We start from the raw sequence: 115,343 nt of genomic DNA, 5'->3' as shown, positions 1-115,343 counted from the left end.
AGGCGGCGACGGGCAACCCGACCATCGAGACGGTCTTCAGCCTCTCCCGGGCCCTGGGCGTCCCCATCTCGGACCTCATCGACGCCAGACATCCGGAGGCCGTGACGGTGGTGCGCGCCGCCGAGGCCGAGGTGCTCAGCGGGGAGGGCGTCGATCTGCGCGCCCTGCAGCGGATCGACACCGGCGGGGTGATCGTGGAGGTCTACGACCAGCAGGTACGCGCCGAGTCCCAGCAGCAGTCGCTCGGGCACGCGGGCACCGAGCACACCATCGTGCAGGCCGGACTGCTGGTCGCCGAAGTGGACGGCCGGCGGGTCGAGTTGGGCCCCGGCGACTACATCGCCTTCGACGCCTCGCTGCCACACCGTTACGCCGCCCCCGACGGTCCGGTGCGCTCGGTCCTGCTGCTGCACTACCGGTCGGGGCAAGGGGAGCCGCGGCAGAACCCGCACGAGGCGCGCCCACCCCACTGATGAGCCCGCCCCAACTGATGCGGTCGCCCGCCCGCCTCCGGCGCCGTTCAGCACAGCGAACGGGTGGCGGCCGCCCGGGCGGCGCCGAGGGCCGTTGACACCCTCCGTACCTGGTCATAGTCTCAAAGCCGTTCGCTATACAGAACGCAGGAGGCTCGGTGTCCCGCACGCGGCTGGTGGTCCTGGGCGCCGGGATCGTCGGCGCCGCCTGCGCCCGCGAGTTCGCGGTGGCGGGCTTCGACGTCCTCGTCGTCGACCGGGCCGGTGCCGCCGCCGCGACCACCTCGCACGGCGAGGGAAACATCCTCGTCTCCGACAAAGGCCCAGGACCCGAGCTGGAACTGGCCCGGCTCTCCCGGCGCCTGTGGCCCGAGGTACTGGCGTCGGTCGCCGAGCGCCGGCCGGCCGGCGCCGCCGGAGCGGTGGCGGCGGCCGAGTGGGAACCCAAGGGCGGCATCGTGGTGGCGACCACCGACGAGGGAGCCGAAGGGCTCCTGCGGTTCGCCGCGGCCCAGCGGCCGGCCGGGGTACGGGCCGAGGTCCTGGACGCCCGGGCGCTCCGCGCGGCCGAGCCCTTCGTGACCGAACGCCACACCGCCGCGATGTACTACCCCGACGACGCCCAGGTGCAGCCGGCCGGCGCCGCCGCGGTTCTGCTGCTCGACGCCCTCGCCGCCGGAGCGGAACTGCGCACGGACTGCGAGGTGCTGGGCGCCGTCAGCCGCGGGTCACGGCTGACGGGCGTCCGCACCTCGCGGGGGCTGCTGGAGGGCGATGTGTTCGTCAACGCGGCAGGACCGTGGTCGGGGGAGCTGTCCGTACGGCTGGGCGCACCGGTGAACGTGCTGCCCCGCCGGGGCGAGGTGCTCGTCACCACGCCGCTGCCGCCCACCGTCTTCCACAAGGTCTACGACGCGGACTACGTGGGCGCGGTGGGCAGCGGAGCCGGGGACCTGCAGACCTCGGCGGTGGTCGAGGCGACCCGCGGCGGCAGCGTGCTGCTCGGCTCCTCGCGGCGCCGCGTCGGTTTCGACGACCGGACCCGCCCCGAGGTGCTCGCCGCCATCGCCGCGAAGGCGCTGCACCTCTTCCCGTCGCTGGCGGACGTCCCGGTGATGCGCGCCTACGGCGGGTTCCGGCCGTATGTGCCCGACCATCTGCCGGTGATCGGTCCCGACCCCCGGCTGGCGGGGCTGTGGCACGCCGGCGGTCATGAAGGGGCCGGCATCGGCCTGTCCGTCGGCACCGCACGGCTGCTGCGTGACCTGCTGCTGGGGGAACCGCCGGCCATGGACGCCACCGCGTTCCGGGTGGACCGTCCCGCCGTACTGGCCGGCGGCACCGCGCAGGACGGCCACGGGGAGACCACGACCGAGGAGGAATCATGAGTCCGAGGCTCGTACCCGCTGCGTCCGATCCGGTACGGCGCCGGGACCGGCCGCTCGGCATCACCGTCGACGGTGTGCCGCTGTCCGGTGTGGCGGGCCAGAGCCTGGCCGGGGTGATGCTGGCGGCCGGCCGGACGTCCTGGCGGACCGGCCGGTCCGGCGCCCCCCGGGGAGTATTCTGCGGCATCGGTGTCTGCTTCGACTGCCTGGTCACCGTGAACGGTGAGCGCGACGTGCGTGCCTGCCTGCGCCGCGCCCGGGACGGCGACGCGGTGCTCACCCAGTCCCGGGCCGCGGCCCCCGCGGCCGGTGGGGAGGGCCGGTGACACGCCGTCAGGTGGTCGTGGTGGGGGCAGGTCCCGGCGGTCTCGCGGCGGCGGGCGCCGCGCTGGCGGCCGGCGCCGAGGTGACCTTGATCGAGGCGTCGGAGCGGCCCGGCGGCCAGTACCACCGCATGCTGCCCGAAGCCTACGAGGCGGACCGTCCGGAGGCCGTGCAGCACGGCCACCGTTCTTTCGACAGCGCCGCCCGCCGGGTGCTGGGGCATCCGCGCTGCTCCTGGTGGGCGGGCAGTTCGGTCTGGGCGCTGGAGCGCCGGGAGCCCGGGGCGGCGGCAGGACCGCCGGCGGTGCACGTCCTGCGCGGCGGGCCCGGATCCCCGCGACGGCGTCATGTGCTGGCGCCCGACGCACTCGTCCTCGCCACCGGAGCCCACGACCGGGTGCTGCCGTTCCCCGGATGGGACCTGCCGGGGGTCTTCACCGCGGGCGCCGCGCAGGCGCTGGTGAAGGGGGAGCGCCTGGTGATCGGGGACCGGGTGGTGGTCGCGGGCACCGGGCCGTTTCTGCTGCCGGTGGCCGCCTCCCTGGCCGAGGCCGGGTCGCGGGTGGTGGAGGTGCTGGAGGCGGCGGGCGCCGGGCAGGTGGCACGCGGCTGGCTCCGCCGTCCGTGGGAGCTGGCACCGCAAGCGGCCAAGACCGGCGAACTCCTCTCCTACGCCCGCGTACTGGGCCGCCACCGGGTCCCCTGCCGGCTGGGCAGAGCGGTCGTCGAGGCGCGTGGCGGCGACCGGGTCGAGGAGGTCGTCACCGCCGGGGTACGGGCCGACTGGTCGGTGGTGCCGGGCACCGAACGGGTGACGGCCGTGGACGCCGTCTGCGTCGGCCACGGCTTCACCCCGCGGCTGGAACTCGCGGTGGCCGCCGGGTGCGCGCTGCGGCCGGTGCCCGGCGGCACCTCGGCCGAGGCGTTCGTCGCGGTGGACGACGACCAGCTCACCAGCTGCCCCGGTGTCTACGCGTGCGGTGAGATCACCGGCATCGCCGGCGCGCCGGCCGCCCGCGCCGAGGGCGCGGTGGCGGGCTGGGCGGCCGGCGGCGGCGACCGGGCGGCCCGCCCGCTCAGCGCGCTGCGCGCACAGCGCGACCAGGGCAGGTCATTCGCCGCCCGGCTCGCCCGCGCCCACCCGATCGGGCACGCGTGGCCCGGCTGGCTGCGCCCGGACACGGTCATCTGCCGCTGCGAGGAGACGGATTACGCCGCGGTGTGCGCCGCCGCCACCGATCCGGCCGCCACCGACGCGCGGGTGGCGAAGCTCGCCACCCGGGCGGGTCTCGGGCCGTGCCAGGGGCGGATCTGCGGACCCACGGTCGCCGAACTGCGCCGGCACCCCGGCGGGCAGCCCGGCGACCGCGGGCAGCCCGGCGACCCGGCCGGGACACCGATGCCCCCGGGCGTACACCACCGGCCCGTCGCCGAGCCCATCCGGCTGGGTGAACTGGCCAGGCCGCCCGGCCCGCCGGGCGGACCAGCACCCTCCCCGTTCCCGCATCCCACCCCGAAGGAGAGCAGTTGATGAGTGCCGGCGCAGAACAGGCCGCCGTCCTGACCGGAGTCGTCGTGGCCACCGCACTGCCGTACCGGGACGATCCGAAGGCGCCCGCCGGCCTGGCCGTGGCGTACGACCGCTACGCCGAGCACTGCCGCTGGCTGGTGGACAACGGCTGCGCCGGGGTCGGCCCCAACGGCTCGCTCGGCGAGTACTCCTCCCTCACCGACGAGGAACGCAGGACCGTGGCCAGGACCGCCATCGCGGCCGTCGCCGGGCACGGCAAGGTGATCGTCGGCGTGCACGGCGTGGGTTCGCACCAGGCTGTGCGGTGGGCCGAGGCCGCCGCAGAGGACGGCGCCGACGGAGTGCTGTGCCTGCCCCCGACGATGTACCGGGCCAACCGGGGCGAGGTCATCGCGCACTTCGAGGCGGTCGCCGCCGTCGGACTGCCCGTGATGGTCTACAACAACCCGGTGGACACCAAGGTCGACCTGACCCCCGGTCTGCTCGCCGAAATCGCCCAGATCCCCAACGTCGCCGCGGTCAAGGAGTTCTCCGGCGACGTGCGCCGCGTGCTGGAGATCAAGGAGCACGCTCCGGATCTGGAGGTCATCAGCGGCGCCGACGATGTCGCGCTGGAGAGTCTTCTGATGGGGGCGACCGGCTGGTTCGCCGGTTTCCCGAACGTCTTCCCGGCCGAGTCGGCGCGGCTCTTCGAACTGGCGCGGGCCGGCAAGGTGGCGGAGGCACGGGCGCTGTACGAACCGCTGGTCGCCGCCTTCCGCTGGGACTCGCGGACGGAGTTCGTCCAGGCCATCAAGCTCGGCATGGAGATGGTCGGCAGGTACGGCGGCCCCTGCCGCCCGCCCCGCGGGCCACTGGTGCCGGCCCACCGCGAACAGGTCGAGGCCGACATGGCCAAGGCCATCGCGGCCCTCACCGCCGAAGGGCAGCGGTCCTGATGCGCAGTGTCCGGACCATCAGCGCGGTCGACTCGCACACCGAGGGCATGCCCACCAGGGTCGTCACCGGCGGTGTCCCTCCGGTGCCGGGCGCCAGCATGGCCGAGCGGCGCGCCTACGCCATCGGTCATCTCGACGAGCTGCGCCGGTTCCTGGTGGACGAGCCGCGCGGGCACTCGGCGATGAGCGGTGCGATCCTGCAGCCGCCGATCCGCGACGACGCGGACTGGGGCGTGCTGTACATCGAGGTCAGCGGCTTCCTGCCGATGTGCGGGCACGGCACGGTGGGCGTGGCGACCGTGCTGGTGGAGACCGGCATGGTCACGGTGACCGAGCCGGAGACCGTGGTGCGGCTGGACACTCCGGCCGGTCTGGTGGAGGCCAGGGTGGCGGTGCGCGACGGCGTCGCCGGAGCGGTCACCCTGCGCAATGTGGACTCCTTCGCGCTCGAACTGGACGCGAAGGTGTCCGTGCCGGGCATCGGCGAGGTCACGTACGACATGGCGTACGGCGGCAACTTCTACGCCATCGTGGATCTGGCGGCCCTCGGCCTGCCCTTCGACCGGTCGCGCAAGGACGACATCCTGGCCGCGGGGCTCGCCATCTCCCGGGCGGTGGAGGAGCAGAACCTCCCCCGGCATCCGCTCGATCCCCTCATCCGCGGCTGCAAGCATGTGCAGTTCCTCGCGCCCGGTTCCGACGGCAGGCATTCACGCAACGCGATGGCCATCCAGCCCGGCTGGTTCGACCGCTCCCCCTGCGGCACGGGTACCTGCGCGCGGATGGCGCAGCTGCATGCCCGCGGGGCACTGCCGCTGGACACCGAGTTCATCAACGAGTCCTTCATCGGGACCCGGTTCACCGGGCGCCTGGTGGACACCACCGAGGTCGCCGGGGTGCCCGCGGTGGTACCGGAGTTCTCCGGGCGGGCGTGGATCACCGGCACGGCCAACTACCTTCTGGACCCGGCCGATCCCTTCCCGCACGGGTTCGTCCTGTAGCGCTGTCCCGTGACGGCGGGCCGGCGTTCCCACGCCGGCCCGCACGCTGCTGTGTCCCGGCCGGCTACTCCTCCGTTTCCGCGCCGTCCGTGGACCCGGACGGCAGGCCCTCACGGATGGCGTCCATCACCGAGGAGTCGGTGAGGGTCGTCACGTCACCCAGTGCGCGGTTCTCGGCGATGTCACGCAGCAGGCGGCGCATGATCTTCCCCGAGCGGGTCTTGGGGAGTTCGGCCACCACCAGGAGCTGGCGGGGACGGGCGATCGGACCGATCTCCTTGCCGACGTGGGCCCGCAGTTCACGGGCCAGGTCCTCCCCCGAGGTGGTGTCGGCGGGCTGCTCGTTGTCGCCGCGCAGGATCACGAAGGCGACGATGCCCTGCCCGGTCGTGGCGTCGGCGGCGCCGACCACCGCCGCTTCGGCGACGCGCGGGTGGGAGACGAGGGCGGACTCCACCTCGGTGGTGGAGATGCGGTGCCCGGAGACATTCATGACGTCGTCCACCCGGCCGAGCAGCCAGATGTCGCCGTCCTCGTCCTTCTTCGCCCCGTCGCCGGCGAAGTACCGGCCGGGGAAGCGCGACCAGTAGGTGTCGATGTACCGCTGCTCGTCGCCCCAGATGGTGCGGAGCATCGACGGCCACGGCTCGGTCAGCACCAGATAGCCGCCGGAGCCGTTGGGCACCGGGGCGCCGGTGTCGTCCACCACCTCGGCGGAGATCCCCGGCAGTGGGCGCAGCGCCGAGCCGGGCTTGCAGGTGCTCACCCCGGGCAGCGGGCTGATCATCTGGGCGCCGGTCTCGGTCTGCCACCAGGTGTCGACCACCGGGCAGCGGTCACCGCCGATGGCCCGCCGGTACCACATCCACGCCTCGGGGTTGATCGGTTCGCCGACCGAGCCGAGCAGGCGCAGCGACGTCAGGTCGTAGCGGCCCGGTATCGCGTCGCCCCACTTCATGAAGGTGCGGATCGCAGTGGGCGCGCAGTACAGGATGCTCACCTTGTACTTCTGCACGAGCTCCCACCAGCGGCCCTGGTGCGGGGTGTCGGGCGTGCCCTCGTAGAGCACCGAGGTGACACCGTTGGCCAGGGGGCCGTAGACGATGTAGGAGTGGCCGGTGACCCAGCCGATGTCGGCGGCCGTCCAGTACACGTCGCGGTCCGGTTTGACGTCGAAGACCGCCCAGTGCGACCAGGCGACCTGGGTGAGGTAGCCGCCGGTGGTGTGCAGGATGCCCTTGGGCCGGGCGGTGGTCCCGGAGGTGTACATGATGTAGAGCGGGTGTTCGCTGTCGAAGGCCGCCGGCTCGTGCTCGGCGGACTGCGCGGCCACCACGTCGTGCCACCAGATGTCACGGCCGTCGGTCCAGGCCACGTCCTGGCCGGTGCGGCGGACCACCAGGACGCTGCGGACGTCGGGGCACTGCTCCACCGCTTCGTCCACCGCGGGCTTGAGCGCCGACGGGGCGCCCTTGCGGTAGCCGCCGTCGGCGGTGATCACCACCCGTGCGTCGCAGTCGAGGATCCGGCCGCGCAGCGCCTCGGCCGAGAAACCGCCGAAGACCACGGTGTGCGGGGCGCCGATCCGGGCGCAGGCCAGCATCGCGACGACCGTCTCCGGGATCATCGGCAGGTAGATCGCGACCCGGTCGCCCGGCTCCACGCCGAGGGCGAGCAGGGCGTTCGCAGCCTGGCAGACCTCGTCCTTGAGGCCGGCGTAGGTCAGCGTCCGGGTGTCGCCCGGCTCGCCCTCCCAGTGGAAGGCGACTCGGTCACCGTGCCCGGCACTCACGTGCCGGTCCAGGCAGTTGTAGGCCACGTTGAGACGGCCGCCGACGAACCAGCGGGCGAACGGCGCCCCGCTCCAGTCGCGTACCTGCCGCCACGGCTGCGCCCAGTCCAGCCGGGCCGCCTGGGTGGCCCAGAACGCCTCGCCGTCCGCGGCGGCCTCCTCGTAGGCGGCGGCGGTGACGTTCGCCTGCGCCGCGAGCTGCGGCGGCGGTGGGAAGCGCCGGTCCTCTCTGAGCAGGTTGGAGAGTGTCTCGTCACTCATGAGTGGGCTTCCTCCACCGGCCCGCCCCGCCGGCCGATGGCGACGCGGTCGCCGGCCGCGAAGACCGGGACGACGGCGCGCTTCCAGGTGGAGTTGGTGACACCGGCGAAAGAGGCGTACCAGGCGGCGACCGCGGTCACCAGGCCGATCCAGCCGCCGGCCTTGGTGGTGCCGGTGGACTGGGCGAACTCGGCGACGGTCAGCACGATGAAGGTCGCCGACAAGGTGACGAAGACCGCCAGCAGGGCGCCGGACGTGCGCAGCGCCGCGACCGTCATGTAGACGGTGAAGACCGCCCAGATGAGCAGGTAGAGCCCGGTGGCCTGGTGCGCGGTGCCCGCCGGCAGGCCGGGCGCGACGAACTTGGCGTAGGCCGCGTAGGACAGCCAGAAGGCGCCGTACGAGCCGAAGGCGGTCGCGCCGAAGGTGTTGCCCTTCCTGAACTCCCACATTCCGGCGAGGAGTTGGAGGAAGCCGCCGTAGAAGAGGGCGAGCGGCAGGACGACCGCCTCAAGGCTCGCGTCGATCAGATCGGCGTTGAAGGAACTGAGGACGAAAGTGGTGGCGGCGAAGGCGGCCAGCCCGAGCGGGCCGGGGTCGGCGATGGCCGGCGCGGGGGCCGGGGTGACCGTGTCGGGAGTGCTCATCTGCGGTTCTCCTCCTCGTTGAGGCTCGGCAGCCGGACGCCGGACACCGTTCCGCTGCCTCCGCCACGCTACGAAGAGCGCCGGCCGGGGGGCGAGGGCCGGTACCGGGGGCGTCGCCCAGCGGTCCGGCCGGTTCGCCGGACGGTCCGTCAGCCGCGCCGAGCGGTCAGGCGGCCGGGGCTGTCACGGGGTCCGCTGCTGCGCCCCGCCCACTTCCTCCGGCAGGTGCATCCGCAGCATCACCCGGTCCACGTGCGCGCTGGAGATCCGGTGCCGGGAGAGCAGCGAGACCGTGATCATGACAGTGAAGGCCGCCGGTACGGTCCAGGCGGCCGGCTGTTCGAGCAGGGTCGCCGCCCAGCCGCGGCCCGGTCCGCGCACGCTGGTCACCACCACCGCGACCGCGGCCAGTCCGCCGCCGGTGATCAGACCGCACAGGGCGCCCAGATCGGTCAGGCCGCGCCACCAGATGCCGAGCACGAGCAGCGGGCAGAAGGAGGAGGCGGCGACCGCGAACGCCAGCCCGATGGCGTCGGCCACCGGCAGCCCCGAGGTCGCCGTCGCCATCACCAGCGGGGGCACACCGGCCGCCAGCGAGGCCCACCGGAAGCCGCGGGTCGAGCCGCGCAGCAGATCCTGGGCGACCACCCCGGCCACCGAGACGATCAGCCCCGAGGCGGTGGAGACGAAGGCGGCGAACGCGCCCGCGGCGGCCAGCGCGGCGAGCAACTGCCCGCCCAGGCCCGCGCGGGCGATCTGCGGCAGCACCAGGACGGCAGTGTCGGTCTGCCCGGTGAGCAGCAGTTGCGGTGCGAGCACTCTGCCCAGTGCGCCGTAGACCGTCGGCAGCAGATAGAAGACGCTCAGCAGTACCAGGACCAGCAGGGTCGTCCGGCGGGCCGCGTGGCCGTCGGGGTTGGTGTAGAAGCGGACCAGCACATGCGGCAGGCCCATGGTGCCGAGGAAGGTGGCCAGCAGGATCGAGTACACCGCGTACAGCGGGTGCGAGCGTCCGCCGGCACCGGAGAGCGGGGCGGCCCACTGCGCGCCGGTGGCGGGGGTGAGGTCCACCTGGTGCGGGACGGCCGCGCCCGCCGGGAAGGTCAGTTCGGCGCCCGCCGCGACCGTGTGGTCGCCGTCCCCGAGCTGGACCCGCTCCCCCGCCGGGCCGTGCGCGAGGCCGTCGAGACCGCCGCGGACCTGGACGGTGACCGGGGAGCGCACGTCGAAGCGGACCGGGTCCTGGACGCGTACGACCGTGGTGTGCCCGAAGTGCGGCACGTCGGGGCCGGTCAGCGCGGGCGAGCCGGCGGACCGCCAGGCCAGCAGCAGGAAGAGGGCGGGCACCGCGATGGCGGTCAGCTTCAGCCAGAAGTGGAAGCCCTGGACGAGGGTGACGCTGCGCATCCCGCCCGCCGTCGCCACGCCGACCACCGCCACCGCGACGACCACCGCGCCGGCCCAGCGCGGGGCGCCCGCCACCGTCTGGAGGGTCAGCCCGGCCCCTTGCAGCTGCGGCACCAGATACAGCCAGGCGATGACGGCCACCAGTACGCTCGCCACCCGCCGTACCGCGGTCGAGCCGAGCCGCTCCTCGGCGAAGTCCGGCAGCGTGTACGCGCCCGAGCGCCGCAGCGGCGCCGCGACCAGGAGCAGCAGCACGAGATACCCGGCGGTGTAGCCGACCGGGTAGGCGAGCATGTCAACGCCGTAGGCGAGCACGAGTCCGGCCACGCCGAGGAAGGACGCCGCCGACAGGTACTCACCGCCGATCGCCGAGGCATTCATCAGCGGCGAGACCTGGCGGGAGGCCACGTAGAAGTCCGAGGTGGCGCGGGACAGGCGCAGCCCGTAGACACCGAATCCGACGGTGGCGGCGAGAACGACGAACAGTGCGACGAGGCCGAGCGTGGGGTTCATCCGGCGCCGGGGCCGGTGGCGGGACCGGAGCCGGGGTCCCCGCCCGTGCCGCCGCCGTCACCGGGGGCCGGGCCTGCGCCTGGCGCGTTCAGCAGTTCGGCGAAGTCCCGCTCCACCCGTTCGGCGTGCCGGACATGGAACCAGGCCGCCCCCACCAGCACCGGATAGGCGACGATCCCGAGCAGCAGCCACGCCTGCCGCAGCCCGAAGACCTCCGCCGTGCGCAGTGCGGGCGACAGGGCGAAGGCCAGCGGCAGGCCGCCGAGCACCACCACCAGGACGGCCAGCACGCCCAGCGACAGCCGCAGTTGGTCGCGGACCAGCGAGGTCACGTAGACCTGGCCCAGGGGCGGCTGGGCGTGCAGGTCGGCGGCCCCGGCCCGCGCGGAGTAGCCGCCGCTGCGGTTGCGGCGCGGGCCGGTGACGGTGATCCGGCGCGGCGGCTGCGGCCCACTCATGACGGACCGGGTTTCTGCGCCCACCGCGTCAGCACGTCCCGCAGCTCCCGGGTGTGGCGGCGGCTGACCGGCAGGTCGTCCCCCGCCACCTGCACGGTCCAGTGGCCGCCCACCGAGCGCAGCCCCTCGACGTGCCGCAGCGCGACCAGGAACCCCCGGTGGACGCGGAGGAATCCGTGCGGCACCCAGCGCTCTTCGAGGACCGCCAGCGACACCCGGACCAGGGGGGCTTCACCGCGGGCGTGCAGGCGTACGTAGTCGCCCTGGGCTTCTACGTACGCCACTTCGTCGCGGGGGACGAACCGGGTGACGCCGCCGAGGTCGACGGGTATGCGCTCGGTGGACAGGCCCGGCGGTGCGGCGCCGGGGGCGGCGCCGCTCAGATCGGCGACCCGGCGGACCGCCTCGGCGAGGCGTTCGCGGCGGACCGGTTTGAGCAGGTAGTCGCAGGCTTTGAGGGCGAAGGCGTCCACCGCGAAGTCGTCGTAGGCGGTGACGAAGACGACCGATGGCGGCTCGGCGAACCTGCGCAGCACACGGACCAGGTCGAGTCCGTCGAGTCCCGGCATCCGGATGTCGAGGAAGACCGCGTCCACGGTCTCGCTCTCCAGCAGCCGCAGCGCCGCGTCGGTACTGCCGGCGGCCAGCACCCGGCCGACGCGGGTGTCGCCGCGCAGCAGATACGTCAAGTCCTCCAGGGCGGGCGGCTCGTCGTCCACGGCCAGGATCCGCAGCGGCATCATGACGCGTGCACCCCGTTCCGGTACTTGGGCACCCGTACGTTGACCTTGGTCCCCGCACCCGGCGCGGTCTCCACCACCAGGCCGTACTCGTCGCCGAAGACCGTACGCAGCCGCTCGTCCACGTTGCCGAGGCCGAGCGAGTCCCCGTCGGTCTCCCCTGCCAGCAGGGACCGCAGTTCCTCCGGATCCATGCCCACCCCGTCGTCCTCCACACTGATCCGGCACTCGGCGCCCGCGTCCTCGGCCCTGATGGTGATCAGCCCGGCGGCCGGCTTGGGACCGAGCCCGTGCCGTACCGCGTTCTCCACGATCGGCTGCAGGCACAAGAACGGCACCGCGACGGGGAGCACTTCGGGGGCGATCAGCAGCTCCACCCGCAGCCGGTCACCGAAGCGGGCCCGTTCAAGACGCAAGTAGCTGTCCACCGAGTGGAGTTCCTCGGCCAGGGTGCTGAACTGACCGTGGGTGCGCAGGCTGTAGCGGGTCAGCTCGGCGAACTCCAGCAGCAGCTCCCGGGCCTGGTCCGGGTCGGTACGGACGAAGGACGCGATGGCGGTGAGCGCGTTGTAGACGAAGTGCGGGGAGATTTGGGCCCGCAGGGAGCGCAGTTCCGCCTCCATCATCCGGGTCCTGGAGTGGTCCAGTTCGGCGAGTTCGAGCTGGGAGATGACCCAGTGGGCCACCTCGCCTGCGGCGCGGACCAGCCCGGCCGACACCTGCCGTACGTACACCGACAGGGCGCCGACGACCAGGCCGTCCACCACCAGCGGCACCACGACGGCGCCGCGCACCGGGCAGTCGATGTCCCCGCACGCGATCGCCCCCGCGGGCACCACCCAGGGCCGCCCGGCCCGTACCGCGTCACGCGCGTGTTCCACCGCCTGCGCCGCGTGCCGCTTGCCCGGGCCTTCCCAGGCGAGGAGTTCGCCGTCGCCGATCACGGCCAGCGCGGGTGTGCCCAGCAGCGCTCTCAGGTGTCCGGCGGCCCGGCGCGCCGACTCGGCGGTCAGTCCGTCCCGCAGCGGCGGCGCGGCCAGCGAGGCGGCATGCAAGGTGGCGTACGCGGCCCGGTCGGCGGGTGTGCCGAAGCCCCGGCGGCCACGGACCAGCCAGAAGAGGGCCGCCGCGGCGCCCGCGATCACCAGTGCGACGGACACCACGGTGATCACCGACCCCATGGTCCGCATTATGGCCACGCCCGGCGGTACGAGACAGGTGCCCGACAGGGGAATCTCGTACGGCCGGTGGTGCGGTGGGCGCGCGCCCGGCCGGTGAGCGCCGGCACGCGGGTGCGCCGGCGCTCACCGGCCGGCCCAGGGGGATGCGGCACCCAGCCGCGCCGGGGTCACCCAGTAGGCTCACGCGTCCGTACCTCGCGCAGGGAGAGCCACGTGAACATCAGCGCCAACACCAGGACCGTCGCGGCCAGGGACCTCAACGACAGCTTCATCGGCCGGACCTTCGCCTACGAGAGTTCCGAGGGCATTCCGGTGTACGGGCGGATCGCCTTCGCCGAAGTGGGCCCCACCAAGGTCCTCATCACGCTGGACGGTGTGCTGCACGAGGGGTCCAGTGTCGTCATGACGCTCGCCCCGCAGGACGAACTCGCCTTCACGCACCTGGCGGGTTGACGGGCTGCCGGACCCGTTCTTGGCACACTGGCGGGAATGAGCGGTCCGAGTACGTCCTGGGGAGAGCCATGAACGACCCGGCAGTGAACTATCCCGGCCTGATCGTTCCGGTCGGCCATGTCGAGCCGGTGCCGCGGCGGGTCCGCGGCCAGGTCGGCGGCCGTACCGTGTTCGACACCCAGCGCGCGCTGTACGTATGGGAGTGGCCCGGCTATCCGCAGTTCTGCGTTCCGCCGGCGGACCTGACCGGCGCGACCCTCGTCGACGAGAACCGCGCCGGGCGGCTGAGCCCCGGCCCCGCGCGCCGGCACGCCCTCCAGGTGGGCGCCGACACCCGGGCCGGCGCCGCCTGGGTCTGGTCCGAGGGCGCACCCGAACGGCTGATCGGCACCGCGCGCTTCCGCTGGGAGGCCGTCGACGCCTGGTTCGAGGAGGACGAGCAGGTGTTCGTCCACCCCCGCAACCCGTACACCCGGGTCGACGCGCTGCGGTCGAACCGGAGCGTACGGGTCGAGGTGGACGGCACGGTGCTCGCCGACGCGCCCAATACGGTCATGGTCTTCGAGACGGGACTGCCGACCCGTTACTACCTCGACCGCTCCAGCGTCGACTGGACGCGGCTCGACCCGACGGACACCGTCACCGCGTGCCCGTACAAGGGCCGCACCAGTGGCTACTGGTCCTTCACCGGCGGCGAGGGCACACACGAGGACATCGTGTGGGCGTACGACTTCCCCACCACGGCGATGGCGCCCATCGCCGGCCTGGTCGCCTTCTACAACGAGAAGGTCGACCTCTACCTGGACGGCGTGCTGCAGCCCCGGCCCGCCCCGGTCACCCGGACGACCGGAGCGGAGTCGTAGCAGCGGGTGGGCCGGTCTCCTCCCGGCGGAGCGCTCACCAGCCGGACTTGCGCACCCCGGGGAGATGGCCGGCGTGGGCGAGGCCGCGGAGATTGATCCGGGACAGGCCGAAGGCTCCCTGGTAGCCGCGCGGGCGGCCGTCGACGGCGTCCTGGTTGCGGACCCGGGTGGCGCCGGCGTCCCGCGGCTGGCGCCGCAGTTCGGCCTGGGCGGCGGCCCGGTCTTCCGCGGAGGTGTGCGGGGACGGATGTTCGGGTCGAATCGGCGCTTGTGCGCCGGTGGGAAGGGGAGATGGAGTTGCCGAAGCCGGGCTTGCGAACGGTCAGCCGGCAGTGTGCGGACATGGGTGCTCCACGGTGGGCGGACGGGCCGGGCGGCGGCGTACCGGCGAGGGCTCAGCCGTGGGGGGCGGCAGGATCGAGGGGCGGGTGGGCGTCAAGCCAGTCGGTGATCAGCTTCAGCCGCGCGATGCGCCGGTCAGGACGGCCGCCGGCCGTATAGCCGTGGGACTCGCCCGGGAGCCGGACGAAGACCGTCTCCCGGCCCAGCCTGCGCAGAGCGGTGAACAACTGCTCCGACTGCTCTATCGGGCAGCGCTGATCGAGCTCGCCGTGGATGAGCAGCAGCGGTGTGGTGATCCGCTGCGCATGGTGGAGCGGCGAGCGGTCGAGGAGTTCACGGGCCCCGGCGTCGAAGAGGTCGAGGCCGCCGAACTCGAACCTGTTGACGGTGAACCCGTTGTCCGACGTGCCGTATTTGGAGAGCAGGTTCGCGACCGAACGCTCCGAGACCGCGGCCCGGAAACGGCCGGTGCGGGTGAGCGTCCAGTTGATCAGGTAGCCGCCGTAGCTGCCGCCCGCGAGGTAGAGCCGCCCGGGCAGGCCGGTGCCGGAGCGTACCGTCCAGTCGGCGAAGGCCATCAGGTCGCCGTGGTCGGCGCGTCCCCACTGATTGACGCTCAGGGCGCGGAAACCGGTACCGAGGCCCGCGCTGCCGCGCAGGGTGGGGACCAGGACGTGGTAGCCGGCGGCGAGCTGGGTCTGCGTCTCCAGGTCGAAGGTGTTGCCGAAGGCCATGTGCGGGCCGCCGTGCACCCGCAGCAGCACCCGGCCGTCCCCGGCCGGCGAGCGGTACAGCAGGCCGGGCAGTTCGAGGCCGTCGGGCGCGGGGACGGTGATCCGCTCGGGCGCCACCGGACACGCGGCCTGCGCCCACCGGGTGTTGAGATCGGAGACGGGTTTCCCGTCGAGGTACAGCTCGGTCGGCCGGGTCGCCGATTCCAGACAGAGCGCGACCGATCCGGCGGCCGCGCCGAAGTCGGTCACCGAACTGCCCGGCGGGCTGATCCGTACCGGCGCACCACCGGGCGGGGAGCGGAAGAGGGCGACCTCGTCGCCGACGGTCGCGACGAAGAGCGCGTCCTCCCCCGCGGTGGCGAGCAGTACCGGCGCGGCCAGCGGCCGGCAGTCCGAGAGCAGCGCCCGCTCGCACTCCAGGTCGGCGGCCGGAAAGGCGGGTTCTGCGCGGGCCACGCCCGGCCCCGCCACCAGCCAGACCCGTGGCGGTGTCGCGCTCTGGCCTGCCGCGTCGCTGGCCAGCGCGAGTACGGTACCCGCCGCGGTGACCGCCACCGCCTGGACCGGTGAGGAGCAGTGCCACAAGGTCTCCTCCGGTCCGCCGTCAAGGGCGAGCCGGCGCAGGTCGCAGCCCGGTTCGGGCAGGTCGCTGTGGCGGGGCGCCGCGGCGTAGTAGGCGTACTGGCCGTCGCAGGCGGGAGCGCGCAGCCGGTCCGCGGACCTGTGCAGTGCGGACGCGGCGCCGTCGAGGCCGAGAAGCCACAGTTCGCCGGTGGGTTCGAGCGGTCCCGCCGCGCCGTCGGACTTGTAGCGGAGCCAGTCGATGACCACCGGCGCGCCCTCGGGGTGAGGGGCGGGTCGTTCGGCGAGCACCAGCAGGCGGTCCGGGCCGAGCCAGACCGCCGCGGTGGGCCGGGCGTCGGGACCGTCCAGTGCGCGGGGGGTGCCAGTGCCGTCCGCCGGGACGACCCACAGGCGGCGCTCGCCGCCGCGGTCGCTGAGAAAGGCGAGGTGGGTGCCGTCAGGCGAGAAGCGGGGCAGGGTGTCCGACCAGGGTCCGGCGTCGGTCAGCGGCTCGGCGGGGCGGTCGGCGGTGAAGGTCCACAGGCGGCTGCGGTAGCGCAGCGATTCCGGATCGACGCTCTGCACGGCCGCCACCACCCGGCCGCCGGCCGGGTGGACGGCGGGCGAACCGACGAGGCGGAGCGCGGTGAGATCCTGCGGGGTCACCGTCATCCCTGTGCCTCCCGGAACGCCTCGCCGGCCGCCGCGACCAGTTCGGGCCTGGTGAACAGAGCCGTCAGCACGGTGGCGAGCAGGGCGGCGCCGTCCAGCACCGCGGCGTCACCGCCCTGCTCCACCGCCGCCTGTTCGAACTCCCTGGTGTGGATGGCGGTACCGGGCGCGGCGCAGATGTAAGGGTGCAGCGCGGGGACACGCCGGCTGACGTTGCCCATGTCGGTGGAGCCGGCCGGGCCGGCCCAGCCGGTCCCCGGGCTGATCGGGCGGCCGAGCGCCGCGAACGTCCCGGCGGCCAGGTCCGCGAGTACCGGGTTGGGCAGCACCGGGTCGTAGGCCGGTGCGGGCTCGGTCAGTTCTGCGGTGGTGCCGGTGGCGAGCGCGGCGCCCAGCACGCAGTCCCTGACCGCTTCGTACAGCCGCCCGCGCAGGTAGTCGTGTTCGGCCGACCGGACGAAGAGCTCCACCCGGGTCCGTTCCGGGATGACGTTGATCGACTGGCCGCCCTCGGCGACCCTGGCGTGGATACGGGAATCCGGACGGACCTGCTGGCGCAGCAGGCCGATCGCCACCAGCAGGAGTGTCGCCGCGTCGAGGGCGTTGCGGCCGCCTTCCGGTGCGGCGGCGGCGTGGGAGGCCCGTCCGTGGAAGACCGCTTCGAGGGAGAGCCGGCCCAGGTTGGTCCTGGACACCGCGTCGAAGCCGGCCGGGTGGGTCATCACGGCCGCGTCGACACCGTCGAGGGCCCCGGCCTCGATCAGCCTGACCTTGCCGCCGCCGCCCTCCTCCCCCGGGCTGCCGAGCACCACCAGGCGCCCGGCCGCGCCATGCGCGGCCAGCAGCGCGGCGGTGGCGAGCGCGCCGCCGGCGCCCGCGGCGGCGATGATGTTGTGCCCGCAGCCGTGTCCGAGGCCCGGGAGCGCGTCGTACTCGCAGAACACCGCGAGCGTCGGGCCGCCCTGGCCGAAGACCCGGGTCGCCCGGAAGGCGGTCGGCATGCCGCCGATCCCCGGCTCGACGGCGAACCCGCCGGCGCCCAGCACGGCGGTCAGCCGGGCGGCGGCCGCGTGCTCGGCGAAGCGCAGTTCGGGCTCGGCGTGGATGGCGTGACTGAGCGCCAGCAGCGCCGGACGGTGCGGCTCGACGCGGGCGCGTGCCTCGCCGGCGAGCGAAGCGATCCACTCGCCGTTCACGCGGCCACGTCCGCGGTCTCGGCGTAGTGGCACGCCGCGGTTCTGGTCCCGCCTCCGACCGGCCGCAGGACCGGCTCCTCGGTGCGGCAGCGGTCGGCGGCCAGCGGGCAGCGGGTGGAGAAGACACATCCCGCCGGCCGCTCCAGCGGGCTCGGCAGCTCACCGATGCCGATCGCGGGCACCGCCCGCCGGCCCCGGTCGCCGGCCCGTGGGCGCGGTACCGCGGCGAGCAGGAGCTGGGTGTACGGGTGGCGGGGATCGGCGAAGAGGCTCTCGGTGGGGCCCTGTTCGACGACCTTCCCCAGGTACATCACCGCGGTCTCGTGGGCGAGATAGCGGACCAGGGCCAGGTCGTGGCTGATGAAGAGGTAGGCCAGGCCCAGTTCGCGCTGGAGCCGGCTGAGCAGGTTGACGACCTGGGCCTGCACCGACACGTCCAGGGCGGAGACCGCTTCGTCGCAGACCACGAACTTCGGGTCGAGCGCGATGGCCCGGGCGATGGCGACGCGCTGCCGCTGGCCGCCGGAGAGTTCGTGCGGATACCGCTCGGCGTAGTCCGGGGAGAGGTTGACCAGGTCGAGCAGATCGCGGACCGACCGGGCCTTCGACGGGCCGATGCCGTGCACCCGCGCGGGCTCCGAGAGGATCTGCCCGATCCGCATCCGCCCGTTGAGGGAGTCGTACGGGTCCTGGAAGACCGGCTGGATGTCGCGCCGGACACGGCGCAGATCGGCGGCGGAGAGCCGGTTGAGGTCGCGGCCCGCCACCGTGACGGTCCCCTCGCTGGGGCGTTCCAGGGCGAGCAGCAGCCGGCCGGTGGTGGACTTTCCGCAGCCGGACTCCCCGACGACGGCGACGATCCGGCCGGCGCCGACGGTGAGGTCCACGCCGTCCACGGCGGTCAGAACGCGCTTGCCGGTGCGGGTTCGCACGGGATAGCGCTTGGTCAGCCCACGGGCCTCTACGAGCGGCGGGGCGGGCACGGCGTTCACTTGGCTGCCTCCTCGACCGCACGGGACGGTCCCTCGACGTGTTCGGGATACCAGCAGGCGACCGCGGACTCGCCCCCGGCGACCGCCGCCAGCGGGGGCCGTTCACGGCACGTGTCCCGGCTCTTGGGGCAGCGGTCCCGGAACGGGCAGCCGGCGTCGCGCTCGCCCAGCGGCGGCACCCGCCCGGCGATGGTGGGCAGTTCGCCGGCTCGCGGCACATCGGGGTCGGGCACCGAGGCCAGCAGCGCCGAGGTGTAGGGGTGGTGCGGCCGCTCCAGTACCTCCGCGATCGGACCGCTCTCCACCACGGCGCCCGCGTACATCACCACCACCTGGTCGGCGATCTCGGCCACCACGCCCATGTCGTGGGTGATGAAGAGCACGGCCGCGTCCCGGGTGGACTCCCGCAGCAGCGCGAGCACCTGGGCCTGGACGGTGACGTCGAGCGCGGTGGTCGGCTCGTCCGCGATCACCAGGTCGGGGGAACCGGCCAGCGCGATGGCGATCATCACGCGCTGCCGCATGCCGCCGGAGAGCTGGTGCGGATGGCTCCTGGCCCGCTGGGCGGCGTCCGGGACGCCGACCGCCGCCAGCAGGTCCACCGCCCGCTTCCGCCGCTCGGCGCGGCGGTGGGTGCGGTGGATGGCCATCACCTCCTCGATCTGCGCTCCGACGGTCATCAGCGGGTTGAGGGCGGTCGAGGCGTCCTGGAAGATCATGCCGACCAGGTCGCCGCGGATCTTGCGCAGTTGCCGCTCGGAGCGTCCGATCAGCTGGACCCCGCCGAGTTCGGCGGAACCGGTGACCGTCGCCCCGGCGGGGAGCAGGCCGCCGAGCGCGAGGGCGCTGAGCGTCTTGCCGCAGCCGGACTCGCCGACGACGGCGACCGTCTCCCCCCGCCGGGCGCGCAGCGTGAGCCCGGTGACGGCGTCCATCCCGGGCCCGAAGGAGACCCTCAGGTCCGTCACGTCGAGCAGCGTCTCGTTCATCGCGGCCAGCCGATCGTGTCCAGGGGCGCCTCGGTGGCCGGAGCACCGGGTCCGAGGGCCAGGTGGTGCGCGGCGAGTTCGCCGACGGTCCCGATCCACACGTCGCCCGCGGCCTGCGCGTGGTGGATCAGGTCGGCCAGCCGCCGCACCCGGGCGGGGTGGCCGGAGAGCCAGGGGTGCATCGTCAGGTTGACGAGCGTGCCGGACGCACGGGCTCCGTCGAGTTCGGCGCGCCATGCGGCGTACAGCGCGTCCGCCCCGGCGGGCGGGCGGCTTTCGGCGCCGGTGTAGCGGTAGTACACGGCGTCGTCGGTGGCCCAGTCCACGGGCACTTCGACCAGTTCGCCGATCCGGTAGGGCCGGTCGTCGCCCATCAGGGAACTGTCGTGGGTGACACCGAGACCGGCGAGGACGCCGAAGGCAGCGGGGGCCATCCGGAAGCTCGGCGAGCGGTAGCCGGTGGGACGGCTGCCGGAGATCTCGCCGAGCAGGTCCGCGGCGCGGGTCAGGGTGTCCCGCAGTTCGGCGTCGCTGAGGGCGGCGGGCGGCTCGTGGAGCCAGCCGTGCAGCGCCAGTTCGTGGCCGGCCCGGTGCACGTCCTCGACGGCGCCCCGGTAATTCTGCGCGATCCAGCCGGGGACGAAGAAGGTCGAGCGGATGCCGGCCCGGCCGAGGACGTCCAGCACGTGCCGGATGCCGCGCCGGGGGCCGTAGCGGCGCTGCTCCAGTTCTGCGATGTCCGCCGGCGGGTCGTTCCGCTGCCGCCACAGCAGCGGCGACTCGCCGTCGAAGTCGAAGGTGACGCAGAGTGCGGCACGCTTGCCCTCCGGCCAGGGGTAGTGGCTGGTCACCGGCCCGCTCCGTTCTCCCGGACGCCGGCTGCGCCGGCCGGCTCCGGCACCGTGTGTGCGCCGTCCTCCGTCGCCGGCCGGCCCTCGTAGGGCCCGGTGCCGCCGTCGGCGGTGAAGTCGTCGTCCTCCTGGACCGGCCGGGCCGTGTAGTCGCCCGCCGTGCGGCCGCCGTCCACCGCCAGCGTGGTGCCGGTGACGAAGGACGCCTCGTCCGACGCCAGCCAGAGGACGGCCGCCGCCGCGTCCCGCGGCCCGGACGTACGGCCGAGCGGGATACGGGCCCGCATGGCGGAGATGTGCTCCCGGGAGAGCGAGTTCACCTCGCTGCCGGGCGCGAAGCCCGGCTGGACCGCGTTGATCCGGATGCCGTGCCGGGCGACTTCCAGTGCCATGCTCCGGGTCAGTGATTCGACGGCCGCCTTGCTGGCGGCGTAGACCGAACCGCCGGCGCCGGGACGCAGGGCCGCGCCCGAGCTGATGTTGACGATCCGGCCGGGGACCCGGGCCGCGACCATCGAGGCGATGGCCCGCCGGGAGAGTTCGAACGGCGCGGTCACATTGACGTCGAGGATCCGCCGGACCTGCTCGGGTCCGGTCTCGGCCACGGGGGTGCGCGGATAGAGCCCGGCGTTGTTGACGAGCACGTCGGGGGAATCCCAGGTGCCGGCGACGGCGGCGCCGGCCCGGCGCAGGCCGTCCGCTTCGGCGAGGTCGGCGACGACATGGCGGGCGCCGAGCCGGGCGGCCAGTGCGGCCAGCGGCTCCGGGCGTGCGTCGGTGAGCAGCAGGTCCGCGCCGGCCGCCGCGAACGCCTCGGCGATCCAGCCGCCGAAGATCCCGGCCGCGCCGGTCACCACCACCCGGGCGCCGTGGTGTTCGGCGCGGTAGTCAAGCATGCTCCGCCTCCAGCGGGGTGTCGGTGGGCTTTGTCGTCGGTTCGAGCAGTTCGGTCCGGCGTCTGCGGAGCCCCCGCGGGACCCGGCGGCGCGGGTCGAGGCGGTCGCGGACCGCGTCGCCGAGCAGGTTCACCGCCAGCACCAGGCCGAACAGGGCGAAGCCGGGGAAGGTCGCCAGCCACCAGGCCGACGCGACGTACTGCTGTCCGTCGGAGAGCATCGAGCCCCAGGAGGCCGTCGGGGGCTGGACGCCGAGACCGATGAAGGAGAGCGACGCCTCGAAGACCACCATCAGACCGAGTTCGAGGGTGCCGACGACGACGGCCAGCGGTGCCACCTCCGGCAGGATGTGGCGGGTGACGATCCACCGGCCAGGGGCGCCGACCGCGATCACGCCCCGGACGAAGCCGCGTTCGCGGGTCTCCAGCACATTGGCGTACGCGATCCGGGTGTAGCGGGGCCAGCGCACCAGGGCGAGGCAGATCACCACGTTGATCAGGCTCGGTCCGAGCACCGCGACGACGAGGATCGCCAGCAGGAAGAACGGCACCGACAGCGCGATGTCCGCGATCCGCATGATGACCGCCGCGATCCAGCCCCGCCGCCAGCCCGCGACGACGCCCAGCGCGACGCCGAACACCCCGGAGACCAGGACGGTCGCGGCGGCGACGGCGAGCGAGACCCGGGAGCCGAAGATGATCCGGCTGAGCACGTCCCGGCCGAGCCCGTCGGTGCCCAGCAGATGGAAGTGCCCGTGCTTGGCGGCGAACGGCCCGCTGAGCCGGGCCGCCAGGTCCGCGTGGTTCGGGTCGAAGGGCGCGACGAGCGGCGCGAAGACCGCGACGAGCACGTAGAGGGCGATGAGGACCGCCGGGATGAGTCCGCGGTGCCGTCTCATGCGCCGGCCGCCTTCCCTGTCGTGGTGACCCGGGGGTCGAGGACGGCGTAGGCGATGTCGGTGACGAAGTTCACCACGATGTAGACCACCGCCGCCAGGATCACGATCGCCTGGACCAGCGGGAAGTCCCGCCCGTCCACGGACTGCACGGTCAGCTGGCCGATGCCCGGCCAGGCGAAGATCAGCTCGGTGACGACCGAGCCGCCGAGCAGGTTGGCGATCTCCAGCGCCAGCACCGTCAGGATCGGGATGGAGACGTTCCGTGCCAGGTGCCGGGTCACCAGCCGCGCCGTGCCCGCTCCCTTGGCCCGGGCGGTACGGATGTAGTCGCGGTCGAGTTGTTCCAGGACCGCGCCGCGGGTGATCCGGGCGATCGTGGCGGCTGACAGCGACGCCAGGGTGACCGCCGGCAGGATCAGCGAGTCGAAGCCGCTGAAACCGGTCGAGGGCAGGATCTTGAAGGTCACGGAGAAGACCAGGATGAGCAGGATGCCGGTCCAGAAGGCCGGCATCGCCTGCCCGATCAGCACCACCGGCGTCAGCACCCGCTCCGGCCACCGCCCGCGGTTCAGCGCCATGATCATGCCCGCGCCGATCCCGAGCACCGCGGAGAGCACCAGCGCACTGAGCGCCAGGTTGACGGTGTACGGGATCCGCTGGGTGATCAGGGTGAGGGCCGGCTCGTGCTGCACGTAGGAGTAACCGAGGTTGCCGTGCAGCAGGTCACCGAGGTAGTGGAGGTACTGCCGCCAGACCGGGTCGTCCAGGCCCAGTTGGTGCCGCAGCGCGGCGATGTCGGCCTGGCTGGCTCCCTGCGGTGCGAGCAGTTGGGCCGGGTCGCCGGACAGCCGCAGTGCGAAGAAGACCGCGGTGGTGACCCCGAACAGCGCGATGAGCGCCTGGCCCAGCCGGCTTCCGAGGTATCTGCACACCGCGGCCGCGGCGCCCCTTGTCACGATCCGAGCTTCATGTCCGCGACGAAGAAGCTCTGCTGGGCATCGGGTGTCCATTGCAGCTTCGTGCTCGCGCCGTAGATCGCGTCGATCTGGAACAGTCCGATGCCGGGCAGGTCCTGCGCCAGGATCCCGTACGCCTGCGCGTACAGTCCGGTCCGGGTCGCCGGGGTGATCGTCTCGCGGGCCTTGTCCACCAGGGCGTCGAACGAGGGGTTGCTGTAGGAGCTCCAGATCGTCCCGGTGTGGAAGAGCGGGTAGGCCACGCCGTCGGCGTCCAGGCAGGAGCAGGACCACTGCCCGAAGCGGATCGATCCCCAGTCGTGGGTGGGGCTCTGCACCTTCTTCAGGTACGTGGCCTGGTCGGTGTTCTGGATCGACACCTTCAGCCCGATGTCCTGGATGTTCGCCTGGATCGACTGGACGATCTGCGGGTCGTAGGTCGGCGAGGTGGCCATCACGATGGTCTTCCCCTGCGCTCCCGCCTGCTGGATCAGGCTCTTGGCCTTGGCCTTGTCGAAGGTGTAGCCCGGCAGCGCGGTGGGGTAGCCGGTGGCCAGCGGGGTCAGGACGCTGTTGACGGGTTTGGCGTAGCCCTGCTCCAGGTTGCTGATGAGCGACTTGTAGTCGATCGCCATGCTGATCGCCTGGCGCACCTTCGGGTCGTTGGTCGCCCCGCCCTTGATGGTGTTGAAGGCCAGGTAGCTGACGCGTTCGGTGGGTGCGGAGAGCACCTTGAGGTTCGCCGAACCGGTGAGCTGGGTGGCGCTGTCCGGTGTCATGGAGTCGGCGATGTCGGCCTTGCCCGACTTGAGGTCGGCGACCCGGCTGGCGCCGGACGGCACCGCGCGGAAGGTGACGCCGGCGATCTGCGGCTTCGGGCCCCACCAGGCGTCGTTGCGCTTGAGGACGACCTGCGAGCCGGGGATCGACGAGACGAAGGTGTACGGGCCGGATCCGACCGGGTGCAGGTTGAAGGCGGCGTTGCCGGCCTTCTGCACGTCGGCCATCGGGACCACCGACAGGGTCGTCAGATAGCTGAGCAGGGTCGGGGACGGGTACTTGGTGGTGATGGTCAGGGTGTTGCCGCTGCCGGTCGCGGAGGCGATGGCGGAGAAGTTGGCGTTCTGCTGGCTGGCGAGCTTGGGGTCGAGGATGCGCTGGATGCTGAAGGCGGCGTCGGCCGCGGTCAGGGCGCTGCCGTCGCTGAACTTCACCCCGTCGCGCAGGGTGAAGACCCAGGTCTTCGGGTCGGTCTGCTTCCAGGTTGTGGCGAGCCACGGGACGATCTTGTTGGTCTTCGGGTCGCGGTGCAGCAGCTGGTCGAAGATGTTGCGGTACACCGAGTAGGAGTCGGTGTCGTACTGCAGGCCGGGGTCGAGGCTCGCCGGGTAGCTGGCCAGGTCCGCGGTGAGGGACGCGTCCGTGGACCCGGTCGTGGCGGTCGGTCCGCCGGTCGGCGCCGTGGAGCAGGCCGCCAGGGCCGCCACGGCGGTACCGGCCACCGCGGCGATTCTCAGGATTCTGGGGATGCGCATGCTGGTTCGGTCTCCTCTTACGTCCCCCCGCAGGCTCCGGCGCCATCGACCGGAGCGCGTGGGTGGAGGTGATCAGCCGGCCGCTGTGTGCGGGATGCGGGAATCGATGCTGAGCGTCGGGACGTCGACGTTGACGGTCTCGGGGTACTTCAGGCCCATCCCGGTGTTGAGGACCACGGTCCGGTCGTCGGGCCGCAGCCAGCCCGACTCCCGCAGCCGCTTGGCCGCCGCCATGCAGGCGGCGCCCTCGGGACAGATGAACGTGCCCTCCCGGAGGGCGAGTTGCTGCTGCTCTTCGAGAAGTTCCGCGTCGCTGACGGCGATCGCCGTCCCCTCGGTGGCCCGGACCGCCTCCAGTACGAGGAAGTCGCCGAGGGCCTTGGGCACGGTGATGCCGAAGGCGACGGTGTGTGCGTCGGGGAACGCGGTGCTGGTGAGCGCGCCGGACTCGAAGGCCCGCACGATGGGTGCGCAGCCTTCTGCCTGGACGGCGACCAGCCGCGGCATCCCGCCCTCGATCCAGCCCAGTTCCCGCAGTTCCTGGATCGCCTTGTGGATGCCGATGAGGCCCACGCCGCCGCCGGCCGGGTAGAGGATCACGTCCGGCAGCCGCCAGCCGAGTTGCTCGGCGATCTCGTAGCCCATGGTCTTCTTGCCCTCCAGCCGGTAGGGCTCCTTGAGGGTCGAGACCTCCTGGTAGCCCTGCCGGCCGGCGACGGCGGCGTTGACCAGCTTGCCCGCGTCGCCGATCAGTCCGTCCACCAGATACAGCTCGGCGCCGGCCGCGACGCATTCGGCGCGGGTGATGGCCGGTGCGTCGACGGGCATCGCGATCAGGCTCCGCAGCCCCGCCCGCGCCGCGTAGGCGGCCCACGCCGCTCCGGCGTTGCCGTTGGTCGGCATGGCCACGCCCTTGACGCCGAGTTCGGCGGCACGGGACACGCCCACCGCGGCTCCCCTTGCCTTGAAGGTTCCGGTGGGGATCAGCCCCTCGTCCTTCATCAGCAGCCGCGGCACGCCGATCGCCGCGCCGTAGGACGGCAGTGGCACCAGCGGGGTCATGCCCTCGCCCATGGAGACGATGTTCGCCTCGTCCCGGACCGGGAGGACTTCGCGGTACCGCCACAGAGTCGGCGGGCGGCCGGCGAGGTCGGCGGGGGTCACCGTGGCGGCGACCCGCTCCAGGTCGTAGCGGGCCAGCAGCGGCATCCCGACAGCGCTCACACCCTGCACCACGTCGGCGTCGTAACGCGTTCCGGTCTGGGAACAGACAAGGTGGCTCAGAGCTGAGTTCTGCATGGATCTCCTCAAGGAGCGTGGCCGGAACCGGCCGATGAGGTTTGAATTTTGGATCCAAATTGCGCGACCCGTCAAGACTCGAATCGGCAAAGGGCGTCGCCCGCGACCGTCCGAAGAGCCGCGCGGGGGCGCCCGAGGGACCGGGCAGCCGGCCGGGGATGACGACAACTCACCTGTTCAGCCGGGGTGTTGACACTGACGGATCCACCCCGCACGCCGGCCGGAGGGGCGGGACGCAGGGCCCCGAAGCGCGGGACGCGAGGACCGACAGGTGAGACGGGATGCGGTCGCGGAGCATGCGGCGGTTATCGGAATCCGGCCGCGGAGATCGGGCGGGCGGGCGGTCCGGCGCGGTCCGGGACCCGGACGGCGCGGGTCAGCGCTCGGCGGGGCGGGCCTGCTGCGCTGTGTCGAGGCCGGCGTCCGTCATGGCGCTGCGGTCCTCGAACGCCTCCGCGGCGCGCCGGACATGCTCGCGGGAGAGCCGTTCCGCCTCGGCGGGCCTGCCCTGGGCCATCGCCTCCATGATCGCCGCGTGCTCCTGGAGCGCGTTCGAGGTCCGGCCGGGCACCTGCGAGGAGGAGCCGGAGCCGAAGCGGAGCTGGCCTCCGAGGTTGTCCATGAACTGGACCAGCCGGATGTTCCCGGCCGCGTGCCAGATCGCCCGGTGGAACTCGATGTCCACATCGCTGTAGCCCACGCCGTCGTGCTCTTCGAGCAGCCGGCGCTGCTCGTCGTAGAGCGGCTGCAGGGTGCCGCGGACGAAGTCCACCACGTCCGGCAGGGTCGCGGTCTTGCGCGCCGCGACCCCGTCGAGGGCCTCGCGCAGCTCGTAGATCTCCCGCATGTCCCGGACCGCGACCTCGGGGACGAAGTAGCCGCGGTGGGCGAACGTGGTGAGGAATCCGTCCCGTTCGAGACCGGCCAGCGCGGACTTGATGGGGGTCGGCGACAACCGCAGCCGCTCGCTGAGCATGCGGACGACCACCTTCGTGCCGGGAGCCAGCTCGCCGTCCACGATCATCCGGCGGATCTCCCGGTACGCCTGCTCCTTGTAGGTCCGCCGTTCGATGGTCACACGGGGCATGATGACATTTCGGCGGCGCGGAGGCCACCGCCCTCCTGCCGGGCCGGGCGGCGTGCGGTCAGAGCGCGGCCAGCCGCACGCCGGCGTAGGCGACGCCCGCCACCAGCAGCCAGGACGTCAGACCGAGGACCAGCGAGCGGCGTCCGGTCCGCAGCAGCGCCGGCCCGCTGATCCCGGTCCCCAGCCCGAAGAGCGCGGCGACCAGCAGCACCGACTGGACCCACTTGGCGGCCGCGAGCAGCGGGTGCGGCAGCACTCCGGTACTGGTCAGCGCGACCGACACCAGGAAGCCGGCCACGAACAGGGGCACCGGCGGCGGGCGCCGGCCGCCCTCGGGTACGGCGGCCGGCGTCCGCCGGGCGGCGATGCCCACCACGGCCACCAGTGGCGCCAGCAGCACCACCCGGGTCAGCTTGACCACCACCGCGGTGGTGAGGGCACCCGGCACCCGCTGAGCGGTGGCCACGGTCTGGCCGACATCGTGCACGCTGGCTCCCACCCACGAGCCGAAGGCCGTGACATCGAGGCCGAGCGGGACCCGCAGCAGCGGCAGGATCACGATGGCGAGGCTGCCGCAGAGCGTGACCAGCGCCACCGCCACCCCGGTGTCCTCCTCGTCTCCCCCGGCCACCGGCTCCATCGCGGCGACCGCCGACGCCCCGCAGATCGAGAAGCCGGTGGCGATCAGCAGGCTGCGCGGCGCGGAGACCCCGAGCCGGCGGCCGAGCAGCCGGGTCCCGGTGAAGGTCACCGCGACGGTGACCGCGACCACCGTCAGTCCGCGGACGCCGAGCCGCGCCAGCTCGGGCAGCGAGAGCTGCAGGCCCAGCAGCACGACCGCGATACGCAGCAGCCGCTTGCCGGCGAGCGCGGTGCCGGGCCGCAGCGCGGGGTGGTGCAGCCGCGCGTTGGTGACGGCGGCGCCGAGCACCACCGCGACGGTCGACGGGTTGAGGGCCGGCAGAAAGTGCGACACAGCGTAGGCGGCGGCCGTGCCGGCGGCCACCAGGCACAGGCCGGGGACCACGGACGCCGCCGTCCGGGGCGGGCGGTGCAGGACGGAAGTACTCACCCTTCCACCCTGATGAGCCCGGCGGACCTGGAGTAGCCTGCTTGTGGTTGTCAGAGTGACAACTGAACCTTGTTACTGGGAGGCTGTCCGATGCTCAGTCCCCGGGTGCCGGAGCTGGCTGCGCTCCAGATGCTCTCCGTAGTCGCGCGGACCGGAAGCCTGCGGCTGGCCGCGATCGAACTGGGTGTGACGCAGCAGGCGCTGTCGCAGCGGGTCCGGGCGATGGAAGTACGGGTCGGTGTCCCGCTGCTGACCCGCGGGCCGCGCGGGTCGCAGCTCACCGCGGCCGGCCGGCTGATCGTGCAGTGGGCGTCCCGGGTGCTCGACGCGGCGGCCGAACTCGACGCCGGCATCACCTCGTTGCGGACCGACCGGGTCGGCCGGATCAAGGTGGCGGCCAGTCTCACCATCGCCGAACACCTGCTGCCGCGGTGGATGGTCATGCTCCGCGACCAGCAGGCCCGGGCCGGACAGGCGTCCACCAGCGTGGAGTTGGAGGCGGCCAACAGCGTGGCGGTCACCGCGCGGATCGCGGCGGGCGAGGCGGACCTCGGCTTCGTGGAGGGTCCCCGCGCCCCGCGCAGTCTGCGGTCCCGCACCGTCGGCCAGGACGAACTGCTGCTGGTCGTGCCGAGCGGCCACCCCTGGGCCCGCCGGCGGCGCCCGGTCAGCGCGGCGGAGCTGGCCGCGACCCCGCTGGTCACCCGGGAACCCGGCTCAGGCACCCGGCAGACCCTCACCGCCGCGCTCGCGGCGGCGCTGCCGGGGGTGCCGCAGGCCGAGCCAGCGCTCGAACTGACCGGCACCGCCTCGGTGAAGGCGGCGATCATCGCCGGCGCCGGTCCTGGCGCGCTCTCCTCGCTGGCGGTCGCCGACGACATCGCGCTCGGCCGGCTGCGACCGCTCGCCGTCTCGGGCGTCGACCTGGTGCGCAGCCTGCGGGCGGTGTGGAGCGGCGGCCCCTATCCGCCCGGCGGACCGGTCCGCGAACTGGTCACGATCGCCGCCCGCAGCAGCGGCTGAACCCGCACCGGCGGCCTCCCGGCCGGAACGCCCAGCCCCCCCCGGGACGCTACGGAGGGTCACCGTCCCCGGCGATCCTGCCGGGGGAACGGCCCGCGGGGCCGAGTGGTCGGGGCGCGTCTTTGGGTGTGTTCTGGGGAAGGCGCGCGATGACAGCCGGCGCGTCCCCGGACCGTACCGGGTCGGGCTGATCGTGGAGGCGGGACATGACAGTGGAACCGAGTGCGGACGGCCAGGGCCGTCAGGACAAGGCCGCGGACCTGCTGGTGATCTTCGGGATCACCGGCGACCTGGCCCGCAAGATGACCTTCCGGGCCCTGTACCGCCTGGAGCGCACCGGGCTGCTCGACTGCCCGGTCATCGGCGTCGCGGGCGACGACTGGACCGTGGAGCACCTTGTGGAGCACGCCCGTGAGGCGATCGCCGACAGCGGCGAGGATCTGGACCAACGCGTCTTCGACTCGCTGGCCCGGCGCCTGTCCTATCTGCACGGGGACGTCACCGACGCGGCGCTCTACGACCGGCTCGCCAAGGCGGTCGGCAAGGGCCGGCGGCCGCTGTTCTACCTGGAGATGCCGCCCGCCCTCTTCGCGCCGATCGTCGAGCGGCTGGCCGCGGCCGATCTGCTGGGCAACGCCCGGGTGGCCGTGGAGAAGCCCTTCGGCCACGACCTGGACTCCGCCCGCGACCTCAACGACCGGCTCCGCAAGGTCCTGCGCGAGGACCAGATCCTGCGAGTCGACCACTTCCTCGGCAAGGAACCGGTCATCGAGCTGGAGTACCTGCGGTTCGCCAATCTGGCGATGGCCGAGGTGTGGGACCGCAAGAGCGTGTCGGCCATCCACATCACCATGGCGGAGAGCTTCGGCGTCGAGGACCGCGGCTCCTTCTACGACGCGGTCGGGGCGCTGCGCGACGTGGTGCAGAACCACCTGCTCCAAGTGCTCGCCCTGGTCGCCATGGAACCTCCGGGCGGCCCCGGCGCCGACGATCTGCGGGACAAGAAGGCCGAGCTGTTCCGGTCGATGGCACCGGCCGATCCCCGGCGGTACGTGCGCGGCCAGTACCAGGGGTACCTCGACGTCCCCGGAGTGGCGGCGGATTCGGCGACGGAGACGTTCGTCGCGCTGTCCTTGGAAATCGACAACTGGCGGTGGGCGGGGGTCCCCGTCTTCCTGCGGGCCGGCAAGGCGATGCCGGAGACGGTCACCGAGGTACGGCTGATCCTGCACCGGACCCCCCGGCTGGCCTTTCTGGCGGCCCCGCGCCAGGTGGCCGCGAACCAGATCGTGCTGCGCATCGACAAGGATCCCGGCCTGCGTCTGCAGCTGACCGGTCACGCCGAGAAGGGCGTCTGGCGCCCCGTCCACCTCGACACCGTCTTCGCCCGGGAGCTGGGCCGGCCCCAGGAGCCGTACGAACGGCTGCTGCACGCCGCCATCATCGGCGACCACCAGCTCTTCGCCCGGGAGGACAGCGTCGAGGAGACCTGGCGCGTGGTCCAGCCGCTGCTGGACAGCCCGCCGCCGGTGCACTCCTACGAGCGCGGCAGCTGGGGACCGCGCGAGGCGCGCTCCCTGCTGGGCGGGCACCCCGAGTGGCAGGACCCGTGGCTGCCGGAGCAGCACTGACCTGTGTCCTTTCGCCCCCGGATCACAGACCGGAGCGTTTCACCAGGGCGCGCGGTGCCTGGGAGCGCCAGGCGTCGGTGAGCCGCTCACGGAGCTCGTCCTGGTCAACGGCATCGAGCCGGACCAGAACGGCGGGGTAGCCGTCGTAGTGGTGCTCGGTGAAGTACGTGTCCGGGTCGGCGGCGATCAGCTCGTCCTTCTCCTCCTGGGAGCCGACCCGCACCGCGAGCACGTCCGGGCGCGGCTCCCGTGGGCCCTTGGGTCCGGTGCGCTCCAGCCACACCCAGGCCAGCGGTTTGTCGCCACTGCCGTGCCGGACCCGCAGCGAGCTGCCGTCGTCGGAGAGAAAGGTGTCCGGCAGCGCGAGCCCGATGCGATGCACGTCGTCCTGGTCCACCATGCCGCCGCCTCTCCATGAATGCGTTCCGCTCCCGGGGTCGCCGGGACCGTTACCGGCACGACGGATCCCGGTGCGGAGTCCCGGCACGACGCTACCGCGCACCCGACCGCCGGCCGGAGAGGCGGACACGGACGACCGTGTCGCCGTCGCGGCTTGGTGCCGCGGGCCCCGCGCGGTTCAGCCGGCGGAGGGCGAGCATGCCGCCGACACCCGGGATCGCGGCCACGACAGTGGTGCGGCGGCTGCCGTGGGGGTCACGCAGGGCGGCGAAGATGCTGAAGAGCCAGGCGCAGCCGTGGACGGGTCCGGTCATCGCGGCGACGGCCTGGATGTCGACGGTGGTCATATTGACCAGGAGGACCGCGAGGGAGACCAGTTCGACGGCTGCCGAGGCACGCAGGGGACGGCGGGAGGAGGACACGGGTCACGCTCCTGTGGTGGAGCCCGGGCGGACGATCATCAGGATCGTGACGGTGGCCCAGAGCAGGTTGAAGACGCCGGTGAGCATGGCCAGCCGCGCGGTGGTGGCGCGGTCGACCGGCGGCGCGGGTTCGGTGTCCGGTCCTGCGTCCTGCGCACTGCCGGTGAGGGAGCCGAGGATGACGTGCTGGGACGGCAGCACCAGCAGACCGAGGACCAGCGCGGCGACCGCGGTGAGCAGGATCGCGGCGATCAGCCAGGCGCTGCCCAGCACGTGCATGACGCTCGCGGTGGCGAACCCGAACACCGGGACGACGACGCCCACTTCGGCGTAGACGCGGCAGATCCGGTGCAGCAGCCGGACGGTGGACACCGCCTCGGCGGCCTGCTCCGCGGGAGCGGCGGCCGCTCGTCGGGCGGCGGCCGGGAACATGCTGGCCGCCACGGTGACCGGGCCGATGGCGACGATGGCCGCCAGGACATGGACGGCGAGCAGGAACTTGGTCATCGGGCGGCGCCCTGTCCCCTGGCGGGTGCTGCGGTGCGTTCGCCGGCGCTGTTCGCGGCCGGCGGGGTGTTGGTGGTGAGATGCCAGATGCCTTCGGCGGACATGTTTCCTTCTGTGCTCGTGCTGTGCTCGTCACCGCGCTCGTACGCGGGAGATCTTCCGCGGCGGTCCGGACCGCCGCGCTCACCCTAGGAGCCGGTCCGAGGGGCGGCCCATGGGCTGGATCGACAGAAGGCAACGGATTCTCGCCACATCGCTGAACCGTGTGGACGGGACCGTACGGGGAAGAGTTGCAGGTCTCAGCTCTGGCGGGATCCCCACTATTGTCGAGTGCATGCATACGGTTGCGGTCCTGGTGCTGGACGACGTGGTGGCCTTCGACATGGCGGTCCCGCTGGAGGTCTTCGGCCGGGTGCGGCTGCCCGACGGGCGCCGCCCGTACCGGCTGCTGGTCTGCGGCATCACGCGGGAGGTACCCACCGAGACCTTCACCGTCCACGCGCCCTGGGGCCTGGAGGCGCTGGCCGACGCCGATACGATCATCGTGCCCGGCGCCTCGGAGTACGCGGGTGCGCCACCGGAAGAGGTCCTGGCGGCGCTGCGGGCCGCGGCCGCCCGCGGGACCCGGATCGCCTCGATCTGCAGCGGGGCCTTCATCCTCGCCGCCACCGGGTTGCTGGACGGGCTGGCGGCGACCACCCACTGGGTCGGCACCGACCTCCTGGCGCGACTGCACCCGAAGATCGAGGTGCGCCCCAACGTGCTCTACGTCGACAACGGGCAGCTGCTCACCTCGGCGGGGGCGGCGGCCGGCCTCGACCTGTGCCTGCACATGGTCCGCCGCGACCTGGGGTCCGCGGTGGCGGCCGATGCCGCGCGGCTGTCGGTGATGCCGCTGGAACGTGAGGGCGGCCAGGCGCAGTTCATCGTCCACCAGCAGCCGCCGGTGCCCAAGGGGTCGCTGCTGGAGCCGGTCCTGTCCTGGATCGAGGAGAATCTCGGGCAGGACCTCACCTTGGAGGCGATGGCCGCCAGGTGCCGGATGAGCGAACGCACCTTCAGCCGGCGCTTCCGGGAGCAGACCGGCACCACTCCGCTGCAGTGGCTGCTGCGGAGCCGGGTGCGCCGGGCGCAGTATCTGCTGGAGACCACCGACCACACCGTCGAACGCATCGCGGAACAGGCCGGCTTCGGCTCGCCGACCGCCTTCCGTGAACGCTTCAAACGGGTCTGCGGCACCACTCCGCAGTCCTACCGGGCGTCCTTCCGGAGCACCGCCTGACCCCGCGGCCGGCGCCACGCCCCGTGCCGGTGCCGGGCGCACCGGGGCTGCGGGCTAAGCGACGTCGAAGAGGGGGACGCTCACCTCGGGCAGGCCGTCGAGGGGCTGTTCGGTCCAGATGGTCTTGCCGTGCCGCCCGTAGCGGCTGCCCCAGCGGCTGGTGCAGCGGGCGACGATGAGCAGGCCACGGCCGCCCTCGTCGGCGGCGCCGGCCCGCACCAGGCGGGGCTGGGTGTTGCTGGGGTCGGCGACCTCGCAGATCAGGACGTTCTCGCGGAGCAGCCGCAGCCCCACCGGCCCGCCGGCGTACCGGATCGCGTTGGTCACCAGTTCGCTGACGACGAGTTCGGTGGTCAGCGAGAGGTCGTCAAGGCCCCAGGCGGACAGTTGCTCCATGGCGGCCTCCCTCGCCTCGCCGACCGAGGCCGGGGCGGCCGGGAACTCCCAGCTCGCGATGTGGTCCGGCGCAATGAGCCGGGTGCGGGCCAGCAGCAGCGCGACATCGTCGTGCGGCGGCCGGTCGGCGACGTCGGCGACGAGATCGCGCCCGATGTCGGCCATCGAACGGTCGGGCCGGGTGTGCACCCCCAGGCCGTTGCGCAGGCGTTCCATGCCCCGTTCGGCGTCGAAGAAGCCCTCGAGTCCGAAGACGCCGTCGGTGTAGAGGCCCAGCACACTGCCGGGCGGCAGATCCACACTGACCGACTCGTACGGCACGCCGCCGACGCCGAGCGGCGGACCGGGGGTGATCTCGACGAAGGTCGCGGCGCCGTCCGGGCCGACGACCACGGGCTGCGGCTGTCCGGCGCTGGCCAGGGTGCACCGGCCGGTGACCGGGTCGTAGACGGCGTAGAGGCACGTCGCACCGACGCTGTCCTGCTGCCCGCTGGGTGCCTCGGCCGCCAGCCGCTGGACGAGGTCCTCGACGTGTGTGAGGACCTCGGTGGGATCCAGTTCGAGGTCGGCGAACGTCTGGATGGCGGTACGGAGCCGGCCCATGGTGGCGGTGGCGGCCAGCCCGTGGCCGATGACGTCGCCGATCACCAGGGCGACCCGCAGCGACGGCAGGGCGATGACGTCGAACCAGTCGCCGCTGATCCCGGCCTGGCCGCCCGCCGGCAGGTAGATGCCGGCCGCTTCGACCGCCGGGACGTCGGTCTCGGCGCGCGGGAGGAGCCGGTTCTGCAGGGCAGCCGCCGCGTGGTGCTCGCGGGTGTAGCGGCGGGCGTTGTCGACACCGAGGGCCGCCCGCGAGGCGATCTCGGTGAGCAGCACACGCTCGGTCTCGTCGAACGGGTCGGGCTGGCCGATGCGCCAGACCGACACGGTGCCGAGCACGAAACCACGGCCGAGCAGCGGCGCGGTGACCACCGAATGCGCCCCGTCGGGGATGAACGTGCTGTCCAGCGGGCTGCCGCCGAGCGCCTGCGACACCGTCGCCCGGTCCATCGTGACGGCGTGCCCCTCCTGGAGCCTCCGCAGCGCCCGGCTGTCCGGCAGCGCCGGGTACTTCTCGCCCGCGCCGAGCAGTGCGGCCGGCCACTCCCCGGCCCCCGGGGCGGTGGCGGTGCGGGTCAGCCGCTGCGTGCCGCCGCCGCGGATCCGCGGGGGTTCGTCACCCGCCAGCACGCTCTCGGACAGGTCCACCGTCGCCAGATCCCCGAGGCCCGGCACCAGGACGTCGGCGAGTTCCTGCGCGGTGCGGACGACGTCGAGGGAGGAGCCGATCCGCACCGCGGAGTCGTGCAGCAGGGCGAGATTGCGGCGGATCTGGTGCTGGGCGCTGTGGTCGGTGACGGTGACGGCCACCCCGGTGGGATCACCGCGGCGGTCCTGCATCCGGAAGCCGGACAGGGACATCACCCACCGGCCGCTGACCGAGGTGACCCGCCGGACCTCGATCCGGCTGCGGATCAGCGGAACCCCGCTCTCGAGCACCCTTCGCAGCGGTATCTCGATGGATTCGGCGTCCTCCGGCGACAGGATCCCGCTGAACCTGTCCCCCGCCGAGACACGGTTCCCGTCCAGCATCTCGGGGGTGATGTTGGTCCGGATCACCCGCAGATCCGTGTCGAGAATGGCCACACCCATCCTGTCCTGCGCGATCAGGAGGTGCAGCAGCGCCAGTCCCTGCTCCCAGTCGGTGGCGGCGCTCAGTGGAGCGGCGAGGACCAGGTGCGTACCGGCGCCGTCCAGCACCGACCACCGGAAGACGACATCAACGGTGGCTCCCGACCGGTGCCTGAGCCTGGCGCGGCCCTCGGACGGCCGTTCGCCGCAGCCGCCCCCGTCCGGGCTGGTGACCTCGGCGACGAGCTCCTCCAGCGGGCGCCCGCAGACGTCGCCCGCGGTCCGCCCGAGCAGGGCGGCGGCGCCGGCCGACCAGCCGACCACCGTGCCCTCGCCGTCAACCGTGGCGACCGCGATGTCGTCCAGAGGGTGGCCCCGGGCCCGCACATCGTCGGCAGTCGAATCCATGGACGGCTCCTGGACGGTGAGGCAGTCGCACCCGGTACGTATGTTCTATCGTCCGGCCTCGCGCGCCCGACCGCTATTCGGGACCGCCGGGGCGCCGCCGACAGGGCCGTCCCCACCTGCGGAAACGTTCCGGTCACCGTACCCTGGCAGTAGTGGTTCTCCCGGGACAGCACGGCGCTGCGCGGCGGCCGGGAGACCGCGGCGAAGCCGGCCGTCGCGACGGCGGGCGCCCGGTGGCGGGCCGGCTGAGGAGGCGCGGCCATGCCCCAATACGCGACCCGAGTCACCTGTGGCCTGGCAGGCGGCGGTGTCATCTACGAGTGGTACGAGGGCCCCGCCCCCGCTGGGGACCCCATGACGCACGCGGTGGAGATGCGTGCGCTGCTGACCCGGCTCAAGGAGGAGGGCACACCGCCGCCCGGGTGGCCGAAGTCGGCCGGCCAGTGGCTGGAGTGCCGGCTGGTCAGGGTCCAGATCTACTGGCCGGACGAAACCGGTGGACTGCCGCTCGCCGAACGGGACTTCTGACCTGACGTCACCGGCCGCGGCGGCCGCCCCTGCCGGGGACGGCGGCGACGACGCGCCGACGCCGGCCGGCCGCGACCACACGCAGCTCCGGCAGGGCGATGCGAGCCTGCCTGCCCGCCCGCCCGCACCAGGGGCAAGTACCGCCGCCTCCCGCCGCGGCCCCAGACCCAGTGGGACGCACCCCTGTGCCGTTCGTCTCGCCGGCCCGGCGCATTGCCGGGTCCGCTCAGGGCAGGCTCGCCTCGACCGGGTCGCGTTGCCGGGGCCGCGCGCACCACCGATCCTGGGAGAGGAGGCCAAGTGACCGCACAGCACGGGGATGAATCCTTCGACGTGGACCGGGCCCTTCAGGACGCCCTGGACCGGCTGACGCTGGTGGCCAACGCCTCCGAAGCCCTGTCCAGCACGCTGGAACTGGAGCCCGGCCTGCGCCGGCTCTCCCGGGTGCTGGTGCCCGCCCTCGCCGACTGGTGCGCGATCGACCTGGTCGAGGAGGAGGGCAGGCTCCACCGGGTGGTGCTGGAGCACCGCGAGTCCCGCGCCCTGCCGCACGCGTTCCTTGAGGCGCCGATGCCGGCCGTGGACAACGCCTCGCAGGCCCCGCTGGCGCGGGCACTGCGCGGCGCCGGCCCGCTGCTGCTGGCCGCGTTCCCGCCGCCCGAGCAGGCCACCGACGCCCTGGACCGGATCGAACTGCAGACCTTCCAGCAGCTCGGCGCGCACAGCGCGGTCCTGATCCCGCTGCGGGCGCGCCGCCGGGTGCTCGGCGTGCTGACCCTGGTGCGCACCGAGCCGGGCGGCACCGACGAGAACGACCGGCTGCCGCTGCTGGAGGACCTGGGCCACCGCATCGCGATGACCATCGACAACGCGCAGCTGCACGCCCAGGTCTCGCACACCGCGGAACGGCTCCAGCGCGCGCTGCTGCCCGACCTCCCGCACAACGACCCGCTCGGCATCGCCGCCCGCTACGCGCCCGCGCGGATGCGCGCCGAGGTCGGCGGCGACTGGTACGACGCCTTCCAGCTTCCCGACGGCGCTCTCACCTTGATCATCGGCGACATCACCGGCCATGACCTCAGGGCCGCGGTGGCGATGAGCCAGATGCGCAACATGCTGCGCGGCATCGCCTGCGACCGCAAGGAACCCCCGGGCAAGATCCTGGCCCGGCTGGACGCGGCGAACGCGATTCTCTATCCGGCGCAGACCCTGACCTGCCTGTACGCGCTGCTCACCAAGCCGGAGACCGACGAGCCCTGGCTGCTGGAGTACGCGGCGGCCGGGCACGTGCCCCCGCTGCTGGTCACCCGCGAGGGCGACACCCGCTTCCTCAACGGCGGCCGCAGTCTTCTGCTCGGTGTGGCACCGGAGACGATCCGCTCCGAGGCCAGCGAGCAACTGCCGCCGGACTCGACCGTGTTGCTGTACACCGACGGCCTGATCGAGCGCCGCACCGAAGGGATCGACGACGGTATGACCCGGCTGCGCCAGCACGCGGCGGCGCTGGCCAGGGAGCCGTTGGAGGTGTTCTGCGACGAGCTCATGTCCGGCCTGGAGGAAGCGAACACGGACGACATCGCGATGATCGCGGTACGTATCCCGCCGGCCGTCTCCACCTCGTACACCGCGACCGCCGAGTAGCGCGGGCCCGCTGCTGCTCACCGGCGCGGTGACGGCCGCCGGGCCGGCCGGCCGGCTCGTCCTCGGGCCGGCCGTCGCGGGTCCGGCGGCCGTGCGGCACCGTCGGTGTGTGCGCCGGCTGGACGCCGTCCGCCCGGTGGCAGGCCCGGACGTAGCGTCAGGGAGCCTCGGACAGCCACGCGGTGCCGCCGGCAGTGCGCCGCGCTGACCGGCGCGGAGTCATCCGGCGAGATCGACCGGCGGCAGGTCGCGGACCTCGTCCTTGGTGAGGCTGAGCCGGACCTCGCCCGCGACCCCCGCCACCGCGCCGATCGGGATGGCGACGCGCCGCCGGCCCCACAGGTGACCTTCGTCGAGGAGCACATGGGTGACATGGTGGTCGGCGCTGTCGACGACCAGGCCCTGCACCCGGCCGATCGCGCCGTCGGTGGCGTGCACGGGCTCACCGCGGACGATCTCCACCTCGCCGACGGGCACCCGGTCGCGCATGATCGCGCTCGGCCCCGGATCGGTCGGCAGCGGCTCCATGGCGACGGTGCCGCCGATGCCCGTACCCAGGCCGGCGCCGTAGTAGGGCCAGGCCAGGATGTCGCCGGTCTCGTAACCCCACTCGTTGTCGAAGCCCGGCAGGAAGTGCTCCTCCTCGGCGCTGGGCAGCGCGGCGAACTCCGCGGTGGTGCAGTTCAGCCGGATCGGCGGGGCCGCGGGGTCCACCAGGGCGACGGGGACGAGGTGTCCCGCCGTCCACCGGTGCCGGGGTCCGACCACGAGATGGGTGAGCGCACGGGCGACCGGATCGACGACGACCCGGATGAGACTCCCGCAGTCGCCGTCCGTGCAGGAGACCTCGGTACCGATCGTGAACGGTGCTGTCGCGCCTGTCATGGGTCGACCTCGTTCTCCGCCGCGGACGTATCCGCCAGCATAGGGGCTGTCCCGAGCCGTACGGCGGTTCGGATCAGGCGGTCCCTCCGCGAACCGCCGCGGCGGCGCCTCTCGGAGCCGGACGGCGGATTGCCCCACCGGTGGATCGGTCGCAGGCTGGAGGTATGGCATTCGGCGCGGGTGAGGGAGAGCTGACCGGTTGGGCCGTCGCGAAGGCGGGGCCGATCGCCTCGGGGCCACTGGCCCGGGTGAGCCGGCCGGTACCGGCGCCCGGGCCGAAGGACCTGGTGGTACGGGTCGAGGCGTGCGGGGTCTGCCGGACGGACCTGCACCTGGCGGAGGGCGATCTGCCCCCGCACCGCCCGTCCACCATCCCCGGGCACGAGATCGTCGGCCGGGTGGTCGCGGCCGGCGCGGAGGCCACACGGTTCGCCCTGGGCGCACGCGTCGGCGGCGCATGGCTGCGCAGTACCTGCGGGGTCTGCCGCTACTGCCGTCTCGGCCGGGAGAATCTCTGCCCGAGCTCCCGCTACACCGGCTGGGACGCCGACGGCGGCTTCGCCGACATCACGCTGCTGCCCGAGGAGTACGCCTACGCCCTCCCCGAAGACGCCGAGGCAGCGCAGCTGGCGCCCCTGCTGTGCGCGGGGATCATCGGTTTCCGCGCGCTGCGGCGCAGCGCACTGCCCCCCGGCGGGCGGCTCGGCATCTACGGATTCGGCGCCTCGGCCCACCTGGCCGCGCAGGTCGCGCTGGCCGAAGGGGCCACCGTCCACGTGCTGACCCGGGCCGCGGCGGCCCGCGAACTCGCCCTGCGACTGGGCGCGTCGTCGGCGCGGGACGCCTATGACAAGCCGCCTGAGCCGCTCGACTCGGCGATCCTCTTCGCCCCGGTCGGCGACCTCGTACCGGTGGCGCTTGCCGCCCTCGACCGTGGCGGCGCCCTCGCCATCGCCGGCATCCACCTCACCGACATCCCGGTCCTGAATTACCAGGAACACCTCTTCCAGGAACGGGATCTGCGCAGCGTCACCTCCAACACCCGCCAGGACGGCAGGGACTTCCTGGCCACCGCGGACCGGATCGGCATCCGCGCGACCGTCACCCCGTACCCGATGAGCCAGGCGGACCGGGCCCTGGCGGACCTCGCCGCGGACCGCGTCAACGGCGCCGCCGTGCTCATCCCCGACGGGGCCGCGGGCTGAGCGCGTGGTGGCGCGGACTAGCGGATGACCTGCAGGAACTCATGGCCGATCTGCGACATCGCGTTGGTGAACTCGCGTTCGCTGACCGCCTCACGGAGTGTCGCCAGGACCGCCCGGAGCCCCTGGTCGCTCTCCGGCTCGGAGAGTCCGACCCGCTGCTGGATCCGGCTCACCGCCTCCTGGAAGTCGAACCGCTCGTGGCGCTCGGCGCCCAGGCGAACGTACTGGCCCAGTTCGTCGGGGAGTTCGAGAGCGAGGTCCCGCGCCTCCCCGGAACTGAGCAGGTGCCCCAGCAGCTCGGCGCAGGCCCGGCTGAGGTCGGCGGCTTCCTCGCGTGACAGCTGCGCACGTGTGGCCACGTCCTGAACGAATTCCGGGAAGTCCATCGGTCGTCCTCTTCTCGGTAGGAGAAACGCGGGAGCCCGCCCGCCCCTTCGCCCTGCCCTCCTCGCCGGCGCGCCACGCGCCGCGCGGCTGCCCGGGCGGGGACTGCCGCGCCGGAGGGGAAGTCGCTCTCCGGGCGGCGCTCGCAGGGCCTGCCGGCCGCCGGCACATCGCCACGGCCCGACTCCGACCATGGTCGCACCCGATCGTGAGGGGCACCATCGGGAGCGGTCGCGGCCGGAACGGACGCGCCTCTCCGGTCGCCGGGTGAGCACCGCGGCCCCGCCCGCGCCGCGATGCCGTCGAGCCCGGCTTGGGGCCCAGCGCTCAGCGCACAGCGCCAGGCCCGCGGCGTATCCCCCGTCGTGCGGCGTGATCCGGCCGACCGGCCCGGATGCTTCAGCGGGGTCCTTCAGGTGACGTGATCAACGTGCGGGGCCGTGGCCTCGCCCTGGTCCGGTCCGGTCAGCCAGCTGCCGATGCCCGCGAGCGCGGTGGGGCCGTAGTCCTCCTCGACGCCCCGGGCGAGATCCGCGATGGATATCTCCCGCAGGGCCGCCCGCCAGGCGGCGTCCGCGGCGGCCATCGCGCGGGTGATCGCACAGGGCCGCGTGCAGGCCTCCGCTGGTGTCGCCAGCGGGCCGCGCTGACGGATCTCGGTGCACGTGAAGGCCGGCTGGGGGCCGTCGACCGCCACCACGACGTCAAGGACCGTGATCAGTCCGGGGGCTCTGGTCAGGGCATATCCGCCCGCCTTGCCCTGGACCGAGGTCACCAGGCCGGCCCGGGAGAGCGCCTGCAGCTGTTTGGCCAGGTAGCTCCCGGAGACGTCATGCAGCTCCGCGAGCCGCGCCGCGGGCACCGGGTCCGTCGCCGTGGTCAGCACGACGCAGCAGTGCAGCGCCCACTCGACCCCGCCTGACAATTTCACGCGCTCACCCCTCCGGCCATTGACTCGGACAAAGAGTATCCGACTATCATCTCGGACAAGAAGTATCCGAGTTGAGGACGCGTCCTCCACGATCCCCGGCGTGCTCGGTGGCACGCCGCGAAAGGTGACAGCCATGAAGTTCACCGTCATCGGCGGTACCGGTCTGATCGGCTCGCAGGTGGTGCGGAAGCTGAACGCGGCCGGGCACGAGGCCACCCCGGCGGCACTGTCCACCGGCGTCGACCTGATCACCGGGAAGGGCCTGGACCAGGCGCTGGAAGGCGCCTCCACCGTGATCAACCTGGCGAACTCGCCGACCTTCGACGCCGCGTCCCTGGACTTCTTCCGCGCGACCATGAACAACCTGCTCACCGCGGGAGAGCGCGCCGGTGTCGAGCACCAGGTGATCCTCTCGATCGTCGGCGTGGACCGGGTCCCCCAGCTGGACTACTACCGGGCCAAGGCGCTGCAGGAGGAGCTGCTCCAGCAGGGGCCGACGCCGTACTCGATCGTCCGCGCCACCCAGTTCTTCGAGTTCATGGACGCGGTCCTGTCCTGGACCTCCGACGCGTCCACCGTCCGGCTGCCCGCCACCCCGCTGCAGCCGATCGCCGCCGCGGATGTGGCCGACGCGGTCGTCGAGGCCGCCACCGGTGCTCCGCTGCGGGGAATCCGGAACATCGCGGGACCGGACGTCTTCTCCCTCGACGAACTCGGCAAGATCACCCTGGCCGCGCAGCAGGACACCCGGACCGTCGTGACCGACGACCGGGCCGGCATGTTCGCGGTCGTCCCCGGCGACGTACTCGTCCCAGGACCGGACGCCCACCTGGCACCCACCCACTACCGGGACTGGATCCGCACGGCCCGCTGACGCTACGGTCCCCGCCTCGCGTGCCGCCACCCGGGGGCGGCGGCGCGGTCCGCGCCGGGGCACCAGGGATGATGGGACGCATCGTACGAGAGAGATGGGCGGCACATGAGCCAGGAAGTACGCGGCGTCATCGCACCGGGCAAGAACGAGCCGGTGCGCGTGGAGACCATCGTGGTCCCGGACCCGGGTCCGGGAGAGGCGGTGGTGAAGATCCAGGCATGCGGGGTCTGTCACACCGACCTGCACTACAGACAGGGCGGGATCAATGACGAGTTCCCCTTCCTGCTGGGCCACGAGGCCGCCGGAATCGTGGAGTCGGTGGGTGCGGACGTGACCACCGTCGCGCCCGGTGACTTCGTCATCCTCAACTGGCGTGCCGTGTGCGGCCAGTGCCGGGCCTGCCTGCGCGGCCGGCCGTGGTACTGCTTCAACACCCACAACGCAGCGCAGCGGATGACCCTCCTCGACGGGACCGAACTCTCCCCGGCGCTGGGGATCGGCGCCTTCGCCGAGAAGACGCTGGTCGCGGCGGGGCAGTGCACCAAGGTCGACCCGGCCGCGGCCCCGGCGGTCGCCGGGCTGCTCGGCTGCGGTGTGATGGCGGGCATCGGCGCGGCGATCAACACCGGCAACGTCACCCGCGGCGATTCGGTGGCCGTGATCGGCTGCGGCGGTGTCGGCGACGCCGCCATCGCCGGGGCCCGGCTGGCGGGCGCGAACCGGATCATCGCCGTCGACATCGACGCGAGGAAGCTGGAGGTGGCGCGGCGCATGGGCGCCACCCACACCGTCGACTCGAGCGGGACCGACCCGGTCGAGGCGATCCGCGAGCTGACCGGCGGCTTCGGCGCCGATGTCGTCATCGAGGCGGTCGGCCGCCCGGAGACCTACGAACAGGCCTTCTACGCAAGGGACCTGGCCGGGACGGTGGTCCTGGTCGGCGTTCCCACGCCCGAGATGGAGCTGAAGCTGCCGCTGCTGGACGTCTTCGGACGCGGCGGGGCGCTCAAGTCCTCCTGGTACGGGGACTGTCTGCCCAGCCGCGACTTCCCCGTGCTGATCGACCTCTATCTGCAGGGCCGGCTGGATCTGGCGGCGTTCGTCAGCGAGACCATCGAACTGGACGGCATCGAGGAGGCGTTCCGGCGGATGCACGACGGCGAGGTGCTGCGATCGGTGGTCGTCCTGTGAGCGCGCCGCGGATCGAACGTGTGGTCACCTCCGGCACGTTCTCGCTGGACGGCGGGACGTGGGACGTCGACAACAACGTGTGGATCGTGGGCGACGACTCCGAGGCGGTGGTGATCGACGCGGCGCACGACGCCGACGCGATCGCCGAGGCCCTGGGCGACCGCACCCTGCTGGGTGTGATCTGCACCCACGCCCACAACGACCACATCGACGCGGCCCCTGACCTGGCCGCACGCACCGGAGCGCCCATCCTGCTCCACCCGGACGACCTGCCCCTGTGGCGGCAGACCCACCCCGACCGCTCACCGGACGCCGAGTTGGTCGACGGGCAGACCATCACGGTCGCGGGTACGGAACTGGCGGTGCTGCACACCCCGGGTCACGCGCCCGGCGCGGTCTGCCTGTACTCCGCGGCGCTCGGTACGGTCTTCACCGGGGACACCCTCTTCCAGGGCGGCCCCGGGGCGACCGGCCGCTCGTTCTCGGACTTCCCGACGATCATCGACTCGGTCCGCGACCGCCTGCTCACCCTGCCGGCCGACACAGTCGTCCACACCGGACACGGCGACTCGACCACGATCGGCGCGGAGCGGCCGCACCTCCAGGAGTGGATCGACCGCGGTCACTGACCGCCCCCGCACCGGCGCCCCGCCCGGCGCCCCACGGCGGCGGGCGGCGGCGGGCGGGACCGCCCGGACCGCGGCAGGAACGTTTCAACCGATTGCGCAGCATCTGGGGCCGCCAGGCAACGGTGACACCACCTCCACACGGCCGTCGCGTTCATGGGCGGGGCCGAGAGCGAGTTGGGCGGCGGGCCGCCCCCGACGACTCCGGTCCCGTCCCATCTCTTGACGCCCCACTGCCCCGCTCCTATATTTCCCACGCTGCTGACGAATGAATCGATTCACCCTCTCGTTTCCTCTCCCCCCACGAGAGATCCGCTCTCGCCGATTCGGAGGGCCAGCGCCGTGGAAACCCCCCACCTGCCCCGACACCGTGCCTGGATCGTCTTCCTCGTCGCCGCCGCCTGGATCACGGCCGGCTTCGCGCCGAGCACCGCCACCGCCACCGCCACGACTGCCACCACCGCTGCCGGCTCCCCGGGCGCCCGCACCGCCACCGCGCCGGCCGCGCCACTCGCACCGGCCGCCACCGCCGGCCGCTCCGCCGGGGACGCGTACATCTACGCTCCCGCCGGCCGGACACTCGCCCCCGTCGCGGTCCAGGGCACCTCCGGCACGGTCGGCTCACCGCAGAATGTGCTCTCCGGTGCCTCGACCCGCATCTCCGGCGCCAACTCCTTCCTCGTGCTGGACTTCGGCAAGGAGGTCGGCGGCCTGGTGACGCTGAGGTTCGCCGGGTCGAGCGGCAGCCAGCAAGTGGGCCTCGCCTTCAGCGAGTCGTCGCTGTACACCGGCCCGGTCAGCGATCTGAGCAGCGGCACGGTGTACTCCGGCTCGGGCACCGACGGCGCCCTGTACACCACCGTGAACGGCGCCGGCACCTCCACGATGCCGGCCGACAAACTCCGCGGCGGATTCCGCTACCTGACGGTCTTCATGAACTCGTCCGGCTGGGTCGACCTCGACGGCGTCTCGCTGGCGTTCACCGGGGCCGCCGGGATGAGCGACCCGCGTGCGTACACCAACTACTTCTACTCGAACGACGCGCTGCTCAACAAGATCTGGTACGCCGGTGCCTACACCGTGCAGATGGACACCATCGACCCCGCCACCGGCCGCATGTACCCGCCGCCCGCCGCCGGCTGGGAGAACAACGCGGTGATCGGCTCGGGAGCCGGCATCCTCAGCGACGGCGCCAAGCGCGACCGCGCGGTGTGGCCGGGCGACCTGGGCATATCGCTGCCCACCGCGTACGCGTCGACGAACGACGTCGTCTCGGCCAAGAACGCCCTCAACAGCCTCTACCAGCACCAGAATTCCGCGACCGGTGAGCTGGAGTACGGCGGCCCCGCGGTCAACTTCTACGGCTCCGACACTTATCACACCTGGTCCCTCATCGGGACCGCCACCTACTACACCTACTCCGCCGACAAGGCGTGGCTGGACTCCGTCTGGAGCCGCTACAAGCTCGGCATGGGCTTCATCACCGCGAAGATCGACGGCAACGGCCTGCTGAACGTCACCGGAACCCAGGACTGGGCCCGCGGCGGCCAGGGCGGTGAGAACATCGAGGCCAACGCGCTGCTCTACGCGGCCCTCACCGGCGGTGCGACGCTCGCCCGCGCCGAGGGCGACACCGCCGACGCGGCCGGCTGGCAGCAGCGGGCGGCCACCCTCAAGTCGGCGGTGAACCAGCGGCTGTGGAACAGCGCCGTCGGTCTCTACCGTGACAACCCCGGCAGCACCCTCTACCCGCAGGACGGCAACTCACTGGCCGTCTGGTACGGACTGACCGACACCGCCGCCAAGAACACCGCGATCGCCCACGGGCTCGCCGCACGGTGGAACGCCTTCGGTGCCGCCAGTCCCGAGAAGGACGGCGGCGCGATCGGTACCTTCCCCGGCTCGATGGAGGTGCAGGCCCACTTCGTCGCCGACGACGACCTCAACGCGCTGACGCTGATCCGGCGCGAGTGGGGCTACATGCTCAACAGCCCGTCCGGCACCGGCAGTACGTTCTGGGAGGGCTTCCGCTCCGACGGATCCTTCGACTACGGCGGCACGTACATGAGCCTCGCGCACGGCTGGGGCACCGGTCCGACGTCCGCCCTGACCTTCTACCTCCTGGGTCTGTCGCCGACCGCCACCGATCAGTACGACTTCGTGCCGCACCCCGGCGATCTCACTCACGTCGAGGGCACGATCGCGATGCCGCAGGGCAGCGTGGCGGGCAGTTGGGACGACGACGCGGCCGCGGGCACCCTCGCCGGACACCTGACCGGCCCGGCCGGGACCACCGGGCGGATCGGCGTACCGACGTACGGCTCGGCCGGCGTCAGCGTCTCCGTGAACGGGGCCACCGTGTGGAGCGGCGGGGCCTTCCACGCCGGCGCGGGCCTCACCGGCGGCTCCACCGACGGGAGTTATGTGTACCTCACCGGCGTCGCGGCCGGCAGCTACACGATCGCCGCGACCGGTCTCGCGGCGCCCGCCCCCTTCGCGACGTCCGTCACGGGCTCCGGTCTCCCGGCCGGCTACACCCTCTGTGCGACCGAGGGCGGCACCTGCACGCCGAGCGGTACGCAGGTGCTGGCCTACGGCGCCGGCGGCTATGCCTACCGCACGGTCAGCGGCGCCACCGCCTGCTCCAGCGCGTCCTTCGGCGGCTCCGACCCGGCGTACGGCGTCCTCAAATCCTGTTATCTGGCTCCCGCCGGCGGGCCGTCGGGCTACACCTCCTGCGCGGCCGAGCACGGCACCTGCGCCGTCAGCGGCACCCGGGAAGTCGCCTACGGCGCGGGCGGGGCCTTCCGGTTCCAGGTCGTCACCGGCAGCGTCGCCTGCGGCAACGACGCCTTCGGCACGGACCCCGTCTTCAACGTGGCGAAGAGCTGTTACGTGGCGCCGTCCGGAGCACCGGCCGGCAACTGGACCGCCTGCGCCGCCGAGCACTCCCCCTGTGGCGTCACCCGCTCGCAGCCGGTCGCGTTCGGCGCCAACGGGGCCTTCTGGCTGGGCCGTTCGAACGGATCGACGGTCTGCGGCACCGACACGATGGGTGTCGATCCGATCTACGGCGTCGCCAAGTCCTGCTACGCGTGGAGCGGCGCCCCGGCCGGCTTCCCGGCCACCTGCTCCACGGAGAACGGCACCTGTTCGCTGAACGGCCGCCGCACCGTGGCATACGGCGCCGACGGCGACTACCTCTACGCGACCTTCACCGGCAGTGCTCCCTGCACGAACGCCGCCTTCGGCGCCGACCCGATCCCGGGCATCGCGAAGTCCTGCTACACGACGTCCTGACGCCGGCGCTGGTCACCGTCGACGGCAGTGAACTGGGGGCTGATCAGTGTGCTGCCCGCCGCTCCCCCGCTGTTCTCCTGACGGCGGTCTGACATCCGATTGGCGGTTGCTGGACACGGCCGCAGAGGTCTTGCCGAATCTGACCGAGTCCTGAAACGACGTGTCTTGAGCGGTGATCGGACCGCATAGAACCCTTGAGGCAGGAGACCCGGCCCGTTGTCCTGAAGGGGGGAGCCCACTGTGCCCAGTACCCGCGCCTTCGCCCCGCGACGGGCGCGGAGTGTGATCGTCGGCCCATGACGAAGCTGCTCACCCACGCGTTCGGCTCCCTGTCGGTACGGAACTTCCGGCTCTTCGCCACCGGTCAGGTCGTCTCCGCCGCGGGCACCTGGATGATGGTCGTGGTCCAGGACTGGCTGGTCCTCGGCCTGACCGGCAACTCGGGGCCCGCGCTGGGCGCCGTGACCGCCTTCCAGTTCACCCCGGTGCTGCTGCTGACCCTGCACGGCGGCCGGCTCGCCGACCGCCACGACAAACGCCTGCTGCTCACCGTGGCCAATCTGGTCGCCGGTGTACTGGCCCTGGCGCTCTCCCTGCTGGTGTTCGCGCACGAGGTCCGGCTGTGGCACGTCTACGGTCTCGCGCTCGGCCTGGGCGTCGTCAACGCGGTCGAGGTCCCGACGCGGCTGGCGTTCGTGAGCGAGATGGTCGGCGCCGATCTGCTGCCGAACGCGTCGGCGCTCAGCGCCGCGTACTTCAGCACCGCCCGGGTCGTCGGCCCGGCGCTGGCCGGGCTGCTCCTCAGCGCGGTGGGCACCGGCTGGGTGATGCTGCTCAACGCCCTCAGCTACCTGGCGACGGTGTCGACCCTGCGGATGATCCGGCCCGCCGAGCTGAGGCGAGGCCCGCGCCCGGTCTCCCGCCCCCGCGTACGGGACGGCCTGCGGTACGTTCTGGGCCGCCGGGATCTGGTGCTGCCCCTGGCCCTGGTGGCCGTGGTCGGGCTGTTCGGGATGAACTTCCAGCTGACCCTGCCGCTGCTGGCCAAAACGGTCTTCCACGCGGACGCGGCTTCCTTCGGCCTGCTGTCCAGCACCTTCGCGGCCGGTTCCCTCGTCGCGGCGCTGGCCACCACCGGCCGCCGCCGGCGGCCCCCGGGCTCCTTGGTGATCGGCTCCGCGCTGGCCTTCGGGGGGCTGGAAAGCCTGGCGGGGCTGGCACCCTCGTTCGCTGCCGCGATGGTGCTGCTCTTCTTCGTGGGCTTCACGGCGATCCACTTCGCCCAGGCAGCGAACCACCGGATCCAGCTCGGCAGCGATCCGCGCTACCGCGGCCGTGTGATGGCGCTCTACACCCTGATCCTCCAGGGCTCCACGCCGCTGGGCGCGCTGGCCGTCGGCTGGCTGGCGCAGCATCAAGGCGCCCGCTCCGGCCTCGTCCTGGGCGGTCTGGGCTCGCTGGCCGCCGGGGCGTGCGCGCTCGCCTACGAGCGGCGCGACCGGGGAGGTCACCGGACGGACGGACGGCAGCCGACGGCCGAACCCGGCACGCCCGGCGAGGAGCCCGCTCTGCTGTGACCGCGGGCCCGCGGGGCCCGACGGCTCCGGCGAGCCGGCCTCCACCGATCACCCACGACCGCTCCCGACCACCCCCGACCGTCCGCAGCCACTCCCGAGCGACCCCGACCACCCACGGCCACTCCCGAGCACCCGCGACCGACCGCAGCCACTCCCGAGCGACCCCGACCACCCCCGACTGCCCCCGACCGCCCCCGACCGCCCCCGACCGCCCCCGACCACAAGGACACTGTGATGACCGAGTCGAACGATTCCCACCAGCTCCGCGTGGAGCGCGGCGCCGCCTCTCCGGAGGAACTCGCGGCGCTGATCGCCGTCCTGCTCTCCCGTACGGCCGCCGAGGCCGACCCGCCGGCCGCGGCCGAGCCGGTACCGACGGCCAGATGGCGGCGGCCCGAGCGGGTGTACCTCTTCGACGCTCCGCGGGTCTGGCGCGCGTACGACCGCGTCGGCGGCTGATCCGAACGGGTCCGGCCGGCCCCCGGCCGAAGCGTCGGGGGCCGGCCGGACCTGTGCTCAGCCGGTCGGGAACAGGCTGCGGAAGTGCCGGTACAGCAGCCCGGTGCCGCCGAGTTCCTTCAGCACCGGCTCCCAGACCGCCTCGATGTGGGCGATGGCGTTCGCCTCCGTCACCCATTCCGAGAAGCTGAGGATGCTCGTGCCGTCGACGCTGATGTGCATGTTGGCGGATATCCCGCCGGGGTAGTCACGCGCGTCCCCCTCGGACTCCTCCTCGCCGGCCAGGAGGCCGTCGACCCACGCACGGGCGGCCTCGTGGTTCTCCGCGCTGAAGAAGGCCACCGGGAAGGACTCGGCGACGGGAGCCGGATCGGCTATCGCGCTCCCGCGCACGGCGCGGTACAGCCGGAAGGGCACGGCCGGCGGGGCGCCGGCCACGGCGGCGGCGTTGTCGGAGACGCTTCCCTGCTCCTCCAGTGACTTCCGCAGCGCCTCGTACGAGGACCACTGCGCGTAGGTCAGTACCGAACCGCCGTCGCTGCTCGTGTAGGCCGTGAGCGACAGCAGCTCCGCGGGCCAGGGGGCGGACTTCCAGTGGGCGACGACGGCCTCGGCTGCTGCCGTCTGCTCGCGGCCGGCCACCGGCACCGTCCCGACCAGCACGACGTCGCTGTCAGGGTTCTCGATGACGGGCCGCAGGGTGGACGCAGGTGACATTCTTCGGCTCCTCGGGACGGGGTGACTCCGCCAAAAAGGCGCAGGCCACGGCGTGGTACGGAACATTCTCCGACCAGCGGTGACCCGCGCCTAGAAACCCTGACTCAGGGTTGTGAAAAGAACATCAATTCCGTTTCAGGCACCGTCAATTCCCGGGCAGCGCATCGTCGCGCCCCGCACGCTCCAGCAGGATCCGCTCCGTCACGGCCTCCAGCCGGCGGGCGGCGTCGCGGTCGAAGTCGTGGTCCTCAACGCCGATCCGCCGGCCCTCCACGAAGGCGCTCAGCGCCTGCGCGGGAGGTGCGTCGATGGCGGTGAGGATCGGCGGAAGGGCCGACTCCACCGGCTTGGCGTAGGTCTGCATCGCCGTGATGTGCCGGAGCGTCTCCTCGTCGTACACCCCGGAGAAGCTGGTCGCCGTGACGCCCGGGTGGATCAGGACGTAACGGATCCCGCGGTCCGCGTACCGTTCGGCGAAGGTGACGCCGAGCAGGTCGTTGAGCTTTCCGCCCTGTCCGAGTGCGGCGCCGCCGTGGTAGCCGCGCCGCAGTTCCAGGTCGTTCCAGTGCACCACGCTCAGGCTCGCGCCGGGGCCGGCCACGTTCACCACCACCGGCCCGCCGGACGCCGTCAGGGAGTCGGCCAGACCGTGGCCGAGCAGGTAGCGGCTGAGGTAGAACAGCGCGAAGTTCTCCTCCAGCCCTTCGGCCGTCTCGGTGCGCTTGCTGCGGTAGTGCCGGGCGCAGAACACCAGGGTGTCCACCACCGGGAACTGTGCCCGCACGGTGGTGACGACCCGTTCGTTCTCCGCGACCAGGCTGAGGTCCGCCCGGACGAAGAAGGCCCGGTCCCGGGCGCCGGTCTCCTCGGCGTGGTCCAGGAACGCCTTTCCTTTGACCTCGTTGCGGCCGATCACGACGACGGTGTCGCCGCCGCTGAGGCGGGTGGCGGCGAGTGCCTTGCCGATGCCGTCGGTACCGCCGGCGATCACGATCGTCTTCACGTGGCGTCCCCCTGGGCAGCGACGGGTGCGGGAGTCTTCTGCGAGCCGGACTCGGCCCGCTCCTGCGGCGGTTCTGCGGTGGTCTCCTGCGGCGCCGGCCGCCCCGGCAGCAGGGTCGCGGTGAACAGGACCAGGACAAGAGCGCCGGTCACTCCCCAGTACGCGGCCTGGAAGCCGCCGAGGGCGTCCCCGCTTCCGGCGCTCTGCACCAGGAGCGCGACCAGGGCGATGCCGATCGCGGCACCGAGCTGGTTGAGCATGTAGAGCACCGTACTGCCCTGCGGTACGAGGTGCGGGGGAAGTGTCCGGTAGAGCGAGCCGATGGTGGGTGCGCCGATGCTGCCGAGGCCGACGCCGATGGTGAACGCCAGCACCGCCGACCAGATCTGGGAGGTGTCCGCGGCGAGCTGGGTGAAGGCCAGGGCGCTCAGCCCGGCGATCACGGCGCCGCCCAGCACCAGGTTCCGCGGGCCGAGCCGGTCGGAGAGCCGGCCGGTCAGCGGCATCGCCAGTGCGGAGCCGACGCCGAGCGGGGCGAGCAGCAGTGCGGACTCGAACGTGTCGTGGCCGCGGACCTGCTGGTAGTACAGCGGGAGGGCGAAGAGGCTCGCGAAGGTCGCCAGACCGACGAGGGAGCCGACCGTGACGCTCGCGGAGAAACTGCGCGAGGTGAACAGCCGCAGGTCGATCAGCGGCGCGGTGCGGCGCTCGCGGAGCGCGTGGACGGCGTAGCCGCCCAGCAGCACCACCGCCGCGGCCAGCGGGACGAGCACCTGCCAGGTGACGAACTCGGCCCGTTCCGCGTACTGGGACAACGTCAGTACCGCGGTCGCCACGCCTGGTCCGATCAGCGCGAGACCCACGACGTCGAGTCTGCCGGCCGGGTGTTCGCCGGACGGCTTGTCGTCCGGCACCACGCGCAGCGCGAGCAGCAGGGCGAGCAGTCCGATCGGGACGTTGACCAGGAACATCCAGCGCCAGGCGACGCCCTGCAGGATGAATCCGCCGATCACCGGGCCGAAGACCGGGCCGCTGGAGCCGACCACGCCCATCAGGCCCATGACCCGGCCGATCCGGCCGGGGCCGGCCGAACGGGCCAGCAGGGTGAGCATCAGCGGGTCGAGCAGCCCCGCGCCGAGACCCTGCAGTACGCGGAAGGCGATCAGGCTGCCGATGTTCCACGCCAGTCCGGCGCTGATGGAACCGGCCAGGAACACCACGAGGCCGAGCAGCCACAGGCGGCGCCCGCCGAACCTGTCCACGGCCCAGGTGGTGACCGGGATGCTCACGGTCAGGGCGAGCAGATAGCTGGTGGACACCCAGCTCACCGCGCTGAGCGAGGTGTGGAAGTCCTTGACGAGGGTGTCCGCGGCGACGGCGATCATCGAGCCGTCGAGGATCCCCATGATCCCGCCTAACAGGATCACGCCGATCAGCCGCCGCAGCGCGGGATCCAGACCTTCGTCCGATGGATGCGCCATGAGTCTCTCCAGTGGCATCAGGGGAAGTTGCACTCGGCAGTGCAGATTAGGGCACCGCTCGGGTTGATGGCAACGGCGTGGTCAATAAACTGCACTGACGAGTACAAACCGACGCCCGTCGCGGGTATGCTCATGGGGTGGGCGGAACTGCGGCATCGGCATCTGGCAACCGGGCGGCCTCACGAGGGCGCATCGACAAGCGACAGGCGATCCTGGACGCGGCGTTCACCGTGTTCGCGAACCGGGGCTACGCGCGGGCGTGCATGGAGGAGATCGCCGAGGTGGCGGGGGTCGCCAAGCACACCGTCTACAACCATCTCGGCGACAAGGAGAGCCTCTTCCACGCCGCGATGGAGGCCACCGGGAACGCGGTGATGGCCGAGAACCTGGCCGTGGCGGAGCGCCTGACGGTCGACGGCGGCGAGGGCACCGATCCGCTCAGGTCCGGCCTGCAGGACGTGGGGTACCGCCTGCTGCTGCAGTGTTGCGACCCCCGCTCCTGGGCGCTGCGCCGGCTGCTCTACGCGGAGATCACCCGCTTCCCCGGACTGCTGGAGGCGGTCTGGGGGCGTGGCGCCGACCGGCTCAGGCAGGCTCTCGCCGACCGGATGGCACGGCTCTCGCTCGCCGGCATGCTGCGCGCGTGCGATCCCGTCGAGGCCGCGGAGCAGTTCCTCGCCCTGCTCACCGGCCCCATGGAGGCGCGGTCGCAACTCGGCACCCGTCCGGTCCCGGAGACCGAACTGCACACGGTGGCGGACGCCGCGGTGGGTACTTTCCTGCGGGCATTCCGGGCCGACCACCTGAGCACCACCGCGGCTGCGGCTGCGGGCTGACTCCGGATCTTTTCCCGGCGCATCAGAAATGTCCGGCGCCGGACTGCGAAGCCTGTATGAACGCGTATGAACACCCTGGCTCGAATCGACGACACGATGTGAGAATCCGCACCGCGGATCAGCACAGGATGGCAGTGTCCAGTTAACAGGGAAGCAGGCAATGGAGCTTGCGGCTGTGAATCCACCTTCGGCCCGTGAAACTCCAAGGGAGACATCGTGCGCATACTCGTGGTGGAGGCTCAGAAGCACGAAGCGATAACGCTGGCCCGCAATCTGGAGCGGTACGGCCACGACGTCACAACCGTCAATTCCGGGACGGCCGCGCTGGAGAATCACCAGCAGGCGGACTTCGTCCTGCTCGACCTGGACCTGCCGGACATCGACGGCCTGGTGGTCTGCCGCACTCTCCGGGAAACGGGCGGCCGGCCGCTGATCGCGTTCACCGGCGGCGGCACCGAACTGGACCGGGTCCTCGGGCTGCGTGCGGGCGCCGACGACTGCCTCGACAAACCCTATGAGATACGCGAGTTGGCAGCCCGGATGGAGGCCGTGATGCGCCGGCTGGAGCCGCGCCGGCCGGCGCCCGCCCCGAAGACGACGGTCTCGATCGGGGCCCTGCGGATCGACGCGGCCTCCCGCGAGGTGCAGCTGCACGAGAAGCCGGTGGAGCTGACCCGCAAGGAGTTCGACCTTCTGTACTACCTGGCCCGGCACCCCGAGATGGTCGTCACCCGGCAGCGGCTGATGGCCGAGATCTGGGAGATCCCGGTGGTGCAGGCCCTGGGCGCGCAGGCGAGCCGCACCGTCGACACCCATGTCAGCTCCCTGCGCAACAAGCTGGGGCGCAGCAGCTGGATCGTCACCGTCCGCGGGGTCGGCTTCCGGGTGGGCTTCGGCTGACCCGGAAGCCGACCCCGCGAAGGGCACCGGACGGGCGCCTGTGAGCGGGCGGCACCGTGCGGTGCCGCCCGCTCACAGGCGCCGGCGGATCACAGGTAGACCGTGTTGGGTTCCAGGCCGGACAGCGACCTGCCGTAGAGCTCGATGTTGGTGCCCGGCGTGATCAGCGAGTGCAGCGACGTCGCGTGGACATCCCGCTGGATACGGGTGATCGGCACGTCCCGGAAGATCGAGGAGCCGCCGCTGGCCGCGGCCAGGATCTCGACGGCCTGCTTGATCTGCTGGGCGATCCAGCCGATCTGCACCCGGGAGAAGACCCGGTCCTCCTGGGACCACGGCTCGTCCCGCCGGATCTTCTCGGCCAGTAGGTCGGCGAACCGGTGGGCCCGCCCCTCGGCGTCCTCGATCAGCAGCGCGGCCTCGCCGACCTGCAGATGGGTGATGGGTGCCTCCCGCTGACTGGGGTAGTTCGTGTACGTCAGCGGCCGGCCGGGAAGCCGTTCGAGGAAGCTGGCCAGGGCGTACTTGCCGGCGCCGACGAGCTGGCCGGTCTGCATCGCCGTGGCGGTGACCAGCATCGGCACCCGGTAGCTGGCCTTGGGCGCGTTGATCTGGGACTTCGAGACGTTCTGGTAGAACTCCGCGCCGGTGATCACCCGCCGGTCCGGCACGAAGACGTCCTTGGCCACGGTGGTCACACTGCCCGAGCCCTGCAGACCGATGGTGTTCCAGTCGTCGACGATCTCCAGATCGGAGATCGGAACCAGGCTGAAGATCGGCAGGGTCTCCCCGGCGGGCCCCTCGGGCATCGCGGCGGTGATCTTCCAGTGGCTGTGCAGCACGCCGCTGTTGAACCCCCAGCTCCCGTTGAGCAGGTAACCGCCCTCGACACGGGTCGCCTTGCCCGACGCGGCGGTCGTGCCGGTCACCCGGACGTTGGGCTGCGCGAAGACCTCGTCGAGGGCCTCGTCCGGCCACAGGCCGACCATCCAGGTCAGCGATGCGTAGATGGACATGCAGAAGGCGACCGAGCTGTTGCCCTTGGCGATCTCGGCCAGCACGTCGATGAACGTGCGCGCGTCCGACTCGTACCCGCCGTACTGGGCGGGCACCTGCATCTTGAGCAGCCCGGATGCCTCGATCGCCTCGATGACGTCGGAGGGGAGCCGGCGGTTCTCGTCGATCCACAGCGCCCGGGAGCGCAGCAGGGGCACCAGTTTCCCGGCGGTCTCGATGAGATCGTCCCGGGTCGGTACGGTGGTGGGCATTATTGCTTCCTCCCGGTCTGTGTGACACTGATGCGCCCGCGATTCGGCCGCGGTGTTCCGGACGATCGGCGCAAGGACATGGCTGGCGGGAATGTGCACGGATAGGGGTGTCCCGGCGATACGGCGCGGCCGGAGACGGACGGTCTCCGGGTTATGGCGTCCGCGGCCGGACCGACGGGATGGGGACAAGCGGTATTTACGCCGTCGCTCGGCCGACGGCTCGATCCTTGCATGTCCGGCTGTCGAGCGGCAGGGAAACCGGAGAATCCATGGACTGCCTTCAGGGGAAATTGACGCGGCGTCATGGAAACCCATGGCGCATTCCCGGCCGCCGGCGGCCGGGAGTTTTCGGTGGACGCCGGACGGGCGGAATTCGCCGGGCGGTGCGGAGCGACCAGAAGCGGCGCCGGGCGGTTTCTCATGCGGTGAGGCTGTGGAGGAGGTGGTAGCGCTTGAAGCCGATCGGGCGCACCCCGGGTGTGGCGTGGGTGGCGCGCAGCGTCGCCACGCGTGTGGCGCCGTCGAGGAAGGCGATGTGTGCCTCGTCGCTGGTCCACTCGGCGTAGTTGAGCACGCGGGTGCCGTCGGTGCTGAGGTGGAAGTTGGCCGAGATCATGCCGGGGTGCTGCCCGGCCGGGGCGTGTTCGAGGGCGCCGGCGATCGAGGCGACGATGCTCTCCTGCGGGCCGGGCCCGTCGACGTCGAAGCTCGCGACGACGAAACTGGCCGGCGCCGGCGCTGCGGCGTCCAGCACGATGGCCCGGTGCAGGGTGTACTCGACGGTCTCGGCGCCGGCCAGACCCTTCAGACCCGCGGTGAAGGCGCGGTGCACCCCGCCGCCGGCCGTCTGGACGTAGGTGAGGACGGTGTCGTGCTCGGTGCTGAGGTAGGCGCTGAAGGAGAGGATCCCGGCCGGCCAGGCGGTGGCGCGCCACTGCTGGACGGCTTCGTCCAGGGCTTCGACGCCGGCCGCGCGGTCGGAGACGTACCACTGGGCGACGTGCACGGCCGCGCTGTCGGCTCGTCGGATGTCCGGCGGCGCGGATGAGATCTGCTGGGGCATTGCCGCCCCCCTTTCCGGGTGGTGTCAGAGGTGTCAGCGCGGGTACGGGCGCTCGCCGCGGGCCGTGCGCAGGGCACGGCCCCACCAGTCGAGCTGGTCGAGGAGCAGGCCGGCCGACAGCACGCTCGGCTCCGCGTCCGTCAGCCGGCCCTGCGCGTCGAACCGGTTGCCGGCGTTGGGCAGGGCGACGTTCTCCCGGACGGTCAGCGTGTGCACCTCGGCGAAGACCTGCCGCAGCTGCTCCACGGCACGTATGCCGCCGCTGAGGCCGCCGTAGGAGACGAACCCGACCGGCTTGGCCGTCCACTCCTGGTAGAACCAGTCGACGGTGTTCTTCAGGGCCGCCGGGAAGCTGTGGTTGTACTCGGGCGTGACCACGACGAAGGCGTCCGCGGCCACGAGGACCGAACGCAGCGATTCCCGTACCCGGGCCGCTTCGAGGGGCAGTTCCCTGCCCGGTCCCGGCAGGACGAGCGGCAGCGGGTGGTCGATCAGGTCGACCTCCCGCACGGCGAACTCGGGGCGCTCCTTGACCTGGGCCAGGAACCAGTCGGCGACGGCGGGACCGAGCCGGCCCTCCCTGACGCTGGCGGTGATGATGGCGAGTGAGAGCTGGTCATCCGTCATGGTGCGACCTGTCTGTGAGAGATGCGGAGTCCGCTCAGGGCGGCCAGCAGGCCGATCGCGCCGACCGCTGTGATGAACGACAGTGCGGGGCGGTAGCCGTGGTGGGAACCGAGGAACCAGGCGGTGGCCGGGAGCATCAGCACGGCGCCGAGCTGGACGGCCGTCTGGTAGAGGGGAACCGCCGCCGCCCGGTCGGCGGCGGGCAGGGCCCCGGTGGCTTGCATGTTGAGGGCGGCGAAGGAGAGCACGAAGCCCGCGCCGACCAGGAGCAGCGTCGGCAGCATCGCGGTGAGGTACGAACCGGTCGGCCGCGCCAGGAAGAGGGCGTAGCCGAGGACCGGTGTGGCCGCGCCGAGGGCGATCAGCCGGCCGGTGCCCCAGCGTGCGGTCATCGCTCCGGCGAAGGGCACGGTCACCGCGAGCGGCACGCAGGCCGGCAGCAGGGCGAGCGCCGACTGCCAGGGCGACCAGCCCAGTTGGCGCTGCGTGTGGAAGACCAGCAGCAGCAACAGGCTCTGGTAGGTGCCGTTGAGTGTGGCCGCGCCGACGGCGGAGCGCAGCAGCGGCCCGTTGCGCAGGAGCGCGGGCTCGATCCGCGGGGCCGGGGCGCGGCCCTGGTCGGGCGGGATGAGCCGCATACCGGAGAAGAGCAGGACCAGTGCCACCGGCGCCGGGAAGAGGAACGTCCACCGCCAGCTCTCCGCCAGCAGTGCGCCGGACAGCAGCAGTCCCACGGTGAAGCCGGCCGCGCCGAACAGGGAGTAGACGGAGACCGCCCGGCGCTGCTGCGGCCCGTTGCGGAAGGTGGTGCCGATGATGGCGAGTCCGGTGGGCGCGGTGAGCGCCGCGCTGAGGCCCTTGACCACCCGGGTGGCGATGAGCACGCCTGCGCTGTCGGTGAGCCCGCCGGCCACGGAGGCGGCGGCGAAGAGCAGCATCGCGACGAGGTAGACGCGTTTGCGGCCCAGCCTGGCGTTGAGCCGCGGCCCGAGGACGAGCAGGGCGGCGAAGCCGAGCGCGAAGCCGCTCATCAGCCACTGCACGGTCCACAGATCCAGTCCGAGTGCCGTGCCGATGGTCGGCAGGGCGACGAGTACCAGGGAGACCTCGATCGCGTCGAGGATCATGTTGGCGGAGAGGATGAACAGGACGGCCCAGAGCCGTGCGTCCCAGCGCGCCGGTTCCGCAGCCCCGGGGGCATCGCCGGCCGACCGGGCGGCGGACGGGGCGGCGGACGGCGCGGTGGAGGAGTTGGACCAGGAGGAGGCTGTCATGGTTGGCCGCCTGTGTCGGTGTGGGTGTGTCGTGGGTGCCCGCACGATGTCCGGGCCCGGGCCCGGGCCGTCGCAGTCCAGTGCCGGGTGCCCGGGGTGTGCCGGTCGCGGCCGCGGGCTCAGCCGAGCAGCGGCGGCAGTTCCTCGGTGACGAGCCGGATGTTCTCGGTGACGATGTCGTCCGGCATGCCGGCGATGCTCGCCCAGAAGATGAGGTGTTTGACGGGCAGGTCCTTGGTCAGTTCCTCGATCCGGACGGCCGCGTCCTCGGGGGTGAGGATGTCCAGCAGGCCGCGGGTGTCCTGGGCGTTGGGGTCGCGGAGGTCTTCGGCGGTGAGCAGCGGTGTGCTCCGGTCGGTGCCTTCCACCGATCCCTGCCGGTAGGAGTTCACCTGGTGTGCGAGGTGCGGTGCCACGCGGTGCCAGGCCTCTTCGGGGTCCTCGGCGAGGATGATGGGCAGCAGGTCGCTGACCCTGGCCGACTGCGGGTCGTGGCCGCCTTCGACGAGGCCCTGCTGGTAGTGCTCGAAGATGGGACGCGAGATGTGCAGCAGGCCGATGCCGAGCCGCCCGGCGATCTTCGCGCCGCGCGGGCCGTAGAAACCTCCCCAGACCGGCGGCGGGTCCTGGATCGGCAGCGGAGTGACGGCCCGCTCCTGCCACAGGCGCAGGATCTCCCGGATGTTCCGCTCGGTGCCCGCGAACCGGCGGGTGAAGTCCGCGCCGAACAGCTGGTACTCGGGCAGCCGGTAGCCGGCGCCGAGGCCCAGTTCCAGCCGGCCGCCGCTGATGAGGTCGACGAGTGCGGCCTGTTCCGCGAGGTCGGCGGGGTTGTGCAGGGCGGGGAGCACCACCGAGGTCCCGATCCGTGCCCGCCGGGTGCGCGCGGCGACGGCCGCCGCGAAGGTCAGCGGCTGCGGCAGGTAGCCGTCCTCGAAGAGGTGGTGCTCGGTGAACCACAGGCCGCCGGCTCCCCGCTGGTCGGCCTCCTCGCACAATTCCAGGGTCCGTGCGTAGTGGTCGGCCCACGGCCGCTGCCACTGCTCGGGGTTGCGCAGGTCGAAGAGGAGTCCGACGTCCATGGCACGATCCTTTTCACTGGGGTGGGTTGCCGTGCTTGCGGTGCGGCAGATCGGCGCCCTTGGCGGTGAGCATGGCCAGGGCGCGGCAGAGCACCTGCCGGGTGCGGCGCGGGTCGATGACGTCGTCGACGAGGCCGCGCTCGGCCGCGTAGTACGGATGGACGAGTTCGCTGCGGTACTCGGCGATCTTCTGGGCGCGCATCGCGGCCGGGTCCTCGGCGGCGGCGATCTCCCGCCGGAAGACCACGTTGGCGGCGCCCTCGGCGCCCATCACCGCGATCTCGTTGGTGGGCCAGGCGAAGGCCAGGTCGGCGCCGATGGAGCGGGAGTCCATCACGATGTAGGCGCCGCCGTAGGCCTTGCGCAGGATCAGCGAGACCCGGGGGACGGTGGCGTTGCAGTAGGCGTAGAGCAGTTTGGCGCCGCGCCGGATGATGCCGTCGTGCTCCTGGTCCACGCCGGGCAGGAAGCCGGGCACGTCGACCAGGGTGACCAGCGGGATGTTGAACGAGTCGCAGAACTGGACGAACCTGGCGCCCTTCTCGCTGGAGTCGATGTCCAGGACACCGGCCAGCGCGGCGGGCTGATTGGCGACCAGGCCGACCACCCGGCCCTCCAGCCGGGCCAGCGCGCAGACCAGGTTGGGGGCGAAGGCGGCGTGCACCTCAAGGAACTCGCCGTCGTCGACGATCTCCTCGATCACCGCCCGCACGTCGTAGGACCTGTTGCCGTCCGCGGGCACCAGGTCGAGCAGCGCCCCTGACTCGCGGTCGGGCGGGTCCGCGGTGATCGTCCTGGGCGGCAGTTCGCGGTTGTTGGACGGCAGCAGGGAGAGCAGGTAGCGGACTTCGGCCAGGCAGGTCTCCTCGTCGTCGTAGACGAAGTGCGCGACCCCTGAGGTGCCGGCGTGCACATCCGCGCCGCCGAGACCGTTCTGGGTGATCTGCTCGCCGGTCACCGCCTGGACCACGTCAGGCCCGGTGATGAACATCTGCGAGGTCTCCCGCACCATGAACACCAGGTCGGTCAGGGCGGGGCTGTAGGCGGCCCCGCCCGCGCACGGGCCGAGCATCACGCTGATCTGCGGGATGACCCCGGAGGCGCTGGTGTTGCGCCGGAAGATCCCGCCGTAGCCGGCGAGCGCCTGGACGCCCTCCTGGATCCGGGCGCCGGCGCCGTCGTTGAGCGAGACCAGCGGCGCACCGGCGGCGATGGCCAGGTCCATCACCTTGTGGATCTTCTCGGCGTGCGCCTCTCCGAGCGCGCCCCCGAAGATCCGGAAGTCATGGGCGTACACGAACACGGTGCGGCCCTCCACCGTGCCCCAGCCCGTCACGACACCGTCGGTGTGCGGCTTCTTCGCCTCCAGTCCGAAGCCGCTCGCCCGGTGCCGCCGCAGCGCCTCGACCTCGGTGAAACTCCCCTTGTCCAGCAGGAGTCCGATCCGCTCGCGGGCGGTGAGCTTGCCGCGTGCGTGCTGCCGTTCTGTCGCCTGCGGGTCCGGCCCCTGCTGGACCAGTTCCTTCAGCGCGCCGAGTTCTTCCGTTCGTTCCGAGATGCTGCCGGAGATCTCTGTCGGCATGCCGGGTCACCTCCCGTCCCTTCGATTCGGTCGTTGTCCGCCGCAAGCTCAGCCGAGCAGGGTGCCGCCGGTGGCGTCGATGAAGGCACCGGTGATCCACCGGGCCTCGTCGGTGGCCAGGAAGGTGACCACGTCCGCGACGTCGCCGGCGCTGCCCACCCGCTTGAAGGCCGAGAGCTGCGCCATCTGCTCCACCGCCTCCGGTATGCCGAAGACCGCGCTGCCGTTGTCGGTGATCCCGGGCGCGACGCTGTTGATGGTGATGCCGCGCGGCGCCAGATGCCGGGCCAGGTGCAAGGTCAGCTGCTCGATGGCGCCCTTGGTCATCGCGTACGCGACCTGGTCGGGGTTGGAGACCCGGGTCAGACCGGACGAGATGTTGATGATGCGCCCGCCCTCGGGTATCTGCGTCAGTGCGCGCTGCACGATGAGGTACGGCGCCTTGGCGTTCACCGCGAAGAGGCGGTCGAGCTGTTCCGGGGTGACGTCCTCGGGGGCGATACCGCTCGATGTGGTCTCCCCCGCGTTGTTCACCACGATGTCGAGGGTCGTCCCGCCGGTGCGCTCCTTGAGTTCCTTCTCCAGGCCGAGGAAGAGTTCGTGCACGTCGCCCGGCACCCCCAGTTCGGCGCGGACCGCGAATCCGTGACCGCCGTCCTTCTCGATCAGCTCGACGGTCTCCTGGGCCGCCGCCTCGTTGGCGGCGTAGTGCACGGCGACGAGCGCGCCCTCCCTGCCCAGCCGTACGGCGATGGCGCGGCCGATGCCGCGGCTGGAACCGGTGACGAGCGCCGTCTTGCCGATGAGCCTGCTCATGTTGCCTCTCCTCGTGTGGTCGGTCAGGTGCCGTTGTGCGGGGGGCCGGGCCGCACCGGCCCGAGTCCGCTGATCGCGCGGGCCAGATGGCGCCGGGCGGAGCCGATCTCCAGCAGTTCGCCGAAGACCGACCGCAGTCCGTCCACCTCCGGTCCGCCGAGCAGCAGCCGGGCCTGGGCCTGGATGTTGGTCAGCGTGGCGGCGCCGATCCGGTGGCGGGTGTCGTGGTAGCTGTCGAGCAGTGCGGCGCCGCCGGCCCCGGCTGTCCCCCCGGCTCCGTCCGCGCCGAGGGCCTCTTCGGCCCTGTCGGCCTCGGTGACCTGTCCGGCGAGCTTGCGGCCGAGGTCGGCCGCGTCCTGCAGGCCGAGGTTGAGGGCCTGGCCGCCGACCGGCATCTGTACGTGGGCCGCGTCCCCGGCCAGCAGGATCCGGCCCTTGACGTACCGGGTGACCTGGAGACTGGTGTTGTCGAAGGCGTTGAGCCAGACCGGGGTGCCCGCGCTGATGTCCTCGCCGGTCACCTGGGCCCATGCCTCGGCCACCTCCGCCAGATCCGGAGCGCCGGTCCGCGGCCCGGAGCGGCCGCCGTGGAGGTGGACCATGACCCGGGTGGTGCCGTCGGGCCAGCGGAAGGCGGTGGCCAGCCCGTTCGGGTGCCGCTCGAAGCGCCGGTTCGGTACGTCGATGCCGGCCAGGTCGGCCCTGAGCATCTCCAGCGCGCCGTCCTCGCCGTCCACCTCGAACCCGGCCAGCTGCCGCACGGTGCTCCGCTCACCGTCGCAGCCGACCAGGTAGGAGGCGGACAGGGCGGCCGGTTTCGTGCCGAGTGCGATGAAGCCGGCCTCCACGCGGTCCGCGCGCGAACGCAGACCCGTCACCACGTGCCCGCGCAGGACCTGCGCGCCCAGCTCCGTCGCCCAGGCGTACAGGACGGCCTCCAGGTGCGCCTGCGGGCACTTCCACTGCCCCGCCCAGCGGTGGCCGGGGGCGGCCGCGGTCAGGTCCAGCGGCATGCCGCCGAAGTGGCCCGGGCCGCCGCTGGGCAGGGTGCCGATCCGCTTCAGCAGCCCGTGCCCGTCCAGGATCTCCATCGTGCGGGTGTGCAGCGTGGACGCGCGGGACTCGGTGGTCGGTTCGGTGAGCTGCTCCAGCACGGTCACCCGTGCTCCGCCCAGGCGCAGTTCACCGGCGAGCAGGAGTCCGACCGGGCCGGCCCCGACCACGATGACGTCGGTGTCCAGTGAGCCGGTCATGCTCAGCGCCGCGCTTCCGCGTACTCCTTGGCGTGGTTGAGCGTGGCCCGGCTGTTGTTGCCGAGGGCCTCCCGGATGAACCGGCGGGCCTCGGGGATGCCCGCGTCCGGGCCGAGCACCGTGACGATGTTGCCGGCGTTGAGGACGACGGTGTGCTGGGAGGTGGCGGTGGTGACGCCGTCGGGGCCCTCTTCGAAGGTCCAGTAGCCGGTGTGCAGGTCGAGCAGGGCGGGCAGCGTGGTCTGCTTGTAGGCGATCTTGCGGTGCGGGAAGCAGACCCGGACCGACTCCGTGGTGTGGGTGGAGCCGTCCTTGGTGAGGGTGTCCATCCGCAGGGTCTGCAGTCCGGGGGTGTCCTCGGTGAGTTCGACCTTGGCGACGTGCGGCAGCCGCTCGGTCCACAACTGCGCCTCGTTGACGAAGTCGAACACGTCCTTGGCGGCGCCCTCCACCCGGACGCTGTCCTCGAAGGAGAGGCTGAGTCCGGCGTCCTGCGCCGACAGCTCCAGATTGGTCTTCAGGCCCGGCAGTTCGGCCCGGCTGTTGCGGTCCACCGCCTCGTCGATCCAGCTCAGGCCCTCGGGGTCGTCGTCGATGGCACGGTAGGAGTGCAGCAGCCGTACCCGGGACTCCTGTTCACCGATCCGTTCGATGATCCAGGTGCCGGTCATCTCGGCCACCGGCGGCGCAGAGACCTCCTGCCAGAAGCTGATGCGCAGGCCGTCGGGGTCCAGTGTCCGCCGTGAACTCCAGTTCTTGGCCTCGCCGTTGGCGGTGGCCCAGATCCGGATACGCTCCTCGTTGCCGTCGCGTTCGAGGTAGTCGACGTAGACCGACGGCGGGAAGAGCCGGGGCCAGTTCTCGACCTCGGCGAGCAGCCGGTAGACGTCGGCGGCGCCCGCGCGCACGGTGATCTCGTGTTCGACCTCACGGGTCGTCATGGTCACAGCTCCGATCGGTGGTGGAAGGACACAGGGACGCCGGGCGGTCAGAAGTTCCCGAGGCCACCGCAGACGTTGAGCGCCTGGGAGGTGATGGAGGCGGCGGTGTCGGAGGCGAGGTAGCCGACCAGGCCGGCCACTTCCTCGGGCGAGGAGTAGCGGCCGAGCGGGATCTTGGCCTGGAACTTCTCCAGGATCGCGGCCTCGCTGGTGTCGTAGGCCGCCGCGTAGCCCTGGCGGACCCGCTGGGCCATCGGCGTCTCGACGTATCCGGGGCAGACCGCGTTGACGGTGATTCCGGTGGGCGCCAGTTCGTTGCCGAGCGCCTTGGTGAAGCCGACGACGCCGTGCTTGGAGGCGGAGTAGGGGGCGCCGAGCACCACGCCCTGTTTTCCTGCAGTGGAGGCGATGTTGATGATCCGTCCGCGGCTTTTTTCCCGCAGGCCGCCGGTGTTCAGCACTTCCCGGGTGACCCGGAAGACGCTGTTCAGGTTGGTCTCGATCACGTCGTACCACAGCTCGTCGCTGATGTCGGCGGTCACTCCGCCGCCGCTGCGCCCGGCGTTGTTGACGAGCACGTCGATGGTGCCGAAGCGGTCGACGGCCGCCTGGACGAACGACCTGACCTCCTCGTCGTTGCGGATGTCGACGGCCGCGCCCTCGACCTCCAGGCCCTCGGCGCGCAGTTCCTTGACGGTCGCCTGGACGTTCTCGGCGTTGCGGGCGCCGATGAACACGCGGTGGTCCTGGCCGGCCAGCTGGCGGGCGACGGCGAGTCCTATACCGCTGGTCGCGCCGGTCACCAGGGCGACCCGTCCGGTCTTGGCTGCCATGGTCTTCTCCTCAGGCGCTCGGCGCAGCGGCGAGCTGCTTGTTGACGATGTCGATGAGGCCCCGGGGCGTGACCGCGTCGGTCAGGGCGGAGTCGTCCAGCGAGATGTCGTACTCGCGCTCGATCCGGCTGCCGGTCTCCAGCAGCGCCAGGGATTCGTAACCGAGGGCGTCGAACTCGGTGTCGATGATGTCTCCGCTCAGGTCGACACCCTCTTCGGCGCCGGCCGCCTCCAGCAGGATCCGCCGGAGATCGTCGAGGGTGAACGGGCTTGTGGTGGACATGTCCGGGCCTTTCGTGGATGGGGTGGTGTCCGGGGCAGGGGCCCGGCGGATTCTCCGCGGGGAGGAACGGTCCGCGGCCTCAGCGGTCGGCGGCGCGTACGACCAGGGCCGAGTTGAACCCGCCGTGGCCGCGGGCCAGCACCAGCGCGGTGCGTACCCGCGCGGCGCGCGGGCCGCCGGTCACGAGGTCGATGTCGTACCCGTCGGCGACCGAGGTTCCGATGGTCGGCGGGATGACACCGTCGCGGATGCTCAGCAGGGCGGCGGCGACATCCAGGGGCGCGGCGCCCGAGTAGAGGCGTCCGGTCATGGTCTTGGGCGCCGTCACCGGGACGCCCTGCGGTCCGAACGTCTTGGTGATGGCTTCGGCCTCGGTGCGGTCGAGTTCGGGGATCGCGGCCGCGTCCGCGAAGACCACGTCCACGTCGGCGGGGCCGATCCCGGCGTCCCGCAGTGCTCCGTCGATCGCCCGCTCGATGCCGGGCGCACGCCCGCTGCCCGGCCGGGGGTCCATGGTGGCGGCGTGTCCTGCGAGTTCGCCGTAGATCTTCCCGGCGCCGCGTTCCCGCGCGTGCTCCGCGTCCTCGACCACGAGCAACGCGCCGCCCTCGCCTGGCACATGGCCGCGGGCGGCGGCGTCGAAGGGCAGGTAGGCGCGCTCCGCGTCCTCGCCGGCGGCCAGCCGGCCGCTCGCCAGCTGGGCCACCCACCCCCAGGAGCAGATCGACGCGTCGACCGCGCCGGCCACCACGAGGGAGATCCCCTTGCGGACCTGCCGCCGGGCCTGCGCGAGGGCGTCGAGGCCGCCGGCCTGGTCGCTGATGACCACGCTGCTGGGGCCCCGCAGACCGTGGCGGATGGAGATCTGCCCGCTGTTGACGGCGTAGAACCAGGCGAAGGACTGGTAGGCCGAGACGTACCGGCCGCCCTTGCTCCACAGCGCCTTGAGCTCGTTCTGGCCGAACTCGAAGCCGCCGGAGTGGCTGGCGGTGATCACCCCCGCTGCGTAGTCGGGCAGTTCGGCCGGGTCGACCCCGGCGTCCTGCAGCGACCAGTCCGCGCTGACCAGGGCCAGCTGGGTCATCCGGTCCGTCTGCGGTAGCAGCCTGCTGGGCAGGTGGTCCCGGGCGGCGAAGCCGCCGATCTCACCGGCGAGCCGCGACGGGTAGTCGGAGGGGTCGAACCGGGTGATCCGTCCGATGCCGCTGCGTCCCGCGAGTGTCGCCGCCCAGTACTCCTCCAGGCCCAGGCCGTTGGGCGCGACGACCCCGAGGCCGGTCACCACCGGGTGGGCGTTCATCGGCTGCTCCGATCGGGCCGGGCGAGCACCACGGCGCTCTGGAATCCGCCGAAGCCGCTGCCGACCGAGAGCACCGCGTCCGTCCGCCAGTCGCGCGCGGTCAGCGGTACGTAGTCGAGGTCGCACTCCGGGTCCGGGTTGTGCAGATTGGCGGTGGGCGGCACGACGCTGTGCTCCATCGCCAGGACGGAGGCCGCCACCTCTATCGATCCGATGGCGCCCAGCGAGTGGCCCACCATCGACTTGATGGAGCTGACCGGTGTCCGGTAGGCGTGGTCGCCCAGGCTGCGCTTGAAGGCGGCGGTCTCGTGCCGGTCGTTCTGCTTGGTGCCGGAACCGTGGGCGTTGATGTAGTCGATCTCCTCCGGGGCGAGCCGGGCCTCGTCGAGCGCCACCCGGATCGCCTCGGCCATCTCCGCGCCGTCGGGGCGCAGTCCGGTCATGTGGAAGGCGTTGGACCGGGTGGCGTAGCCGGCCACCTCGGCGTAGATGTGGGCTCCGCGACGCCGTGCGCTCTCCAGTTCCTCCAGGACGAAGACGGCCGCCCCTTCGCCGAGGACGAAGCCCGTGCGGCTGGCGTCGAACGGCCGCGAGGCGTGCTCCGCGTCGTCGTTGCGCGCCGTGGTGGCCTTGATCGCGTCGAAGCAGGCGACGGTGATGGGTGAGATCGGGGCGTCGCTCGCCCCGGCGACGATGACGTCCGCCGCCCCGTCCCGGATCAGGTCCGTCGCGTAGCCGACGGCGTCGAGGCCGGAGGTGCACCCGGTGGAGACCACGGTGCCGGGCCCTTCCGCGCCGACCGCCCAGGCGACCTCGGTCGCGAACGAGCTGGGCACCAGGAAGTTGTACAGGTGCGGTACGGCGTACTCGTGGTCGACGAGGTCCAGGCGGCCGCCGTCGCTGACCGCGCGGTACTCCTGGTCGAGTCCGGTGGTCGCGCCGACGGCGCTGCCGATGGTCACACCGATGCGGTGCGGGTCCAGGGCCGCGAAGTCCAGTCCGCTGTCGGCGACCGCCTCCCGGGCGGTGACCACCGCGAACTGTGCGGCGCGGTCCATCCGGCGGATCTCCTGCGGGGAGAGCCCGGACAGCTCGGCGTCGAAGTCCGCCTCGGCGGCGACCTGGGAGCGGAACGGAGAGGGGTCGAAGAACGAGATCCGCCGGGTCGCGGTGCGCCCGTCGGCCAGCAGCTGCCAGAAGTTCTTGACCCCGATGCCGCCGGGAGCGGTCACACCGACTCCGGTGATCACGACCCGGCGGCCGGACTGCTCGCTCACGACGCGCTCCAGTGGTAGAAGCGCTGGGCCATCGCGTCGGCCGGCGAGCGCCAGGTGGCCGGGTCGTACGCCTCGATGTGCGGCTTGAGGTCTTCGCTGATCCGGATGAACCGGGGGTCGGTCCTGGCGGTCTGGATCCGCTCGCCGCCGTTCTCGCCGTCGAAGTCCTGGAGGTGGAAGTACAGGCCCCGGTAGGAGAAGAGCTCGCGGCGGCGCGTGCCCATGAGGTGCGGCATGTCGGTTTCGTCGAAGGCGCCGAAGATGCCGGCGACCTCCTCGGCGGAGCCCAGTTCCATGCGGGCGACGATCAGTGTGCTGTGCATCTCTACCTCTCTCGGGATGCGCGTCGGGCGGGACCGAACCAGCGGTCCAGTGCGGCGGGAAGGTCGTGGTGGCTGCCGGGTCCTGTCCACGCGACGTAGCCGTCGGGGCGGATCAGCACCGCGGTGGTGCCGTCGAGCGAGGTGCCCGCGTCCCCGCGCGGGGTGGCGGTGACGATGTCGACGCGCTCGCGCCAGCGGGCCGCGCGCCGGCGCAGGTGCGGGTTGTCCGCCAGGTCCAGCAGGACGCCGCGGCCGGCGTGGAGCAGCGCGGTGCTGCTGGAAGGGCGTCCGCCCACCGTGAGTTCCAGGTGCGGCATCCGCGCCCCGAGCAGCGGGTTCGGGCCGGGGCCGACGTCGTATCTGATCGCCAGTCCGCTGACCTTGGCCGCGAGATGGCGGCTGACGTCCTCGTAGCGGATCAGCTCGGCCAGGACGTCGCGGAGCGGCTGTGCTTCCGCTCCGCCGAGGATCAGCTGGCTTTGGGCCGCGGTGTTGGCGAGCAGTTGTCTGCCCACCTCGTGCCGCTCGGTGTGGTAGGTGTCCAGTAGTGATTCCGGCGCGGTGCCGCGCAGGACCGCGGCGAGCTTCCAGCCGAGGTTCACCGAGTCCTGGATGCTGGTGTTCATGCCCTGCCCGCCGGCCGGCAGGTGGATGTGGGCGGCGTCACCGGTGAGCAGGACCCGGCCCCTGCGGTAGTCGGCGACCTGGCGCGCCGCGTCGGTGAAGGCGCTGACCCACACCGGTTCCGCGTGCGAGATGTCGTCCCCGGTGAGCCGCTTCCAGGTGTCGGCGACCTCCTGGAAGGAGGGCGGTCCGCTGCGCCTGCGGGGCGGTGCGCCGCGCTCGCCGACGATGACGCGGTGGATTCCGCCGGCGAGGGAAGCGGACATCACCATGCCGCCGGAGAGCAGTTCACCGGTCATCCGGGGGGTCACCTCGATGCCCCGGACGTCCGCGAGCAGCAGCTCGGTGGTGGCCGCGGTGCCGGGGAAGTCGAAGCCGCCGGCCTTGCGGACGCTGCTGCGCCCGCCGTCGGCGCCGACCAGGTAGTCCGCCCGCAGGAGCCGCTCCCCGTCCGGGGTGCCGACGCGGACGACAACGGATGCGCCGTCCTCCTGGTAGGAGCGGAACTCGTGGCCGCGGCGGATGTCGGCGCCCAGCTCCCGTGCCCAGTCCTCCAGGACGGTCTCGGTGACCGACTGGGGCACCGTCTTCGCGGACCGGTACGCGCCCTCCAGGACGCCCAGATCGAGCGGGACCCCACCGAAGTGCCCCTGCTCGCTGGTCTGCAGGTCGCCGAACCGGCGCAGCAGGCCCCGCTGGGCGAAAGTCTCCACCGTGCGGATGGTCAATCCGATTCCGCGCGATTCCGCGGTCCGTCCGGAAAGGCGTTCCAGGACGACGACATCAATACCCGCCAACCGCAGTTCCCCGGCGAGTACGAGCCCGGCCGGCCCGGCTCCCGTAATGATGACCGAAGCGCTCATACACCTCTCCCGTCCGAAGGGACAATCGCGTGTGAACTCTTCCTGGGATTAATTACTCGCGTCTCGTTCGCGAGTGTCGGAAAAGATCCGCCCGGGTTTCCACTGGACACGAATATCTTCCGCCATGCCACCTGCAGAATTCAAGCAAAAAAGTAAAGATTACTTGAAAATGCCCGTCAGGGGAATGTCAAGCCGGCGCCGACAACTCCTGACACTCTGCGGTCATCCCAACGTCAGGAGCCGCCCCGGGCGGGCGGCAAGTCTTAAGGAATTGTCAAGGGAACTGCAGTTTTCTTAACCGTACGCCGCTGCCTCGTGGGCCCAACTGGACACATACGCGCGATGGTTGCGGGAGCTTTGCAGGAGTGTGAAATGTCTCGATGGACCTTTGAAGAACGCCGCAGGGCGGCTAGCCTGCATAAGGAAAATTCGAGCGATCTTCACAGAGACTTGGGAGTCATGCGGGTACTGGTAGCGGATTCCGACACGATTGGGGTCGACAGCCTGAGTGCCGAGTTGCATCGCCACGGATTTGACACCGAGCAGTGCGGCACCGGGGCGGAGGCGTTGGAGAAGTACCCCAAGTTCGATTTCTTCCTGATCGACCTGGCGCTCCCCGATATCGACGGACTTGAGGTGTGCCGATTACTCAGGTCGGCGAGTGACATACCCATCATCGCTTTCACCGGCCCCGGCACCGACCTCGACCGGATCCTGTGCCTGCAGGTCGGCTGCGACGACTGCCTGACCAAGCCCTTCGGCTTCCGCGAACTCCTCGCCCGTATCGAAGCGGTCCTGCGGCGCTCCCGCTCCCGGTCGCCCGGCTCCCTGCGGTCGCAGCCGATCATGATCGGCTCCCTGTGCATCGATCCGGACACCCGGGAGGTACGGATCAACGGCCGGCTGATCAACCTGACGCGCATCGAGTTCTGCCTGCTCCGCCAACTCGCCTCGCAGCCGCAGACCGTGCTCTCACGTGCCCAGCTGATGGCCGATGTCTGGGGCTACCAGAACGACGGCCGACCGCTGAGCGCCAAGGCCAGCCGCACCATCGACACCCATGTCAGCGCGCTGCGCAAGAAGCTGGGCAGTCCGAGCTGGATCGTCACGCACCGCGGGATCGGGTTCCAGATGGGACACGGCTGAGCGGTTCTCTCCACCGGACTCCCACCATCGGGCTCCCTCCACCGGGCTCCCTCCACCGCGCCCCGACCATCGCGCCCCCACCATCGCGCCCCCACCATCGGACCCCTCCGGCCACCGGAGCGCGTCCCTCCCCCGCCCTCGCATGCCGCGGGGCCTTCGCTGTCCCGTCCCCCGCACACCGCCTCTCGCCCGGAAAGGGCCCACCTCATGACCGGCTCACGCCATCAAGCCAGCCTGCTCACCTCGGCCGTCGTCCTGTCGCTGACGCTGGCGGCCTGCTCCTCGGGCTCCTCGACGTCGCCGGCCGGCGGGGCCTCCGCCAAGCCGCACGCGGGCGGCCACCTCACCTTCGCGCTGGGCTCCGACCCGATCTGCGTCGACCCGCATCAGGCCGCCACCAATGACGCGGTCTACGCGGCTCGCGGACTGGTGGACTCGCTGACCGACCAGGACTCGGCGACCGGCAGGATCGCCCCCTGGCTCGCCACCTCCTGGGAGGTCAGCCCGGACGCCTCGGCGTTCACCTTCCACCTGCGCGACGGCGCGACCTTCAGCGACGGCACCCCTGTCGACGCGCAGTCCGTCAAGGCGAACTTCGACGCCGTCGTGAAGCTCGGCGCCAAGTCGATCTTCGGTTCCGGCTACCTCAGCGGCTACCGCAGTACCGAGGTCATCGACGCCCACACCGCCAAGGTCACCTTCGACCACCCCAACGCCCAGTTCCTGCAGGCCACGTCCACCACCACGCTCGGCCTGCTGGCCCCCGCCAGCCTCAAGCGGTCCGCCGAGAGCCTGTGCGCCGGGCCGCTGACCGGCTCCGGGCCGTTCACCCTGGACAGCTACACCCCCGGACGGTCGGTGGAGCTGAGCCGGCGCGCGAACTACACGGGGGGCTCCGCCCTGTGGAGACACACCGGCCCCGCGTACCTCGACAAGATCACCTTCAAGGTCGTCCCGGAGTCCGGAGTGCGCACCGGCAGTCTTGAGTCCGGACAGGTCGACGCCATCGCCGGGGTCGCACCGCAGGACGAGGCGGGCCTCACCAGCCAGGGCGAGAAACTGCTGTCCCGGTCGAACCCCGGTGTGCCGGTCGCGCTGAGCGTCAACGCCGGCCGGCCCCAGTCCGGCGACATCGCCGTGCGCCGGGCGCTGGAGGTCGCCGTCGACCGCAAAGAGGTCGTCGACACCGTCTTGAGCAGCAGCTACCACCCGGCCACCAGCTCGCTCTCCAGCACCACCGACGACTACCAGGACAACGCGAAGCTGCTGGCCTACGATCCGGCCGCCGCGGGACGGATCCTGGACGCGGCCGGCTGGAGAGCCGGCCCGGACGGCACCCGCGCGAAGAACGGCGTGAAGCTCGACCTCAAGGTCATTCTCGCGCCCAACTTCGGCCCCAACCAGTCCGTCCTCGAACTCATCCAGCAGCAGCTGAAGAAGGTCGGCATCGGCGTCACCTTGAAGGTTCTCACCATCGCCGACTACCAACTGGCCCAGAAGAGCGGCGACTACGACCTGGCGTGGGGCAACGGCACCAGGGCCGACCCGGACATCCTGCGCACCGCCTTCTCCAGCAAACTGCTCAACCTCTCCCGTATCCAGGACCCCCGGCTGGAGAGCCTGCTGGACGCGCAGGCGTCCGCGGCCGACCCCGCCAAGCGCGCCGGAATCGTCGCCACCGCCCAGCGACGGGTGCTCGAACAGGCTTACCAGATACCGGTGTTCGAGATGACGAGCGTCTTCGCGCTGAGCACGAAGGTCCACGACATCACCCTCGGCTCGTCCTCCCAGGCGCAGTTCCACGACGCCTGGCTCTCCTGACCGGCCCGCCCGTCGTGCCCGCGACCCCCAGCCCTGTCCCGTCCCGGCGTATCCGAAGGCGATGATGAGGACCTATCTCCTACGGCGGCTCCTCCAGGCCGTGTTCGTCCTGTGGGCCGCCTACACGGTGTCCTTCGGGGTGCTGTACCTGCTGCCCAGCGACCCTGCGACGATCATGGCCGCGGGGGGTGGTGACGCCAGTACCGTCACCCAGGAGCAGACCGACGCGCTGCGTCACAGTTACGGTCTCGACCAGCCGGTGGCCCAGCAGTACGGCACCCGGCTGCTGGACGCCGTCCACGGCGATCTGGGGCGGTCCGTGCAGAACGGTGTCCCGGTCACGCACCTGCTCTCGCGGGCACTCCCGACGACCGTGCAGCTCGCCGCCAGTGCCATGCTGCTGGCGCTGGTGCTCGGCAGTGCTCTGGCACTGGCGGCGAGCTGGACCCGGCGCGGCTGGCTGCGCCAGCTCCTGCTGTCACTGCCGTCGCTGGGGGTGTCCGCGCCGACCTTCTGGGTCGGCCTGGTGCTGGTGCAGCTGTTCTCCTTCCACTGGCGGGTCTTTCCGGCCTTCGGTGACGAGGGCTTCGCCGCGCTGGTACTGCCGTCCGTCACGCTGGCCCTGCCCGGGGCGGCGCTGATCGCACAGGTGCTCGCCAAGAGTCTGCGGACCGCGCTGGCCGAACCGTACGTCCAGACCGCGCTGGCCAAGGGCGCGAGCCGGCGGCGGGTGCTGTTCGGGCACGCGGTGCGCAACGCGTCGATTCCGCCCCTGACCCTGATCGGCATCATGGCGGGCAACGTCCTGGCCGGGGCGGTGGTCGTCGAGACCGTCTTCGCCCGGGCCGGGGTCGGACGCGAGACGGCGGCCGCGGTGACGGCGCAGGACATCCCGGTCGTCCAGGGGGTGGTCATCCTCGGCGCCGTCACCTTCGTCCTGACGACCCTCGCCGTCGACCTGATCCATCCGCTGCTCGATCCGCGGATCACCACCACGACGACACGACCGGCGGTGCGGGCATGACCGAACTGAGCATCCCCGACGCCGGCACCCCGGGTCCCGGCGAGGACGTTCCGTACGCGGACATCCCGGAGCCGCGGGACTCCCGGTCCCCGGCCCGCCGCCACCTCCGGTTCTGGCTGGCCAGGCCCGGCCTGGTGCTCTCCGTACTCCTGATCGCGGCGCTGCTGCCGGCGGCGTTCTTCCCCGGCCTGCTCACCTCGCGCGACCCCCTGGCCGCCGCGCCGCGCGACAAGCTCCTGCCACCCGGCGCCGGCCACCTCTTCGGCACCGACCAGCTGGGCCGCGACCTGTTCGCCCGCGTCGTGCACGGTTCTTTTCTCACCTTGCAGGCGAGCGTGCTGGCGGTACTCGTCGGACTCGTCGTGGGCTCGCTGGCGGGTCTGCTCGCCGGTTACCGGGGCGGAGTCGTGGACGACGCGCTGATGCGGCTCACCGATGTCCTGCTCTCCATCCCCGGCCTGCTGCTCTCGCTCGCGCTGGTCACCGCGCTGGGGTTCGGCACCGTCAAAGTGGCCCTCGCGGTGGGGGTGACCAGCGTGTCGACGTTCACCAGGATCATGCGCGCCGAAGTGCTGAAGGTCGCACGGTCCACCTATGTGGAGGCGGCGCGGGCCTCCGGCACCCGGTGGCTGCCCGTGCTGCTGCGCCATGTGCTGCCGAACGCCGCGGGCCCGGTGCTGGTCTACGCGGCCATCGACTTCGGCGCGGTCATCCTCCAGGTCTCCTCGCTCTCCTTCCTCGGCTACGGCGCCCAGCCGCCCGCACCGGAGTGGGGCTCGCTCGTCTCGGACGGCCGCAACTACCTCGCCACGGCGTGGTGGCTCACCACACTGCCCGGGCTCGTCATCGCGGCCACCGTGCTCGCCGCGAACCGCATCGCCCGCTGCCTCGACGGCGAAGACACGGAGGAACGATGACCGAAGGACCGTTGCTGGACATCCGGCAGCTGCGGATCTCCTACCGCACCCGGGCCGGTACCGTGCCCGCCGTACGAGGGATCGACCTGACCGTGCGGCCGGGCGAGGTGGTGGCCCTGGTCGGCGAGTCGGGCTCGGGGAAGAGCACGGCGGCGCACGCCGTGATGGGTCTGCTGCCGCGCGGCGGCTCGCTCGACGCGGGCGAGATCCTGTTCGCGGGCACCGACCTGGCCCGCGCCGGGGAGGACGCCCTGCGCGAGGTCCGGGGCCGTGAGATCAGCCTGATCCCCCAGGACCCGATGGTCTCCCTCAACCCGGTGCAGCGCATCGGGCATCAGGTGGCCGAGGTCCTGCTCATCCACCGGCTCGCCGACCGGCCGGCCGCGGGGCGCCGCGCACTGGAACTGCTCGGCGAGGCGGGACTCCCCGACCCGGTACGGGTGGCCCGCCAGTACCCTCACGAACTGTCCGGCGGCATGCGCCAGCGGGTGCTGATCGCCGTCGCGCTCGCCGCACGTCCCCGGCTGGTCATCGCCGACGAGCCGACGAGCGCGCTGGACGTCACCGTGCAGCGGACGATCCTCGACCACATCGGGACGCTGACCCGTGACAGGGGTATCGCGGTCCTGCTGATCACCCATGACCTCGGGATCGCCGCGGACCGTGCGCAGCGGGTGGCTGTCATGTCGCGTGGCGAGGTGGTGGAGACCGGGCCGGTACGGGAGGTTCTCCGATCCCCCGTTCATCCGTACACCCGTGGGCTGCTGGCGGCGGCCCCGAGCCTGGCCCGGCCCCGGACGACGCCCCGGTCGCGGGCGAAGGACGTGCACGCCGCCGGTCCGGCGCGGTCCGGCGCACCGGTCGCCGGCGAACCGGCGGCCGCTTCCCGGGATCTGGTCGTGGCGGAAGACCTGGTCAAGGAGTTCCCCGGTCACCGGGGCGCCCGGCACCCCGGGCTGCGGGCCGTCGACAGCATCAGCCTGCGGATCGGCCGCGGCGAGACGCTCGCCCTCGTCGGGGAGTCGGGATCGGGCAAGTCGACCACCGCGCGGATGCTCGTACGCCTCACCGACCCGACCTCGGGCCGGGTCACCTTCGACGGGCAGGACATCACCCGCCTGGGCGGCGGCGAGTTGCGCCGGCTGCGGCGCCGCATGCAGATCGTCTACCAGAGTCCTTACGCCTCGCTCTCCCCCCGCCTGTCCGTCGCCGACATCATCATCGAGCCGCTGCGCGCCTTCCGGATCGGGACCCGCGCCGAACGCGTCCGGCGGGCGGCCGCCCTGCTCGACCACGTGCGGCTGCCCGCCCCGTTCCTGGGCCGGCGCCCCGCCGAACTCTCCGGCGGCCAGCGCCAACGCGTCGCCATCGCCCGCGCGCTGGCACTGGGCCCGGAGCTGCTGGTGTGCGACGAGCCCGTCTCCGCCCTCGACGTGTCGTCACAGGCTCAGATCCTCGACCTGCTCGCGGATCTCCAGGACGAACTGGGGCTCAGCTACCTCTTCATCTCCCACGATCTGGCAGTGGTCCGCCAGATCGCCACCCGGGTGGGCGTGATGCGCGGGGGACAACTCGTCGAAACGGGCCCGGTGGAGAAGGTCTTCGCCTCACCTTCCCACCCCTACACGCGGGAACTCCTTGCGTCCGTACCGGGTGGTCGCACGCCGTAGGGGCCGTGCTCCGGGCGGAGCACGCGGGACGCGCCGATCCGGAGGTCGTCAGGGCCTGGGATCTAATGGGATCCGCCCGACGCGGGCGGGCCCGCTTCGGCAGGCCACTGAGCGGTTCAGGTGGCGGTTCTGGTGTGTTCAGCGGTGATCCGCGGTGCCGGGGTCAGAAAAGGAGGGCGCGTTGACCGCGGCTGAGGCCAGTCGAGCCACGCTCCCCCGCGCATGAGGAGTCTGCCGCGCAGTTCCGGCTCGCCGCGCCAGGCGAGCACGGTCGTCGGGGCCACGCGGATGTACGCAAAGGGGCCTTCCTCCGCGCAGGGGTCCCATCCGAACTTCGCGGCGAACCCGTCGGCGGCACCCTCAGGCACGCCCCGGTCGGAGAAGTGCTCCGCATCCCCTTGCAGGAGCACCACGTCGAAGGTGTCCGGCAGTGCCAGACGCACGCGGGGCTCCGCTCTCACATTGCGCGCGGTCGCGGAGTCCTCGCCGGTGCACAACCACACGGCCTGCCCGTCCCACCGGAACCACAGCGGCACTTGATGCGGGCCGTGATCCGGATGAGCCGTCGCTACCCATATGTCCCTTTCTCCGGCAAGCCGTTCAAGGGTGTCGCGCCTGCGCTCCGGCACATCACGACGAGCTGTTTCCGTGGTCCGCATGAGGAACGATCGAAGGGCACATCAAAAGGGCAGGGGAAAGGCCGACGATCCGGGCCGGGTCACCGGCCCGGCGACCGGCCCTGATCCGTTCCCTCGTGGTGGCGGCCCGGCACTGTCGTCACGTGGCACCGGCGATCAGGCCCAGGCCGCCGTCGAAGCGCCGGTACAGCACCCGGCCCAGGCCGCACTCCGGGTCCGTGAAGAACAGGAACGGCAGGCCCACCTTCACCATGCGGGCCGCGGCCTGGTCGCGGGTCAGGTGGGGGACGGGGCGGGGGCTCAGGGTGAACGGCACACCGCGGTGGGGCGGCGGCCCCGCCGCGACGGTACGGGCGAGACCGTAACCGGTCGGGCCGACCCTGTAGACGACCGCGTCGGCCTCGGTCTCCGCATCGGTGAACAGGTGGATGTCGTAGTCCATCGCGTCCATCGTCCACGCCGCCGCCTCCGGCCGGCACCACACCAGTTCCGGTTCCTTGACGCGTACGATCCGCCGGTCCCCGGCCCGGGGAAGCCGCGGGGCAGGCCGGGCGGAAGCGGTACGAGCGGAAGCCGGCCAGAGCCTGGGGGCCCAGCCATCGGCGGTCTGGGCGAACCGCTCGGCCAGTCGCTTGACCAACCGGTCGACCACCGCGTGCACCTGGGCCGCGGCGACCTGCACCCGGATACGACGTCCCGCGACCTCCGCGTTGACCTGGGCCACCAGCAGACCGGACGCGGCCTCGACGGTCGTCAACCGCGCGCGGACCGCGGTCACCGGCAGCCGGGCATCCGCCGTCATCCGGGCGATCCGGGCACGCACCCGGGCAGCCACCTGCGGAGCGACACCGCCCCCGGCCAGCACCTCGAACAACTCACCCACGGCACGATCCTCCTCGATCCTGAGCCACCGACCCCACACCGCCAGGCCCATCGCATCATCACCTCCGCCAGGACCGACCAGGCAGGGCCGACCGGACCCCACCCACGGGGTCCATCGGCCCTGTCGGCGCTTCGCGCAAGTGACCCGTCGTGATGGTCGCCTGCCGGGTCGATTGTCGTCTGCCCGTGCGGGGCCCGCGCAATGCCGGACCCGGAGTCGCTGCGGCCGCTCGCGCGGGCCGCAGCGGAAGTCCGACACCTGCTGCCGAACGTCGGTGGGGGCCGGCCGCCGCCCAGCCGGGTGATCGGACGTCGATGCCGCCGCCGAGCGCGGTCCTGGCGGCGGCCAGCCGGCCGGCCGGATGATCGTCTTGACAGCCATGGTCCTGGTGGGAGCCTTGAAGGGGCGGTGGGGGTTCCGTATCACCCCGGCCGCCCCGCGGTGCCGCACCGCCGTCGCGGGGCGGAACGCCCGCCACCTGTCACGCGGGCCGGCACAAGGGCGGGGCCCGTGTCCTCCGTGTACCTGCCTGCCGGCGGAAGACGGCTCCCCCGGCCCGCCGCGCCACGCGCCCGCCGCCGACCGCGCCTCCACGATCCTCAGGAGTGAGTGCTATGACCACCTCCAGCATGTCGGTATCGCTCGACGACGCCCGCCGGGTGATCGAAGCCGGTGAGAAGAAGGCCGTCGAGATCGGTCAGCCGAGCAACATCGCGGTTGTCGACAACGGCGGCAACCTCGTGGCGCACATCCGGATGGACGACGCCTGGATCGGCAGCGTCGACATCTCCATCAACAAGGCCTTCACCTCCCGCGCCTTCGACATCAGTACGGCCGATCTCGCCAAGAACGCAGCCCCCGGGGAGCAGTTCTTCGGCATCAACAGCTCCAACCAGGGCCGCGTGATGATCTTCGCCGGCGGCATCCCCCTCCGCCGTGACGGGAAGGTCGTCGGGGCGGTCGGCGTCAGCGGAGGTTCCGGCGAGCAGGACCAGTCCGTCGCGGAGGCAGCCGCCGCCGGCTTCTGACCGCCGCCACGCGGCTCCCCTCTCCACGCGACTCCCCCTCCGGGCAGCTCCGGACGAGTACGGCGCCGACGCACACCGTCAACCGCCGCCGTATCCCCCGCCGGGGACAACGGCCCGCTTCCGCCGCCCCGAGGGAACGACGCACCCGGGCCGACCGCTCGCCGTCCGCCCCGCCCCCACCGGGCCTGCCGGCCGGCACCACCCGTCACGGCACACGGACCGTAGCCGAAGCCGGCACCGCCCGAGATCCACAACCGGCGCGCCGGCCTGCCCCGCGCGCGGCCCCCTCCCCGCACGGCCGAAATCCGCCCCACCGGTGGCCACAAGCTCCGGCCCCGTGACCGGCACGACTGCGGCAACCGCCCGCCGCCCACCCTGCCGCGCACCCCGTCGCACACAGCGACCGCGGCGCCCGCCCGGAGCCCCCAACTTAAGTATGCCTAACCTTGCTTTATAGTTACGCCCTGTTGTAAAGTCTGGCCGATTCGGTTCCACCGTGGAGGAGTTGGCCATGACCCGCGCACGGGCGACCGCCCGGAGCAGAGATTTCCGCACCCTCACCGAGCCTGTCCGGCCGGCCCTCCTGACCGCCGGAGCCCTGCAGGCCGTGGCGGCGGTTCTCGCTCTGGTGCCCTTCGCCGCGGTGTACGAACTCGCCGACCACTTCCTGCGCGGCTCGGGCAGCGACGGCCGGGCCTGGGCGATCGTCGGGGTGGCGGCCGGCGCCGCGGTGGCACAGTTCCTCGTCGGCAGCGCGGCCGTGGCGGTGAGCCACCGCGCCGACGCCGACCTGGCCCTCGCGCTGCGCAGACGCATCGCCGACCGGTTGCGCAGAGCGCCACTCGGCTGGTTCACCCGGGGCACCAGCGGGACCGTACAGGCCGCGTTGCAGGACGACTTGGACGAGATGCACTACGCGGTCGCCCACGCCCGGCTCGATCTGACCGCGGCGACGGTCGCCCCGGTCGCCGCGCTGGCCTGGCTGTTCACGGTGAGCTGGCAGCTCACCCTGATCACCCTGCTGCCGACGGCGGTGTTCATCGGGATGCAGAAGGTCGTCCTGGCGAAGGCCGGCGGCGGGCGGAACGAGGTCGCCGCCGCGATGCGTTCGGTGCACTCGGCCGTCGTGGAGTTCGTGCAGGGCATCGCGGTGGTGAAGCTCTTCGGCCGGACGAAGCAGGCGCACCGCCGCTTCGCCGAGGCCGCCGACGACTACCACCGCACCTTCAGCGGTCTCAACGCGCCGGTGCTGCGGCTGATCTCCTTCGGTACGGCCGCGGTGGCGCCGGTGACGGTGCTGGCCGTGGTGCTGCTGGGCGGCACCGGCCTGGTCGCCGCGGACGTCGTCGATCCGGTCGACGTCCTGCCGTTCGTACTGCTCGGACTGGGGCTCGCCGCGCCGGTGCAGACCCTCGGTCAGGCGGCGGGCAGCATGCGCTCCGCGGAGGCTGCCGCGGGCCGGGTCCGGCAACTGCTGGCCGCACCCGAACTCGCGGAGCCCGCGGAGCCGCGGCTGCCGGACGGCGGGCGGGTCGAGTTCGACCACGTGACGTTCGCCCACACACCCGGCGTGCCGGTGCTGCACGATGTGCACGCGGTCCTCGAACCGGGCACGCTCACCGCCCTGGTGGGACCGTCCGGCGCCGGGAAGTCGACGCTGGCCACGCTGGCCGCCCGGTTCTTCGACGTCGACAGCGGCGCGGTGCGGATCGGCGGCGTGGACGTACGGGAGATCGCGCCGTCCGTGCTGTACCGGCAGGTCGGCTTCGTCTTCCAGGACGCGCCGCTGCTGCGGACGACCGTCGAGGACAACATCCGGCTCGGCCGGCCCGACGCGTCGGCCGAGGAGGTGCGAGAGGCGGCGCGGGCCGCCCGGATCGACGAGGTGATCGGCGCACTGCCCCGGGGTTACGCCTCAGTGGTCGGCGAGGACGCCCGGCTCAGCGGCGGCGAGGCGCAGCGGCTCGCGGTGGCCCGGCTGCTGCTCGCCGATCCGCGGGTGCTGATCCTGGACGAGGCGACCGCGTACGCCGATCCGGGCTCGGAGGCCGCCGTCCAGCAGAGCCTGTCCCGGCTGGCCGCCGGGCGGACCGTCCTGGTCATCGCACACCGGCTCGCCACGGTCACCGCGGCCGACCGGATCCTGGTACTGGAAGGCGGCCGGATCGTGGAACGCGGTACGCACGACGAGCTGTTCGCGGCCGGCGGGGTGTACCGGCGGATGTGGGACGCGCAGCAGCAGGCGGATCCCGGACAGCTCACCGGCCTGGCGGCGGCGGGCACCACGGAGGCGACGCGATGAGTTCCCCGGTCATCTCCCGCCCGGCTTCCCCGGCGGCTCCCCCGGACGGCCCCGCGAGGACCGCACGGTCCCGTTCGGTGCTCGGCCGGCTCTTCACCGTCGTCGGCCCGCAGTTGACGCCCGCCCTGCGGCGGCAGCTCGTCCGGGTCGCGGTGTACTCCGTCCTGCAGGGTGTGACGTTCGTCCTGACGGTGCCCGCGCTGCGCGCCCTGCTGGACCACGACACGACGGCCGCCTGGTGGTGGACCGGCGCGGTCACGGCCGCCGCCGCGCTCACGCTGGTGGCGCGGCACGCCCAGGCGATGGGCGGCTTCCGGGTGGGGCTCGCCACCATCAACGCGCTGCACCACCGGCTCGGCGACCACCTGGTGACGCTGCCGCTCGGCTGGTTCTCCGCCCGGCGCGGCGACCGGCTGACCCGGCTGGTCGGCCAGGGCACGAAGGACGCCAGCGGCATCGTCGCGCACCTGCTGGAACCGCTGCTGACCGGGGTACTGACCCCGGCCGTCGTACTGGTGGGGGTCTTCGCCTGGGACTGGCGGCTCGGGCTGACCCTCCTGGTGTGCGCTCCCGTGCTGTACGCGGTGCACCGGTGGAGCGCGGTGCTGGCCGCCAAGGTCGACGACCGGCTGGACGAGGCCGCCGCGGAGGCCAACGGCCGGGTGGTGGAGTTCGCCCGCGCCCAGAGCGTGCTGCGGGCCGGCGGGCCCGACGGGCTGGGCAGCGCGCTGCTGGACGACGCGCTGACCGCCCAGGACCGCGAGACCCGGCGCAGGTCCCGCGCCGACGCGCCGGCCCGGCTGCTGTTCGGGATCACCGTGCAGCTGGGCGTTGCCGCCGCGCTGGTGGTCGGTGCCGGCCGCCTGCTGGACGGGGCCGACCCCGGCACGCTGGTGGCGCTGCTGGTCCTGACCGTCCGCTTCGCCGAGCCGGTGGGCGCGGTCGCCAACCTCTCCACCGCCCTGCGGACCTCGGTGGCCGCTCTGGAAGGGGTCGCCGAGGTGCTCGCGGCCCGGCCGCTGCCCGAGCCCGCGGAGCCCGCTGTGATCGACGACCCGGCGGACGGACGCCGCGGCCTTGAGGTGGAGTTCCGCGAGGTGCGGTTCGGCTACGAGGCGGACCGGCCGCCGGTCCTCGACGGTCTGACGTTCCGCGCGGAACCGGGCACGGTGGTGGCCCTGGTGGGGGCGTCCGGCTCCGGCAAGACCACGGTGACCCGGCTGGTGGCGCGGTTCTTCGACGCGGACTCGGGGTCGGTCCTGGTCGGTGGCCACGATGTGCGGGACCTGACGGCAGGTCAGCTCGCCGGCATGCTCGCGGTGGTCTTCCAGGACGTCTACCTCTTCGACGACACGGTGTTCGAGAACATCCGGGCGGGCCGTCCGACGGCCACCGACGAGGAGGTCGAGCGGGCGGCGCGGCTGGCCCGGGTGGACGACATCGTCGCCCGGCTGCCGGACGGCCCGCTGACCCGGGTCGGCGAGGGCGGCGCGGCGCTGTCCGGCGGGGAGCGCCAGCGGGTGTCGCTGGCCCGGGCGCTGCTCAAGGACGCACCGGTCGTGCTGCTGGACGAGGCGACGGCCTGGCTGGACGCCGAGAACCAGGCCGCGGTCCAGCGCACCCTGGCCGAACTCTCCGGCCGCTGCACGCTGCTGGTCGTGGCGCACCGGCTGGAGACGGTCGTCGGCGCGGACCGCATCGTCGTCCTGGACGGGGGCCGGGTGGCCGAGACCGGCACCCATCAGGAGCTGCTGGCCAGGCCCGACGGCCGGTACGCGGCCTTCTGGCGGGAGCGGACCGGCGTCGGCGGCTGGCGGCTGGACGCCGCCCCACCGGCGGACATCCCACCGGCGGACATCGAGGAGCCGGAGGAGGTGCGGAGCCGATGACCTCAGTGAAGGACGCCGTGGACGCCGGGGAACGGGACCGGACGGCCGGGCCGGCCGTCGTCGTGACCGACCTGCGGCTGTCATACGGCACCCACACCGCGCTCGACGGTCTGTCGCTGACGGTCGGCGCCGGTGAGATCGTCGGGCTGCTCGGCCCCAACGGCGCCGGGAAGACCACCACCGTGAACGTCCTGTCGACGCTGGAGCGCGCGGATTCCGGCACCGCCCGGGTCGCGGGCTTCGATGTACGGGACGAACCGGCCGCGGTACGCGGTCTGATCGCGCTGACCGGCCAGTACGCGGCGGTCGACGAGCAGTTGACCGGCCGGGAGAACCTGGTGCTGTTCGCCCGTCTGCTGGGGCTGCGCAAGGCCGCGGCACGGGAGCGGGCCGCCGGACTGCTGGCCGCTTTCGACCTGCTGGACGCCGCGGACCGGCGGGCCGCCACGTACTCGGGCGGAATGCGCAGGCGGCTCGACCTGGCCGCCGGGCTGGTCCGCGATCCGGCGGTGGTCTTCCTCGACGAGCCGACCACCGGGCTCGACCCGCGCAGCCGGCTGGCGCTGTGGGGCGCGGTGCGCGAACTGCGGGCCCGGGGTGTGGCGGTGCTGCTGACCACCCAGTATCTGGAGGAGGCGGACCGGCTGGCGGACCGGATCGTGGTCATCGACCACGGACGGGTGATCGCCACCGGCACCCCGCAGGAGCTGAAGCAGCAGGTGGGCGGGACGTTCTGCGAGGTGACACCGGCCGACCCGGCGGACGCAGAGCGGGTGCTCTCGGCGCTGGCCGGCCTCGGCGCGGCCCTGCGTGAGGACGCCGTGGTGCTGCCCGCGCCCGACGGCCCGGCGACGCTGTCCGAGGTGGTCAGGCGGGTGGAGGCGGCCGGTGTCGCGCTGACGGACATCGCGCTGCGCCGCCCTTCCCTGGACGAGGTGTTCCTGGCGCTGACCGGCCGCCCCGCGGAAGCCGCCGCGGACCGCGGCGAGGCGGCGCCGTGACCGCCCCGACGGCCGCGGCCCCGGTCGCGCGCACCGCCTCGCCGCTGACACAGTCCTGGGTGCTGGCGCTGCGCGCGGTCACCCTGCTGGCGCGCGACACCGCCGAGATCTCCGGGGCCGTCATCGCACCGCTGGTGTTCTTCGTCGGCTTCTACGTGCCGATGCGGGGGGTGATGGAGCAGCGGGGCGTCGACTATGTGCAGTGGCTGCCGCCGATCGTCGTCCTGCAGTCGATGCTCTTCGTCGCGATGAGTTCGGCCGACGCGATCGCCGCGGATGTGCAACAGGGCATGTTCAACCGGTTCCGTACGATGCCGCTGGGCCGGCTCGCGCCGGTCGTCGGCCGGCTGGGCGCCGATCTGTGCCGGGCGCTGGTGGCCTGCGGCGCCGCGATCGGCACCGCCGCCGCCTTCGGTTTCCGGTTCGAGGCCGGGGCGGGGGCCGCGGCCGGCTTCGTCGCGCTGGCCGTGGCGTTCGCGCTGTGCCTGTCCGTCGGGTGTGTCGCCCTCGGTCTCGCGGTGGGCAACCCGGAGCACACCGCCTCGGCCATGCTCGTACCGCAGCTGCTGCTGACCATGCTGTCGACCGGCTTCACCCCGGTGACCGGGTTCCCCGGCTGGATCAGGCCCTTCGTCCGCGATCAGCCGGTCTCGCAGGCGGCGGACGCGCTGCGCGCGCTGGCCTCCGGCGGGCAGACCGCCCGGCCGGTGCTGATCACGGCGGCGTGGCTGGTGGCGCTGCTGGCCGTCTTCGCCTGGCTGGCCGGGCGGACCCTCGGCCGGGTGAAAGGAGGCCCGCGATGAGCGCCCCGAGCGTGCCCGCGCCGACGGGAACCGCGCTGGCGCAGGGCGGGTTGCAGGCCGGGCGGCTGCTGCGGCGCTGGTCGCGGTCGCCGATCGTCTTCGTGCAGGCACTGGTCTTCCCGGTGTTCCTGCTGCTGGTCTTCCGGCTGGTGTTCGGCGACAGCGTGGCCGCGTCGTCCGGCGGGGACAGCCTCAACCGTTTCCTGCCGCTGGCCACCCTGGTCGGCACGGTGTTCGGCGGGGTGGGCAGCGGTGCCTCGCTGGTGCTGGAGCGGCGCTCGGGCCTGCTCGACCGGTTCCGGGCCATGCCGGTGCACCGCTCGTCGCTGCTGATCGGGCGGCTGGAGGCGGAGCTGGTACGGGCGCTGGTGACCGCCGTGGTGTTCCTCGCGGTCGGCTACGCGCTGGGGTTCAGGGCGGCGGGCGGCGCGGGCGCGGCGGCGCTGCCGCTGTTCGTGGCGGTCCCGGTGCTGCTCGGCTTCGGCTTCTCCGCGCTGGTGTGCGCGGTGGCCGCGCACGCGCGCAGTGTCGCGGCGCTGAGCGGTCTGTCGATGCTCTTCACGCTGATGCTCTTCTTCAACACCGGGTTCGCGCCGCTCGACTCCTACCCCGGCGCGCTGCGTCCCCTGGTCCGTGCGCTGCCGATGAGCTGCGGCGCGGACGCGATGCGGGGCCTGGCAGGCGGCGGCGCGATCGCCGGCCCGCTGCTCGGTGTGCTCGCCTGGACGGTCGGCATGGTGGCCGTCTTCGGCGCCGTGGCCGTGCGGGGGCTGTCCGCGCCGGCCCGGCACGACAGTACGTGACGCGGGCCGGCGGATGAACCACCACACCGGCAGGACCGGGGCGGCGCCCGACGCCGCGCACCACCCGTGCGACCCGTGCGATCCCCGCATCAGGCCGCCGCGTCCACCGACCGGCCGGACGGCGTACTGACATCACCCACCCGACGACGGCCGCGTATCCGCCGCACCCGGCGGCAGCCGTCCCCCTGACCCCCCGCACCGCGGCGGCGACGCCCGCGGATCTGTTCACCTCGCTCGTACCACCTCGACCGGAGGACCCGTGTTGCGCACCATCAGACGCCCGTTCCGCCTTCTCGCCGCCGCGGCGGCCGTCTCCGGGATGCTGCTCGCCGTGAGCGCGTGCGGCTCGGACTCGCACGACGACGGCAAGGCCGGGGCCACCACCCCGGCGGCCACCACCGCGGCCTCGTCGTCCGGCTTCCCGCTCACCGTCAAGGACTCGCTCGGCAGCGTCAGCATCCCGGCCGCGCCCAAGCGGGTCGTCGTGCTCAGTTCTGTGGACCTCGACGCGTCGCTGGCGGCGGGTGTCGTCCCGGTGCTGGCGCCGAAGAACGTCTTCACCGCCGACGGCGGTTACCCCTGGCTGCAGGGGAAGCTGACCAAGGACACCGAACTGGTCTCCACGATCAGCGCGCTGCCGTTCGAGAAGATCGCCGCTCTCAAGCCCGACCTGATCCTGGACACCGGTGACTACACCGCGAAGGACAACTACGGCAAGCTGTCGCAGATCGCGCCGACCGTGGCGCCGCTGACCTCGGCCGCCACCGACTCGTGGGAGGACCGCCAGCGGCTGATCGGCAAGGCGCTGGGCCGCCAGGCCGAGTCCGACCAGGCGATCAAGCAGGCGCAGGACGCGGTCGCCTCGACCAAGGCCAAGTACCCGGGCCTGTCCGGCAAGACCTTCAGCGTCACGTACACCGCCGCTGCCGACCAGATCGTGACCCTGTCCTCGCCGCACGACTTCGCGGTGGGCTTCCTGCAGTCCCTCGGGCTCAAGCAGGCGCCCAAGCTCACCGACCTGGCCAAGAACAGCGCCGGTGTCGGCACCGTGAGCCAGGAGCGGCTCGACGTGCTCTCCGCCGACCTGATGATCAGTGCGTACCAGACGCCGGGTCTGGAGAAGCAGATCGGCGAGTCGGCGCTGATGAAGTCGGCGGCCTCCGGGCACACCTTCCAGGTGGTGGACCTGACCACGATCACGCTGCTGCGCAATCCCTCGACGCTGGGCCTGCCGTGGGTACTGGACCAGCTCGCGCCGGCCTTCGCGAAGGTCTCCGGCTGACCCGCCGCCCGAGCAAGGGGGGTGCCCGGGACCATTGTCCCGGGCACCCCCCTTTTCCGTACCGCCGTCAGTTCCGGCGAGCCGCCCCCGCCCGCAGCCGGCGCTCGGCGCGTGACCGGCCCCGGCCTCCTGCCGCGGGGGCGGCGGTGCCGGCCGGTTCCAGCGCCTCGGCCAAGGCGTGGACGGTGGGGCGGCGGAACAGTTCGACCATCGCCAGTTCGCGGCCCAGCCGTTCCTGGAGCAGGCCGTGCACCCGGGTCGCCTGGAGCGATCCGCCGCCCAGGTCGAAGAAGTTGGCGCCGCGGGTGATGTGCGGCACCCCCAGCACCTCCGCCCAGGTGGCGGCGATGACCTCCTCCAGTCCCGGCAGGGGCTCACCGTCGGCGGCGGCGGGCGTGCCGGCCCCGGTCAGCAGGTCCCGCCGCACCTCCCCGGTGGCCGGGTCCACCGGCAGTTCACCGAGGACCACCCGGCGGTGGGCGAGCGGGGTACCGAACCGGTCGCACCAGGGCTCGCCGGCCGTCCTCTCCGAGGTGCCGTACACGGTCAGTTCCTGGAGCGCTTGCACCGGTCCTGCCGACTGCGCGGCGACCCAGGGCCGTACCGGGTCCAGGCCGACCAACTGGTGCGGGGCGCCCCGTTCCAGCGCCACGGCCAGCGACGCCAGCGCCTCGTGCGGCGGCAGGACGCGGTAGCCGCGCGCCTCGGTCAGCTGCTTGAGCGGGTAGCCCGCGCTCATCCCGGTCTCGTCCCACATGGTCCACGCCAGGCTGTACGCGTCCAGGCCGTACGCCTGCCGCTGGTGGACCGCGAGGGCGTCGAGGAACGCGTTGGCGGCGGCGTATCCGGCGACCGAGGCGCCGCCGAAGAAACCGTTCACCGAGGAGAAGGAGACCACGAGTGTTCCCGGCCGGTCCCGCAGCAGGCGGTGCAGGACCCGGGCGCCCTCGGTCTTGGCCGACAGCGCCTCGTCCAGGTCGCCGGCCGTGCACCGGTCGAGCGGGACCTCGCGGTAACTGCCGGCCAGGTGGAAGACCCCGTCCAGCGGCGCGCCCCAGCGGCTTTCGGCGTCGCGCAGCACGCGGCCGACGTCCTCGGCGTCCCGGAGGTCGGCGACCGCGTACTCCGCCCGCGGGTCGCCGCCTTCCGGCGGCGGAGCGGTACGGCCCACGCACAGCACCTGGGCGGCGTAGGTGCCGGTCAGTTCCGCCACCAGCAGCCGGCCGACACCGCCCGACCCGCCGGTGACCAGATACCGGCCGCCGGGCCGGATGGTGACCGGCCGGGCCGCCGGTGCGGCGGGTGCGAGCCGGCGGACCAGTCGGCGCCCCTCGCGGTGGGCGACCGCGCGTTCCCGTGGCAGCCGGGCGAGTTCGGCGCACAGCACCCGTACGGTTTCCGCCGGGTCAACCGGCGGGATGTCCAGGTGGACGACCCGGGAGTCGGTCCGTTCGTGTCCGAGGGTGGCCACCACCCCCGCGAGCGGCGCCCGTTCGTATGCGGGCGGGTCCTGCGGCAGGACGCACTGGGCGTGGCTGGTGACCACGTACACGGCGCTCGCCCCGGCGGCCGCGCCGGCCAGGCCGAGCAGTCCGTGCAGTTCGGCGCGGGCCGCCGCGGGGTCGATGTCGGCCGGCCCGCCGTACGCGCGCAGGTCGACCACGGTGGCGGGCCGGCTGCCGGGGGCGGCGGCTCCGGCAGCTCTGGTGGCCCCGGCGGCTCCGCCCCCGGCGTCTGCGGCATCTGCGAGCAGGACGGGGCTCCTTCCGGCTTCCTCCAGGGCGCGGGCCAGCAGTTCGGCCACGCCCCCCGGGTCGGGCAGGATCAGCACGGCGCCGCCGGGCGGGGGTTCGAGCGGGGCCGGAGGGAGGGCGCGGGGAATCCAGGCCGGGCGGTGGAAGTGGTCGGGGACGGTGGCGCTGTCGGCGGGCGCGGTGAAGGCGCCGGCCTCGAAGCGGACCTTCAGGGCGGTGCGCTGGATCTTGCCGATCTCGGTCTTGGGAATCTCCGCCCGGTCGACCGCGAGCACATACCGGGGGTTGACGCCGACGCGGTCGCGCACCGCCTGCCGGACCCGGCGGGCGGCCTCCCCGGGGTCGGCGGCGCCCCGCGGGTGGAAGAAGACCGCCAGTTCGTCGGTGGTGGCCGTGGCGCCGGCCCGCACCGCGACGGCCGCGGTGAAGGAGGGCTCCACGCAGTCGAGTTCCTCGACCGCCGACTCGATCTCGTGGCTGTGGTAGTTGACACCGTTGAGGATGACGACGTCCTTGGCGCGCCCGGTGAGGGTGAGCCGGCCGTCCCGGATCCGCCCGAGGTCGCCGGTGTCGAACCAGCCGTCGCGGGTGAAGGCGGCGGCGTTCTGCTCGGGGGCGGCGTGGTAGCCGGTGGTGACGGTGGCGCCGCGGACCTGGAGCCGGCCGGTCTCACCCTCGGCGAGCACCCGCGGCTCGTCTGCGTCGTCCGGTGCGCCTGCCACGATCCGTATCGCGCAGCCCGGCAGCGGGGCGCCGACCTCGACGAACGCGTCGTCGTCGGTGGTGGTCTCCTGCCGGAAGCGGTCGGAGTAGACCATCGCGGAGGAGGTCTCCGACATGCCCCAGGCGGGGCGCAGCGCGGTCGGCGGCAGGCCGTACGGGGTGAGCAGCCGCAGCCAGCGGCGGGCGGTCCTGGCGACGATCGCCTCGCCGGCGTTCATCACGAACCGCAGCGGGGACAGGTCCCATCCGGCGCCGCGCCGGACGAGTTCCGCGGCGCGGTCGTTGACCAGGCCGAAGGCGAAGTTGGGCGCCCAGGTGACGGTGGCGCGGAAGCGGTCCGCGGTGTCCAGCCAGCGCAGCGGGTCCTGGAGCACCCAGCGGGTGGGGGCGTGCACCTGCCGGCAGCCGAGGAAGACGTCCCGCAGGTGGAACATCACCACGCCGCCGACGTGGTCCAGCGGCAGGAAGTTGAACGTCACCTCGTCCGCACCGAGTCCGTTGACGGCGGCGGTGGCCGCGCAGCGGGCCAGCACGTTGCGGTGCCGGAGCACCACCGCCTTGGGCCGGCCGGTGCTTCCGGAGGTGAGCATGAAGAGCACCGGGTCGTCCGGGTCCGCGGTACGCGGCTCGGCCGGGGCGCCCGCCAGCAGATCCTCGGCGCCGGCCGCCCGCAGCCCCGGCCAGTCCCGCGCGGTGGCGGCTTCCCGCAGTTCGGCGAGCCGCCCGGCGGCGGTGACGACCAGCGGGCGGCCGAGGAGGTCCCAGGACCCGTGCAGCCGGTCGGTGGCGGCGTCGCGGGCGTGGTAGTCGCCGGGGACGGCCAGCGGTACGGCCACCTGTCCGCCGAGCAGGCAGGCCCACAGCACGGTCACGAAGTCGGCGTGGTCCTCCAGTTGCACAAGGACCCGGTCGCCTGCGCCCAGCCCCAGCTCCCGCAGTCCGGTCAGGGCGCGCAGCGCCCGGTCCAGCAACTCGGCGTAGGTGAGCCGGACTTCGTCCCCGTCACCGCCGACCGTGACGAAGTCGCCGGTGCCCGAGGCGGCGACCCGCAGCAGAGTGTCGACGAGCGTACGGTCGCCGGTCGCGGTGGGTGGTCCGCCGTCGACGAGTGCGGGGCGGGCCCCGGGGCCGGCGGCTTCGGGGACCGGCCGATCATGAGCGGGCGGCGGGCCGGCGGCGGGTTCCGCACCGCCGGGCGCCGCTTCCCGCACGGGCACCGGCACCGGCACCCGCTGCGGCCCGGAAGGGGTGACCGCGGTGGTGAGGACGGCGACCGGCTCGCCCGGGTGCTCGGCGCGGAGACGCTGTTCCAGCCGGTGGGCCTCCGCCTGGTCGCAGACCGGGAGGCGGAGGAGTTCGGGCAGGTCCGGCTCCCCGTCGGGCGTCAGCGGAAGGCGGGAGACGGGCACGACGGAGCCGGGGGCGGGCAGGCGGGCGGCCAGGTCTGCGAGGTCGAGCGGGCCGGCCGGGACGGCGAAGGCGACGAGTTCCGCGTCGCTGTCGGGGGCGCCGGCCGGGACGCGCGGCACGACGGCGACGTCCGCGAGGCCCGGCGCGCTCCGCAGCAGGTCCTCCTCCAGGTCCGGCAGGGCGACCGATCGCCCGCCGGCCTGGGCGACGCGGGGCACACCGCCGTCCGGGCCGACACCGGCGAGCACCCGGACCGTGCCGTCGGCCCGTACCAGCCCGCGCTGCCCGGTGCGCACGCCCTCGGTGGTCCACACGTCGCCGGGAACGCCCTCGGGCGGCACCTGTCCGCCGGCGTCGAGCACCACCAACGCGCCCTGCTCACCGAGTCGTTCGCGCAGGGCCCGCTCGGCGCCCGCGGTGCGCAGCGGCAGTGCGCTCAGCCGGGCCGCGGGGTCGCGCACCGCCGCTTCCAGCAGGGCGCGGTAGTGGGTCACCAGGCGTTCGGCGGTGGCCCGGTCGAACAGGTCCGTGTCGAAGACGAGCGATCCGCGCAGCCGGTCCGGGTGCTCCCACACGTGCAGTTCGAGGTCGAAGCGGGTGGACTCCTCCTCGTCGTCGAGGCGTTCGACGTGCAGGCCGCCGAGTTCGAGCCGCTGGTCGGCGAAGTTCTGCAGTGCGAACAGCACCTGGAACAGCGGGTTGCCGCCGCCGTCGCGGGCCGCGCCGAGCGCGCGGACGATGCCGTCGACGGGGGTGTCCTGGTGGGCCAGCACGTCGAGCGACGCGGCGCGTACCCGGGCCAGCAGGTCAGTGAACGACAGCTCGCCGGTCACATCGACCCTGACCGGCAGGGTGTTGACGAACAGGCCCATGAGCGGGGCGAGTTGGGCATTGTCGCGGTTCGCCAGCAGGGTGCCGACGACGATCCGCTCGCCGGCGCCGTAGCGGTGCAGCAGCGCGTTCCAGGCGGCCAGCAGGGTCATGTGGAGCGTGACGCCGTGCCGCCCGGCCAGGTCCCGCAGGTTCCGGTACGTCCCGGGCGGCAGTTCGAAGTCCAGCCGGGCGCCGTGGAACGACGGCCGGGCCGGGCGCGGACGGTCGGTGGGCAGGGCGAGCCGCGGGGGGCGTGCGCCGAGCACCTCGCGCCAGTGGTCGAGCCGGGCGGCGAGTGCTTCCGGGGTCAGGGTGGCGCGCTGCCACTCCGCGTAGTCGGCGTACTGGATGGGGAGTTCGGGCAGTCCGGCCGGGCGTCCTTCGCCGTCCGCCCGGTAGAAGGCGTCGAGTTCGCGGACGAGCAGGCCGAGCGACCAGCCGTCGGTGGCGATGTGGTGGAGGCAGAACACCAGGAGGTGGTCGTCGGCCGCCAGCCGCAGCAGCCGGGCTCGTACCGGCGGTCCAGCGGTGAGGTCGAACGGTGTGCGGACCACCTCACGCAGGTGCGCCCGGACCCGGGGGTCCCGTTCCGCCGGTTCCGCCGGCGGGCCGTCCAGGGCGTGGACGCCGAGCGGTACGGAGAGCCGCTCGTGCACGAACTGCCCGAGTGTGCCGTCCGGGCCTGCGGCGTACGTGGTGCGCAGGATCTCATGGCGGGCCACCACCCGGTCCAGGGCGCGGGCCAGCCGCGCGGGGTCCAGCGGCCCGCGCAGCCGCAGCACGAGCGGCACGTTGTAGGACGGGTTGCCGGGGTCGAGGCGGTGGAAGAACCACATGCGTTCCTGGTCGTAGGAGGCCGGGAACTCCAAAGGGGCGGGCGCGGACGGCATCGTCAGTCCTCCACGGTGGTGCGGGCCGCGGCGCGGCGCGCGCTGGGCGCGATGGCCGCGGTGGCGGGGGCGCCGGTCCTGCGGGACTCCTCGATCAGTCCGGCCAGGACGGCGACGGTCGGGTTGCCCGCGTCGAAGAACGCGCGGACGGACAGCGCGACCCCGAGCTGTTCGCGCAGCCGGGTGACCAGTTGCATGGCCAGCAGTGATTCGCCGCCGAGGTCGAAGAAGTCGTCGTGCGCCCCGACGCGGTCGATGCCGAGGACGGCCTGCCAGGTGCGGGCCACCGTCCGTTCCAGGTCGGTGCGCGGCTCGGTGTACGGGGTGCCGAGGTCCGGCCGCTGGTTGAAGGCGGAGCCGCCTCCGTACAGCCCGCCGGAGGGCGGCTCGGGTTCGTCGGTGCCGGTGCCGGTGGCGGTCTGCGGGGCCGGCCGGCCTGGGCTGTCGACGAGTTTGAGTACCAGCGGGCCCTCGACACCCGGCAGCGCGTCCAGCGCGCCGCCCAGGGCGGTGGCGGTCTGCCGGGGCAGGATCTCGACGCTTCCGCCGGCCGCTTCCAACTGCCGTATGCGCGCGGTGCGTTCATCGGTCCCGTCGGCCGTCGCCCGGCGGGCGACGAGCAGCGCGTGGTCGGCCTCGCGCAGCCGGCCGGCGTCCTGCGGGTAGACCCGTATCGGGTCGTATCCTTCAGCGCCGAGCAGGGCGCGCCAGCCGGCCGGCGGCAGCAGCGGGGAGTGTTCGCGCAGGTCGTCGGCGAAGTACCACCAGCCGGCGAAGAGGCCGGCCGTCATCATCGACGGGCGGCGCTGCTGGGTGGCCTCCAGCAGGAACAGCCACCCGCCGTCGCCGAGCAGCGACCGCACGTGTCCCACGGTCCGGTGCAGGTCGGGGGTGGCGTGCAGCACGTTGAAGGCGAGGACCACGTCGAATCCGCCGGCGGGGTAGCCCTGCGGTTCGGGGTCCTCGGAGATGTCGAGCACCCCGAACCGCATGAAGTCCACGTCCTTGTCGGCGGCGGTGCGCTGGCCGGCCAGGACGAAGGATCTGCCGAGGTCGGTGAAGTGGTATTCGACGCCCGGGATGCCCTTGAGGGCGTCGACCACGTCCCAGGTGAGGTAACCGCGTCCGGCGCCGACCTCCAGCACGCGCAGCCGGCCGCCCTCGGCCTCCCGGGCCAGCCGGGCGACCGCCTGGGCGACGAGCCGGGTGTGCACGGCCACGTCGCTGGTGCCGACGCGCTGGTCCACCACGTCCTGCGAGATGTCGTCCGCGCCGTCCGGGAGCAGCACCTGGTGGCCTTCCACGGCCCCGGTGAACACCTCGGGGTAGCGGGCGGCGCAGCGGTCCAGCAGTTCCAGTTCGCCGGCGCGGTCGGGGTGGCGGGCCAGCAGGGCGGCCCGCAGAGCGTCGATGCCGGGTGCCGCGCCGAGGTCACCGGGCTCGCCGGGTACGGCGCGGAAGGTCACACCGCCGGTCTTGTCGCGCACCAGGTGGCCGTCCTCCGCCAGGACGGCCAGCATGGCGTCCAGGAACGGCCGGTAGCCCGGGACGACGCCGACGGTGCCGGCCACGGCGTCGGCGGTGGTGGCGCTGCCGGGAGCGGTTCGTACCCCGGCGTCGTGCAGGAAGCGCAGGGTGTACCGGGCGCACAGCCGGTCCAGGTCGCGCTGGAGGTCGGCCGGGGTGTGTGTCACGGTGATTCGGCTGCGCAGCAGTTCGTCGTCCTCGGTGAGCAGGCCGGCCTCCCGCACCGGGTCGATGTGCGCGACCGCCGCCCGCGGTCCCGCGGGCGCTTCGGCCGGGTCGGTGACCAGCAGCCGGCTGCCAGTGGCGGCCAGCTCCAGCGCGCGGGCGAAGGCCGGGTCGCGCAGGCCGTCCGGTACGAGGTAGGTGCCGGTATCGGCGGCGGGCCGGGGCGGGTCGACCCAGTAGCGGCGGCGCTGGAAGGCGTAACCGGGCAACGGCACCCGGCGGCGCGGGTGTTCGTCGTAGGGGGCGTGCCTGCCGATGGTGCCGCCGGCCGTCCACACCGCGCCGAGCGCGGTCACCAGGGCCTCGCTGTCGCCGTAGCCGTCCCGCGGGTGCCGCATGGCCGGTACGGCGGTGGCCTCGCGGCCCAGTTGGAGCCCGGCCAGCCGGGTCAGCCCGCGGCTGGGGCCGATCTCGACCAGTACCGGGCGGCCCGCGCCGTGCAGGGTGGTGAGGCCGTCGGCGAACCGTACGGTCTCCCGGGTGTGCCGCAGCCAGTAACCGGGGTCGGTGGCCTGCTCGGGGGTGAGCGGGGCCGCGGTGAGGTTGGAGATCACCGGGACCCGGGGCTCGTGCAGGGTGACCCGGCCGAGAGCGGCGGCGTACTCCGGCAGGATGGACTCCAGCAGCGCGGAGTGGACGGCGGTGGCCAGGCGGAGCCGGGAGTGGTCCACGCCCTGGTCGGTGAGCCGGGCCTCCAGTTCCTCGATCTCGGCGACCGGTCCGGAGACCGAGCAGTGCAGCGGTCCGTTGACCGAGGCGATGCCGAGGCCGCCGGTCAGCAGGCGCCGCACCTGGTCGGCGCCGAGCAGCACGCTGATGGTCGCGCCGCCGGCCCGCAGCATCAGCCGTTCCCGTTCCGCCACCAGGGGCAGCACGTCGGCCAGGGAGATGACGCCGGCCAGGCAGGCGGCGGTGTACTCCCCCAGGCTGTGGCCGAGCAGCGCGGCCGGCCGGACCCCGTACGCCTCCAACTGGCGGGCGACCGCGTAGCCGGTGGCGACCACGCCGGGGAATCCGCCGCCGTCGTGGGCGAGTTCGGCGTGCAGGTCCCGCCCGTGGCCGGCCATGATCGCGGCGCAGCGGTCGAGTTCGGCACGGAAGACGGGTTCCGAGTCGTAGAGCCCGGCGCCCATGCCGGCGAACTGGGTGCCGCCGCCGGGCAGCAGGAAGGCCACCGGTCTGCTCTCGGCCGCCTCACCGGTGCTGCCGCCGTTGCCGCGCAGTGCCCGCGCCGCGCCCCGCGGGTCGGCGGCGGAGACCGCACGGCGGTAGGGGAACTCGGCCCGCCCGGAGCGGAGGGTGTGGGCGACGTCGCGCACCTCCAGCCAGGGGTGGGCGTCGAGGTGGCCGGCCAGCGCGGCGGCTCCTTCGGCCAGCGCCTGGGGGGACTTGGCGGAGACGGTCACCAGGTGGTGGCGGGAGTCGGTGGCCGGGTCGCCGCCGGTGCGGAGGGCGGCCAGGGCCGGGGCCTCCTGGAGGATCACATGCGCGTTGGTGCCGCCGATGCCGAAGGCGCTGACCCCGGCCCGGCGCGGGACGCCGGGGGTGCGCTGCCAGGGTGTGCGGCCGGTGGCGACCCGGAACGGGCCGCCGTTCAGCGGGATCAGCGGGTTGGGCCGCTCGAAGTGCAGGCTGGGCGGGATGAGTTCGTGCTCCAGGGCGAGCACCGTCTTGATCACCCCGGCCACTCCTGCGGCGGCGTCGAGGTGCCCGATGTTGGTCTTGACCGAGCCGATGGCGCAGAATCCGGGGCGGTCGGCGGTGCCGGGGTCGGTGGCGAACGCGTCGATGAGTGCCTGGAGTTCGATGGGATCGCCGACGGGGGTGCCGGTGCCGTGTGCCTCGACGTACGAGATGGAGCCCGCCTCGACGCCGGCCGCCGCGTGTGCGGCGAGGATGACCTCGGTCTGGCCTTCCGCGCTGGGCGCGGAGAAGCCGGCCTTGCGGTCGCCGTCGTTGTTGACCGCGGAGCCCTTGACCACCGCGCGGATGGTGTCGCCGTCGGCGAGGGCGTCGGCCAGCCGCTTCAGGACGACGACGCCGACCCCGTCGCCGGGGAACATGCCGGCGGCGGCGGCGTCGAAGGAGCGGCAGCGCCCGTCGGGGGAGAGCGGGCCGTCCGGCAGATAGTGATAGCCCATCTTCGGCGAGGGGTTGAGGGAGGCGCCGCCGGCCAGCGCCACGTCGCACTGGTGGTCCAGCAGGTCCCGGCAGGCCAGGTGGAGAGCCACCAGGGAGGTGGAGCAGGCGGTCGCCACGGTGATGCCGGGGCCGGTCAGGCCGAGTTCGTAGCAGACCCGGGTCGCGAAGGAGCTGGGCGAGTTCGCCGAGACCGCGGGCAGCAGCGCCATCGAGTTGGGGGCGCCGGCGATGTGCGGGTGCACCTGGTTGAGGAAGTAGCGGCTCTGGCCGGCGCCCGCGTACACACCGATCAGCCCCGGGTACTCGCGCGGGGCGCAACCGGCCTGTTCCAGGGCGTGGTGGGCGCACTCCAGGAACAACCGCTGCTGCGGGTCGAGGAGTTCGGCCTCGGTGGGCCGGTAGCCGAAGAAGGCGGCGTCGAACAGGTCGATGCCCTCCACCGCCGCCTCGACCTTGACCAGGCCCGGGTCGTCCAGCTCGCGCGGGTCGTGGCCGGCCGCGACGAACTCCTCGTCGGTGAAGGGCACGGTGGTCTCCCGGCCTTCGGCGAGCACGTCCCAGAAGCCCTCCAGGGTCGGCGCGCCGGGGAAGCGACCCGCCATGCCGACGATGGCGATGTCGAGGTCGGGGTCGTAGTCGGGTCCGGGATCAGGGGTGGCGGCGGGGGTTTCCTGTGACATGGGTGAGGTCTCTTCCTGACTCGGCCGTGGTGGGCGGTCGGCGCCGGCGGGGCGCGGCGGGCCCTCGGGGCGCGCGGACCGTCCGGAGTGCGCCGGGGCACCGGCCGGCGCGGCTGTCTGCTCCTCGATGAGGGCGGCGAACCGGTCGGCGAGGTGCTGGGTGGTGGAGGCGGTGAACATGTCGGTGCGGGCGGTGACCGTGACGGTCATCCCGCTGCCGCCGTCCGCGTCGTCGGCCACGTCCAGGACGAGGTCGAAGCGGGAGGTGCCGGGGTCGAGCGGGTATTCGGCGCAGCGCACGCCGGGCAGGTCGAGGCCGCGCAGCAGGCTCGACCGGTGGGAGAACATCACGTCGAACAGCCGCGGTGTGCCGCCGCCCCGGTCGGGGCGGGCGTCCTCCACGACGGTCTCGAAGGGCACGTCCTGGTGCGCGTACGCCTCGGTGCACACCTCCCTGACCCGTGCGATCAGTTCGGGCAGTCCGAGGTCCGTGCCGGGCGGCCCCACGTCGACCGGCAGCACCATGACGTTGCCGAAGTTGCCGATCACCGGCTCGAATTCGGGGCGGGGCCGGCGGACCACGGGCGTGCCGAAGGGGATGTGCCCGGTGGAGCCGTACCGGCGCAGCAGCAGGGCGGCGGCGGCGAGCAGGACCATGTAGGGCGATGCCTGCTCGCTGCGGGCCAGCGCCCTGATGCCTTCGGCGGCGGCCCGGGAGACCGTGGCGCGGCGCCGTACCCCGTGGCCGGGCGGGCGGCCCGGGCGCGGCTGGTCGGCGGGCAGGCGGACGGCGCCGCCGGGGCCGGCGAGCAGGTGCCGCCAGTAGCCGCGGGAGCGTTCGAAGGCGGCGCCGCGCGGCTGGGCGGCCTCCCAGCGCGCGAAGTCCGCGTACTGGCGGGTGAGCGGGCGGCACGGCCGGTCCCGGTAGGCGGCGGACACGTCGCCGAGCAGGATCTCCCAGGACAGGTCGTCGCAGGCGATGTGGTGGATGGTCAGGAACAGCAGGTGCTCGGCCGGTCCGCGGCGGAGCAGCAGCAGGCGCAGCGGCAGGTCGGCGGCGAGGTCGAACGGCACGTCGGACCAGGCGCGTACCACCGCGCCGGGGTCGCCGGAGGGCAGGTCGCGCACCTCGAACGGGACACGGGCCGCCGCCGGGGCGGCGACCTGCACGGGGTCGCCCTGCGGTTCGCCGCGGTAGAGCGTCCGCAGCACCTCGTGCCGGCCGGCCGCGGTCTCGAACGCCTGCCGCAGCCGCCCGGCGTCCAGTTCGCCGTCCAGCCGGACCCCGACGGTCAGGTGGTAGGCGGGATCGCCCGGCGCCAGCCGGTGCAGGAACCACATACGGCGCTGCGCGTGCGACAGCGGCGCGGGCAGCCGTGATCCCCCTGGCACGGCGGGAGCGGCCGGGGCGGCGGCTGCCAGCCCCCGGGCGGCCAGCGTCCGGCGCAGCAGTTCGCGCCTGCGCTCCTCCGGTGTCATCCCCTCCCCGCTCACCACCCGCCCTCCGCGCCCTGCCCCGGCCCCGCAGACGACCCCGCACGCCCGCCACCACCCCGGGCTCGGCGGACAACCGGCCCGGCGCGGTTGGCGACCAGCCGGCGGACGGGGTCCGCGTCCCGGCCGGGCTCAGTGAGGGTGGCGGTCTGGCGCGTTGGCCGTGCGGGCCGGGTCATGACGCCACCTCCGACGGTGTGGCGGACAGTTCCTCGTCGATCCGGTCCGGGCTCAGGTCCGCCACGTACAGGTGGACGGCGGCGATCTCCGCCATCCGGCCGGGCTGGACCTCCTCCCGGGTGAGGACGGCGGCCATGCCGGCCACGTCCGAGGTCGCCATCAGGGCGCGGGGCGAGAGCTCCTCGTCGGGGAAGACCTCGTGGAGCCGGGCGAGGATGCGGGCGCCGACCAGGGAGTCGCCGCCGAGGGCGAAGAAGTTGTCGCGCGGGCCCACCCGGGGCAGGCCGAGCGCGGCGGCCCAGGTCCTGGCGAGGAGTTCGACCAGCGGGTCCCCGGTGTCCTCCGCCCCCTCGGGCGCCGGTATCGGCGCCGCCGCGGCGGTGCGTTCCAGCGCCTCACGGTCGAGCTTGCCGTTGCGGGTCAGTGGCAGGCTCTCCCGCACGGTGAGGCTGCCAGGCACCATGTGCCCGGGCAGCAACGCACCGAGGTGGGCCCGCAGTTCGTCCGCTTCGGGCACCGGCCCGCCGCGTCGCGGGACGACGAACGCGGCCAGCCCGCGGTGGCCGGCCAGTCCGTCGCGCCGTACCGCCACCACGACGGCCCGCGCGACCGCGGGATGCGCCGCGAGGGCCGCCTCCACCTCGGCGGGCTCCACCCGGCGCCCGGCGATCTGCACCTGGCCGTCGCGGCGGCCCACGAACTCGATCACTCCGTCGGTGCCGTACCGTCCGAGGTCCCCGGTGCGGTAGAGCCGTTCACCGGTCCGCGGGTGGGTGACGAACGCGGCGGCGGTGGCCTCCGGGTCACCGAGGTAACCGCGGGCGAGCCCGGGCCCCGCGCAGTACAGCTCACCGGTGACGCCGTCGGGGCGGTCCCGCAGCGCCGGATCGAGCACGTAATAGCTGGTGTTGGCCAGCGGCGTGCCGTAGGGCACGGAGCGCCACTGGGGGTCGGCCCGCTCCACCGGGTACCAGATGTTCCACAGCGTGGTCTCGGTCGGACCGCCGACCGAGACCAGCCGGGCCGCGGGAAGCCGCCCGGCCAGCTCCGCGACGGTGCGCAGCGGGATCCAGTCGCCGCCGAGGAAGGCGAGCCGCAGCGTGCTGGGGCCTTGGGTGCCCGTGTCGGCCAGCCGGTCGAGCAGCATCTCCATCATCGCCGGTACCGAGTTCCACAGGGTCACCCGGTGGGCGCCGATCAGTTCCAGCCAGTGCGCGGGGTCGGTGCGGCGGGCCGCGTCCGGCAGGACGAGGGTGCCGCCGGCGCCGAGCACGCCGAAGACGTCGAAGAGCGACATGTCGTGGTGGAGTGCGGTCAGCCCGAGGCAGCGGTCCCCGGGCCCGATCCCGAAGCGTTCCACCGTCTCCCGCAGGCAGTTCACCACCCCGCGGTGCTCGATCATCACGCCTTTCGGGGTGCCGGTCGTGCCGGAGGTGAACAGCACATAGGCCAGGTCGCCCGGTCCGCGCGCCGGCGCCGGCGGCCCCGCCACCGCGGGCCGCCCGGCGGCCTCGCCGTCCGTCCGCAGCACCCGCCAGGGGCCGGCCGGCACCGCGCCGGCCAGCGGTGCGTGGGTGAGCACCACGGCCGCACCCGCCGCGCCGAGCAGCGTCCGGAGCCGCCCGGCCGGCGCCTCCGGGTCGAGCGGCACGTACGCGCAGCCCGCGAGGAGCACCGCGAGCGCCGCCACCACCTGGTCCTCGCCCTTGTCGAAGAGCAGCGCGACGAGGGCGCCCGGATCCGTGCCGGGCTGTTCGCGCAGCACGTGGGCGAGGGCCGCCGCGCGGTCGAGCAGCGCGCCGTAGCCGAGGGTGCCGGCCGGGCTGACCAGGGCCGGCGCGTCCGGGCGGGCGGCGGCCTGCCGCAGGAACGCGTCCTGCACCAGTTCGCCGGGGATCGGCCTGGTCCGGCCCTGCGCCGCCTGCCTGCGGGCCAGTTGCCCGGGAGGCAGCGGTACGGCGTCGTCCAGGTCCCAGACGGCCGGGTCGTCGGCGAGCCGGGTGAGCAGCGTGGTCCAGGCGCCGAACATGGCGTCCAGCACACCGGGCGCGAAGAGTTCCTCCACCGCGTCCCAGTTGCAGGCGAGTGCGCCGCGCCGCTCCTCCACCTGGGCGTCGAGGTGGACCTGGGGGGTCTGGGTGATGCCGTGGACGTGGGTGAGGGCACGCTCCAGCGCGTGGGGCTCGGCCGCGCCGAGGGCCAGTGTGCTGGTCAGGACGACCGGCATCCGGGCCTGCTCGCCGTCCCGGGCCCGGGTCAGCTCACGCAGCAGGCGTACGCCGCTCAGTTCCCGGTGTTCCAGACCTTCCAGCAGGCGGCGTTGGAGCGCCCTGGCCCGTGCGGTGAAGGTGCCGGGGCCGCTGTGGTCGGCCTCGACGAGGGTGAAGGAGGCGAATTCGCCGACCAGGTCGGCGACCCCTGGCACCAGCGGTTCCCGGTTCATGCTCGGTACGTTGAGGGTGAAGCGGTCCGTGGTGCTCCAGCGGGCGATCACCTCCGCGTAGGCCGCAAGCACCACCCCGGTCGGGGTCAGGCCGGCCTTCGCCGCGCGCTGCCGCAGCCGGGTCCAGGTGTCGCGGTCCAGTACGGCCTCGCGGCGGACGAAGCGGGGCCGCTGGACGGAGCCGGGGTCGGTGCGCAGCGGCAGGTCGGGGGCGTCGGGCAGGACGGAGAGCCGTTTGCGCCAGAACTCCTCGGCCTCGCCGGTCTGTTCGGCGTCGCCGCCGTCGGCGGCCGCCGCCAGATACTCCTCGAAGGTGGCGGGAAGCCCGGGCAGCGGGGTGTCCGGGTCTTCGTAGTAGGCGGACAGGTCCCGGTACATCACATGCCAGCTGGCCCAGTCGACGGTCAGCCCGTCGAAGCCGATGTGCACCCGGCAGATGCCGTCGCCGAGCAGGCAGACCGCGACGGAGAACAGCGGCCAGCGGTCGGCGGGCCGTACCTCGTGGGACAGCCGTTCGCGCAGCTCGGCGAGAGTGTCGCGGGTCTCCTGCGGGGGGCGGTCGCGCAGGTCCACGATCTCGATCGGCGGATCGGGCACTTCCGGCAGCACCTGCTGTTCCTGGCGGTCCGGGTCGATGACCGCGCGCAGCATCGGGTGCCGGTCGACCAGGAGGCGCCAGGCACGGACGAACCGGCCGATGTCCAGCGGGCCTTCGAGTTCCAGGTAGGCGTGCGTGCTGACGTTGCCCAGCGGGTAGAGGTCGCCGCGGCCGACGAGGTACGCCTGCTGGGTGTCGGTCAGCGGGAAGGGGTGCGGCGGGCGCGCCGCGGGGGCGCCGTCCGGTGCGGGGGTCATCGCGCGGCCTCCTCGTCCGGGTAGGGGTGACCGGCGGGCTGGTCCGGCGTGGGTCCGTCCTGCCGTGCCTGGCCGCCCGCCGCCGGTCCCGGGCGGCGCGTCCTGCGGCGGGCCAGTGCCTCCCGGCCGCGCAGTGCGCGGGCGCGGGCGTCCGACTCGGCGCCCACCGGCGGTGCCGCGGTGTCCTGGCCGGAGTCCGCGGCGGATTCGATGTAGGCCGCCAGCCGGGCCACGGTGGCGTTGCCGAACAGGGCCAGCAGCGGCACGTCGTGCCCGAGCCGCTGCCTGATCAGGGTCTGCACCCGGATGACGAGCAGCGAGTGGCCGCCGAGGTCGAAGAAGTTGTCGTGCGCGCCGACCTTCTCGGTCTCCAGCACCTCCGCCCAGATCCTGGCGACGCCGTCCTGGGTGCCGCCCGCCGGAGCGGTGTACCCGTCGGCGGTGTCCGGTGTGGGCAGCGGTACCGCGGCGAGCGCCTTGCGGTCCACCTTGCCCGCGGTGGTCAGCGGCAGCTCCGGCAGCACCACGACCACCCGGGGGACGGCGTGCGCGGGCAGCAGCCCGCCCAGCCAGTCGCGCAGCCCGTCGCCCGAGACCTCCGCCGGGTCCTGGGCCGGCTCGGCGGTCACCGAGCAGTAGCCGATCAGCTCATGGCCTCCGCCGGCCGCGGCCCTGGCCACGACGGACGACTGCCGGACCCGGGGATGGCGGGCCAGCACCGCCGCGACCTCCCCGGGTTCGACCCGGAAGCCGCGGATCTTCACCTGGTCGTCGAGCCGGCCGAGGAACTCGATCTCGCCGCCGGGCAGGAATCGGGCCAGGTCGCCGGTGCGGTACATCCGGCCGTCGTCGGTGTCCGCGTACGGGTCGGCGACGAAGCTCTCCGCCGTGCGCTCCGGGTCGTTGAGATAGCCGCGCGCCAACGGCAGCCCGCCGACGTGGAGTTCACCGCGGACTCCGATCGGGACCGGCCGGAACGCCGAATCCAGCACGTACAGGCGGGCGTTGGGGTTGGGCCGGCCGATGGTGATGCGTTCGGCCGGCTCGTCGGCTTCGAAGACCCGGCAGCTGACGCCGATGGTGGTCTCGGCGGGGCCGTAGCCGTGGTACATCCGCGCGGCGGAGGCGCGGCGGAACCGGCCGTACAGGTCGGCGGTCAGGGCCTCACCGCCGCACCACAGGTGGCGCAGCGAACGGATCCGGGAGGCAGCGTCGTCGCGTTCGAGGAGCACGTCGAGCATCGAGGCGACGATGTAGAGGAAGGTGACACGGTGGCGTTCGACCGTGGTCAGCAGCCGGTCCACGTCGCCGTCCCCGCCGGGCTCGGCGACCACCAGGCGGGCGCCGGCCACCAACGGCAGGAAGATCTCGTTGACGGAGATGTCGAAGCCGAGCGGCGCCTTGTGCAGGACGGCGTCGTCGGCGCCGAGGCCGAGCTTGCCGATCTGCCACAGCATCCGGTTGCAGATGGCCTGCTGACGGATCATCACACCCTTGGGGGTGCCGGTGGAGCCGGAGGTGTGGATCACGTAGGCGAGGCGTTCCATGTCCACGGGGGCGTCCACGGGGGCGTCCACGGGTTCGTCGACGGGTTCGTCCACGGGGGCGGCCAGGGTGGTGTCCGGGGTGCCCTGGACGTCCGCAGGCAGGGACGCCGCCGACCCGGCGGGTGCCCCGGTTTCACCCGGGCGCACCACCTCGATGTCGCTCCCGGCCAGCAGCCGCTGCGCGTCATCCTCCCCCACCACCAGCCGCAGCCCGCACCGGTCGGCGATGTCCCACACCCGGGCGGCAGGCCAGGAGACCTCCAGCGGTACGAAGGCGCCCCGCGCCTTGAGCACCGCCAGCAGCGCCACGACCAGCTCCACCGAGCGTTCCAGCAGCACCCCGACAAGCGTTTCGGGGCCGACCCCCGCACCGCGCAGCCGGTCCGCCAGGGCCTCGGCGCGGGCGTCGAGTTCGGCGTACGTCACGGTGGTGGCGCCGCACTCGACGGCGACGGCCGCCGGGTTCCGCAGGGCGGCGTCGCGTATCAGGGCCGCCAGGTCGCGCCGGACCAGCGGGTCGTCGCCCTCGGCGGGACGCCCCCAGCGCCGCAGCGTTTCGCGCTCCTCGGCGGGCAGGATGTCCAGGTCGGTCACCGTGGTGTCCGCCCCGCCGGCCGCCACCGACTCCAGCAGCCGGACCAGGTGGGCGGCGCAGCGGGCCACCGTGCCGGCATCGTAGAGGTCGGCGTTGCCGGTGATCGCGCCGTGCAACGTGCCGTCGGATTCCCAGCAGTTGAGCACCAGGTCGAAGCGGGCCGAGTCGACCTCCTGCTCGACGGGTTCGGCCCGCAGCCCGGCGAAGTCGGCGGTCTCCGGCGGGCTCTGCATCACGGCAAGCACCTGCGGTACGGGGCCGGCCGCCGGTGAGCGGTCCCAGCGGAGTTCGGCGGCGAGCACGTCGAGCGACACGTCCTGGCGGGCGTAGGCGTCGTGGCAGGTGCCGCGGACCCGGTCCAGCAGCTCGCCGAAGGCGGTGGCGCCGTCCACGGCGGTGCGCAGCACCACGGTGTCGGCGAAGCAGCCCACCGCCTCCTGGAGTTCGGGGCGTTCCCTGCCGTGCACGACGGAGCCGACGGCGATGTCCTGCTGCCCGGTGTAGCGGTGCAGGAGGGCGGTCAGCGCGGTGACCGCGGCCATGTAGGGGGTGGCCTGGTGTTCCCTGGCCAGGGTGCGGACCGCCTGCCAGGCGGCCGGGTCCAGCGTGAAGCGGTGGGAGACGCCCCGGGAGCCGGGCACGGCCGGCCGGGGACGGTCGGTGGGCAGGTCGAGGCGGGGAGGTTCGTCGCCCAGCGCGCGGCGCCAGGCGGCGACCTCTTCGGCGTGCTCGGGGCTCGCCTCGCGGACCTCGCGCCAGTGCGCGTAGTCCGCGAAGGTGACTGCCGGGTCAGGCAGCGGGCTCGTCCGTCCGGTGCTGAACGCGGCGTACAGCTCCCGCAGTTCGCGCAGCAGGATGCCGAGGGAGAGGCCGTCGGCGACCGCGTGGTGCACGACGGTCATCAGCAGGTGCTCGTCCGCGCAGTGGCGCAGGAGCCCGAAGCGGATCAGGGGGCCGGCACTCAGGTCGAAGGGGGCCGTGTCGAGGGCGGAGAGCCAGTCGGCCTCGCTGGTGCGGTCCCCGTCCGACTCGTCGCAGGCCAGGGGCGGTTCGACGTGTTCGGCGACCACCTGGTGGGGCAGGCCGTCGATTTCGGTGAAGGTGGTGCGCAACGCGTCGTGCCGGCAGACGAGTTCGGCCAGCGTGGCGCGCAGTGCCTCCTGGTCGAGGGGGCCGGTCAGCCGGACGGCCTGCCCGATGTTGTAGGCGGCGGTGCCGGGGTGCAGCTTGGCGTGGACCCACATCCGGCGCTGCGGGCGGGTGGCGGTCACCGGGCCGGTGTCCGGGCGGCGGCCGATGGCCTGCGGCTTGGCCGCGCCGGCCAGCCACCGGTCCAGCAACTGCCGTTTGGCTGCGGACAGCCCGTCCGTACGGGACGCGGACTCCTCGGTGTCACGGGTCCGCGGTAGGGCGTCGGTCATGGGATCTCCCGGCTTCCGTTGGGGGGTTGACTACGGTGTGCCGTACGTGGGGCGGTGCTGGGCGGGGCCCTTCCCTGCGGGGCCCTTCTCTGCGGGGCCCGCGCGGGATCTGCTCCCCGGCCGCGCCCGGCCGCAGGACGCGGGACGTCCGCCGGACCCGCGGTTCCGGTCACCGGCACGGGCCCGCCGCAGCGGCCGTCCTGAACAGCCCGCGCGGGTCCCGCAGGGGTGCCGAACGCCTCCCACCGACCGCCCGAGGACGCCATGCCGTCCGGCGGCGACCACCGGCCCGGGCCCGGCAACCGGCGGTCGCCGGAAGGCTTCCCCGGCACAGAGACCACCCGCTGGAGGACGCCGGGCCCGCCCCGCGAGGGTGCCGAACGCCTCCCGTCCACCATCGGCAGCGACCGGCGGCGACGAAGGTTTCCGCGGCATGGGGGCCACCTCCGTGGCTGTCCGGCGTCGTGGGGGGCGGGTCGGTCTGCGGCCGGGGCGGGGCCGCGGCTGGGGTGCGGGCCCGGCAGGGTGGGCCCGCCGCTTCCAGATCCCGCCGGAGGCGCACCCGTGCTCGGCGGCACGGCGGAGCCGGCCACCAACGGCGGTACGGCCGCGGCATGTCGGGGACACGCGCTACCCGAGTTCCGCCGCCAGCGCGGCGGCCTCCTCGTCGGTGAGTTCGCCCAGCTTCTCGAGCAGGCGCCGTCTGAGTCGTTCGGCGTGGCCGGCCGCGGTCGGCGGCGCGTCCAGCAGGTCGGTCACGTCCGTCGGCACGGGCAGCACCGCCCGCAGCGACGTCGTGACCCGGGCGGCGAGCAGCGAGTGCCCGCCCAGGTCGAAGAAGCTGTCGTCCCGCCCCACCCCTTCGATGCCGAGCGCGCTCCCCCACGCCTGGGTGACCATCCCCTCCAGCCGGTCGGCGGGCGGGGCGTACGGGGTGTCCAGCGCCGGCCGGGGGTGCGCCGCGACGGCCGGCGGCTGCGGCTGCGGACCGCCGCCTGCGGCGAAGCGCGGCGGCTCGACGAAGTGCCTGGCCCGTTCGAACGGGTACGTGGGCAGGACGACTTTCCGCGGTGCCGGCACAATCTCCGGTGCCGCGGGCCCCGTACCGCCGTCCACCCAGCCCCGCGCCTGCTCGACCGCCGCCCCGGGCGCCGAGGGCCCGCCGGCGCCGTCGCTCCCCGCCGGCCGGTCCGGCACCGCGGACCCCTCGCCGGACCCGGACCCGGGCGGCTCCGACCCAGACCCGGGTTCAGACCCGGACTCGGCCCCGAACCCGGCGGGACGGACGAGAGTCCAGCCGGGGCCCGAGACGGCCGCCCCGCCAGGCCCGGCGTCCGCGAGCGCACGGAGCGCGAGCAGCGCCGCGGCCCGGGTGCGGGCCAGCGCCACCGCGCGGTGACCGAAGCGGGCGCGGCCGGTGAGAAGGGTGTGGCAGACGCCGGGCAGGGACAGCGCGGGGTGGCGTTCGAGGTGCCCGGCGAGCCGTGCGGCCTGGGCCCGCAGCGCGGACGGGGTGCGGGCGGACAGCGGCAGGGCGTACCAGTCACGGTCCGGCGCCGGAGCGGCGGGAAGGTCCGGCGCCTCCTCGACCACGACGTGCGCGTTGGTGCCGCCGATCCCGAAGGTGTGGACGGCGGCGCGGCGCGGCCGGTCCCCCCGCTTCCACGGCGTCGCCCCGGTGTTGAGCCGGAACGGGCTCGCCGCGAAGTCGATCGCCGGATTCGGTTCTGTGCAGTTGATCAGCGGCGGCAGTTCCTCGTGTTCGAGCGCGAGCAGCACCTTGACCAGGCCGACCGCGCCCGCCGCCGCCCAGGTGTCCCCGACGTTGGGCTTGGCGGTGCCGAGCCGGAGGCCGCCGGCCGGGGCGCCCGCGTAGCCCTCGGCGAGCGCGGTGACCTCCAGGGCGTCGCCCATCGGGGTGCCCGTGCCGTGCGCCTCCAGGTAGTCGATGTCGGCCGGGTCGAGCCGGGCCACGGCGAGCGCCTCGGCGGCGACGTCGCTCTGCGGGTCCACCGCGGGCGCGGTGAACCCGGCCTTGGCCGCGCCGTCGTTGTTGACGGCGGTGCCGCGGATCAGGCCCAGCACCGGGTCGCCGGCCTCCAGGGCGTCGGAGAGCCGGCGCAGCGCCAGGACCGCGACGCCGTCGCCCGGGGTGGTGCCGCCGGCCCGCGCGTCGAAGGCACGGCAGTGGCCATCGGGCGAGTTGACCCCGCCCTGGCGGTACAGATAGCCGGTCCGCTGCGGGAAGTAGAGGGTGGCGCCGCCGGCCAGCGCGAGGTCGGACTCACCGCCGAGCAGGCTCTGCACCGCCAGGTGGACGGCGACCAGCGAGGTGGAGCAGCCGGCCTGCACGGTGACGCTCGGTCCGGTGAGGTCGAGTTTGAACGACACGCGGGAGGCGAGGAAGTCGCCGCTGTTGCCCAGCAGGTCCTGGAAGGAGCCGGCCCCGGGTCCGGCCGCCGCCTGCCGCGGGTGGAGGTGGTGCAGGAAGTAGCTGTCCGGGCCGGTGCCGGCGAAGACGCTCACCGCGGTGCCGTCGCCGAGCCCGCGAGGGTCGTGCCCCGCGGATTCCAGTGCCTCCCAGGCGCACTCCAGGAAGAGCCGGTGCTGCGGGTCGGTGACCGCCGCCTCGCCCGGGCTGTAGCCGAAGAACGCCGCGTCGAAGAGTTCTGGGGCGTCGATGACGGGCCGGGTCCGTACCCGCGTCGGGTCGTTGAGGGCGGCGTCGGGCAGACCGGCCGCGGTCAGTTCCTCGTCGGTGAAGGTGGTGATCGACTCGACGCCGTCGCGCAGGTTGCGCCAGAACGCCTCGGGCGTGTCGGCGCCCGGCAGTCTGACCGCCATACCGACGACGGCGACGGAATCCGGGGCTTCGGGCGGCAGGGGTGTGCCAGTGCCCACGACAGTCAACTCCCTTGTGCGGTTGGATGTGTCCGGTCCTCGACGGCCGCGCGGGGGCCCGGCGGCAAGACCGGGGCGCCCGCCGGCCGCTACCGCGTGCCGCTCCCGCCGGGGCCCCACCCCAGCCGGCTCAGGACCGTCGCGCTGAGGTCGTCCGGCCGCTCCAGCAGGTAGAAGTGCCCGCCGGGGAAGGTGAGGTGCTCGAAGTCGCCGCGGGTGGCGCGGCGCCAGCCCTCCACCTGGGCGGCCGAGACGGTGCCGTCGTCCGCCGCCGCGATCGAGACGATCCCGGTGCGCAGGGCGGGTCCCGGCGCGGGGACGTAGGTCTCGATGAGCCGGTAGTCGTTGCGGACGATGGGCAGCAGGTATGCGCGCATCTCCGGGTCGTCCAGCAGCGCGGACGGGGTGCCGCCGGTGTCCCGGAGCATCTGGGTGAAGTGCTCCTCGTCCAGCAGGTGTTTGCGGTGTCCGCTCCCGCGGTGGGCGGCCGGAGGGTGCCGCGCCGAGGCGAACAGCCTTTCCAGGACGGCGCCTTCGGCCTCCAGCCGCCTGGTCACCTCGTAGGCGACGAGGGCGCCCATGCTGTGCCCGAGGATCGCCAGCGGCCTGTTCAGCAGGGGCAGCAGCGCGGTGGCGGCCTGGTCGGCGAGTACGGCCATGTCGTCGACGAGCGGCTCGCCGGCCCGGGCCTCGCGGCCGGGGTACTGGATCACGCGGACCCCGACGCCGGCGGGGAAGCTCTGCGCCAGCGGCCGGTAGAACCCGGCTCCGCCGCCGGCGTGCGGGAAGACCACCAGCGTGGGGGTGTCCGGTGCGGCGGCCCGGAAGGTGCGCAGCCAGGGCGATCCGGTGGTGCCCAGCGACGTCATCGGTGCTGCCTCTCGCCGTCGGATCCGGGCGGCGTACCGCTGCCGGATTCCAGGGGCTCTCCCGCGGTGGGCCCCGGGCGCCCCTCCCCCGCCGACTCGTCGATGAGCCGCCACCACGCCTGGAGTGTCGGCTCCTCGATCATCCGGGCGAAGCCGACCCGCAGCCGGTGTCTGCGCAGCCGGGCGGAGATCGTCATCACCTTGACCGAGTCGACGCCGAGGGCGACGAGGTTGTCGTCGTCCCCGATCCGCTCGGGCGCGACGCCGAGCACGTCGGCGACGGTGCGGCGCAGACCGAACGGGTCGGGGGAGCCGCCCGGTTCACCGGCCGCCGCGTCAGGTGCGGGGGACGGGGCGGTGCCGCCTTCGGTCACGGTCGGTCCGGCTGGATTCGGCGTCACTGTTCACCTCACGAGATGAGTGGACTGGCTGGACACTGCCCCGGGAGCTGTCGGTGCGTCAGGCTCCGGGTGCGGTGCCGGCTGCGGATCACACGTGGACACACCGGCGGATGCTAGCTAGGCTCACCCTGGTTAGGCAAGGCTATCCTAACTATCTTGCAGGGCTCCGTCGTTCTTCGCGCTCCCCGACCTCCGCGGTCCGGCCCAGGTCGCACCGCGGGTTTCCCCGCCGATGACCTCTGGACGGTTTCCACGTGACCACGCACGCCCCCTCCGCGACCGGCCCGCACGGGACCGGCGCCACCCCTCCCCCGCTGCGCTACCTGCACACCCGGATCGCCGGCCGGTACGACCCGCTCGCCACCGCCGTACGGCTGGCCCGCGCCGGCCTGTTCGACCGGTACGCCGTCTACGAGCAGGCGGGCCGCTGGTGGTTCGCCGGCGGTTCCCTCGGTTCGGTGACGGTCCGCCAGCACGAGGTCGAGACCGACTGGAACGGCGTGCGGCGCGTCTTTTCGCGCACCACCGGTCACGCGGTACGCGAACTGGGCGCCGCCCTGGCCGGCGCGCCGGTGACGGACTGGCGCGGATACGGCTGGGCCGCCTTCGAGTGCGCGCCGGCCGCGGCCGGCCGGCCGGCGGACCCGCGGCAGCCGCTCGCCCATGTCTTCGTGCCCCGGGTCGAGGTGGAGATCGGCGGCAGCGCGCTGGACCTGCGCTGCGCCGACGCCGGGCTGCTCCAGCGCGTGCTCGCGGCGGCGGCCGGCCCGGACACCCGGCCCGAGACTGCCGCCCGCCCGCTGGACGTCGAGGCGGGCGACCCGGCACCGTACCGGGCCGCGGTCGCCGACGCGGTGGCCCGGATCGGCCGCGGCGAACTGGAGAAGGTGATCCTCTCCCGGCGGGTGGAGGTACCCTTCGACCTCGACTTCCCCGCCACCTACGCCGCCGGGCGCCGGGCCAACACCCCCGCCAGGTCCTTCCTGCTCGACCTGCCGGGGCTGCGGGCGGCCGGCTTCAGCCCGGAGACCGTCGCCGAGGTCTCGCCGGACGGCTGGGTGACATCGCAGCCGCTGGCCGGCACCCGGGCCCGCCACGGCGACGACCCGGAACAGGACGCGCGGACCAGGGCCGAACTGCGCACCGACGTCAAGGAGATCTACGAACACGCCGTCTCGGTGGCGCTCGCCGATGCCGAGATGCGCGCCCTGTGCGCGCCCGGCTCGGTGGCGGTCGACGAGTTCATGGCGGTCAAGGAGCGCGGCAGCGTACGGCACTTGGGGTCGCGGGTACGCGGCAGGCTCAGGGCCGACCGCACCCGCTGGGACGCGCTCGCGGCCCTCTTCCCCGCGGTGACCGCCTCCGGCATCCCCAAGTCCGCCGCCTACCAGGTCATCGCCGACAACGAACCCGGCACCAGGGGCCTGTACGCGGGCGCGGTGCTGCGCACCACCGCCGACGGCGATCTGGACGCGGCTCTCGCGCTGCGCACCGTCTACACCCATCAGGGCCGCACCTGGGTGCACGCCGGCGCGGGCGTGGTCGGGGTCTCCGACCCGGACCGCGAGTACCGCGAGACCTGCGAGAAACTCGCCAGCGTCGCCCCGTATCTGACGCCTCGTCAGGCATAATCCACCACGCCCGCCCACCAGGAGAGGATGATCCGCATGCTGCCCGGATGCGTACCGTGGCCCCCCGAGGAAGCCTCCCGGCACCGCGCGGCCGGCTACTGGACGGACGAGCCGCTCGGCGAGCTGCTGCGGCGCTCGGCCGCCGAGCACGGCGCGCGCACCGCGGTCGTCGGTGACGGGGTCCGGCTCAGCTACGCCGAACTCGACGCCCGCGCAGACGACCTCGCCCGCGGGCTGCTCGGCCTCGGGCTGACCCGCGGCGACCGGATCGTGGTCCACCTGCCCAACTGCGCCGAGTTCGTGCTGGCCACCTTCGCGCTGCTGCGGATCGGGGCGCTGCCGGTCTACGCGCTGCCCGCCCACCGGCAGCGGGAGATCGCCCACCTGTGCGCGTTCTCCGGCGCGGCCGGCTATCTCATCGCCGACCGGTACCTCGGCCACGACTACCGGGCGCTGGCCAGGACGGTGGCCGCGGAGCCGGGGGTGGACCTGCGGCAGGTGCTGGTGGTGGGAGACCCGCAGGAGTTCACCGGGCTGGCCGCCGTGGAGGCGGCCGGGCGCGCCGCGCCGCGCGCGCCGCTGCCGGCGCCGGGCGCCGCGGACGACGTGGCGCTCTTCCTGCTGTCGGGGGGCACCACGGGCCTGCCGAAACTCATCCCGCGCACCCACAACGACTACGCGTACAACGCCCGGGCCAGCGCGCAGGTGTGCGGTTTCGGCCCGGACACCGTCTACCTCGCCGCGCTGCCCGCCGCCCACAACTTCGCGCTCGCCTGCCCCGGGGTCCTCGGCACCCTGGCGGTGGGCGGCACCGTGGTGCTGCCGGCCGACCCGAGCCCCGACGAGTCGCTGCGGCTGATCGCCGAGGAGCGGGTCACCGTGACCGCGCTCGTACCGTCGCTGCTCGGCCTGTGGCTGGACGCGCTGTCCTGGCTGCCCGAGGACGTCTCCAGTCTGCGGCTGGTCCAGGTCGGCGGGGCGAAGCCGGACGCCGCCACCGCGGCGCGGGTACGGCCGGTGCTCGGCTGCGCGCTCCAGCAGGTGTTCGGGATGGCCGAGGGGCTGCTCAACCTGACCCGCCTCGACGACCCGGAGGAGCTGGTGCTGGTCAGCCAGGGGCGCCCGCTCAGCGCGGGCGACGAGGTGCGGATCGTGGACGACGACGGGACCGCCGTACCGCCCGGCGCGGTGGGGCAGTTGCTCACCCGCGGTCCGTACACGCTGCGCGGCTACTACCGGCTGCCGGAGCACAACGCCCTCGCCTTCACCGACGGCTGGTACCGCACCGGGGACCTGGTCCGCGCGCTGCCCACCGGGCATCTCGTGGTGGAGGGGCGGATCAAGGAGGTCATCAACCGGGCCGGCGACAAGGTGTCCGCCGAGGAGGTCGAGGAGCAGCTGGCGCTGCACCCGGCGATCCGGCAGTCCGCCGTGGTCGGCGAGCCGGACCCGGTGCTGGGCGAGCGGATCACCGCGTTCGTGGTGGTGGAGTCCGGCCTCGGCGCTCCGAGCGCCGCCGAGGCCGGGGAGTTCCTGCGCGGGCGGGGCCTGGCCGGGTACAAGGTGCCGGACCGGCTGGTGGCCATCGGAGCCCTCCCTCTGACGGCGATCGGCAAGGTGGACCGCAGAGCGCTGCTCGCCCACGCGGCTACACCAGGTCGGCGTCCGTCGTAAGGGCCGGGTCGTCCGGGTCGCCGCCGGCCGCGACCGCCGCCTGGTAGGCGGCGAACACCTGCGCGTCGCGCTGGTCGCTGGTGAGTTCGTGCTTCCAGTAGGCGGCGGCCTGGAGCTGGGGGCGGGGCAGCCCGCGCTCGTCCAGCAGGTGACGGCGCATCGCCCGGACGGCGCCCGCCTCGGCGCCGAGCCAGGCCTGCGCGGCGGCGAAGGGCCGGTCCAGGCCGCGGAGCGCCTTCTCCAGCAGGCCGCTGCCCGCGGCCGGCGCGCCGCGCCGGTACAGCCAGACGACCTCGGCGAGGGCCGGAGCCGCCAGGTCGAGGTGGTCCGCCTCGTCGTCGGCCTCGATGAGGGCGACCACCGGGGTACGGGCGGGCAGCGTTTCGAGGATCGCCGCGATGGCCGGCAGCGCCGCCTCGTCGCCGGCCAGCAGGTGCCAGCCGGCCTCCGGTGAGGCGAAGAACTCGTGCCGCGGCCCGGCCAGGCCCACCGTGTCGCCGGGCGCGGCGGTGCGCGCCCAGACGCTCGCGGGGGTGTCCCCGTGCAGCAGGACGTCCACGGCCAGTTCGCCGGCCGCCGCGTCGAACCGGCGGGTGGTGAAGGCGCGCATCACCGGCGGTACGGCGTCCGGCGGGTATCCCGGTACGCCGTCCGGGCCGATCACCGGCAGGTCGACCCGGCCTCGGCCGGCGGGCGGGAGCAGGAACTTCCAGGCGTCGGCAGGCAGTCCGTCACCGCAGCCGGCCAGGTCGTCGCCCCCGACGGTGATCCGGCGGATCCGCGCGGTCACCTCGGCGGTCCGCACCACATGGGCGGTGCGGATCCGGACCTGCGGGCGCGTCAGGCGGGTGCGCCGGCGCAGTTCCTCCTGGATCGGGGGCATGGGCACTCCTGGTGTCGAAGCCGTGGCCGGGTCGAGCGGCGTACTGGATATGCGGTCGCAATGAAGGTATGCCTTACCAAAGTCATTGACAACATGATGTCGTTAAAGAAGGCGGCGCCCCCGGAGGTCCGCCGCCATCCAGGGACGCCGGAGGCTGCCGCGAGGCACCGGGAGACAATGAGGCCATGACCAGGAGCAGCGAGCCGATCGAGCCCCGTCGACCCGCCGGGCGGCCGGGGCCGGCCCGCGCCATGCGCACCCCGCGGCTGGGGCGGCCGCCGCAGGTGGACCGGGAGGCGATCGTACGGGCCGCGGTGGCCGTGGGATTCGACCAGATCGGCATGACGAGCGTGGCGCAGCACCTCGGGATCAAGCACTCCACGCTCTACCGGTACTTCGCCACCCGCGACGCCCTCGTCACGGCGGCCGTGGACGCGGTGGTGACCGAGGCCGACTGGCCGGAGCCGGGCGGGCCGTGGCGGCGGCAGTTGAGCGAGCACGCCTGGGCGACGTTCCGGCTGCTGGAGCGCCACTCCGGGCTGGCCGCGCAGATCGTCTCGCTCACCGTGGACTCGGCCGCGTACGGCGAGGTCAGCCACCGTACGGTGACCGCCCTGGTGGACCTGGGGTTCGCACCGCGGGACGCGATACTCGCCTACGACCTGGTGCACGAGCAGGTGCTGATGTTCTTCCTGGCCGGCCAGCGCCGCGGCGAGCCCGCGAAGACCCCCGACCAGGCGGCCACCATGCGGCGGGAGATGCTCCCGGACGCACTGCCGAACGTGGACCCCCGCCTGCGCGACGCGCTGACGGACATCGTCACGGGCAGCCCCGGCGACTGGTTCGCCCGCAAGCTGGATGTCCTGCTGGAGGGGCTCGCCGGGCTGGCGCCCGCACCTGACGGCCGGCCGGCTTCCGCCGGGTGACGGCGCGTACGGAACCGGCGGCCGGTTCCGTACGCGCCGGCCGTCACGCCGCCCGGTCCAGGGACCGCGCCGGGCGCATGTCGGTCCAGACCCGGGCGACATGGGCCAGGCAGGCGTCCCGGCCGCCGTGGACGCCCGTGCCGCGCCAGCGGCCGGGCACCGGCAGGCCGGCCGGCCACAGCGAGTACTGGCGGTCGTCGTTGACCAGCACGGTGTACCGGCGCTGGTCGGCGGGGCCGGTGCCGGCCGGGGCGGGGACGGACGCGGCCTCGTCGCGGGCGCCGTCCGGGACCGCGGTGACCGCTTCGCGGGCGTCGCGCCTGGCGAGGAAGGGGCACCCGGGCACCTTG

At 73.2% G+C, this 115,343-nt stretch carries 91 protein-coding genes and 1 pseudogene (2 of these 92 cut by a window edge); 37 read left to right on the top strand and 55 right to left on the bottom strand.

Annotated elements, in window-relative coordinates:
- From OG552_RS35410 to OG552_RS35385, 6 genes are all read left to right on the top strand, one after another.
- A protein-coding gene (locus OG552_RS35410; protein WP_329140148.1) for a helix-turn-helix domain-containing protein crosses the window boundary here: on the top strand, positions 1 to 473 show its 3' portion. Its footprint begins 133 nt before the window's first position; only the last 473 of its 606 coding nucleotides appear in the window; its start codon lies beyond the left edge, outside the window; its stop codon occupies positions 471 to 473.
- A gap of 158 nt (positions 474 to 631) precedes the next feature.
- Positions 632 to 1,861: an NAD(P)/FAD-dependent oxidoreductase gene (locus OG552_RS35405; RefSeq protein ID WP_329140146.1), complete on the top strand. Its 1,230-nt coding sequence runs from the start codon at positions 632 to 634 to the stop codon at positions 1,859 to 1,861.
- Positions 1,858 to 2,187, top strand: coding sequence for a (2Fe-2S)-binding protein (locus tag OG552_RS35400; protein ID WP_329140144.1), 330 nt, complete (start codon positions 1,858 to 1,860; stop codon positions 2,185 to 2,187). Before OG552_RS35405 ends, OG552_RS35400 begins: the two co-directional genes overlap by 4 nt.
- A complete protein-coding gene (locus OG552_RS35395; protein ID WP_329140142.1) occupies positions 2,184 to 3,716 on the top strand; it encodes an FAD-dependent oxidoreductase in 1,533 nt (510 codons plus the stop codon). The genes OG552_RS35400 and OG552_RS35395 overlap by 4 nt, the downstream gene beginning before the upstream one ends.
- Positions 3,716 to 4,654 carry a dihydrodipicolinate synthase family protein gene (locus OG552_RS35390; protein WP_329140140.1) on the top strand — a complete coding sequence of 313 codons (939 nt, stop codon included), beginning with the start codon at positions 3,716 to 3,718 and terminating at the stop codon, positions 4,652 to 4,654. Before OG552_RS35395 ends, OG552_RS35390 begins: the two co-directional genes overlap by 1 nt.
- The gene (locus OG552_RS35385) at positions 4,654 to 5,655 is read left to right on the top strand and encodes a proline racemase family protein (RefSeq protein ID WP_329140138.1); all 1,002 of its coding nucleotides are present in this window, start codon (positions 4,654 to 4,656) and stop codon (positions 5,653 to 5,655) included. The genes OG552_RS35390 and OG552_RS35385 overlap by 1 nt, the downstream gene beginning before the upstream one ends.
- A 64-nt stretch (positions 5,656 to 5,719) precedes the next feature.
- Here the strand turns inward: OG552_RS35385 and acs are convergent, their stop codons facing one another.
- From acs to OG552_RS35355, 6 genes are all read right to left on the bottom strand, one after another.
- Entirely contained in the window at positions 5,720 to 7,708 is a 1,989-nt protein-coding gene (gene acs / locus OG552_RS35380) for an acetate--CoA ligase (RefSeq protein ID WP_329140136.1), read from the bottom strand.
- Positions 7,705 to 8,355 carry an acetate uptake transporter gene (locus tag OG552_RS35375; protein WP_329140134.1) on the bottom strand — a complete coding sequence of 217 codons (651 nt, stop codon included), beginning with the start codon at positions 8,353 to 8,355 and terminating at the stop codon, positions 7,705 to 7,707. Before OG552_RS35375 ends, acs begins: the two co-directional genes overlap by 4 nt.
- 183 nt (positions 8,356 to 8,538) lie before the next feature.
- The gene (locus OG552_RS35370) at positions 8,539 to 10,275 is read right to left on the bottom strand and encodes a sodium/solute symporter (protein ID WP_329140133.1); all 1,737 of its coding nucleotides are present in this window, start codon (positions 10,273 to 10,275) and stop codon (positions 8,539 to 8,541) included.
- Positions 10,272 to 10,733, bottom strand: coding sequence for a hypothetical protein (locus tag OG552_RS35365; protein ID WP_329140131.1), 462 nt, complete (start codon positions 10,731 to 10,733; stop codon positions 10,272 to 10,274). The genes OG552_RS35370 and OG552_RS35365 overlap by 4 nt, the downstream gene beginning before the upstream one ends.
- Positions 10,730 to 11,473: a LytR/AlgR family response regulator transcription factor gene (locus OG552_RS35360; RefSeq protein ID WP_329140129.1), complete on the bottom strand. Its 744-nt coding sequence runs from the start codon at positions 11,471 to 11,473 to the stop codon at positions 10,730 to 10,732. The genes OG552_RS35365 and OG552_RS35360 overlap by 4 nt, the downstream gene beginning before the upstream one ends.
- Positions 11,473 to 12,663 carry a sensor histidine kinase gene (locus OG552_RS35355; RefSeq protein WP_443071115.1) on the bottom strand — a complete coding sequence of 397 codons (1,191 nt, stop codon included), beginning with the start codon at positions 12,661 to 12,663 and terminating at the stop codon, positions 11,473 to 11,475. The genes OG552_RS35360 and OG552_RS35355 overlap by 1 nt, the downstream gene beginning before the upstream one ends.
- A 204-nt stretch (positions 12,664 to 12,867) precedes the next feature.
- Here OG552_RS35355 and OG552_RS35350 point away from each other — a divergent pair, with 204 nt between their 5' ends.
- Together OG552_RS35350 and OG552_RS35345 are read left to right on the top strand one after the other, a co-directional pair.
- Positions 12,868 to 13,107, top strand: coding sequence for a hypothetical protein (locus OG552_RS35350; protein ID WP_329140125.1), 240 nt, complete (start codon positions 12,868 to 12,870; stop codon positions 13,105 to 13,107).
- Positions 13,108 to 13,175: 68 nt separating this feature from the next.
- A complete protein-coding gene (locus tag OG552_RS35345) occupies positions 13,176 to 13,970 on the top strand; it encodes a DUF427 domain-containing protein (protein ID WP_329140123.1) in 795 nt (264 codons plus the stop codon).
- Positions 13,971 to 14,004: 34 nt separating this feature from the next.
- Here the strand turns inward: OG552_RS35345 and OG552_RS35340 are convergent.
- From OG552_RS35340 to OG552_RS35280, 13 genes and pseudogenes are all read right to left on the bottom strand, one after another.
- A pseudogene (locus tag OG552_RS35340) lies at positions 14,005 to 14,190 on the bottom strand (30S ribosomal protein S14); the annotation flags it as partial.
- A gap of 175 nt (positions 14,191 to 14,365) precedes the next feature.
- Positions 14,366 to 16,282: a S9 family peptidase gene (locus OG552_RS35335; RefSeq protein WP_329140121.1), complete on the bottom strand. Its 1,917-nt coding sequence runs from the start codon at positions 16,280 to 16,282 to the stop codon at positions 14,366 to 14,368.
- Complete coding sequence (locus tag OG552_RS35330) at positions 16,279 to 17,478, bottom strand: M20 family metallopeptidase (RefSeq protein ID WP_329140119.1); 1,200 nt, start codon at positions 17,476 to 17,478, stop codon at positions 16,279 to 16,281. The genes OG552_RS35335 and OG552_RS35330 overlap by 4 nt, the downstream gene beginning before the upstream one ends.
- Positions 17,475 to 18,470: an ABC transporter ATP-binding protein gene (locus tag OG552_RS35325; protein WP_329140117.1), complete on the bottom strand. Its 996-nt coding sequence runs from the start codon at positions 18,468 to 18,470 to the stop codon at positions 17,475 to 17,477. Before OG552_RS35325 ends, OG552_RS35330 begins: the two co-directional genes overlap by 4 nt.
- Complete coding sequence (locus OG552_RS35320; RefSeq protein WP_329140115.1) at positions 18,467 to 19,459, bottom strand: ABC transporter ATP-binding protein; 993 nt, start codon at positions 19,457 to 19,459, stop codon at positions 18,467 to 18,469. The genes OG552_RS35325 and OG552_RS35320 overlap by 4 nt, the downstream gene beginning before the upstream one ends.
- Positions 19,456 to 20,310: a polysaccharide deacetylase family protein gene (locus OG552_RS35315; protein WP_329140113.1), complete on the bottom strand. Its 855-nt coding sequence runs from the start codon at positions 20,308 to 20,310 to the stop codon at positions 19,456 to 19,458. Before OG552_RS35315 ends, OG552_RS35320 begins: the two co-directional genes overlap by 4 nt.
- Positions 20,307 to 21,206 carry an SDR family NAD(P)-dependent oxidoreductase gene (locus OG552_RS35310; RefSeq protein WP_329140111.1) on the bottom strand — a complete coding sequence of 300 codons (900 nt, stop codon included), beginning with the start codon at positions 21,204 to 21,206 and terminating at the stop codon, positions 20,307 to 20,309. Before OG552_RS35310 ends, OG552_RS35315 begins: the two co-directional genes overlap by 4 nt.
- The gene (locus OG552_RS35305; RefSeq protein WP_329140108.1) at positions 21,199 to 22,104 is read right to left on the bottom strand and encodes an ABC transporter permease; all 906 of its coding nucleotides are present in this window, start codon (positions 22,102 to 22,104) and stop codon (positions 21,199 to 21,201) included. Before OG552_RS35305 ends, OG552_RS35310 begins: the two co-directional genes overlap by 8 nt.
- The gene (locus tag OG552_RS35300; protein WP_329140106.1) at positions 22,101 to 23,060 is read right to left on the bottom strand and encodes an ABC transporter permease; all 960 of its coding nucleotides are present in this window, start codon (positions 23,058 to 23,060) and stop codon (positions 22,101 to 22,103) included. Before OG552_RS35300 ends, OG552_RS35305 begins: the two co-directional genes overlap by 4 nt.
- Positions 23,057 to 24,595 (bottom strand): ABC transporter substrate-binding protein, encoded by a 1,539-nt coding sequence (locus tag OG552_RS35295; protein WP_329140104.1) that lies wholly within the window; start codon positions 24,593 to 24,595, stop codon positions 23,057 to 23,059. The genes OG552_RS35300 and OG552_RS35295 overlap by 4 nt, the downstream gene beginning before the upstream one ends.
- Positions 24,596 to 24,667: 72 nt before the next feature.
- Positions 24,668 to 25,894: a threonine synthase gene (locus OG552_RS35290; protein WP_329140102.1), complete on the bottom strand. Its 1,227-nt coding sequence runs from the start codon at positions 25,892 to 25,894 to the stop codon at positions 24,668 to 24,670.
- A gap of 376 nt (positions 25,895 to 26,270) precedes the next feature.
- A complete protein-coding gene (locus tag OG552_RS35285; protein WP_329140100.1) occupies positions 26,271 to 26,972 on the bottom strand; it encodes a GntR family transcriptional regulator in 702 nt (233 codons plus the stop codon).
- A 67-nt stretch (positions 26,973 to 27,039) separates the two neighbouring features.
- A complete protein-coding gene (locus OG552_RS35280) occupies positions 27,040 to 28,053 on the bottom strand; it encodes a YeiH family protein (protein WP_329140098.1) in 1,014 nt (337 codons plus the stop codon).
- A gap of 90 nt (positions 28,054 to 28,143) precedes the next feature.
- Here OG552_RS35280 and OG552_RS35275 point away from each other — a divergent pair, with 90 nt between their 5' ends.
- A complete protein-coding gene (locus OG552_RS35275; RefSeq protein WP_329140096.1) occupies positions 28,144 to 29,076 on the top strand; it encodes a LysR family transcriptional regulator in 933 nt (310 codons plus the stop codon).
- Between the two features lie 206 nt (positions 29,077 to 29,282).
- Positions 29,283 to 30,707: a glucose-6-phosphate dehydrogenase gene (locus OG552_RS35270; RefSeq protein ID WP_329140094.1), complete on the top strand. Its 1,425-nt coding sequence runs from the start codon at positions 29,283 to 29,285 to the stop codon at positions 30,705 to 30,707.
- A 22-nt stretch (positions 30,708 to 30,729) separates the two neighbouring features.
- Here OG552_RS35270 and OG552_RS35265 read toward each other — a convergent pair whose 3' ends face one another.
- The 3 genes from OG552_RS35265 to OG552_RS35255 all read right to left on the bottom strand — a co-directional run bounded on the left by OG552_RS35265 (position 30,730) and on the right by OG552_RS35255 (position 32,035).
- Complete coding sequence (locus tag OG552_RS35265) at positions 30,730 to 31,107, bottom strand: MmcQ/YjbR family DNA-binding protein (RefSeq protein ID WP_329140092.1); 378 nt, start codon at positions 31,105 to 31,107, stop codon at positions 30,730 to 30,732.
- 91 nt (positions 31,108 to 31,198) lie between these two features.
- Positions 31,199 to 31,528, bottom strand: a complete 330-nt coding sequence (locus OG552_RS35260; protein ID WP_329140090.1) for a DUF3817 domain-containing protein — start codon at positions 31,526 to 31,528, stop codon at positions 31,199 to 31,201.
- A 3-nt stretch (positions 31,529 to 31,531) separates the two neighbouring features.
- Positions 31,532 to 32,035 carry a DUF2269 family protein gene (locus OG552_RS35255; protein ID WP_329140088.1) on the bottom strand — a complete coding sequence of 168 codons (504 nt, stop codon included), beginning with the start codon at positions 32,033 to 32,035 and terminating at the stop codon, positions 31,532 to 31,534.
- A gap of 334 nt (positions 32,036 to 32,369) precedes the next feature.
- On the opposite strand from OG552_RS35255, the gene OG552_RS35250 reads away from it, so the two are divergent.
- Positions 32,370 to 33,317 carry a GlxA family transcriptional regulator gene (locus OG552_RS35250; protein ID WP_329140086.1) on the top strand — a complete coding sequence of 316 codons (948 nt, stop codon included), beginning with the start codon at positions 32,370 to 32,372 and terminating at the stop codon, positions 33,315 to 33,317.
- Between the two features lie 54 nt (positions 33,318 to 33,371).
- Here OG552_RS35250 and OG552_RS35245 read toward each other — a convergent pair whose 3' ends face one another.
- Entirely contained in the window at positions 33,372 to 35,795 is a 2,424-nt protein-coding gene (locus OG552_RS35245) for an ATP-binding SpoIIE family protein phosphatase (RefSeq protein ID WP_329140084.1), read from the bottom strand.
- A gap of 261 nt (positions 35,796 to 36,056) precedes the next feature.
- On the opposite strand from OG552_RS35245, the gene OG552_RS35240 reads away from it, so the two are divergent.
- Positions 36,057 to 36,323 (top strand): hypothetical protein, encoded by a 267-nt coding sequence (locus tag OG552_RS35240; RefSeq protein ID WP_329140082.1) that lies wholly within the window; start codon positions 36,057 to 36,059, stop codon positions 36,321 to 36,323.
- 300 nt (positions 36,324 to 36,623) lie between these two features.
- Positions 36,624 to 37,964 (top strand): PP2C family protein-serine/threonine phosphatase, encoded by a 1,341-nt coding sequence (locus tag OG552_RS35235; RefSeq protein WP_329140080.1) that lies wholly within the window; start codon positions 36,624 to 36,626, stop codon positions 37,962 to 37,964.
- Positions 37,965 to 38,183: 219 nt separating this feature from the next.
- Here OG552_RS35235 and OG552_RS35230 read toward each other — a convergent pair whose 3' ends face one another.
- Complete coding sequence (locus OG552_RS35230) at positions 38,184 to 38,849, bottom strand: PRC-barrel domain-containing protein (protein ID WP_329140078.1); 666 nt, start codon at positions 38,847 to 38,849, stop codon at positions 38,184 to 38,186.
- A gap of 164 nt (positions 38,850 to 39,013) precedes the next feature.
- Here OG552_RS35230 and OG552_RS35225 point away from each other — a divergent pair, with 164 nt between their 5' ends.
- Complete coding sequence (locus tag OG552_RS35225) at positions 39,014 to 40,054, top strand: zinc-binding alcohol dehydrogenase family protein (RefSeq protein WP_329140077.1); 1,041 nt, start codon at positions 39,014 to 39,016, stop codon at positions 40,052 to 40,054.
- A gap of 17 nt (positions 40,055 to 40,071) precedes the next feature.
- Here the strand turns inward: OG552_RS35225 and OG552_RS35220 are convergent, their stop codons facing one another.
- Complete coding sequence (locus OG552_RS35220) at positions 40,072 to 40,440, bottom strand: DUF2267 domain-containing protein (RefSeq protein WP_329140075.1); 369 nt, start codon at positions 40,438 to 40,440, stop codon at positions 40,072 to 40,074.
- A 410-nt stretch (positions 40,441 to 40,850) separates the two neighbouring features.
- A complete protein-coding gene (locus OG552_RS35215; RefSeq protein WP_329140073.1) occupies positions 40,851 to 41,369 on the bottom strand; it encodes an RrF2 family transcriptional regulator in 519 nt (172 codons plus the stop codon).
- Between the two features lie 133 nt (positions 41,370 to 41,502).
- On the opposite strand from OG552_RS35215, the gene OG552_RS35210 reads away from it, so the two are divergent.
- From OG552_RS35210 to OG552_RS35185, 6 genes are all read left to right on the top strand, one after another.
- Positions 41,503 to 42,243, top strand: coding sequence for an SDR family oxidoreductase (locus tag OG552_RS35210; RefSeq protein WP_329140071.1), 741 nt, complete (start codon positions 41,503 to 41,505; stop codon positions 42,241 to 42,243).
- Between the two features lie 105 nt (positions 42,244 to 42,348).
- Positions 42,349 to 43,434 carry an S-(hydroxymethyl)mycothiol dehydrogenase gene (locus tag OG552_RS35205; protein WP_329140068.1) on the top strand — a complete coding sequence of 362 codons (1,086 nt, stop codon included), beginning with the start codon at positions 42,349 to 42,351 and terminating at the stop codon, positions 43,432 to 43,434.
- Complete coding sequence (locus OG552_RS35200; protein ID WP_329140066.1) at positions 43,431 to 44,063, top strand: MBL fold metallo-hydrolase; 633 nt, start codon at positions 43,431 to 43,433, stop codon at positions 44,061 to 44,063. Before OG552_RS35205 ends, OG552_RS35200 begins: the two co-directional genes overlap by 4 nt.
- Before the next feature lie 339 nt (positions 44,064 to 44,402).
- Positions 44,403 to 47,360 (top strand): alpha-L-rhamnosidase-related protein, encoded by a 2,958-nt coding sequence (locus tag OG552_RS35195; protein ID WP_329140064.1) that lies wholly within the window; start codon positions 44,403 to 44,405, stop codon positions 47,358 to 47,360.
- Positions 47,361 to 47,656: 296 nt separating this feature from the next.
- Positions 47,657 to 48,937 carry an MFS transporter gene (locus OG552_RS35190; protein WP_329140062.1) on the top strand — a complete coding sequence of 427 codons (1,281 nt, stop codon included), beginning with the start codon at positions 47,657 to 47,659 and terminating at the stop codon, positions 48,935 to 48,937.
- A gap of 234 nt (positions 48,938 to 49,171) precedes the next feature.
- Complete coding sequence (locus OG552_RS35185; protein ID WP_329140060.1) at positions 49,172 to 49,396, top strand: acyl-CoA carboxylase subunit epsilon; 225 nt, start codon at positions 49,172 to 49,174, stop codon at positions 49,394 to 49,396.
- A gap of 57 nt (positions 49,397 to 49,453) precedes the next feature.
- On the opposite strand, the gene OG552_RS35180 is transcribed toward OG552_RS35185, so the two are convergent.
- From OG552_RS35180 to OG552_RS35170, 3 genes are all read right to left on the bottom strand, one after another.
- Positions 49,454 to 50,113, bottom strand: coding sequence for a hypothetical protein (locus tag OG552_RS35180; protein WP_329140058.1), 660 nt, complete (start codon positions 50,111 to 50,113; stop codon positions 49,454 to 49,456).
- 145 nt (positions 50,114 to 50,258) lie between these two features.
- Complete coding sequence (locus OG552_RS35175; protein ID WP_329140056.1) at positions 50,259 to 51,116, bottom strand: SDR family NAD(P)-dependent oxidoreductase; 858 nt, start codon at positions 51,114 to 51,116, stop codon at positions 50,259 to 50,261.
- Positions 51,113 to 52,597 (bottom strand): DHA2 family efflux MFS transporter permease subunit, encoded by a 1,485-nt coding sequence (locus OG552_RS35170; protein ID WP_329140054.1) that lies wholly within the window; start codon positions 52,595 to 52,597, stop codon positions 51,113 to 51,115. The genes OG552_RS35175 and OG552_RS35170 overlap by 4 nt, the downstream gene beginning before the upstream one ends.
- A gap of 137 nt (positions 52,598 to 52,734) precedes the next feature.
- Between OG552_RS35170 and OG552_RS35165 the strand changes: the two genes are divergently transcribed.
- Together OG552_RS35165 and OG552_RS35160 are read left to right on the top strand one after the other, a co-directional pair.
- On the top strand, positions 52,735 to 53,433 hold the full coding sequence (locus tag OG552_RS35165; protein ID WP_329140052.1) for a TetR/AcrR family transcriptional regulator: 699 nt from the start codon (positions 52,735 to 52,737) through the stop codon (positions 53,431 to 53,433).
- Positions 53,434 to 53,649: 216 nt separating this feature from the next.
- On the top strand, positions 53,650 to 54,333 hold the full coding sequence (locus OG552_RS35160; RefSeq protein ID WP_329140051.1) for a response regulator transcription factor: 684 nt from the start codon (positions 53,650 to 53,652) through the stop codon (positions 54,331 to 54,333).
- Between the two features lie 89 nt (positions 54,334 to 54,422).
- Here the strand turns inward: OG552_RS35160 and OG552_RS35155 are convergent, their stop codons facing one another.
- The 15 genes from OG552_RS35155 to OG552_RS35085 form a co-directional block, all read right to left on the bottom strand.
- A complete protein-coding gene (locus OG552_RS35155) occupies positions 54,423 to 55,601 on the bottom strand; it encodes an acyl-CoA dehydrogenase family protein (RefSeq protein WP_329140050.1) in 1,179 nt (392 codons plus the stop codon).
- A 418-nt stretch (positions 55,602 to 56,019) separates the two neighbouring features.
- Positions 56,020 to 56,664: a hypothetical protein gene (locus OG552_RS35150; RefSeq protein WP_329140048.1), complete on the bottom strand. Its 645-nt coding sequence runs from the start codon at positions 56,662 to 56,664 to the stop codon at positions 56,020 to 56,022.
- A 33-nt stretch (positions 56,665 to 56,697) separates the two neighbouring features.
- Positions 56,698 to 57,291 (bottom strand): NADPH-dependent FMN reductase, encoded by a 594-nt coding sequence (locus OG552_RS35145; protein WP_329140046.1) that lies wholly within the window; start codon positions 57,289 to 57,291, stop codon positions 56,698 to 56,700.
- Positions 57,288 to 58,565, bottom strand: coding sequence for an MFS transporter (locus OG552_RS35140; RefSeq protein ID WP_329140044.1), 1,278 nt, complete (start codon positions 58,563 to 58,565; stop codon positions 57,288 to 57,290). The genes OG552_RS35145 and OG552_RS35140 overlap by 4 nt, the downstream gene beginning before the upstream one ends.
- A gap of 119 nt (positions 58,566 to 58,684) precedes the next feature.
- Positions 58,685 to 59,647 carry an LLM class flavin-dependent oxidoreductase gene (locus tag OG552_RS35135; protein WP_329140042.1) on the bottom strand — a complete coding sequence of 321 codons (963 nt, stop codon included), beginning with the start codon at positions 59,645 to 59,647 and terminating at the stop codon, positions 58,685 to 58,687.
- Positions 59,648 to 59,660: 13 nt separating this feature from the next.
- Entirely contained in the window at positions 59,661 to 61,229 is a 1,569-nt protein-coding gene (locus tag OG552_RS35130) for an acyl-CoA carboxylase subunit beta (RefSeq protein WP_329140041.1), read from the bottom strand.
- A gap of 48 nt (positions 61,230 to 61,277) precedes the next feature.
- Positions 61,278 to 62,045 (bottom strand): SDR family NAD(P)-dependent oxidoreductase, encoded by a 768-nt coding sequence (locus OG552_RS35125; RefSeq protein ID WP_329140039.1) that lies wholly within the window; start codon positions 62,043 to 62,045, stop codon positions 61,278 to 61,280.
- A 23-nt stretch (positions 62,046 to 62,068) separates the two neighbouring features.
- Positions 62,069 to 63,298, bottom strand: coding sequence for an FAD-dependent monooxygenase (locus OG552_RS35120; RefSeq protein WP_329140037.1), 1,230 nt, complete (start codon positions 63,296 to 63,298; stop codon positions 62,069 to 62,071).
- 2 nt (positions 63,299 to 63,300) lie between these two features.
- Positions 63,301 to 64,239: an aromatase/cyclase gene (locus OG552_RS35115; RefSeq protein WP_329140036.1), complete on the bottom strand. Its 939-nt coding sequence runs from the start codon at positions 64,237 to 64,239 to the stop codon at positions 63,301 to 63,303.
- 47 nt (positions 64,240 to 64,286) lie between these two features.
- Positions 64,287 to 65,072, bottom strand: a complete 786-nt coding sequence (gene fabG, locus OG552_RS35110) for a 3-oxoacyl-ACP reductase FabG (protein WP_329140034.1) — start codon at positions 65,070 to 65,072, stop codon at positions 64,287 to 64,289.
- Between the two features lie 10 nt (positions 65,073 to 65,082).
- Positions 65,083 to 65,355 (bottom strand): acyl carrier protein, encoded by a 273-nt coding sequence (locus tag OG552_RS35105; RefSeq protein ID WP_329140032.1) that lies wholly within the window; start codon positions 65,353 to 65,355, stop codon positions 65,083 to 65,085.
- Between the two features lie 79 nt (positions 65,356 to 65,434).
- A complete protein-coding gene (locus OG552_RS35100; RefSeq protein WP_329140030.1) occupies positions 65,435 to 66,655 on the bottom strand; it encodes a ketosynthase chain-length factor in 1,221 nt (406 codons plus the stop codon).
- On the bottom strand, positions 66,652 to 67,932 hold the full coding sequence (locus OG552_RS35095) for a beta-ketoacyl-[acyl-carrier-protein] synthase family protein (protein WP_329140028.1): 1,281 nt from the start codon (positions 67,930 to 67,932) through the stop codon (positions 66,652 to 66,654). The genes OG552_RS35100 and OG552_RS35095 overlap by 4 nt, the downstream gene beginning before the upstream one ends.
- Positions 67,929 to 68,255, bottom strand: coding sequence for a TcmI family type II polyketide cyclase (locus tag OG552_RS35090; RefSeq protein WP_329140026.1), 327 nt, complete (start codon positions 68,253 to 68,255; stop codon positions 67,929 to 67,931). Before OG552_RS35090 ends, OG552_RS35095 begins: the two co-directional genes overlap by 4 nt.
- Positions 68,256 to 68,257: 2 nt before the next feature.
- A complete protein-coding gene (locus tag OG552_RS35085) occupies positions 68,258 to 69,742 on the bottom strand; it encodes an FAD-dependent monooxygenase (protein ID WP_329140024.1) in 1,485 nt (494 codons plus the stop codon).
- Positions 69,743 to 70,201: 459 nt separating this feature from the next.
- Here OG552_RS35085 and OG552_RS35080 point away from each other — a divergent pair, with 459 nt between their 5' ends.
- The 5 genes from OG552_RS35080 to OG552_RS35060 all read left to right on the top strand — a co-directional run bounded on the left by OG552_RS35080 (position 70,202) and on the right by OG552_RS35060 (position 76,320).
- Positions 70,202 to 70,888 (top strand): response regulator transcription factor, encoded by a 687-nt coding sequence (locus tag OG552_RS35080; protein ID WP_329140022.1) that lies wholly within the window; start codon positions 70,202 to 70,204, stop codon positions 70,886 to 70,888.
- A 207-nt stretch (positions 70,889 to 71,095) separates the two neighbouring features.
- On the top strand, positions 71,096 to 72,709 hold the full coding sequence (locus tag OG552_RS35075) for an ABC transporter substrate-binding protein (protein ID WP_329140020.1): 1,614 nt from the start codon (positions 71,096 to 71,098) through the stop codon (positions 72,707 to 72,709).
- A gap of 64 nt (positions 72,710 to 72,773) precedes the next feature.
- Entirely contained in the window at positions 72,774 to 73,733 is a 960-nt protein-coding gene (locus OG552_RS35070; RefSeq protein ID WP_329141359.1) for an ABC transporter permease, read from the top strand.
- Positions 73,730 to 74,650, top strand: coding sequence for an ABC transporter permease (locus tag OG552_RS35065; protein WP_329140018.1), 921 nt, complete (start codon positions 73,730 to 73,732; stop codon positions 74,648 to 74,650). The genes OG552_RS35070 and OG552_RS35065 overlap by 4 nt, the downstream gene beginning before the upstream one ends.
- On the top strand, positions 74,647 to 76,320 hold the full coding sequence (locus tag OG552_RS35060; RefSeq protein ID WP_329140016.1) for an ABC transporter ATP-binding protein: 1,674 nt from the start codon (positions 74,647 to 74,649) through the stop codon (positions 76,318 to 76,320). The genes OG552_RS35065 and OG552_RS35060 overlap by 4 nt, the downstream gene beginning before the upstream one ends.
- Before the next feature lie 116 nt (positions 76,321 to 76,436).
- Here OG552_RS35060 and OG552_RS35055 read toward each other — a convergent pair whose 3' ends face one another.
- Together OG552_RS35055 and OG552_RS35050 are read right to left on the bottom strand one after the other, a co-directional pair.
- Complete coding sequence (locus OG552_RS35055; RefSeq protein WP_329140014.1) at positions 76,437 to 76,979, bottom strand: pyridoxamine 5'-phosphate oxidase family protein; 543 nt, start codon at positions 76,977 to 76,979, stop codon at positions 76,437 to 76,439.
- A gap of 118 nt (positions 76,980 to 77,097) precedes the next feature.
- Positions 77,098 to 77,841: a sigma 54 modulation/S30EA ribosomal C-terminal domain-containing protein gene (locus tag OG552_RS35050; protein ID WP_329140012.1), complete on the bottom strand. Its 744-nt coding sequence runs from the start codon at positions 77,839 to 77,841 to the stop codon at positions 77,098 to 77,100.
- 614 nt (positions 77,842 to 78,455) lie between these two features.
- Between OG552_RS35050 and OG552_RS35045 the strand changes: the two genes are divergently transcribed.
- The 7 genes from OG552_RS35045 to OG552_RS35015 all read left to right on the top strand — a co-directional run bounded on the left by OG552_RS35045 (position 78,456) and on the right by OG552_RS35015 (position 86,949).
- Positions 78,456 to 78,869, top strand: coding sequence for a GlcG/HbpS family heme-binding protein (locus OG552_RS35045; RefSeq protein ID WP_329140010.1), 414 nt, complete (start codon positions 78,456 to 78,458; stop codon positions 78,867 to 78,869).
- Positions 78,870 to 79,380: 511 nt separating this feature from the next.
- Positions 79,381 to 81,171, top strand: coding sequence for an ABC transporter ATP-binding protein (locus OG552_RS35040; protein ID WP_329140008.1), 1,791 nt, complete (start codon positions 79,381 to 79,383; stop codon positions 81,169 to 81,171).
- Positions 81,168 to 83,060, top strand: a complete 1,893-nt coding sequence (locus tag OG552_RS35035; protein ID WP_329140006.1) for an ABC transporter ATP-binding protein — start codon at positions 81,168 to 81,170, stop codon at positions 83,058 to 83,060. Before OG552_RS35040 ends, OG552_RS35035 begins: the two co-directional genes overlap by 4 nt.
- Positions 83,057 to 84,061 (top strand): ATP-binding cassette domain-containing protein, encoded by a 1,005-nt coding sequence (locus OG552_RS35030; RefSeq protein WP_329140004.1) that lies wholly within the window; start codon positions 83,057 to 83,059, stop codon positions 84,059 to 84,061. The genes OG552_RS35035 and OG552_RS35030 overlap by 4 nt, the downstream gene beginning before the upstream one ends.
- Complete coding sequence (locus tag OG552_RS35025; protein WP_329140002.1) at positions 84,058 to 84,864, top strand: ABC transporter permease; 807 nt, start codon at positions 84,058 to 84,060, stop codon at positions 84,862 to 84,864. Before OG552_RS35030 ends, OG552_RS35025 begins: the two co-directional genes overlap by 4 nt.
- Positions 84,861 to 85,667, top strand: a complete 807-nt coding sequence (locus OG552_RS35020) for an ABC transporter permease (protein ID WP_329140000.1) — start codon at positions 84,861 to 84,863, stop codon at positions 85,665 to 85,667. The genes OG552_RS35025 and OG552_RS35020 overlap by 4 nt, the downstream gene beginning before the upstream one ends.
- 262 nt (positions 85,668 to 85,929) lie before the next feature.
- Complete coding sequence (locus OG552_RS35015; protein WP_329139998.1) at positions 85,930 to 86,949, top strand: ABC transporter substrate-binding protein; 1,020 nt, start codon at positions 85,930 to 85,932, stop codon at positions 86,947 to 86,949.
- Between the two features lie 67 nt (positions 86,950 to 87,016).
- Here OG552_RS35015 and OG552_RS35010 read toward each other — a convergent pair whose 3' ends face one another.
- The 7 genes from OG552_RS35010 to OG552_RS34980 form a co-directional block, all read right to left on the bottom strand.
- Positions 87,017 to 92,599, bottom strand: coding sequence for an SDR family NAD(P)-dependent oxidoreductase (locus tag OG552_RS35010; RefSeq protein WP_329139996.1), 5,583 nt, complete (start codon positions 92,597 to 92,599; stop codon positions 87,017 to 87,019).
- A 2-nt stretch (positions 92,600 to 92,601) separates the two neighbouring features.
- Positions 92,602 to 98,652, bottom strand: coding sequence for a polyketide synthase (locus tag OG552_RS35005; RefSeq protein WP_329139994.1), 6,051 nt, complete (start codon positions 98,650 to 98,652; stop codon positions 92,602 to 92,604).
- Positions 98,653 to 98,842: 190 nt separating this feature from the next.
- On the bottom strand, positions 98,843 to 102,145 hold the full coding sequence (locus OG552_RS35000) for a non-ribosomal peptide synthetase (RefSeq protein ID WP_329139992.1): 3,303 nt from the start codon (positions 102,143 to 102,145) through the stop codon (positions 98,843 to 98,845).
- On the bottom strand, positions 102,142 to 105,708 hold the full coding sequence (locus OG552_RS34995) for a non-ribosomal peptide synthetase (RefSeq protein ID WP_329139991.1): 3,567 nt from the start codon (positions 105,706 to 105,708) through the stop codon (positions 102,142 to 102,144). The genes OG552_RS35000 and OG552_RS34995 overlap by 4 nt, the downstream gene beginning before the upstream one ends.
- 630 nt (positions 105,709 to 106,338) lie before the next feature.
- Positions 106,339 to 108,609, bottom strand: coding sequence for a beta-ketoacyl synthase N-terminal-like domain-containing protein (locus OG552_RS34990; protein ID WP_329139989.1), 2,271 nt, complete (start codon positions 108,607 to 108,609; stop codon positions 106,339 to 106,341).
- An 89-nt stretch (positions 108,610 to 108,698) separates the two neighbouring features.
- Positions 108,699 to 109,478 (bottom strand): thioesterase II family protein, encoded by a 780-nt coding sequence (locus OG552_RS34985; protein WP_329139987.1) that lies wholly within the window; start codon positions 109,476 to 109,478, stop codon positions 108,699 to 108,701.
- Positions 109,475 to 109,879: a phosphopantetheine-binding protein gene (locus OG552_RS34980; protein ID WP_329139985.1), complete on the bottom strand. Its 405-nt coding sequence runs from the start codon at positions 109,877 to 109,879 to the stop codon at positions 109,475 to 109,477. The genes OG552_RS34985 and OG552_RS34980 overlap by 4 nt, the downstream gene beginning before the upstream one ends.
- Before the next feature lie 254 nt (positions 109,880 to 110,133).
- On the opposite strand from OG552_RS34980, the gene OG552_RS34975 reads away from it, so the two are divergent.
- Both OG552_RS34975 and OG552_RS34970 read left to right on the top strand, forming a co-directional pair.
- Complete coding sequence (locus tag OG552_RS34975; RefSeq protein ID WP_329139983.1) at positions 110,134 to 111,510, top strand: salicylate synthase; 1,377 nt, start codon at positions 110,134 to 110,136, stop codon at positions 111,508 to 111,510.
- Positions 111,511 to 111,537: 27 nt separating this feature from the next.
- Positions 111,538 to 113,184, top strand: a complete 1,647-nt coding sequence (locus OG552_RS34970) for a (2,3-dihydroxybenzoyl)adenylate synthase (protein ID WP_443071112.1) — start codon at positions 111,538 to 111,540, stop codon at positions 113,182 to 113,184.
- Here OG552_RS34970 and OG552_RS34965 read toward each other — a convergent pair.
- Positions 113,159 to 114,067 (bottom strand): siderophore-interacting protein, encoded by a 909-nt coding sequence (locus tag OG552_RS34965; protein ID WP_329139981.1) that lies wholly within the window; start codon positions 114,065 to 114,067, stop codon positions 113,159 to 113,161. The genes OG552_RS34970 and OG552_RS34965 overlap by 26 nt on opposite strands.
- A 185-nt stretch (positions 114,068 to 114,252) precedes the next feature.
- Between OG552_RS34965 and OG552_RS34960 the strand changes: the two genes are divergently transcribed.
- Positions 114,253 to 114,993: a TetR/AcrR family transcriptional regulator gene (locus OG552_RS34960; RefSeq protein ID WP_329139979.1), complete on the top strand. Its 741-nt coding sequence runs from the start codon at positions 114,253 to 114,255 to the stop codon at positions 114,991 to 114,993.
- A 43-nt stretch (positions 114,994 to 115,036) separates the two neighbouring features.
- On the opposite strand, the gene OG552_RS34955 is transcribed toward OG552_RS34960, so the two are convergent.
- Positions 115,037 to 115,343, bottom strand: the 3' portion of a protein-coding gene (locus OG552_RS34955) for a YqcI/YcgG family protein (RefSeq protein WP_329139977.1). 782 nt of this gene lie beyond the right edge of the window; the window shows 307 of its 1,089 coding nt (coding positions 783–1,089); the start codon falls outside the window, past its right edge; the stop codon is at positions 115,037 to 115,039.

Source organism: Streptomyces sp. NBC_01476, assembly GCF_036227265.1.
Classification (GTDB): Bacteria; Actinomycetota; Actinomycetes; order Streptomycetales; family Streptomycetaceae; genus Actinacidiphila.
This window is presented reverse-complemented; position numbering and strand designations above follow the sequence as displayed.

Coding starts and splice junctions, on each gene's coding strand:
- OG552_RS35400 (WP_329140144.1), top strand. CDS start 1,858: ATGAGTCCGAGGCTCGTACCCGCTGCGTCCGATCCGGTACGGCGCCGG.
- OG552_RS35390 (WP_329140140.1), top strand. CDS start 3,716: ATGAGTGCCGGCGCAGAACAGGCCGCCGTCCTGACCGGAGTCGTCGTG.
- OG552_RS35385 (WP_329140138.1), top strand. CDS start 4,654: ATGCGCAGTGTCCGGACCATCAGCGCGGTCGACTCGCACACCGAGGGC.
- acs (WP_329140136.1), bottom strand. CDS start 7,708: ATGAGTGACGAGACACTCTCCAACCTGCTCAGAGAGGACCGGCGCTTC.
- OG552_RS35375 (WP_329140134.1), bottom strand. CDS start 8,355: ATGAGCACTCCCGACACGGTCACCCCGGCCCCCGCGCCGGCCATCGCC.
- OG552_RS35370 (WP_329140133.1), bottom strand. CDS start 10,275: ATGAACCCCACGCTCGGCCTCGTCGCACTGTTCGTCGTTCTCGCCGCC.
- OG552_RS35365 (WP_329140131.1), bottom strand. CDS start 10,733: ATGAGTGGGCCGCAGCCGCCGCGCCGGATCACCGTCACCGGCCCGCGC.
- OG552_RS35360 (WP_329140129.1), bottom strand. CDS start 11,473: ATGCCGCTGCGGATCCTGGCCGTGGACGACGAGCCGCCCGCCCTGGAG.
- OG552_RS35355 (WP_443071115.1), bottom strand. CDS start 12,663: ATGCGGACCATGGGGTCGGTGATCACCGTGGTGTCCGTCGCACTGGTG.
- OG552_RS35345 (WP_329140123.1), top strand. CDS start 13,176: ATGAACGACCCGGCAGTGAACTATCCCGGCCTGATCGTTCCGGTCGGC.
- OG552_RS35335 (WP_329140121.1), bottom strand. CDS start 16,282: ATGACGGTGACCCCGCAGGATCTCACCGCGCTCCGCCTCGTCGGTTCG.
- OG552_RS35320 (WP_329140115.1), bottom strand. CDS start 19,459: ATGAACGAGACGCTGCTCGACGTGACGGACCTGAGGGTCTCCTTCGGG.
- OG552_RS35310 (WP_329140111.1), bottom strand. CDS start 21,206: ATGCTTGACTACCGCGCCGAACACCACGGCGCCCGGGTGGTGGTGACC.
- OG552_RS35305 (WP_329140108.1), bottom strand. CDS start 22,104: ATGAGACGGCACCGCGGACTCATCCCGGCGGTCCTCATCGCCCTCTAC.
- OG552_RS35295 (WP_329140104.1), bottom strand. CDS start 24,595: ATGCGCATCCCCAGAATCCTGAGAATCGCCGCGGTGGCCGGTACCGCC.
- OG552_RS35290 (WP_329140102.1), bottom strand. CDS start 25,894: ATGCAGAACTCAGCTCTGAGCCACCTTGTCTGTTCCCAGACCGGAACG.
- OG552_RS35275 (WP_329140096.1), top strand. CDS start 28,144: ATGCTCAGTCCCCGGGTGCCGGAGCTGGCTGCGCTCCAGATGCTCTCC.
- OG552_RS35270 (WP_329140094.1), top strand. CDS start 29,283: ATGACAGTGGAACCGAGTGCGGACGGCCAGGGCCGTCAGGACAAGGCC.
- OG552_RS35265 (WP_329140092.1), bottom strand. CDS start 31,107: ATGGTGGACCAGGACGACGTGCATCGCATCGGGCTCGCGCTGCCGGAC.
- OG552_RS35255 (WP_329140088.1), bottom strand. CDS start 32,035: ATGACCAAGTTCCTGCTCGCCGTCCATGTCCTGGCGGCCATCGTCGCC.
- OG552_RS35250 (WP_329140086.1), top strand. CDS start 32,370: ATGCATACGGTTGCGGTCCTGGTGCTGGACGACGTGGTGGCCTTCGAC.
- OG552_RS35245 (WP_329140084.1), bottom strand. CDS start 35,795: ATGGATTCGACTGCCGACGATGTGCGGGCCCGGGGCCACCCTCTGGAC.
- OG552_RS35240 (WP_329140082.1), top strand. CDS start 36,057: ATGCCCCAATACGCGACCCGAGTCACCTGTGGCCTGGCAGGCGGCGGT.
- OG552_RS35230 (WP_329140078.1), bottom strand. CDS start 38,849: ATGACAGGCGCGACAGCACCGTTCACGATCGGTACCGAGGTCTCCTGC.
- OG552_RS35225 (WP_329140077.1), top strand. CDS start 39,014: ATGGCATTCGGCGCGGGTGAGGGAGAGCTGACCGGTTGGGCCGTCGCG.
- OG552_RS35220 (WP_329140075.1), bottom strand. CDS start 40,440: ATGGACTTCCCGGAATTCGTTCAGGACGTGGCCACACGTGCGCAGCTG.
- OG552_RS35210 (WP_329140071.1), top strand. CDS start 41,503: ATGAAGTTCACCGTCATCGGCGGTACCGGTCTGATCGGCTCGCAGGTG.
- OG552_RS35205 (WP_329140068.1), top strand. CDS start 42,349: ATGAGCCAGGAAGTACGCGGCGTCATCGCACCGGGCAAGAACGAGCCG.
- OG552_RS35190 (WP_329140062.1), top strand. CDS start 47,657: ATGACGAAGCTGCTCACCCACGCGTTCGGCTCCCTGTCGGTACGGAAC.
- OG552_RS35185 (WP_329140060.1), top strand. CDS start 49,172: ATGACCGAGTCGAACGATTCCCACCAGCTCCGCGTGGAGCGCGGCGCC.
- OG552_RS35180 (WP_329140058.1), bottom strand. CDS start 50,113: ATGTCACCTGCGTCCACCCTGCGGCCCGTCATCGAGAACCCTGACAGC.
- OG552_RS35170 (WP_329140054.1), bottom strand. CDS start 52,597: ATGGCGCATCCATCGGACGAAGGTCTGGATCCCGCGCTGCGGCGGCTG.
- OG552_RS35155 (WP_329140050.1), bottom strand. CDS start 55,601: ATGCCCACCACCGTACCGACCCGGGACGATCTCATCGAGACCGCCGGG.
- OG552_RS35150 (WP_329140048.1), bottom strand. CDS start 56,664: ATGCCCCAGCAGATCTCATCCGCGCCGCCGGACATCCGACGAGCCGAC.
- OG552_RS35145 (WP_329140046.1), bottom strand. CDS start 57,291: ATGACGGATGACCAGCTCTCACTCGCCATCATCACCGCCAGCGTCAGG.
- OG552_RS35140 (WP_329140044.1), bottom strand. CDS start 58,565: ATGACAGCCTCCTCCTGGTCCAACTCCTCCACCGCGCCGTCCGCCGCC.
- OG552_RS35135 (WP_329140042.1), bottom strand. CDS start 59,647: ATGGACGTCGGACTCCTCTTCGACCTGCGCAACCCCGAGCAGTGGCAG.
- OG552_RS35130 (WP_329140041.1), bottom strand. CDS start 61,229: ATGCCGACAGAGATCTCCGGCAGCATCTCGGAACGAACGGAAGAACTC.
- OG552_RS35125 (WP_329140039.1), bottom strand. CDS start 62,045: ATGAGCAGGCTCATCGGCAAGACGGCGCTCGTCACCGGTTCCAGCCGC.
- OG552_RS35120 (WP_329140037.1), bottom strand. CDS start 63,298: ATGACCGGCTCACTGGACACCGACGTCATCGTGGTCGGGGCCGGCCCG.
- OG552_RS35115 (WP_329140036.1), bottom strand. CDS start 64,239: ATGACGACCCGTGAGGTCGAACACGAGATCACCGTGCGCGCGGGCGCC.
- fabG (WP_329140034.1), bottom strand. CDS start 65,072: ATGGCAGCCAAGACCGGACGGGTCGCCCTGGTGACCGGCGCGACCAGC.
- OG552_RS35105 (WP_329140032.1), bottom strand. CDS start 65,355: ATGTCCACCACAAGCCCGTTCACCCTCGACGATCTCCGGCGGATCCTG.
- OG552_RS35100 (WP_329140030.1), bottom strand. CDS start 66,655: ATGAACGCCCACCCGGTGGTGACCGGCCTCGGGGTCGTCGCGCCCAAC.
- OG552_RS35090 (WP_329140026.1), bottom strand. CDS start 68,255: ATGCACAGCACACTGATCGTCGCCCGCATGGAACTGGGCTCCGCCGAG.
- OG552_RS35085 (WP_329140024.1), bottom strand. CDS start 69,742: ATGAGCGCTTCGGTCATCATTACGGGAGCCGGGCCGGCCGGGCTCGTA.
- OG552_RS35080 (WP_329140022.1), top strand. CDS start 70,202: ATGCGGGTACTGGTAGCGGATTCCGACACGATTGGGGTCGACAGCCTG.
- OG552_RS35075 (WP_329140020.1), top strand. CDS start 71,096: ATGACCGGCTCACGCCATCAAGCCAGCCTGCTCACCTCGGCCGTCGTC.
- OG552_RS35070 (WP_329141359.1), top strand. CDS start 72,774: ATGAGGACCTATCTCCTACGGCGGCTCCTCCAGGCCGTGTTCGTCCTG.
- OG552_RS35065 (WP_329140018.1), top strand. CDS start 73,730: ATGACCGAACTGAGCATCCCCGACGCCGGCACCCCGGGTCCCGGCGAG.
- OG552_RS35060 (WP_329140016.1), top strand. CDS start 74,647: ATGACCGAAGGACCGTTGCTGGACATCCGGCAGCTGCGGATCTCCTAC.
- OG552_RS35055 (WP_329140014.1), bottom strand. CDS start 76,979: ATGCGGACCACGGAAACAGCTCGTCGTGATGTGCCGGAGCGCAGGCGC.
- OG552_RS35045 (WP_329140010.1), top strand. CDS start 78,456: ATGACCACCTCCAGCATGTCGGTATCGCTCGACGACGCCCGCCGGGTG.
- OG552_RS35040 (WP_329140008.1), top strand. CDS start 79,381: ATGACCCGCGCACGGGCGACCGCCCGGAGCAGAGATTTCCGCACCCTC.
- OG552_RS35035 (WP_329140006.1), top strand. CDS start 81,168: ATGAGTTCCCCGGTCATCTCCCGCCCGGCTTCCCCGGCGGCTCCCCCG.
- OG552_RS35030 (WP_329140004.1), top strand. CDS start 83,057: ATGACCTCAGTGAAGGACGCCGTGGACGCCGGGGAACGGGACCGGACG.
- OG552_RS35020 (WP_329140000.1), top strand. CDS start 84,861: ATGAGCGCCCCGAGCGTGCCCGCGCCGACGGGAACCGCGCTGGCGCAG.
- OG552_RS35010 (WP_329139996.1), bottom strand. CDS start 92,599: ATGCCGTCCGCGCCCGCCCCTTTGGAGTTCCCGGCCTCCTACGACCAG.
- OG552_RS35005 (WP_329139994.1), bottom strand. CDS start 98,652: ATGACACCGGAGGAGCGCAGGCGCGAACTGCTGCGCCGGACGCTGGCC.
- OG552_RS35000 (WP_329139992.1), bottom strand. CDS start 102,145: ATGACCCCCGCACCGGACGGCGCCCCCGCGGCGCGCCCGCCGCACCCC.
- OG552_RS34995 (WP_329139991.1), bottom strand. CDS start 105,708: ATGACCGACGCCCTACCGCGGACCCGTGACACCGAGGAGTCCGCGTCC.
- OG552_RS34985 (WP_329139987.1), bottom strand. CDS start 109,478: ATGACGTCGCTGGGCACCACCGGATCGCCCTGGCTGCGCACCTTCCGG.
- OG552_RS34970 (WP_443071112.1), top strand. CDS start 111,538: ATGATCCGCATGCTGCCCGGATGCGTACCGTGGCCCCCCGAGGAAGCC.
- OG552_RS34965 (WP_329139981.1), bottom strand. CDS start 114,067: ATGCCCCCGATCCAGGAGGAACTGCGCCGGCGCACCCGCCTGACGCGC.
- OG552_RS34960 (WP_329139979.1), top strand. CDS start 114,253: ATGACCAGGAGCAGCGAGCCGATCGAGCCCCGTCGACCCGCCGGGCGG.